Here is a 115,343-nt window from a genome sequence, read left to right on the forward strand (position 1 = left end):
AGGGCGACTGCCGGGCATCTTTCCAAGGGCGAAAGGTTCAGGTCGCAGCTCGGTTCTCGCGAGGTTATCGGCTCCGAAGCGGCTGCCGGGGAGTCGCCCGGGCGCAGCGGATCGGTGTCCCGGGTCAGGGGAACTCGGAAGGGTACAGGAAACGAAATCGCACGCATGGCGGACTTTTTCCAGACCGGTGCCATTGCCACGCTCCATCGTCTGGGGACGCAGGACCTTGGACGATTGGAGCGCGAGTTGATGGAGTTCGTGCACGAGACCCCGATCGGCCTGGTGCTTCCGTGTCATGTGCGGGAGTTGGGGACGCGAGCGCTGCGATTGATTGCGCGGGAGCTGCGGGAGGTTCCTTACCTGCGCCAGATCATCGTGGGGCTGGACGGTGCCACCCGCAGTCGGGACTTTCAACGGGCGCGACGGTTTTTTGCCGGCCTGCCCCAGCGGCCGGTCGTGGTTTGGAACGACGGTCCCAGACTGTCGGCGTTGTATCGGAAATTGGAGGAGAACGACTTGTATCCGGGGCCCAGCGGAAAGGGTCGCAATGTTTGGATGTGTTTTGGTTATGTGCTGGCCAGCGAGCAGGTGCGGATGGTGGCCATGCACGACTGCGACATCCTGACGTACAGCCGGGAACTGCTGGCCCGGCTCTGTTATCCGGTGGCCCATCCCAGCCTGGGATTCGACTTCTGCAAGGGGTACTACGCACGTGTGACGGATCGGTTGAACGGCCGGGTGATGCGGCTGTTGATGACGCCGTTGATTCGGGCACTGAAAAGCATCCTGGGTGCGCACCCGTTCCTGGTGTACCTGGACACGTTTCGTTATCCGCTGGCCGGGGAAGTCTCGCTGGATGTGGATCTGGTGCGGCGTTTGCGGATCCCGCACGACTGGGCTCTGGAGATCGGCATGCTGGCGGAGGTCTACCGCAACTGTTCGCCTCGTGCCATCTGCCAGTCCGAGCTCTGCGAGAATTACGACCACAAGCATCGTGAGCTTTCTCCGCGCGACCCCGAAAAGGGCCTCAACCGGATGGCGGTGGACATTGTGAAGTCGCTGCTGCTTCGGATGGCTGCCGAGGGGATCAAACTGGATACCGGCCTGTTTGACTCCCTTCTGGCCTGCTACAGCCGGCAGGCGGAGGATACCCTTCGGTTCTACGCCGCGGACGCGGCCATTAATGGTTTGTACTATGCCCGGCACGAGGAGGAGAGTGCCGTGGCGACCTTTGTCCGCAGCATTCGGGCGGCTTGTCGGGCCTACCAGGAAGATCCCTTGTCCTCGCCCCTGATTCCGAATTGGAACCGCGTAGAGAGTGCTCTGCCGAATTTTCTGGAGGAACTGCGTCGGGCCGTGCACGCGGACAACGAGATCGAGGAGCCCTGAGACAGGCCGCAGGGGCGTCGTGCCGCCTGCGGCGTGGCTGGAGTTCCGGCCGCGCGGATTCAAGAGACGGTCCCGTCATGGCCAGAGCCCGGCGCATGCCCCCTCCGGGGACGTCTTCGTTCGCGACCGTGTCGATGCGGATGCAGCGGTGTTTCGATGCAACAGGCTCCGGCGCCTGCGCTTGCCCGCGCGCCTGCGGCTCTCTACCTTCCGGCCCATGCGCGTTCGTCGACGGTGGATGGCAAGCATTGCCGGTGTCCTGCTCGGGCTGGTGTGGATGTTGGTCTGGGCTCCGGAAGGGGCCGGTGCGGCCGAATCCCTGCCGGGGCCGGGCGGTGGCACTTCCGCCCCGCCGGTTGCCGTCGCGGCAGAGGCTCCGTCGAACCCGGCGCCGGTGACCAACGTCCTGTTCACTCTCGGGTTGGATCGGGTGCCCTGGCTGCAGCAGGAGTTCCTGGGGATGAAGCTCTGGCGGTACCTGGCGTCGCTGGTGTACCTGCTGTTGGCGATCTACGGTTCCCGATTCGTGGACCACCTTTTGACGGTCCGGCTGCGCCGCTTCGCGGCGCGCACGGCCAGCCGATGGGACGATCTGCTCATCGACATGCTCCACGGGCCGGTGCGGATGGTGGCCCTGGTGATCTTCTTGCACATCGGGTTGGAGGTGCTCGAGTGGCCTGCGGGGGTGCGACGTTGGATTTCAGCGGGGCTGATCGTGCTGGTGGCGGTGTCCCTGACCTACCTGGTCATCAAGCTGGTGGATCTGGGGCTGGGCATGTGGCAGATCCGGATGGAAGGCACCGAGGACAAGGTTTTCCGTGAGACGTTGTTGCCGGCCATTCGCAAGACGGCGCGGGTGATCCTGGTCATTGGCGCGGCCCTTTTGACCGCCGACAACCTGGGAATCGAGATCAAGACGATCCTGGCGGGCCTTTCGGTGGGCGGTCTGGCGCTGGGTCTGGCAGGTCAGGAAACGGTGGCCAATCTGATCGGCGCGATCGTGATCTTCCTGGACAAGCCGTTCAAGATCGGGGACCGGATCGTGCTGGAGGGTGTGGACGGGGTGGTCGAGTCCATCGGGCTGCGCAGCACGCGCATCCGAAACCTGGACGGCCACCTGGTCACCGTGCCGAACAAGACGCTGACCAACGCCACCATCACCAACATCACCCTGCGTCCCAACATCCGCACGCTCATCAACATCGGCATCACCTACAACACCCCGGCCGAGCGCGTGCAACGAGCGGTGGACATCCTGTCCGAGATCTACCGGGCTCATCCCATGACCCACGATGTGTGGATCAGTTTCAACAAGTTCAACGACGCCTCGTTGAACATCTTCGTGGTTCACTGGTGGAAGGGCACCGATTTCAAGCAGTACCTGGCAGGGATGCAGGAATTGAACCTCCGGATCAAGGCGCGGTTCGATGCAGAGGGCATCGAGTTTGCCTTCCCGACGCAGACGCTTTATGTGAAGCAGGGGTCGGATTGGCGCATTCACGGCGGATCGGACCCGTTGCCCCCGGTCAACGTCCCAGTAGGAGCTTCAGGCTCACCAGCATGAGGAACGCGCCGAAGAGCCGCTTGAGGTCGTCGGCCGGAATGCGGGTCGTAAGCCAGGCACCCAGGTACCCTCCCGCCACGGCCATTGGAGCGAGCGCAAGGGCCGTGCGCCAGTCCACATTGCCTTGGGTCCAGTGTTTGCCGGCGCTCACCAAGGCGGTGGGGATGATCACCAGGAGGGAGGTTCCCACGGCTTGTTTAACGTCGCGGATGGGTGGGCTGAGCAGGAAAAGCATGGCCGGCACCATGACGATTCCGCCTCCCACTCCGAAGAGCCCGCTGGTGAGGCCGCTTACCAACCCGATGGCGGCAGCAATGAGAGTATGCATGGCCCATGGGTTTGCCCGAGGGTGGCCGTGTGAGCAATCCCGTTCTCAAAGCTTACGGGCCGGTACGGCTTATTGCCGAGTTGACCCCCAAAGCGCTTCCCCGGATGGGCTCCTTCGGGATGACGCGGGACCGATCCGGAGAAGATGTCCGCCCGGCGGGGATCGTCCGGCCGAGAGGGTGACTTGGCATCAACGGCTGCCCGGTTTGAGCGCGGGGATGGCTGTCAAGTCGGGGGGCAATTGATCTGGCGGGAACGCCTCGACTGCCAGACGGAGCAGGCTGAAGAACGGGACGCCGAAATCCACCGTGCCGTTAGAACGGTCCACCAGCACCGCAACAGCCAGAACCTCGCCGCCGGCATTCCGGACGATCTCCATGGTTTCACGGACCCGACCGCCTTGAGTGACGACATCTTCCACCACGGCGATGCGTTCCCCGGGTGTGATGCGGAACCCGCGGCGCAGGGTGAGCCGGCCATCTTCCTTTTCTGTGAAGATGAACCGGCAGCGGAGTTGTCGGGCCACTTCCTGGCCGATGACCAGTCCGCCCATGGCCGGAGCGATGATGGTTGCCAGGGCTAGGGCGCGAAGAGGTTCGGCAAGAGCGGCGCCGAGCCGCTCGACGACGGGCATTTGTTGGAGGGCCAATGCGCACTGAAAATATTGGCGGCTGTGAAGGCCGCTGCGCAGGATGAAATGGCCCTCCAACAATGCGCCGGTCTCCCGAAAGATTTGCAGGACTTCCTCCGGTGTCATGCGCGGGGAGTGTTGGATCCGGGGTAGGGCGAATCAAGCCTGATCGTCGGGTGTGCCTGTACAGAACCCCAAGCTGCTTCTCAGGCGTGGGGGCTCCAGGGGCCGGTCTGGGGGACCTCTGCTTGTCCGTGCGCGGCCGTGGGCTTGGGGCCTGCGGGGTCTACCGTACGGTGCGCGGTGTTTCCTGGGAAAGAAAAAAGGCCGTCCGGAATCCGGACGGCCCAAGGAGAAGCCTGCGCTCCGATGGGTTACGGGAACAGGAGCATGTTGGCCGGATTCGAAACGTCCCCGGTTTGGCGTGCCGACTCGCGCAGCTTGGACGTGCTCCACTGCTGTACGCTGCCGTCCGCCAATAGCACGTTGCCCTGACGCTGGTGCATCTTGTCGGTCCAACCCACGTTGTTCAAAGTGGCAGTGTTGGTCGTCAGAGCCACCCTGGCGCCAGCGATCGTGTTTGGAGAGTTGCCGTATCCGTTGTTTGCCGTGGGCGTGGTCTGCGGACCGTAAATGTTTCGGTCGCCTGACAGAAACATGGAGCCCATGGTTTCATCGGCGTCTTGGCCGAGGAAGTACGACACCGCAGTGTTGTCACGGAAGTCCGCGAGGGGCGCCGGAGGGACGATGAAGTTGGTCCGCGCGTTGCGCTCGTCCGACGGACAGACCACCACTTTGGGCGTACTCAGCTCGTTGGACAGCACGGCAAAGTGCGTATAGATGAGGGTGTTGTTTTGGAGGTTGTTGGCCGTGCCACCTTCGCTATTGGGCACTCGCATGGGGAAGCGATCGCCGTTGTCGCTGGCCCAGATGCGGAAGCCCAGACCGACCTGCTTGAGGTTGTTAACGCAGTTGATCCGTTGAGCCTTGGCCTTGGCCTTGGCCAACGCCGGCAGGAGCATGCCAGCCAGGATCGCGATGATCGCAATCACGACCAGCAGCTCGATGAGCGTGAAGGCGGTGAGTTTGAAGCGACGTGTCTGTTTCATGATTCGTTACTTTTGGTTCCGTTCGTCTGAACTTGTGCAGGAACAATGCCAAATCCCCGACCGCGTGTAAAGCCTCGATTTCCAATGCGCGACGATTTTTGAACGGTTGCGCCGGCGCGCCGAGATCACGCGGCGCGCGTGAAAATCACGCGCTAGACAGAAGATCTTGAAGCGGTGCGGGAAGACCACTGGAGCGGTGAGGATTTGCGAAGGCGGATCTGCAGATTTATAGCCTGGGTCAGAGGAACTTGTGCATGAAGTGCGGCAATTTTTCCGCGGAGGGGATTGCCCGGGCCGCGGTTTGCGTGGTGGGTTCAAACCGGGCTGGGAACGGGGATTGGGCTCCGATTTGGCTGGGGTGTTGGGCCGGGCAGCGTCCCGGCGCGTGGTTCCTGTGCGGTGAGAGGGCCGGCCCGGCTGTCGCCGGGGGACCGGAGGGAAGCCTCGTGAGCTGCCAGGCCGATCACTTCAGGTTCGGAAACCCTTGCAGGTTGGAATCGTTGGGTGGCTTGTCTTCCGGGAAGGACAGCTCCAGTTGTCCAGTGCCGGCCCGGGGTTCTGGAACTCGAAACGCCGCGGTGGAGAGCTCGGGGAATGGGTCGGTCAGTCCTGCTCTGCGACAGGCCACCTCGAACATGCGCGCCAGGCGGGCGGCTTCCGGGCCGGTCCCGGTTAGGCGGGTGCCGAACCTCGAGTCGGTGAGTCTGCCCTCGCGGAGCTGTTGGAGGCGGCGGAGGATGCGGGCTTTTTGGAGGGGCGCATGCCGGTCCAACCAGTCGAGGAAGAGATCCTTCACCGCATGAGGCAGGCGGAGCACGGAGTAGCTGGCGAATCGTGCCCCGGCCTGGGCGGCGGCCCGGGTGAGTTGGAACATTTCGGAATCTGTCAATCCCGGGATCATGGGAGCCATGAGGATGCCGACCGGGATTCCGGCGCGGGCAAGGGCTTCGATTGCGCGGAGTCGAAACTCTGGCAGCGAGGCCCGGGGTTCGAGTCGCCTAGCGAGTTGGGCATCGAGGGTACTGATGGACAGGCACACCACGGCGGCCCGGTGCGCGGCCAGTTCGGCCAGCAGGTCCAGGTCGCGCGTGACCCAGTGGTTCTTGGTGACGACGCAAACGGGGTTGCGGAACTCGGCCAGGACTGCCAGGCAACGACGGGTCAGTTGCCATTTTCGTTCGACGGGTTGGTAGCAGTCGGTGACGCCGCTCAGGGCGATGGGGCGCGGCTGCCAGGAGGGCAAGCTCAGTTCGCGGCGGAGGAGTTCGGGAGCATCCGGTTTGACCACGATGATCGACTCGAAGTCGAGTCCGGCTGAAAAGCCGAGGTACTCATGGGTGGGGCGTGCATAGCAGTAGGCACAGCCGTGTTCGCAACCCCGGTAGGGATTGAGGCTGACGTCGAACCCAAGGTCCGGACTGTCGTTGAAACTCAGGACGCGGGTCGAACGGTCCAAGACGAAGCGGGTGCGGGGCAGCGGTTGCTCGGCCGGATCGAGGTCCGAGTCCGGCTCGTACTGCCACGGTTCGAACCGGTTGGGCGGGTTATAGGCCGCTCCCCGGCCGTGCGGCTCCGATTTGGAGGATCCACGGCTGTGGGTTGGGTTGGTCATGGCTCAGGTCCCAGTACAATGTACGGCAGGAGGAGCCCGGCGCCACCAGTGCGCGATGGGCCGGTGCATGCTGCGGCACCGGGCATCGGGCCTGCGCCGGTTACTCGTGCCGGAGAGCCTCCACCGGGTCCATGCGCGCCGCGCGGAGGGCCGGGTAAAGTCCGAAGACCACGCCCACGAGGGCTGAGATGCCGAAGGCCAGGGCCGGCGACCACCAGGTGATGATGGTTTTCATGCCTGCCCATTGGGTGACGGCGAAGGGGATGGCGGCGCCCAGGAGAATGCCCAACAGACCCCCGGAGGCGCTCAGCAGGACCGTTTCCACCAGAAACTGCAACACGATGTCGCGACGGCGTGCCCCCAGGGCACGGCGGATGCCGATTTCACGGGTTCGTTCAGTTACGCTGGCGAGCATGATGTTCATGATGCCGATGCCCCCGACCAGCAGGGAAATGGCCGCGATGGATCCCAGCACGACATTGAACAGCTGTTTGGTGCGTTCGGCGCGGCGCAGCAGTTGCCAAGGGACCACGATTTCGAAGTCTCTTTTGTCGTGGCCATGTTCGAGCAGGGGTCGGATGGACTCTGCGACGGGCGTGACTTCCTCGAGCCGGTGCACCTGGACGATTACCTCGTGCAGCGCGACCCGTTCAGCCTCGAGGGTACCCGAGCGTTGTCGGATGAGGGTCTCGCCGTAGCGGATCCTTGCCGTTTCCAGCGGGATGTAGATGCGCGGCCTTTCGGCTTGAGGAGTCGCAGCAGGGTTGACGGCTGCCGGTTCCGACTCGCGGGATCGCCGCTCCACCTGTGGGGCCATGACGCCGATGACCCGATAATACCGGGAACCGATGCGGATTTGGCGGCCCAACGGAAGCTCCAGCGGGAACAACAGCGGCACCAGCTCGGCCTCCACGACACACACGTTGGCGCGCGCTTGCATATCAAGGTCTGTGAAGAATCGTCCGACTGCCACCGTGTGACTGCGGATCTCCGGATACCAGGGCACCGTGCCGACCACCTCGCAATCCACGCGCCGGGTGAGGTTCCATGCGTACTTGCGAATGACCCGGGCCGGGACGATGACGGTCACGCCGGGGATGGTGGCGCGGATGCGGCGCAGGTCGGTGTGGGTCAGACCGTATTCGAGGACGAAGCTCTGGGTGGCGCGCTCCGAGACCTTGCGGTCCTCGGGCGGTTTGACGCTGCGCAGAATGATGTTTTGGCTGCCGAGGTTTTTGATCTGTTCCTGGGCTTCGTAGCTGGCGCCCTCGCCGATGGCCAGCATGGCAATGACCGAGCAGACACCGCACACGATCCCCAGCACCGTCAGGAGCGAGCGCAACCGGTGCAGCCAGAGGCTCCGCAGGCCGAGGCGCAGGGTCTGGCGGATCCGGTGCCAGGAGGCGCGAGAAGGCGCTGCTGAGAGGCATGCGGCGTTCACGGCGGCGAGGACGGTCGCAAGACGGTTGGGTGCGCACTGGGCTGAGAGTACAGACAAGTCCCTGTGGGACGCCGGTGCGGCGGGCGGAGGGCGCCGGGCTCTGGGAACGTGGAGCGGCTGGGGTGGTTGCGTTTCATGGGGCGGAGGTGTGGATGTGAGTCGAGGGTGGGGGCCGGCGCCGCTCGTCTTTTTCCACCCGGCCGTCGCGGAGCCGGAGGATCCGATCCGCCCGTTCGGCCACGGTGGGATCGTGGGTCACCAGGATGAGGGTCCTGCCCTGTGCGTGGAGTTCGTCGAAGAGGTCGAGCACCTCGCGACCGGAAACGGAGTCGAGGTTGCCGGTGGGCTCGTCCGCCAGGATGACCAGGGGATCGTTGACCAGGGCGCGTGCGATGGCCACCCGCTGTTGTTGGCCGCCGGAAAGCTCGTAGGGCCGGTGATCCAGCCGGTGACCGAGTCCCACGCGTTCCGCCATTTGCCGCGCGCGGGTGCGGCTGAGTTCCTCCGGGCACCCCTGGTAGAAGAGCGGCACTTCGATGTTTTCCACCACCGTCAGTTGCGGGATGAGATTGTAGGATTGGAAGACGAATCCCAGACGCGTGCCGCGTATGGTGGAAAGGGCGTCGTCATCGAGCCGGGAGACGTCCTGGTCGCCGAGGAGATACCGGCCCGCGGTAGGTCGGTCGAGGCAGCCGAGTACATTGAGCAGGGTGGATTTGCCGCAGCCGGACGGGCCCATGATGCTGAGGTACTCACCCGGTTGCAGGGTGAGGCTGACGCCGCGAAGCGCCTCCACCACCACGCTGCCCATGTGGTAGTGTTTGTGCACATCCTGGAGCTCGAGGATGGGTGCCGGCATGGTGCACGATCAACTGCTGGCGGTTGCCGGGACGGTTTGTGCGGCGTTGGCTGACGGGGAGGGTTCCCGGCCGTCCGGCGCGGGTTCCGGAGAAAGTGCGGGCTCGAGAGGAGGGTGGAGCAGGACCTGCTGGCCCTCCTGGAGTCCCTGCCGGATCTCGATGAATTCGTCGTTGAACTGGCCGATTTGCACGGGGACCGGTTCGGCCCTGCGCCCGCGCAGGACGTAGCAGACGTGTCCTTTTTCGCTGGGGACCACCGCCTGCACCGGCACGTAAAGGACGTCTTCGAGCCGGTCCACGAGAATTTCGACCTTGGCGCTCATGCCGGGCTTGAGCCATTCGTGGGTTCCCTGGATGGTTACGGTGGTGTTGTAGACCTTCATCTCAGGGTTGAACCAGCGGTTTTGCGAATCGGGCAGCACGGCCACGCGGGTGACCTCGCCGGAGAGGATTCTGTCGGGGAAGGCGTCCACGGTGATGCGCGCCTTCTGGCCCTTGTGGATCTTCTGGATGTAGGTTTCGTGAATGCGCACGTTGACGGCCATGCGGGTCATGTCGGGGATGGTGATGATGGTCTGGCGTTCCCGAACCGTGGCCCCTTCTCGGATGGCTTCCTCTCCGCGGAAGACGGCATCGTCGCGGCCACTCCCGTAGACGACCAGGCCGGGCCGCTGCGCGCGGATGACACACTTGGTGAGTTGGTTCTGGAGATCCTCCAGTTGCCGGCGTTGGACCTGGTACTGGGCCTGGGCCGAGCGCAATCGAGCCTCGGCCTGGGCCAGCCGGGCCAGGGCCTGCCGCCGCGTTTTGTCCAGTTCCCGGATGGCGTCGAGGTATTTGGAGAGTGTTTCCTCGGCCGTGCGGGGGAACTCGTACTTGAGGTAGAGGGCGCGCGCGGTTTCCGCGGTTTGCACCTTCAACCGGCTGTTTTCGTGGGCGATTTCGTCGCGCTGCAGATCCGTGCGCGTGACGAAGCCTTTTTCGAACAGGCGACGGGTTCCTTCGAGCGTGGCGGTGGCCTGTTCGAGTTCCTTCCGTGCGACCTGGAGGTTGTCCTCGAGTTGACGCAGCCTTTGCTTGGCCTCGCCGTCGCCCAGGGTGTCCAGACTCGCGTAGCGGGAAAAATCCACGTCGCTGGCCGAGGGCAGTTTGAGGCTGGCTTCGGTGGGCAAGGGGGCCAGGGGCGGCGGTTGGGAAGAGGGAGCCGCCGGCGCGGGAGCGTCGGCATGGGCGAGGGCGGCCAGGACTTCTGGTGGGATTTGCGGTGCGGAGGGCGGGTCTGCCGGCTCGCCGACCGGCTGCGAGAGCGCGGCGGTCACGGGAGCGGCGGCCGCCGCACCGACATGCGGCGCGGGCGTCGTGTGGCCGGACAGCGACTCCGGTGGAGATGCCGGCCGGCGGGGTTGGAGCGCATTTGTGGTCACCCGGGCCAGGATGGCGTCGAGGTTGAGTTCGTGCAGGATGGATTCGGCCACCTGATCCCCGAGCAGTTTGTCGAAATCCATCCGGGCGAACCGGACCCGCTGCTCGGCTGCGGCGATGTCGGTCAGGTTTTGATTGAGCTGGATTTGGTAATTCTGTTCGGCATCGGCCAGGCCGGCCACGGCGTTTTGGTACTGGATTTCCTGTTGGACGAGTTGCTTCTCGATTTCGGAGGAGTCGAGCTCGACCAGGATCTTGCCCTGTTTGACGTCTTCTTCCGTGACGAGATGACCCTCCTCGACGATGCGAAGGATTTTGGTGCCCTGAAAGCCGACGCGCACCTCGCATTTGATCTCCTGACTTTCCAGGGCCTCGATGTTGCCGGATTCCAGCACGGTGATCTCCAGGGGGCCGCGTCGGACGGTGAAGGTCGGTCCGGCGGCGTCCGGGGTGCGGCCGGTGCGGCCCCACCAAAGCAGCAGCGCCAGCAGGAGGCCGGCAACGGCCATCCATCGGAGCCGACCCCGACTCAACCATGCGGGGAGGCGTTCAGCGAACTTGGACATGTGTGACCTCCTGCCATTGACCGCGGTTCTTGATGTAAAGGATGCCCAGGTTGTTCCAGAATTGGAGTCTGGCGATGGTGTGGGCCACCAGCGCCTGCGTGCGCTGGTTGCGGGAGTTGACCAGGTCGTTCTGTGCGTCCACCAGGTCCAGGGCCCGGGCGCGACCCAGCTCGGCCAGAAGGTGCTGCTCTTCCACGCGGCGTTCGGCCAGGCGCACGCCGATCTCGCTGATTTCATGGTTTCGCTGGGCCTGGTCGAGGGCACGCCAGCTATCGCGGACCTGCAGTTTGATTTCGTCTTCCAACTGCTGGACACGCCGGGCCGCCTGGTCCCGGGCAATCAAGGCCGCACGATAGGCGTTGCGGTCGGCGGTCTTGTCGAGGCCGGGATCAATCTCCAGGCCGGCGCTGTAACTGTACCGGCCGGTCTCGGGCAGGGCGAACCCGGTGGTGTCGTCGGGATCGCTGCGCAGGGTGACGGATGTGGTGAAATCCACGCGCGGTTTGAGCTGATTGGCGGCCAGTTCGACCTTGCGCTCCGCGTCCACGAGTTGGTCGCGTGCGTTCAGGTAATCGAGGCGCGCGGCCAGGGCGACGCGGATGGAATCTTCCACGCTGATCTCGGGGTGGCGGATCTGGAGGTTTTCCAGCTCGCGGTCGTCGAGCACGATCCGGGTGTCCAGCGGCAGACCGAGGAGGAGCTTGAAGTTGTCGAGGGCCTGTTTGTAGCTGCGCACGGCATTGATCCAGGCGCTTTCGGCGGAGAGCTCCTGTTGGGCCAGGCGGCCCAGGTCGGTTTGCGTGACGCGGCCCTCTTCGGCCAGTGCGCGGGTGCGTTCGGCGTTGCGGCGGGAGCTTTGCAGGTTGAGCCAGGCATTGCGCACGCGGTCGCGTTCACCCAGTACGTTGTAATAGGCGGAGGCGATCTGGACGCTGAAGTCGCGCCGGTATTGGACGAACTCGCGGAGGTCGTAGAGCATCTGGCGCTCCGCCTGGGTGAGGGCCTCCATTTGCTGCCGGTAGCCGGCGTCCCGCACGAGCGGGCGGATGAAGGTGGCCGTCAGCTGGGAGGATGGGCGTTGTCCGCCGCTGAGAAACCGCAGAAACGATGTGGTGAGCGAGGCACTGAGCCGGCCCACGTCCTGGATGAGCCAGCTGGCCTGGATCTGGCCGGAACCGCTGACGCTGCGTTCCTCCACCAGGTTGTCGCTGAGCACCGGTCGGAGTTCGCCGGTGGTCTGGTCCAGTTCGTAACGAATCGCGCGTTCGGTCTGGCCGCCGAAACTGCCCTGGCCCCGTGCGGAGAGAATCGGAGTGAAATTGTGCCGGGTCAGCGTCAGTGCGAGGGCCGAGAGGTAGAGCTGTTCCTTGCGAGCCTGGTAGGCGCGGCTGTGGCTGACGGCCAGGGCCAGGGCCGCTTCGAGGCCCACCCGGCGGGCGCCCTGCTCCTGCACACCGTCCGGGCCGAGGAATTCCTCTGCGGTCTCGTTGACGGGCAGGGACTCCAGGTCCACCAGATTGGTGCGCGCCAGGGTGAAGTCGGGGTCCATGTTGGGGACCAGCCGCCCTTTTTCGTGGATCACGGCGTAGGCGGCGCGATCGGCGGCCTTTTCGTAATACGCGGCCGTACAACCCGATCCCGCCCACCCCATGGCGAGGATGCAGCCACCCAGTACGACGGAGGACAGGAGCTTATGCAACCCGCGGTCGGCGTCACGTTGGCGCATGGAGCGGGTGTTCATGGCAGATACACGAGCCGGGCCGGGCCCGATATTCCTCGTTCACCCCTGATGATGCGGGAGAACCTGTGGGGTGTCCACAGGCATTTGGGCTGTCCGGCGTGGCGGCGTCGGAGGGGTGCGATGTGGGAGGGCGGACAGGGCGACTGCGGCGCCGGGAATTTTCGGGCCGTGGATTCACGAGGGTGAGGAGCCCCGGAGGCGCGGGGCAATGGCGCATGGAACCGCGGCAGCCGCAGCGGTTCCTCGGCACGTCGTGCTGCGCTGGCGCCTGTCGAAGCACTGGGAAAGCCCTTGGCCCGCAGGGGCACACGGCCCCGCCCGGGCAGAATGCCGGACGGAAGGGCTTGTCAAAGCCGCACGCGACGGACGCCCGTGAAGGTCATGCGTACGGGTTTGATGAAGCCCTGGTCGTCGAATTCCAGCCGGTCCATGCAGACCACCCGGTGATTGGGGTCGCGTTCTCCCAGGGGTCGGCGGTGGTAGACGATGTAGTATTGCTCGCGGCCGGGCAGTTTGAGGACGGAATGGTGTCCGGCGCCGGTGGCCACGGCGGGATCCTGTTGGAGGATCTTGCCGATGCGGCGGAAGGGCCCGAGGGGTGAATCGGCGATGGCATAGGCCACGGAGTAGTCCGGCCCGGTCCAACCGCCTTCGGACCACATGAAATAGTATTTGCCGTCCCGCTCCATCATGAAGGGGCCCTCCACATAGCCCTGCGGAGTGATTTCCTTGAACCGGGAACCGTCGGGGAAGGGTTCCAAGCCGGTGAAATCGGGTTTGAGTTTCACGACGTTGCAGTGCCGCCAGCCGCCGTAGTACATGTACCACTGGCCGTCGCGGTCGCGGAAGACGTGCTGGTCGATGGGTTGGGCGCCGTTGTGGAACTTGTCGATGAGGGGGCGGCCGAGGTGATCGCGGAACGGTCCAGCGGGCCGGTCCGCCACCGCCACGCCGATGCCGCCGATCTGTTGATTGTTTTGGATGTCATTTGCGGCAAAGAAGAGGTAATAGCGGCCCTGATTGTGTACGGCGGCCGGCGCCCACAGGGCCCGGCGCGCCCAGCGCACGGCGTTGGTGTCGAGGATGCGCGGATGTTTGGTCCAGTGGACCAGGTCGGTGGAGGAAAACGCGTCGAAGAAGACCTGCTGATCGTAGGGTGCGGAGAAGGTGGGGTAGATCCACACCCGTTTGCCGAACACGGCCACTTCGGGATCGGCGTACCAGCCGGGCAGGATCGGGTTGCCCGAGTACTCGCGCCGTCCGGAGGGTTCCCGGCTCACGCATGCGGCCAGGCAGAGCGCCAGTGCACCGCCGAGCGCGACCGCGGTCACGTGGCCCGGCGGTCGAGGCTGGATGGGGCGGACTCGAGGGTGGGCGTCGGGCCGTCCCGAGGCGCAGGTGCGCGTGGCCGGTGAGGCACCGGCTTTCGCGGGGAGGCGGGCTGAAGAGGGTGCTTCCGGCGCGAGGCAACCCGGTTCGGACGGAGAGGACTTCAGCGGGTTCGGCCTTTGCATGGCGGCGGCAGATTGGCACAGACAGCCTCGTCTGCCAATGCCGGCCTGCGGGAGGTGCCGGGCGGTGCCAACCAGGAGGGGGCGGGTCAGCGCCGTGCGATGCGGCGCCGGGACAACTCGCCATGGTAGTGCAGTCCGAGTGTGGCGACGTTTTGGCGGGCCCAGTCGGTGAGGCGGGTGCGGCCGGTGGGCGGTTCGTTGTCCACGGCGAGCAGCCCCTGCATGAGCCCGAGGATTTCGTCGCGGGTGAGCAGTACGTCGTCGAGGAACCATCCAAGAAGTCGGGCAAACCACGCGCCGGTATCCGGTGAGACGCGGATCAGGGGGCGCGGGCAGTCCAGGATTTCGCCCAGTTGTTGGAGCAGGCCGCGGTAGGTGAATGTTTCGGGGCCGAGTGCGTGGAGGAGGGTGGATCCGTCGCGTTGCCCGAGTTCGACCGCCAACCGGGCCAGGTCATCCACGTGAACGGGTTGGAGCCGGTACAGGCCGTCTCCGAAGACGGCCATCACCGGCAGATGGCGCAGGCACCAGGCGATGTTGTTGATGAGGATGTCGTCGCCGCCGAAGAGGAGGGCGGGCCGCAGGATGGCCCAGGAGAGGCCGGATTCGCGGAGGGCCCGTTCCACCAGGGCTTTTCCGCGAAAGTAGGAGAGGGGGGAATTCTCCGAGGGGTTGGTGATGCTGATGTGAACGATGCGGCGGACCCCGGCTGCCCGGGCTGCCTCGAAAAGCCGGAGCGTATTCTGAATGGCTTGATCGAAGGTGACCCCGGCCTCTTCAAAGCGGACCCAGTAGGTGTTGTAGAGCACATCCGCGCCACGTAACGACTCGGTCAGCCTGTGCGGGTCGTCGAATGTCATGGGGCGAACCTCGATCGGGTGCTCGAACAACCCGGGTCGAGGGGGACTGTTCGTGAGCGTGCGCACCCGGTACCCGGCGGCCAGCAGGCGCCTGGTGATGTAGCGGCCCGAGTAACCGAACGCGCCGGTGACCACGTGCAGCGGGACGCTCGTGTTCATGAACCTTGGCGGAGCCTGGCAGGCTTCGGTTGGCGGCGGATCGAAACGGTCCGGGCAGGCTGGGTGCGGACCGGTGTGGGGCGCGGGAGGTGGCGCCCGGCTGAATGAATGAGCGGCTCCGCCTTGCCGATGCAGCAGCCTCGAGGCGGCACCGTGATGCGGCCGGTGCGGGTCATTGGAGGATGAGCTCGATGCCGTGGCGTTCGAGGGTGGAACCCTCGGCCTGGGCCAGCAGCGCCAGCGAACGGCGGTACTGGACGAGGGCGCTGATCTCGTCGGCGCGGGCGGCCGTGAGGTCGCGCTGCAGGCGCAGGACGACGAAGCTGGTGCTCTTTCCACTCTCGAGCTTCTTTTGCTCGGCCGCGAGGGCGGCTTCGGCGAACTCGCGTGCCTCGCGTGTGGCGGCCACGCGTTCGTAGTTGGCCTGGGCGAGTTTCACGGCGTTGTCGATCTCGATCATGATGTCCTGCTCCAGCTTTTTGAGTGCCAGGAGGCGGGCTTCGTACCGGGCCTTGCTGGCGCGGTAGGCATTCAGGGCCGCACGGTTGCCCAGCGGGTAACTGATCTGGCCGCCCACGAACCAGCTGGGCTGGTCCCGATCGCGGATGTCGCCGAAGACACCGCTGAACTCGGGCGTGGACCCGGCGTAACCGCCGCCGACCCGGAGATCCACCTGGGGATAGAGCTCGTTACGGTCGATCTTGACCTGGATGCCTTGTTGTTCGAGGTCGAGCTGGGCCTGGAGGAAGTCCGGTCGCATGGTGAGGCCCTTGGACCAGCTGTCCTGGACGTCGAGGATGGGCGGGGGCGCGTCCAGCTCGGCGGAGGGCTCCAGCCGGACATGACTCCATTCGGCGAAGTTGTCGGTCAGCAGTTGTTTGAGGTTGTTCTCCAGGACGGCCAGGTTGCGTTGGGCAGCGATGAGGTCGGCCCGGCGGGCGGCAACGTCGGCCTCGGCCTGTTTCTCATCCAGCGGTGCCAGGGCGCCCACCTCGACGCGTTTGCGGTTTTCCGCGAGCAACTGTTCGGAGAGTTGCAGGGCCATCTGCTGGACCTTGACGTTTTCGTAGGCGGCTTTGAGGTCGTAGTAGGCCAGCTCGACACGGGTGATGATGTCGATCATGCGCGCGCGCAGGGCCTGCTCGCTCCATTTGAGCCGGTTTTTGAGGATCTGGATGCGCAATCGGGTGGGGTTGTACCAGAAATCCTTCCACAACGGCTGGGTGACGCTGATGTTGATGGAGCCGCTGCTGTCGGAGTAGGGGAACTCGAGGATGTTGGTCCCGGACCCCAGGCCGTACCGAATGCCGTCGACGTCGCGCGCGCTCAGGGTGATGTTGTAAAGGGTTCCCCAGGGAAGCAGACCGTTGAGGGTGGTGCGAAAACTGTTCACGTCCTGTTCCCGGCCCGGGAGGGTGAACGTGCCTTCCAGGAGCGTCTCGCCGGCCTTGCTGTAGTCGTGCTGGCCGGAGGCGCTCAGGACGGGATCATAGGCCCCGTAACCGGCGCGGAGGTTGAACAGGGCCAGCTCGGGGTTGTATCGCTCGATGCGCAGTTCGAGGTTGTGTTCCAGCGAGTGCTGGATGCAGTCGGTGAGCGACCAGCGTCGGACCTCTCGTTGCACCTCTTGCGCGTCCAGGAAGGTGCAGCCTGCGAGCAGCCAGAGCGCGATCCACCTTGTTTTCATCGGGCGACCAGATTGCGCCAGGGGCGTGCCAATCGTCAAAGGCAAATCGGCGCTGGCGGCCGGTGAATTCGCCGAAACCGTGCGCATGGCCGGAGGAGATGGCCGGGAGGGGCGGGGTTGAAAGGGCAACTTCGAAACCTTGAATGAGGGGTTTTGGTGTTGCGTCTCTGGAGATGGTGCCTGCATTGTGGCACTGCGGAGCCCGCCTGCCGGACGAACCGGAGGCCGGGCTGCGCCGAACCAGAAGAATTGTCGCAACCATGAAACCCTCGGATTCTGGAAGGCTGAGTCGTCGTCGTTTCCTCCGGAACAGTGTTGTGGCCACGGGTCTGATGATCCTGCCGGCCCGTGTGCTCGGGCGGGATGGCGGTCCCTCGGCGAACAACCGGCTCAACATTGCGGGGATCGGCATCGGTGGCCAGGGCGCGTCCGATCTGCAGCAGATGGAATCGGAGAACATCGTGGCGTTGTGCGACGTGGACGAGCGGCATGCAGCCCATGTTTTCCGGCGCTATCCCAAGGCACGCCGGTTCAAGGATTACCGGAAGATGCTCGATGAGATGAAGGAGATCGACGCCGTGGTGATCGCCACGCCCGACCATCATCATGCGTTTGCAGCCATGGAGGCCATCCGCCGGGGCAAACATGTGTATTGCGAGAAGCCGCTGACGCATTCCGTTTGGGAGGCCCGCCGGCTGGCCGAAGCGGCGCGGGAGGCCGGGGTGGTGACCCAGATGGGCAATCAGGGGCAGGCGTCGGAGGAAACGCGCATGCTCTGCGAGGCCGTCTGGGCCGGGGCCATCGGTGCTGTGCGCGAGGTTCACATCTGGACGGACCGTCCCTCGCGGGGGTTGTTTGAAGAGTACTGGCCCCAGGGGATTGACCGACCCAAGGAGACACCGGCGGTGCCGGAGACGTTGGACTGGGACCTCTGGTTGGGGCCGGCCCCGGCGCGGCCGTATCATCCGATCTATGTGCCGTTCCGGTGGCGTGGCTGGTGGGATTTCGGCACCGGTGCGCTGGGCGACATCGGTTGTCACGCGATGGACCCGGTCTTCCGCGCATTGAAACTGGGGGCGCCTCTGACGGTTCAAGGTTCTTCCACCCGGGTGAATGCGGAGACCTATCCGCTGGGCTCCATGGTTACCTATCAGTTCCCCGCCCGGGACGCATCCGTACAGGCGCACAACCCGCACATCCGCGGCTTGTCCGGACGCGCCGCGGGCGGGATCGCGATGCCGCCGTGCAAGCTGGTGTGGTATGACGGCGGTCTGAGACCGCCGCGGCCGCCCGGGTTGCCGGACGGCCACTTGTTGGGCGACAACGGCCGTTTGCTCGTCGGGGACGAGGGCTTCATACTGGGCAACCGGATCTACCCGCTCGAGCGGGCGAAGGAGGTGGGGGAAATCCCGAAAACCATCCCGCGGTCGCCCGGACATTACGTCGAATGGATCCAGGCCTGCAAAGGCGGGCCGGCGCCGGGTTCGAGCTTCGACTGGGCCGGGCCGCTGACGGAAACGGTTCTCCTGGGCAACGTAACCTTGCGGGTTCAGTTGCGGGAAGATCTCACGCGATTTGCCTTGCGTTGGGATCCGGCGGCGTTCCGGTTCACGAACCTGGAGGAAGCCAACGCTTTCCTGAGACGCGAGTACCGGCAGGGCTGGACCCTGTGAGGTGGAGCGCACTACGGGGGCACGGAGACACGCTCCAAGGGGCGGCCGCGGCGTTGAACCTTGCAGCCGGGAGACGCGAGCCGGGAAGGACGGCGACACCGCCGGCCGGTGTGTGTCTGCCCGGCGTCGGGTCGAAAGGGCGATCGTCCGCGGTGATGGATCAGTGGGGAAGGCTCTCAGTCGGCGCGCCAGAGGATGTGTTCGACCGAAAGGTAGAAGAACAGCCCGTAGTCGGCGGCGGCGCTGTTCAATCCCACCGGAACGGCCAGGCCGAGGACGACCTGGACGTCCCGGTGTAGATTGAGCGCGTATCGGATTCCGGGGGACAAAACCGACCACCACTCGTGCGACCGGTGAACGCCGGAGTCGAGTCCTTCCTCCCAGGTTCCCAGCCATTCGACCAGCAGGTGAAACTCACGCGTGACCGCGTAAATCGCACTGGCGGCCACGTGATAGTGCAGCAGGTCCTGCCCGCCGGCGGACGCGGCGTCGGGCAGGGCGGTCAACCCGAGATTTGCGTGCAGGAAGAAGGCGTCGCCCAGCACGGTGCTGAAGGGGAGATTGAACTGTGCGCCGAGGGTGTCCTCGCCGAGGCCGCGGTCGGGGTCACCCGTGGGCAGGATGAGGCTGGCCCGGGGGGCCAGGGCCGTCCAGCGCTCGCGGCTCAGCCAGAGCTGGTATCGGTAATTCAGCATGAGATCCCCGACACCGTCGGTCCACCGCCCCTGTTCACGGAGGAAGCTGTAGGGGAGGGTGAAGCTGAGCTGATGGGTCTGGTCGGGCACGGGCCATTCCTGGGTGAAAGCGAGGTGCCAGGCCTGAGCATCGGGCCCGGTGCGGCGGTCCACCTCGTGATGCGCCGTCAGGATGTGCTGCACGACGCCGGGCTCCTGGTTGTATGCCTCTTCGACGAAGAAGGAATTGTCCATGATCGCCACGGCGCGTGGTTCGGCTGCAGGAGCGAACGTGCCAGCCAGCAGGGTGAGCAGGGCCGTGCATGTGCGGAAAAGCGGGGGATGGGACCGGGAGGCCGGGGCTGGGACCGGGTGTGAGCGGTGCCGCGGCTGCGCGGGCCCGCCTCCGGTTGCCGAGATCGAGGGATTCAGAGCCGTTGACATGGGCTTGTTGCTCTGTATTGGCGAGCTTTTGCTGTTGTGGTCGTCCTGCATTCGGCGCCGGCGGCCGGATGCTTGCCGTGTCCCCGGCTGCCAGTTTGTGAAAGGAAGCCAGGGCCGGATTTGCGGTTGTTTCCCCGGCCGCAGTGTGGTGAGCCGGGGTGGAGGGATCAAGTCCGTGTCGCCACGTTGTGCGATCTTGTGCGGTGCACGGGCCGGGTGAGTACGAGAGTGCTGTTTCTTGCGGGGCATAACGGGCTGGACTAGTTTGCAGGGCCGTGAGTGACGCGCAGAAACCATGCGAGTTTTTGGACGGCGCCTGTGCGGAGCCGGGTGTCTGTCCGTTGAGCCGGATGGCCGAAGGTGCGGAGGTATGCATCCGGCAGTTGTTGGCCACGCCGGAGGTGCGGGCGCGATTGCGCGAGTTGGGATTGGGAGAGCAGCAGCGCATCCGGATCATCAGCCGCCAGGCCAACTTCATTTGTCAGGTCTGCAATGCCCGGCTGGGCATCAGCGAGGAGGTCGCCCAGGCGATACTGGTCGAACCGGTCCAGGACGCTTCTGACACGACTCATGGTTGAGACTCTTCCTTCCCTGGTCTCGTTGCCGCCAGGTTCCTGTGCGGTGGTGGCCGAGATTCAACTGCCGCCGGCGGAGGCGCGTCGTTTGATGGAACTGGGGCTGGTGCCGGGTACGCCGGTCGAGGTGGTACGGTATGCGCTGCTGCAGGACCCGGTGGAGATCCGGGTGCGCGGTTCCTGCCTGAGCCTGCCGCGGCAGGAGGCGGAAGCCATCCGGGTCCGGCTGTCGGATGGGACCTGAGACCATGGCGTCCGACGGTCGAACCACTCTGACACGCACCTCCGCTGTTGCCGGCTCGGTGGGCCTACGGTACGTCTTCATCACTGGCAATCCCAACTGTGGGAAGACCACGGTGTTCAACGCCCTCACCGGGCTGCGGGCCAAGGTGGGGAACTACGCCGGGGTCACGGTCGAGCGCAAGGAAGGACCGCTTTTGGGCGCGCCCAAGGGACGTCCGGTGCGGGTGTTGGACCTGCCGGGCACCTACAGCCTCACGCCGCATTCGTTGGACGAACAGATCGCGCGGGATGTGCTGCTGGGGCGGTTGCCCGAGTTGCCGCCGCCGTCGGTGATCGTGGTGGTGGTGGACGCCTCCAACCTGCAGCGCAATCTCTATTATGCCACCCAGGTGATCGAGCTGGGGCACCCCACGGTGGTGGCGTTGAACATGATGGATGTGGCGGCGTCGCTGGGGCTGAAGGTGGACGCCGAAAAACTGGCCGAGCAGCTCGGGGTGCCGGTGATCCCCGTGGTGGCCAGCACGGGGGAGGGAATTCCGCAACTGCGCGTGCGGATCCTGGCCCTGCTGGAGAAGCCCGAGCCGCCGGCGCGCCGTCGCTTTCCGGTGTTGCCTGAGGCGTTGGTGCAGGAGGCTCAGAAGCTGGCGGCCCTGTTGACATGGACCTTTCAGGAACGCCGGGTTCAAGCCGAGGCTGAGGCCCTGCTGCTGCTGAGCAACGAGCAGGTGCTGGCCTCCGGGCAAACCCACTACACCCCCGGCGTGCAACAGGCGGTGGCGGCGGCACGCAAGCGGCTGGAAGAGGCCGGCGTGGATTGGCGCAGCGTGGTGATCGAGGCCCGCTACCGTGCCGTGGCCCGGATCGAAGCCGCGGCGGTGGCCCGGCTGTGGGCTCCGCGAGAGACGTGGAGCGACCGGGTGGACCGGATCGTGACCCACCGGGTCTGGGGAACGCTGATCTTTTTGGCGCTGATGGCGCTGATGTTTCAATGCATTTTCGTGTTTGCACGAATTCCCATGGAAGCCCTGCAGGGGGCCGTGGATGCGTTGGGTGCGTGGGTGGGACGCACCCTGCCGCCGGGGGACCTGACGAGCCTGTTGACCGACGGCGTGATCGCAGGCGTGGGGGCGGTCGTGGTATTCCTGCCCCAGATTCTGTTGTTGTTTCTGTTTCTCGGTTTCCTGGAGGACACCGGTTACATGGCTCGCGCGGCCTTCCTCATGGACCGGCTGATGAGCAAGGTGGGGCTGCACGGGAAGAGTTTCATTCCATTGCTCAGCTCGTTTGCCTGCGCCATCCCCGGCATCATGGCCACGCGAACGATCGAGAACCACCGCGACCGTTTGGTGACGATCCTGATTGCGCCGCTGATGAGTTGCTCGGCGCGGTTGCCGGTCTACACCGTGTTGATCGCGGCGTGCATCCCGCGACAGAAGGTCTTCGGCGTGTTCGAACTGCAGGGGTTGACGTTGATGGGGCTCTACCTGCTGGGCATTGTGGTGGCCCTGGCGGTGGCGTGGTTGTTCAAGAAGACCCTGTTGAAAGGGGAACCTCCTTTGTTGATCCTGGAACTGCCTCCCTACCGGCGGCCGGTCCTGAAGGTCGTGCTGCATCACATGTGGGAGCGGTCGAAGGTGTTTCTGCAGCGTGCGGGCACGGTCATCCTGGCGATCAACATCTTGTTGTGGTTCCTGGCCACCTATCCTCGCGGGTCGGAGGCGGTGGCGGTCATTGAGAAGGAACGGGGACGGTTGGAACAGCTCCTGACGGCGGTGGAGGCGGGCCGGGCTGTGACGCTTCCGGACCTGCCCTCGGCCCCTGAAGCGGCTGCCGAGTATTTGCGGGGCCGGCTGGCCGAACTGGAGAACCAGGAGGCGGCCGAGCGATTGCGTTACAGTTTTGCGGGGCGGTTGGGGCACCTGATCGAGCCGATCATCGCCCCGCTGGGCTTCGACTGGAAGATCGGCATCGGCATCATCACCTCGTTCGCTGCGCGGGAGGTGTTCGTGAGCACGATGTCGGTGGTGTACAATGTGGGCGGTCAGGCCGGGGAGGAGGACGAGGTGGGCAACCTGGCGCAGGTCATGCAGGCGCAACGCCGGCCGGACGGCACGCCTTTGTACACCCCGCGGTTGGGGCTGTCGTTGATGGTCTTTTACGTGTTTGCCCTGCAATGTGCGTCCACGGTGGCGATTGTGCGTCGCGAGACCAACTCGTGGCGTTGGGCCGTGTTCCAATGGTGCTACCTGGCGGTTTTGGCCTGGGCCGGTTCGTTCCTGGTCTGGCAGGTGGGCGGTTTGTTGGGCTGGCGTTGAGCAGCGGCGGCCGGGCCGCCTGTGGGTGCGTATCGGGCCGCGACCTGCACACCAGAAATTTTTCGGACAAAAGCACTTGACGCGTCCACAGAATCACGCTAGGGGTAGGGCAGACATGCACCAAAGAGGTCGAGATCATATGAAGAGGAAAAACCTTCGAGTCCCGGTCGTAGCCCTCACAGTTTTCACAATCGGTACATCCGTCGCTTTCACGGCGCCGATTGAGACGTCCGCGGCGCGCGCGGCCCTGCGCCAGGCGCCTGCGGCCGAGTTGCCCGCGCGTGCGGCGCGGTTGTTGACCTCGGTGGCCGAGGAGGATTTGGCTGCCAGTGCGGCCAACGTGGTGGCGGCTGCGCACGCCGTTCGTCCCGCGGCCACGGTGGCCGTGGTCGGCGCGGTGGTGCGGCAGGTGCCTGCGGCTGCTCCCGCGGTGGCGGTGAAGGCCGTGACCCTGCAACACAAGCCCAAGGCGGAATGGGTGGATCAGGTGGCTGCCGCCGCGGCCGCGGCGGCCCCGAAGCAGGCCGCTGCGATCGTCGAAGCCCTCTGCAAGGCGGTACCCCAGCACTACGTGGTGGTGGCCTCGGCCGTGGCGGCCGCCGTGCCGCAGGCCAGGGATGAGATCCTGGCGGCTTTGACCCGTGCGTTGCCGGGGTTGCAGCCTTTTGTGGACCAGGCCCGGAGCCGGCTCGGCCCGGAAGCCACGGTGGCGGCCCTCCTGCAGCATGCCAACACCATGGTGACCGCGGCTGCACAAGCTGCGCGTACCAAGCCGGAGTTGGTGCTGGCCGGCGGACCCGGCACGGGCAGTGGCCCGGTGCCGCCGCCCACGTACGGACCTCCTTTCACGCCTTTGCCCCCGGGCGAGGTCACCACGATTACTCGCTCGACCACGCGGGTGGCCAAGCCGGGCGAGGGACGGGACTATTCCACGCCTTGATTTGACCTCCAAAGGTGCTTGTGGAGCCGCCGGCGGGCACAGATTCCGCCGGCGGTTTCATTTTTGTGCGGGAGAAGGTGATCGTCTGCGCGTGTCCGGGCGAGCGGGCCGCCCGGGCCACGACCTTGGCCATGGTCGAGCGCGACTGCTTTTCAAGGCGGTGGCTCGGCGGTGCAGGGGGCGGGAAATGGACCCCAAACGTGCGGGTATGATCCGGCCAAAGGTGTGGGATCGGCTTCGGTCGGAGACCCGGGTGGTTCAGCCGCGGACGTAAATGGGTTGTTTGATCGGGTTGATGGCGGCGAAATTGCGCAATCGTTGGAGAACGACGGGTGTCAGTTCGGTGCCGCTTTTGAGGACCAAAATGCCGTCCTCGGTTTCAACGTCGCTGGCCAGGATTTGGCCGACGGTCAATTCGTCCAGCGTTCGGGAGCGGATGGGCGTCTCTACAGCAGCCGCCTTTTGAAGGTACACGTCGAAACAGGCGGCTGCGCTTTGGAGGACCTGCGGATCATACCATCCGGCACGTTCCTGAAGCAGGGCGAGGGCCTGGGCACGGTTGCCGGTCTCCAGTTCCCGTTCCACCATGTCACGCAAGACCTGAAAGACCCGGGCGGGCATGGGGATGTCCTCTCCTGCGATGCGTTCGGGCGGATGGCCGGAGCCGTCGTAGTGTTTGTTTTGGTAGCGCAGGATGCTGGCCACGCTTTCGAGGCGTGGGATGTGGCCGAGGAGATTGGCACCCATTTCCGGTGCGCGTTCGACCAGCTCCTGTTCCCTGGGTTCGAGGGGTTCTTCCCGGCTGAGTTTGTCGAGGACCGATGCAGGCAGGGTCGTGTAGCCCAGAGGGAACAGCAGTGCCGCGGCTTCGAGGTCCCAGGACTGTTTGAGATGAAAGAAGGCGGCATACTCGCGCACCGCCTGGCGAAGTTGTTGGCTGATGCGAAAGGCCTTCGGGTACAGGCTGGACAGGATTTCAGTCAGCAATCGGATCGTCCCGTTGAGCGTTCGTTCCAGCAGTTCGCGTTCGGCGGTGACGAGTTGATAGTGGTGGATGGCGGCCTGAAGGGTTTGGGCCAGGAGTTCGGCCGGGCACGGTTTGTTCAGAAATCGGAAGACGTGCCCCCGGTTGACGGCGTCCACCGCCGTCTTCTGCTGGGCGTTTCCGGTGAGCATGATGCGAACGGTATCCGGGTTGCGGGCTTCCACCTGGACCAGGAGGTCGAGGCCGGTCATCTCGGGCATCTGCATGTCTGCCACGACGACGGCGTAAGGTCCGTTGCGTTCGATTTTGGCGAGGGCCTCGGCGCCGCTGGTGGCCGTATCGATGGCGAAGCGGCCACGGAGGTTGCGTTGGAACGCGGCCAGCACGTTGGGCTCGTCGTCCACCAGAAGAATTTTCAGATCCTGGTTCATGGTGCGGAGCAGGCGGTGAGTTCTTGTTGCCAAAGGGGGACCCGCTCGGCCAGGCCGAGCTTGTTGAGATACTCCATGTCGGGCCCCGGCGGGGTCGTTCCGGGCGATTCCCACTCGCCGGGCCGGAGCGTTTCAGCGACGTGAACGGCGGTCAGCGGGGTGAAGGCGACCGAACCGGCCATATCGGGATGATGATGGAAGGTGATGGCTTCGACGACCGGGTCGGGCAGGCCCCAGAGTCCCAGGAGGTACCCGGCCACTTCGGCGTGTGTGGTTCCCAGGCAGGCCTGTTCGCTCTCGGTCAGCGGGCGCTGCCCGGTGGCGGCGGCCCGTCGGATTGCCGCGTAATCTTCCCTGAGATTGACCGCCAGGATGAGCTGGCCCAGATCATGCAGAAGCCCGGCGACAGCGGCCTGCTGCAGGACCGTGTCCGGAGCATCTTCGAGCTGTGCCAGGGCCCGGGCCCGCGCTCCTGTTTCCAGAGAATGGTTCCAGAGGGCTTCCCAGGGGAACCACGGAATGGTCTCTGCCGGGTATTGATCGAAAGCGTGGACCGCCAGGACGAGTGTTTTGAGCGTGTTGATGCCGAGGTAATGGACTGCTTCCAGGATGTCATTGACGGTGTGAGGGAGGCCGAAGAAGGCGGAGTTGACCAGTTTGAGGACCTTGGCCGTCATGGCCGGGTCACGTGCGATGAGCTGAGCCACGTCGTTCAGGTCGGCTTCCGGGTCTTCCAGTTTGCGGCCGAGTTCGTGGTAGAGCCTGGGAATGCTGGGCAACTGTTCCAACCTCCCCAGCAGTTCGCGCAACCTGGGATTGTTGAGGGCCGATCCGGCCCGGGTGGCCCGCTGGATGGCGGCGCGCAACGATTCGGGGTCGCACGGCTTGGCCAGATATTGATGGGCCAGGCCGATACATTGGAAGATCATCTGTTCGTCCGCCTGTCCGGAAAGCACCAGACGAACCGTTTCCGGATGGCGATTGCGCACTTCTTGTAAAAGTTCGACGCCGTTCATGCCGGGCATGCGCATGTCGGTGACCAGCACGTCGAACGGCCGCTGTTCCATGAGTGCGAGGGCGTCCGCACCGCTCCGGGCAAAGGACATGTCCCATTCGGACCGAAGGTTGCGCAGCGAGCGCCGGAGCCCGTCGAGGACCATGGGCTCGTCATCCACGAAGAGGATGCGCACCAGCGGGTTCATGATGCCGACGATTCCTGCTTCTGGAGCGGGAGCCGGAGAATGAAGGTGGTGCCCCGGCCCACCTCGGTTTCAAAGTCCACGGTTCCGCCGTGTTTGTCCACGATGACATGACGCACGATGGCCAGACCCTGGCCGGAACCGCGTCCCACGGGCTTGGTGGTGAAGAACGGTTCGAAGATCCGGTCCCGGATCGCCTCCGGAATGCCGCAGCCCGTGTCGCTGACGCGGATTTCCACCCAGGAACCGTCCCGCCGGGTGCGGATGGTGATTTTCCCCTTGGTGTCGGGATGGGTGCCGAGGCGATCGGCGATGGCGTGGGCGGCGTTCACGATCAGGTTCAGCACGGCCTGGTTGAATTCCCCCGGGAGACACGGAACCAGCGGGAGGTGCGGATCCAGGTCCAGCTCCATTTCCGCGACATACTTCCACTCGTTTCGAGACACGGTGGCCGTGGTTTCGATGGCATGGTTGAGGTCGGTCGGGGTTTTTTCCGAGACGCCCGGGTGGGAGAACTCCTTCATGGCCCGGACGATCTTGGTGACCCGTTCGACGCCTTGGAGGGTTTGCTCGATGGCTTTGGGAACTTCCTCGATGAAATAGTCGAGGTCGGCGTTGCGGGCCTTGCAGCGGAGCAGGTCGAGCAGTTCCTCGCAGGCCTGACCGGGCTGCGGCTCGTTTTTGAGCTGCTGGAGCAGCAGCAACAACTCGTTCATCTGGTGCAACGCGTCCTGGACGAAGCGGGTGTTGTCGCCCACATACTGCATGGGGGTGTTGATTTCGTGAGCGATGCCGGCAGCCAACTGGCCGATGGCCTCGAGTTTCTGGGCCTGGCGCAGCTGGATCTCCATTCGATCCCGTTCCTCGCGGGCTTTGCGCAGCTCGGTGATGTCCTCCTTGAGTGCCACGAAGTGCGTGATGTGTCCCAGCTCGTCCCGAATGGGCGTGATGATGGCCTGTTCCCAGAAGAGTTCGCCGTTTTTCTTCCGGTTGTGGAGTTCACCGCGCCAGACGCGGCCGCCGAGGATGGTGTTCCAGAGATCCTGGTAGACAGCGGGATCCATCCTGCCCGACTTGAGGATGCGCGGATTCTGGCCACGGGCCTCCCCGGCGGTGTAACCCGTCAGTTCGGTGAACCTGGGGTTGACGTATTCGATTCGTCCCTCAGCGTCGGTGATCACCACGGCGACGGGGGCTTGCTCGATGACTTGGGAGAGCATCCGCAGGCGGGCTTCGGCGGCGAGGTGTTCGGTGATGTCGCGTCCGATTCCCACCAGTCCCACAATTTCGCCCTGCTCATCGCGCAATGGCAGTTTGGTGGTTTCCAGCCATTGCCGGCCGCCCGCGTTGTTGATGATCAGTTCCCGGCGATTGATCACGGGTTCTCCGTGCAGGATGACACGCATGTCGTCCGCGTAACAGGATGCCGCGACATTGCGGGGTAACAGGTCATAATCGGTCTTGCCGAGGACCTCGGCCTCCGTTTCCGCGCCCAGCGCCTTGAGATTAGCCCTGTTGGCGAGGGTTTTGCGCGCCATGCGATCTTTGACGTAGATGTTGTAGGGAAGGGCATCGATAAGGGTGCGGAGGAGGGTCCGTTCCTGCTGGAGCTGACGGGTGAGATTCTGCTGCTCGGTGATGTCCCGCACGATCGCCACCCAATGTGTGCCGCCGTCCAGTTCCACGGGACTGAGGCGAAGCTCGACCTCAACGCGGCGGCCATCCGCGCGTCGGACGGGGCACTGGATGCAGATTGGCCGGGCGACACCGGTGGGCAGGGCAAACAACGGCTGGCCGGTATCGGCGCGAAGGATGGTGTCCGGGCGGCGTCCGAGGACATCCACCGCTTTGCAGCCGAGGATGTCCTCCGCGGCCGGGTTGGCGTAGAGGATGGCGCCCGAGGGTTCCAGCAGGACGATGCCGTCGGAGGCGGCCGTGGCGATGGTCCGGAACCGGGCTTCGGAGTCCTGGAGGGCGTTTTCGATCCGTTTGCGTTCCCGCAGGTCGTGCCCGATGAAAGCGTAATAGGTGAGGGCCCCGGGTTCGGCGTGATGGACGAGGAACGTGACGGCCATGGGGACCGCCTGCCCATGGGCATCCCGCAGGGTCAGTTGGCCCCGCCATTGGCCATGCTCGGCCGCGGCGCTGAGGAGTTCAGCGAACACGGGCCCCGGCGTGGCAGGTCCCAGGAGGTCGGGCAGACGGCGCCGGAGCAGGTCGGCCTCCGACCAGCCCAGCAGGCGCAACCCGGCCGGGTTCACGTACGCCAGCCGGAGGGAGGGCGCCTCGGCCATGGCCATGAGGTCGTTGGAAGCGTCCAGGATGGTTCGCCACCTGTGTTCGTGTTCAGCGAAGCAGCTCTGGTGCTGCCGAGCCCTTTGGAGGCGGCTGCGTACCGCGTTCAACAACCGGGCCACGCTGAACGGCTTGGTCAGGAAATCGTCTGCCCCGATGTCCATGGCCCGACGCTGGCCCTCCAAGTGTGCCAGCGACTCGTCGCCGGTCATGAGGATGACCGGCAGGTGCTGGAGACAGGGCCGTTGACGGAGTTCCTCCAGCACGGAGAAGCCGTCCCGTCCCGGCATTTGCACGTCGCAGAGAATCAGATCCGGCCGGAGCTCCTCCGCCTTTTGCAGCCCGCTGGCGGCGTCCCCGGCTTCGATGACCTGCCACCCCTCCTGGGTCAAGGCGCGGTAGACCAACCTGCGGAGCCCTGCGTCATCGTCAATGACCAGTATGGAAGGCTTTCCGTTGACCATGTTATGACCTGTTCCGATCGGCTCCGATCGGCTTCCTGCGCCGCGCACTCCACGGGATCCAAAGCCGGGCGGGCGACCCATGGCTGGGCCGCTTGCAAACCTTCACCAAGCGCCTCTGACGCTATTATCGGCGCGAATGCGGTTGACTTGAGGGGAAAGGCGACCCTGCTCGTTGACCGCAAGGGCTGTCAAAGCGCCCGCTGGCGGTGTCGCACGGGTGATTACCGGGTCAAAGGAGATGCGCTACCTCGGCGGCGACAGCTCGGGCTGCTGCGGAATCGCCGCGTGCCTGTGCTTCCAGCCAGCGCGTGACCCGGGGCAGGACCTCACACCATTGGAACCGACGCGACCGTTCCCAAGCCCTGCGCCGACAGGCCTCGTATTCGCCGGGGTTCTGCCACACGCGACAGACCGTCTCGGCCAGGTCTTCGGGGTGTTCATGTGCGACCACCCAACCTGTGCGGCCGTCGAGTGTCGAATCCACGAGCCCGTCCACAGGGTAGACGATCGCAGGCGTGCCCATGGCATTGGCTTCGATGACGTTCAGGCCCCAGCCTTCCCGCACCGAGCTGTGCAAGAGGAAATGGGCCCGGCGCAATTCCTCGTTCTTGGCGGTTTCCGGCAGCGGCCCGGTGAAACGCACCCGGTGTGTGAGGTCCATTCGATGGGCCAGTTCCTTGAGCGGTTGTTCCATGGCGCCACCTCCGACCACGGTGAGTTCGGCTTGCAGTCCGCGTTGGAGCAGGAGCGCCAGGGCATGAAGGGCATGGTCCACCCGCTTGTTGGGGGCCAGTCGCGACACCACAATCAACCGGGCGGGTGGCGTGAGAGGCTTGGGATCGAGCCGGGGCAGGGGCGGGGTATCGCAACCGTTTGGCAGCCAGGTAACATGCCGGACACCATGTGCCTCCAGCGCCCGCCGGGTCGAAGGCGAGGGGACCCAGAAGGGAACGTGCCGGTAAAGCCAGTGGGTCCACCGTTCCTGCCAGCGGCCGATCCTCCCCAGGATCCCGGGATAAAACACGTGCCAGATGGGGCCCAGGACCTCGTGGATGTAGGCGAGGCAACGCGTGCGACACCACCACGGCGCGTACCACGGGATGCCGTGGTGTTGATCGATCACCAGATCGAACCGGGGCTGACGCCGGTACCACCGCAGAGCGGCCAGCACGGAGGTGCCTTTGCCGCCAGCGCGCATGAAACAAATGCCGTCGCGTTCGTACGCGGGAGCCGCTCCGGGGAAGGAATTGGAAAACCAGAAGACCTCGTGTCCCCGCTCCCGCAGGGCACGCATGAAGGCCAGGGACACCCGTTCCGCCCCGCCTGCCTCGGGGTTTTCCGGGTCTCGCCAGTTCAACATGAGAAACCGCATACGGTTTGTGCCCGGCCCGCAATCGTCCGCCTCGAGCACGGCTTTTCGGGGCCGGAGACGGCCAGTATGCCGAGGGGGGCAGGGCCGACCAAGAGTGATTCCTTTCCCACCGGTCATGGGGATCCTGCGGGACGGTGGGAGACGTTTGGAGCGAAACCGTGGAAAGGATGCTGCCGGAGCCCCGCTGGTCGCAGAGCAGATGTGGGGAACGAAATGCTGAGGCTGCGAAGCTGCCAGTCCCGGCAGGATGTGCCGGGGAATCCGTCATCCACTCACCGGAAAGCGCCGGGTTGCCTGGTGCGGTCCGGCCGCACTGATCATCCGGTCATACCCGAGGCGTCGTCGCTGGGACCACAGTTCGTTTGGTTTGAAAATACCGGCGGGTGTGAGCACGCCGGTCACCAGCTCCGGTGGGGTGATGTCGAAGGCCGGATTCCACACCGGGCTGGTGGGGTTGGCGACCCGGACGGTCACCGGTTCGCACACGGTGGCACGCGCGGCACGGGTCAGGGGCACGCCGCGCGCGCAGCGGACCTCTGCAGGGTCCCGTTCTTCGATGGGGATTTGCGAGGGGGACTTCAGGTCCCAATCCAGAGTGGACAGGGGGATGGCCACGTAAAACGGGATGCCGTGGCGATGGGCCAGCACGGCCAGATTGTAGGTGCCGATCTTGTTGGTCACGTGTCCGGTGCGGCCCAACACGCGGTCGCTCCCCACCAACACCAAATCCACCCGGCCCTGCTGCATCAGCAGGCCCACGGCCGTGTCAGCGATCAGGGTGTGGGCAATCCCCGCCCGGGCCAACTCCCACGCCGTCAGTGCGGCCCCTTGGGAACGCGGCCGGGTTTCTGTGCAGTAGACATGGAATCTGCGGCCGCGTTCGTGAGCCAGGTAAAGCGGTGCCGTGGCGGTACCATAATCCACACAAGCCAGGCGACCGGCATTGCAGTGGGTAAGGACCGACATCCCGGTGCGGATCAGCGGCAGGCCCTGTTCGCCGAGGGCCCTGCATTCGGCGGCACTTCGATGGGCAAACTCCTCGGCCGCGGCCAGGGCCAGCGCCTTGCGCTCCTCCACGGTGTGTCCCGCCCGGATGGCTGCCAGGACCTCCTCCATCGCCCGGGCCGGATCCACCGCGGTGGGCCGGGCGGCCAGAAGGGCGCGGTGGACCCGGCGGACGTGGGCACCGAACTTTCCCAGGTCGCGTCCACGAAAGGCGCGAATTCCCTGGGCCAACCCGTAGGCGGCGGCGGCAATGGCGGGCGCTCCCCGCACCACCATGTCGCGAATGGCGCGTGCCGTGGCGCGGTAATCCGCTGTGTGCAACCACAGCACCTGATGGGGAAGCTGCCGTTGATCCAGGAGGCGGACCCGGTTGGTTGCGGCGTCGAAGGAGACGCTTCGCTCTCCGGATCGCGGAGTGGACCGGCCGGTTTTCATGCGGTCAGGTAAGCATGGCGGAGGCGCGCGGGCCAGCGGCTTTTGTCCGGGGAATCCCTGGTGGGGAACATGCCGAAACGACCCGCTCCCATGCGGCGGGCGGAAGACGTTCAGGTCGTGGCCGTGGGCTGAACGGCCGGTGTATTTGCCCGGAAGGAGGCGGAGGAAGCCGGGTCCTCGGCCGGGGAGATGGGTTCGTAGAAGGTGTTGCGGCGGACCGGAACGCGCCCCGCGTCGCGGATGAGCCGGATGAGCTCGGCTTCCGGCAATTGCTGGGGTGTACGGGCGCCGGCCATGTGAAAGATGTGCTCCTCGACGATGGTCCCGTGCAGGTCGTCCGCCCCGTAGTGCAGCGCCAGTTGCGCCAGCTTGGGGCCGAGCCCCACCCAGTAGGCGGTGATGTGGTCGAAGTTGTCGAGGTACAACCTGCTCACGGCGATCGTCCGGAGGGTGTCGTTGGCCGTCGGGGGATGATCCACCGGCAGATCGTTGTGGTCCGGTTGGTAGGGCAGGGGGATGAAGCCCACGAAGCCATGGGTTTCATCCTGGAGATCACGCAGGCGTCGCAGATGGTCCACCCGATGCTCCAAGGATTCCACATGCCCGTACAGCATGGTGCAGGTGCTTTTTCCTCCCAGGCGGTGCCAGATCCGGTGCACCTCCAACCACTCTTCAGCGGATTCCTTTCCGCGGGCGATGGCCTGGCGCACGCCGGGATCGAAGATCTCGGCCCCACCGCCGGTGAGGCTGTCCAACCCGGCGTCCCGGAGTTCGACCAGCGTATCCTGCACGCTTTTGCGCGCCAGCCAGGCCAGGTGCAGAACCTCGATAGCCGTGAAGCACTTCAGTTGAAGCCCGGGATGGAGCGCCTTTAACGCCCGTAGCATCTCGGTGTAATAGGCGAATGGCAGACTGGGATGCAAACCGCCGACGATGTGAAGCTCGGTCACCCCAAGGGCGAGTGCTTCCCGGGCCTTTGCCACGATCTGCTCCAGGCTCAGTTCGAATCCATCCGCATCGCGCTTCTTGCGTGCGAACGAGCAGAATCGGCAGGAAAGGATGCAGTAGTTTGAATAATTAATGTACCGATTGACGATGTAGGTGGCGCGGTTGCCCACCTTGCGGGCCCGCGCCTCATCCGCCAGCCGGCCCAGTGCGTGGAGGTCCCCGTCCCGCCACAGGGCCAGGGCCTCGGCTTCAGTGAGCCGGCCGCCCGACTCGACCTTTTCCCACAGCCGTTGCCACTCCGCAGATCGTCGCGCAAACCACATGCTCCGTGGATTCTAGGCTGCCCGCGACTCGGTGGCAAACGGGGGTTCGATCGTTGCCCCCGGGCCTGCACGGCCAGCCCGGAGGTTCCCGTGCCGTACCGGCATTCCCGTGGCAAACGGGAAACGTGCCCACCTCGATGCCTCGCAAGATGCGGTTCGGTTGTCCTGATTTGGGACACGGGGCACTCCGCTTGCCCGGGAGCGGAGCAGGCCGTCCCATGATATCCGGACACGGCACACGGACTGCTTTTAGCCTGCCGATGAGACACGCCACATCACGCCGCGGCTGCGAGGTTTCTGCAGGATTCACCCTGCCGGAGGCCGTGCTGACACTGGCCGTATTGAGCCTCTGCGTCGTGGTTTGCATGACGGCCATCTCGTTCAGTCGGGTGACCTCGTACAAGGCGAAGGAAGAGGCAGTTGCGATGGGGTTCCTGGAGCATTACGCCGAGCTCGTGCGCGCCCTGCCTTTTGCCAACGTGCAACCGGGCTGGCCTTTGAACCCGCTGCTGGACGGGACCGGGGACGGTCCTGCCATCCACCTGCCTACAAGCGATCAGTGGTTCAGCGTGAACACGGAGGATTACCTTGCGTTTCACCCGGATCTGGTCTGGCTGTCGGGGCGGAACCCTCAGATGCGGGTGATCCTGACCACCACCACGGTCCTCGGCCAAGCGCACACCCGGCATCTGCGGTTGGAGATTCGTTGGGACCCGCCGCTTGGCCGGGGCCAGCCTCTGAGCCAGCGACTGGACGTCATCCGGGTTAAAGACCTGTGAGTTTGCCATGAAACTGCTGCTTTTTCCCGCATGCGCTGGGCCGGCCGGGGGTACACCCTGGTGGAGCTGATGGTGGCGGTTTCCATCGGAATCCTGCTGGCCGGGGGTGGCGTCTTCCTCCTGGTGGAAGCTGCCCGTGAAAATCTCCGCACCGTGGCCGATGCCACGGTGGAACAGGAATCCGCCCAACTCCAGGCCAGGATTCAGGGGCTGCTGCGCCAGATGAGCGGTTACGAAGGCGCGGTGTTCGTCGTGCCAGTCGGCGAGACCTTGGGTCTGGCCACGGCTTTTCAAGGGGTGATTGTGGGCCGCGGCCCGGCACCGGACTTTCCCCGAGCCGAACTTCGTTTCGACCCGCAGGCGGGACGGGTTTGGTTTCGTGAAGACCGGCTCAAGCCCCAGACCGAGACCACGCTGTTCGAGAACCGACCCGGCCGCGTCGTCCTGCGGCAGTTGGTGTTCGCTCCGAGCATCAAGTCGGACGGGAGCACCGACAGCTCCCTGATTCGAGTCTTTCTGGAAATGGACGATGACGGCTTCGGAAGAAGGGCGCCAGAGGTCAACAGTGCGCGGGTGTTCAAGTCCTTCGTGGTGAAAATGCGGAATGCTTGAGGAAAGGAGGGTGAGGCTGTCCATGAAAGGAATGAACCTGAAGCGAGCGATGCAAAAGTCCGAGGAGGGCAGTGCCTTGATGGTCGTGGTGGTTACCGGTGGGATCCTGGGACTCGTGACGGCCGGCACGCTTGCCCTCGGCTCGTTCCACCTGAACATGGCGCACGGCCGCAACGACTGGATCGCCGCCTACTACCATGCCGAGAACGCGTTGCAGTGGGCGGCGCAAATGATCGCCGATGCCTGGCCCGCCCCGGGCTCCGGCGTGTACGCCACCGCCAATGGCACCCTGCCGCTCGCGTACATGCAGCAGACCCTGCAGGAAGAGGGAAGTCGCTTCGTCGGCGCACGTGTCACGGTGGTGAAGTCCAACGTGATCGGCATGGACATTTATTGGATCACGGCTTCCGCCCGGGTTGGCGACAAAGTGCGGACCCTCGGAGCCCGGATCGTCAAGAACCCGGCCAGTCGGGTCTTCGATTACGAGTATTTTCTGAACAACTGGGGTTGGTGGTGGGGGTGAAGCATCACCGGCAACGGCGGCAACCGCGCGAATTGGGACTTTGACTTTCGCGGCCGTCCCTCGGTCAACGGCGTGATCCTTGCCAACGGATTGATCACGGAAAACGGCGTGCCGGTGGATCCATTCGGCGGGAATCCGCCCTTCGGCGGTCTGGCGGGGGCCAACCCCCTGGCCTATGCACACTGGGGCGTCCCGCGCGAGCCGATGCCCAACCTCAAGGACTTTACCTACTACACAACCAAGGCCCTCAGCGACCCGGTCAACAACGGCATCTGGGTGGGATCGCAGCGACTGGTCTACGGCGTGCACACCAACATCGTAAAACCCGGGCTCTATTTGGAGGGTACCTACGACAAGCCGATCATCATCAGTAACACCGTGGTCGTCCCGGGGGACGTGGTGATCAAGGGTTACATCTCCGGCCGGGGCACGCTGTACGTGGGTGGCAATCTCTACATCGCCGGGGACCTCCGGTATCGAAACGGGCCGAATTTCAGCACCCCGCCCGAGACCATGTCAGCCCCTCAACGCGATGCCTGGGTCGAAAACAACAAGGACAGAGACCTGGTCGCCTTTGCCGTGCGGGAATGCATTCTCGGGGGAGACGTGACCAGCTCGGAATGGCAAAGCTACTGTTACAAAGCGGCCGGCTACGGTCTGCGCAATGTTGGCAGCGAACTCAACCTGGGCGCCGACGGGATCCTCCATACCGGCGATGACGGGATTCCCTTCATCCATCCCGACGGGACCTACAGCGCGTGGTACGACGCCGACGAAGACGGCGTCATGGATGGCAACTACGACTACAACTCCCAACTCAACATGACGCCGTCGCGGGCGCCCAAAATCCAAGGTTACCCCACCAACGATTCCGGAACCCCCTTGGCGTACAATCAGGTTGCCTCCAACAACATGAACCGGCTCGACGGAATCTTTTACACCAACCACGCCGCGGCCATGCGACTGGCCAAAAACGACACTGTCTTCAACGGGGTGCTGGTGAGTCGCGACGAGGCGATCGTGTTCAATCGGACACTGCGCATCAACTACGATTCGCGCGTGCACAGCCGGTACAACCGGGACCCGAACCTGCTGGTGGACCTGGGCTTGCCGGTGGCCGGCCTGATCAGCCTTTCGGATTACACCGAGCTGCCCCCCGAAGCGGAAACGCTGTGAGCCGTCCGAAAGGGCGGAAGCCTGGCTGCAGGATGAGCATGCTTGATCCTATCCCGATGTTTCAGTGTCCGCTGAGCCCCGGGCGGGATCCGGAGGGCTGCGCGCACCTCCGGTCGAGCCGCGGCCCGTTTCAGTTGCGGAGTCCTTCCGGGGGTACAGACCACCGTCGTCCCATCCTCTTGAGGGGTCGCAGGGTGCTGATTTTGTTGATGTCCGTCCTGTTGCTCACCGGGATGGTCATACCTTTCCGGGTGGAGGCAGCTTTTGCCGCCCTGCCGGGGTTCAAGGAAGGGGATGAGGAAGAAATTGCCGACCGTCTTCGGCAGGAAGGGGAGTTGTCACTGTCCGAGAAGCTCCGTGTCGGGCGGGAACGGTACGAACAGCGGCTGGCCTTCAAGCGTGCCTTGGCGAGGGACATGCAGGCCAGACTCGAGACGTACCAAATCCAGCTCGGCCGCACCCAGGACGTACAGTCGGCCTCCAACGGGGCCGGAAAGGCATCCGCCACACAGCTGGGGAGCATGCCGGGCTGGGCGTGGTGCCTGACCGGCCTGCTTGCGGCGGCGGCCGCGGTGCTGATCCGTCGGGTCCGGCGTGCAGCCCCTGCTCCCTGCAACGGCGTTTGACTCGTTGCAGCGGCATGGCGGCATGGGCCCGTTCCTTTTCTGGCTTGGCCCGCGAGTTGCTTTCACAACGAACGGAAATCGGCGAGCACAGGTTGGCTCGGTCGTAGCTGAGGACGTTGCCCATGACGTTGAGCTGGTTCAAAGGCGGGTCGCGGAAACGGGAGCAAGTGGTGGCTGTGGATCTCGGCGGCCGGTGCACGAAGGCGGTTTGGATTCAGAATCGTCCGGAAGGGCCGGTCCTCTTGCGCTATGCCATTGCCGAGGCTCCCGTTTTCGACAAGGAACCCTCGGCCGAATTGCTGGCCGACCATCTGCGCTCGGTCGTGCAGTCATTGGAAAGCCGGTCCCCTCTGGTTTCGGTGGCGATCGGAGTTCATGACGCCATCGTTCGATATGCCGAGCTCCCGCAGATGCCGGTGCCGGACATGCGGCAGATCCTCAAGACCAGCAGCAAACTTTATTTGCAGCAGGACCTTCCCGGCTATGTGTTCGACTGCTGGCCGGTCAACGGCCGCTCCGGCGGTCCGGCGCCCGAAAAGCCCAAGGGACCGGCCGTTCCCAAGCAAAAGGTCCTGGTGGCCGGTGCCAAGAAGACCTGGGTGGACACCCTCCACACGGCGATCAAGCAGGCCGGTTGCACCGCCGGGAGCGTGCTGCCCGGTCTGGTCGCCCCCATCAACGCGCTGGAGAAAGCCGAGCCGGACCTTTTCCAACGCGAGGTCCTTGCGCTGGTGGACCTGGGCTTTCGCCATTCCAGCGTCTGTATCCTGCAGGAAGGAGAACTCGTCCTGACACGCGTGCTGGCCTTGGGTGGCGACCAGATCACACAGGGTCTGGCCGACACCATGGGCATCAGTTATGCGGAAGCCGAGGGCATCAAACTGGGCATGCCGGCCGAGGTGCGCGAGCAGCTCTTCGCCCTCATCGCCCCGTTGGGACGGGAACTGAAGGCATCTCTGGACTTTTACGAACACCAGAGCGACCGGCCGGTCACGCACATCCTCGTATCCGGCGCCGGTGCCGCCGCAGAATGGGTTTTGCAGGCCCTGCAGACCGAGCTGGTCTCAGAATGCCGTGCCTGGGACCCCACCGCGGGCCTGCAGCGTTCGCTTCCACCGCAGCAACTCGCCGAGTGGGAACAGGTGGCCCCGCAATTGTCCGTGGCCGTGGGAACCGCCCTTGCCACTCTTTGAGCCTATGCCCATCCGACTGAATCTTCTGGCCGAAGCGCAGGCGCTCGAGGAAGAACGACGCAGGGACCCGGTCAAGCGGGCCGTGTTGATTGCCGTGGCCGTGGTGGCCTGCAGCCTCCTGGGGAGTTTGATCTTCTATTCACGTGTTCTGCTCCAAAACAGTGAGTTGGCCGGTCTGCAGACGGAATGGCAGCTTCTGCGCAAGGACTATGAGCACGCACGCGAACAGGAGAAGCGACTCAACGAGGTGCGGCAACGTCTGACCGCCCTGCATCGCCTTGCCACCAACCGGTTTCTCCAGGGCAACCTGCTCCAGGCGCTGCAAAAGGCGGCGCTTCCCGATGTCCCGCTCAGCCGGCTCAAGGTGGAGCAGTTTTATGTGCTCACACCGGCCACGCCGGGCAAGACCAACGCAGCCGGCCGCATCACACAAGCGCCCAAACCACCCACGGCTACCGAACGGATCATCATCACGCTGGACGCCCGGGACGAAGGCGCCAATCCGGGTGACCTGGTGACCCGTTACAAGGAACGCATCGCCCACGAGCCATGGTTCCAGCAACTCATCGGAACCAAGGGCGAAGTGGCGCTACGAAACCTCTCGCCCCCGGTGGAGGATCCCCGGACCGGACGGGCGTTCGTGGCCTTCACGCTCGAATGCCGATTGGAGGAAAAGACACGATGAAACGCCTTCCCAAAGAAAAGCAGCGCCAGCTCGTTCTGGTGGCCCTGGGGACATTGGTGGTCCTGGCCGGTGTGTGGTTCGGGCTGGTAGGACCACAGCAGGCGGCGTTGGAGCAGGTCGGGCAGCAGATTGACGACCTGAGGCGTCAGATTGCCGATGCGCGGAAGGTGCTGAATCGGGCGCCGACGATCCAGGAGGCACTCGATCAGGCTGCCGCGGAGCTGGACCGGTGCGAGCAGCAAATGGCCGCGGGCGATTACTACGCCTATCTCATCAACGAGATCCGGCAATTCCGAAGCCAGTATCCTGTGGAGATTCCACAGTTCAGCACCATCAACGGACCTGGTCCGGTGGATTTGCTGCCGGGCTTTCCCTATCGGCAGGTCAGCATGACCATTGCGGGGTCCGCCCACTATCATGACCTGGGCCGGTTTCTCGCCGACTTCGAGAACCGGTACCCCTACTGGCAGTTGCGAAACCTGGAGATCGAACCAGCGCCTGCATCGGGCACGGAGGGCACCCATGAGCAACTTGCTTTCCGGGTAACCGTCGTTGCCCTGGTTCGATCCGGCTCATGAGGGGAGGCGAACGATGAAAAGATGGTTGGCAGTGGCGGCCATTCTGTCGGTGTCCGTTCGCGCGGGTGCCGCAACGGACCCGGAGCGGAGCACAGCCCCTTCGGCAGCGGCCGAATCTGCTTCAGCCGGGCAGGAGATCCCCCGCTCGGTTTTCGAGATTCCCAGCAGCCCGGACGACGGGCTGGACCCGTTTTTTCCCAAATCCACCCGGCTGTTCGGGCAGCGGGCGAGTCGCACCAACACCGCGCCCGCGGTCCGGGTGAGTCTGGCGCTGCGGGGTCTGGCCGGAGTGCCGGGCAACCGCCTGGCCACCCTGACGACACGGGACAATCCGCCACGAAGCCTGATTCTCGCGGAAGGTGAAACCGGGACACTGAAGACCGCGGCCGGAGAGGTGCGGATCCAATGTGTCCAAATCGAGGACGACGGTGTCCTGGTGGAAATCAACGGTGTTCGGCAGGAGTTGCGGCTTCGCGACGGCGGCTAACCCGGCGGGCCACGAGCCTGTCGCAGGACCCCGACGGTTACGGGTATGGAGGCGCATGTGATGGTGGAGAAGTCCCGGTTTGGGCCTGCATCGAGAGCATGCAGCAGTTGGCCCGTAAGCTGCTTGGTTATTGGAAAGGCCCTCTGCTGAGGACCGGAATGAACAACTGAAAGACGCGCAGCCCATGAAGGCCATGCAAAGTGGTATCAAGAAACAAAGTGACCGAGTAAGCTCCCACACGGAGACGCCGTGGGTGTGTCCGTGCGACCAAACATCCAAGCGTATAGGTGCGAGTATGGAACGATCGCGCAGCGGATGGGCGGCTGTTGCCCTGGTCGCATGGTGCGCAGCCGGCCTGGCTTGGAGGGTGTGCGGACAGGAAGCTACCACGAACGGGGCCGGTCAGGAAAACACCGTACGGGCAGAGACCATGACCGCTGCAGAACCCGGCCGGGAGCCGCAGCAGGGCACATCCTCTAACAACCAGGTGATCCCGCTGATTGTCATGGACGACCTGCCCTTGACCGATGCGATTCGGAATCTGGCGCGCCAGGCCGGGCTCAATTACCTCATGGATCCGAAGGTCAACTACGGGATGCCGGGACCGGACGGCAAGATCGTGCCGATGCCAAGTGTCTCCATTCGTTGGGAAAACGTGACGGCGCAGCAGGCGCTGGAGGCGTTGTTGAACAACTACGATCTGCAGTTGGTGCAGGACCCGAAGACGGGCATTGCACGAATCACCATGAAGGATCCGGAGGCGCCCGAGCCGCTGGTGACGAAGATCATCCAGCTCAAATATGCCAATCCATCGAACGTGGTGGCCGTCGTGCAGAGCGCCTTCACGGACAAACGCAGCAAGGCGCTGCCGGACGTGCGTACCAGCCAGATGGTCGTGGTGGCGACAGAAAAAGAACTGCCGGCGGTGGAGGAGCTGATCGAACGGCTGGATGTGGCGCCGCGGCAGGTCCTCATCGAGGCCCGACTAATGGAGATTTCACGCAGCCCGAGCACCATCAAGGGCATCGACTGGGGAGCGACCCTGGAGGCTCAGAACGTTACGTTTGGAAACGGGACGACCACGGCTGAGACCGTGACGACGGTACCGGGCGAGGCCGTGACCACCACGCTGCCTGGCGGACGCCAGATCACTTCTTCGTCCCGCTACAGCCGTAACACCACCATGGTCACGCAATCCGGCACTGGCGGCCTTTCGCTCAACACCTTCAACGGATTCAATCCGAACATTGCCTTCCTCAATGCCGACGGTGTGCGGGCCGTCCTCTCGTTTCTGAACAAGGATGCGGACACACAAGTGATTTCCACGCCCCGGGCGGTGACACTGGATAACGAGCCGGCCAAGCTGGCCGTCACCCGGGCGGTGCCGATCTTCCGTGTGCAGGCCAGCACGCAGAACACCACAGGGGGTTCCGAGGTGAACTACACCAACCTGGGCACGATCCTGACGGTGACACCGCGGATCACCGCCAACGATCAAATCTTCCTCAAGGTGGTACCGGAGGTTTCCAGCATCTTCCGGACGGTGCAGAAGCGTGTCGTGGACACCATCAACGAGGCCGACGAGTACGACATTCGACGTATCGAGACCCAGGTGCTGATCCCCAATGCCCACACGCTCGTGATGGGCGGACTCATGAGTGACTCCACCAAAAACATCTACAGCAAGGTGCCGGTGCTGGGTGACCTGCCGCTGATCGGCCTGGCGTTCCGTCACGAAAACAAGGCGATGGACAAGAAAAATCTGCTGATCTTCATCACACCGACGATCCTGAAGGACTCCGATTTCAGGCCCGCCCAGACCGATTTCCTCCACACGCATCCCACGGGCATTACCCACGGGATCGATCCGGACAGCGTGTGGGAGGGTGCCAAGCCGGCGGATTGGAGCCATTTCGGGCCGCGGCCGCCCGCGGTCTACAGCGATGATCCTCTTCGGTAAACGCCAGGAGGGGAGGATTTGGTTATGGCTACCTCGATACGTGAACCCGGATGGTCTGGATTTGGTGCCCGAATCCGCTTTCCTGCCTGCCTGGTGCGGGTGATGGCCGCGCTGGCGGCGGGGTGGTGGTGCTCTGCATGGGGGCAGGGCATGGTGGAGACACTCGGCGGAGGCCCCTCGCAAGGCAATCCCCTTGCCTACGGATGGCGCGACGGCGACACAGCCCGGGAGGCCCAGTTTCACACTCCCATGGGGTTGGCGGTGGACCGTACGGGCCGGTTTTTGTACGTGGCCGACCGTGACAACGGCGCCGTGCGCCGACTCGATTTGCAGGCGGGGCTGACCCAGACGCTTTTGCAGGGTCTGCGGGAGCCGATCGGGGTTGCGGTGGACGGTCGGGATCGACTGGTCGTGCTGGAAAGGGGCGGGGGCGTGGAGGGGGCGGTTCGTCGTTACGACCGATTCGGCAACCTGCTCACCAACCTGGCCTCGCATCTGCCCGAGGCGGCGGCACTGGCAATCGGCTCGGATGACGAGGTGCTCGTGGTGTGTGACCGGACGCTGGTGTTGCGGCTGAGCGACCGTGTGTCCAATGTGGTCGGCCGGGTCACGGCTCCGGGCGCCGAACTGAACGGCGTTGTGGCGCTGACCAACGGCTGGCTCGTATTGAGTGACCGTGGGTTGCACGGGCTCTGGCTGATGGATCCTTCCGGGACCCAGACCCTTCCGTGGACCGGATTTCATGGTCCCGGGGACCAGGCCGGCGGCCCCGCCCACGCGCGTTTCCGGGAACCTGCGTTTCTGGCGCGAGCCGGCCAGGGGGTGGTGATCGTGGCCGATCGCGGCAACCACCGGGTCAAGCAGGTCCTTCCCGACGGCACCGTGATCCCGTTGTACGGTGTGACCCAGTCGGACTGGCTGCCTGGCTGGCCATGGCCGGGTTGGTACGACGGTGAACCATGCGACCATCCCTTTGGCTCCTGTGCCGAAGCGCGCGAGCCCGTGGGCGTGGCGGTGGGCCCGGACGGCACGCTCTATGCATCGGAGGTTTATTATCACCTTATCCGCCGTGTGACCGGAGTGGGTTTGCTCCCTGCCGAACCCATGTCGAGGTCCGATGAGCTGGCCGAAGTGGTGCAACGACCGCAAGTGGAGCCGCTCTCCGGTTACTATCCGATGGGATACCGAATCCGGGTTACGTCGGTTCAAGGCGAGGTGTTTTACACGGTCGACGGATCCGATCCAACCACCAACAGCTTCCGAGTTCCCTTGGTGAACGGCGAGGGCTGGATTGACTGGACCTACACGGATCGCGATCTGAGCGGGCTTCGAGTGCGGGCCTTTGTGGGCAAGCGCGCCAGCGCCGTGGTGGCGGGTCAACCGGCTGGGGCCAATGAAATCGGTGTACCCGCCTGGCAGGGCCGGGTTGAAGCCGGCATCGGAAGCAGGGTGGTGATTCCCGTGGTGGCCAACCTACGGGCCGGGGACCGGGTCCGTTCCTTCCAGTATCGGTTGGAGGTGGTTCCGGTGGGCGACGCGCCCGGCCTGAGTCAGCCGTTGGAGATCCTTTCGATTGGCAGCAATGATTTTGTTCGCGTTGTGACGGCTGCCCAGGGCGGGGCCGTGGCGACCTACCAGGCCTGGTCCTACTCGATTCCGACGGGCGGAGCCTCCGGCCAGGGCCTGGCGGTGGCGGCGCTCGGCACCAACGCGAATGTCTCCTTCGAGAACTTTGCCGTCGTGGGCATGGTGGCGGTGGGGATTCCTCCCACCACGCGGGAGGGCGACCAGTACGAGATACGGATTGTGGCCCCGAGCGCCACGTCGGACGGCGGTCAGAGCGGCCTTCCACTCCAGGCCATGTCGCCGGTGGTGCTGTGGATCACCAACCGTTCCTATCTGGTGGGCGACACCGCGCCGGGGCGCTGGTACAACGCCGGTGGATTCGGCGATGGCGTTCTGGACAACGCGGACGTGAACCATGTGTTTTACGCTTCGCTGGGGATTGGGGTGCCGTATCCCTTCACGGACGCCTATGATGCCATGGACGTTTTTCCCGTGGACCGTCCCGGTGTGGCCGGGGGAGACGGTCTGATCCGTTATCTGGACTGGCAGATCGTCTTGCGCCGTGCCCTGGGCTTGGATCCTCAACGTTGGTGGCGGCATTGGACTCCGCAGGGCGTGAGAAGCGCCTCGGGAACGGCCCAGATTGGTGCAGCCGGCGAGATCACGGGAGCCTCGGTCAACCCGGCAGGCTGGGTCCGACATGCCCGGGTGGGGCTCGACAGTGTGGGTATGACCGCGCCGGGCGAGCAGGTGAACGTCCCCCTGTGGGTACGAACCTACCGGGGCACTCGTCTGGCGGGCTTGCAGTGCCGCGTGGAGGTGCGGGCCGAGACGGCAGGCGCCCCACCGGTGGAAGGTGTCACATGGCAGGCCGCACCCGGACGGAGCGCGCCGGACGCGGTGGTGGCAGGAGGAACCCACCTGGCCTGCGGGTGGTCCCTGGGTCGGTTGGCCCTGGCCGAAGGTACGAGCAATCTGTTGGGCCATGTGCGGGTACGGCTCCCGGTGGGGGCGCCGCCGGGAGCACGGTATCGGCTGGTGGTTTGGAACGCCGACGGAGCGGCCGATCTGCAAACGCCGTACAACTTGGAGAGCCGGGGAGCGGAGATCCGGGTGGGCGCACCCGCCGAACAGGGGGGCATCGTTTCGGACGACTGGCGGCGTTGGTTTTTCGGGTCGGACCAGGATCCCCGGGGATGGGATGAGTCGGATCCCGATGACGACGGGATGCCCAATTGGCAGGAGTTCCTGGCCGGGACACACCCGTTGGATCACGGCTCGCGCTTCGAAGTTCGGATCCGTCCGGAATCGCGGGTCAGCCGGACGCTGCGCATGGAGTGGTCCTCGGTGCCGGGCCGGCTTTACGAGGTGTGGAGTACGAGCGATCCGGGCGGGGGATCGTGGCAGTTGGAAGCCGAGTTGACGGGCACGGGAGCGGAACTTTCCTGGGAGACCCTGGCGGATCGGCCCGGCCCGAGATTTTACCGCGTCAACATCCAGTTCTGAGCCATGAGCACGTGCAATCCTGCAGTTGCCAACCGGCGGGCGGACGGTTTGTTCCAGGAGGGGAAGTCGGGCAGATGGGCCCTCCTACTTGTGCTGTGGGCCTTGCCCGCGGCACAAGGCCAGATCACTGTCAGCTCCCTGGTGACCAACGGCCTGATGGAACCTTTCCATCTCGCGCCCGGCCCTGAAGGGACCGTGCTGGTCGCCGATTCCGGGAACCATCGCGTGTTGTTGTGGGATGCGCGGGGGAGCCGGCTGGTGCACATGGCCGGTCAGGGTGATGGAATCCCGGGAGCCGAGGATGGTCCCGCCTGGGAGGCCCGTTTCTTCAATCCGCAGGGGGTGGCCTGGATCCGGCGCTCCAACGAATGGGGGGTGCTGGTGGCGGACAGCGGTAATCACACGCTGAGATTTGTGCGGTCCTCGGACGGTTTTGTGACCACGGTGGCGGGAATACCGGCAGAGGCGGGCCACGCGGATGGCGGACCGGGTGCCTCCCGATTGGACACGCCGGTGGGATTGATTCCCGCGCCCGACGGCACGGTGTATGTGGCCGACAGCGGCAACGGCGCCATTCGGCGGTACGATCCCGAAGGGGACCTGCTGGAAACGGTAACGCTCCTGGACGGTGACACGTTGCGCAGACCCACCGCCGTCGTGCTCGATCCGGCCGGACGCCTGTGGGTGGCGGATCCGTCGGCCCACCAGGTTCGGGCCTACCTGTTGACGAACTCGGTGGAGGCCCGTTTGTGGACCGTGCTGGGCACGGGGCAGGGCGGCTTTGCCGATTCGACTTTTGGTGCTGCTGCGCGTTTCAACGGGCCGCGGGGTCTTCTTTGGTGGTCGACGGCGGACAAACTCGTCATCGCAGATGCGAACAACCACGTGATCCGCGTGGCGGAACCCTACACGCTGTTCGGACCGACCAACTACGCAGTGTCCACACTGGCCGGTACACCCGGGCAGAACGGGTTCGAGAACGGTCCGGGCACATCGGCTCGTTTCGACACCCCCGTGGGGTTGGCGCTCGATCCTGAGGTGGAAACGTTGCTGGTGGCGGATCTCAAGAACGATGCCATTCGCATGATCCAGCTGGGACCGGCCCTTCCGCCGGTGCAGGCACCGCGCATCGGGTGGGTGGATTTCGTGTGGGATCCGGTGATGGGTGCTTTTGTGACCCTGCTGCGGACCGATCAACCCCGGTTGTTCAACAACGAGGTGTACTTTGCCGTGTTGGCGGAACGGGGCGTGCAGGTTCACTACACCGTGACGAACACGCCTTGGCCGATGGGTCTGGTGGATTACGGTGAGACGCCCAGTCGGACGCGCGGTGCCACGGCTCCCGAGTACCGGGACGGCATGCTGAGGGAGGATTTTCTGGAAACCCTGCCGGTTTTGGGCATCAGCAAGGCACCCAATTTGCCCGGCGTGGTCATCAAGGCGGTGGCGTTTGCTCCGGGACGCGCCAGCAGCGAGGTGGTCACCGCCAGATACGGTTTCAAGGCTGCCACGCCGATGATCAGCGGGCAAAACTTCGCGTCTTTCACAGTGAGCAGTGCGACGGTCAATCCAAAGGCCGTGATTCACTACACGGTGGACGGCAGGGACCCCGGTCCGAGCGATCCGGTGGTGCCGGAGGGAGGACGACTCCAGTTGGGCATGTCCACCAATGCGGCGGAGATCGTGTTCCGTGCCCGTGCCTTCGCGCCGAACTATCTTCCCAGCGACATCGCCGAGAAGGTCTTCCGATTGGATGATTACGTTCCCACGCGGATTTCCCTGGGGTTCACCAACGGGGAAGGGTCGTCCGTGTTCGAGGGTGCGCCCGGGCAGATGTTTTATGCTCCGGTGGTTTTGAGCCTTGCGGATGAAACCCTCATGTACTCGTTGCAGTTCCAGGTGACGTTAACGAACGAGTCCGGACCGCCGTTCCAAGGGCCCATGGAATTCGTCTCGATGCTTTACGAGCAGGTGGACGCCACGAAGGGCGAGAAGGCGCCTCCCGCAGGCGGCGGTTGGTACCGTGTGATCCCGCCCGCGGCATGGTCCGCGACGCCGACCAATCGCTTGTTCTATCGACTGACGGATCCGCTGGTGCCGCTGATGGATCTGACGGTGTACGATCCCGTGCGGGGTTTCATGGCCGTGGGTTGGTTGGAGCGACGGTCCTTCGGCAACCTGTACAACACGGTAAACCAGGATCTCATCAGTTACTCCATCGCCAGGGACAATCTTTTCCACAAGGAACAGGGCCGCGTGATCCTGGGTGCGGCGGCATTTCGAATTCCTCCCAACGCCGCGTTCGGGGATCGCTATCGGATCCGGGTGGACCGGCCCTCCGCCACGAGCGACGGTGTGGGTGCCCCCGGGGCCCAGGTTTACATTGCGGCGCCCACGAGTGGTTACCTGACCAACGACGGTTTGAGTGCGGAGCGGACCATCGTGATGAGATCGGTGCCCTATCTGGTGGGGGATAGCGCACCGTTTCGCTGGCTCAACGCGGGTGATTTTGGCGACGGCAAGCTGTTGAACGATGATGTGATGCAGGTGTTCGAGACGGCCCTCTACAATTTCTCGCCCATCAATCCGGCGACGGGCCAACCCTACGATCCGCCCTACTTCAGCGACTTCCGGGATGCTCTTGACGCCGGACCGGTCTTGGGACAATTGACCCCGGAGGGGTATTACGTCCCGGCCGGGGCGGTGCCGGATACCGCATCCCTGTTCAATGCCGATGACACGCTGATTGACCAGATTGCCTTCGGGGATGGTGTCATTGACATCGTGGATGTGTTCATCACCTTCCGGCGGTCTTTGGATCCGGCTCGCGTCTGGTACGAACGGTTCTGGACCAATGGCCAGCGTGTGGCTCGGAGGGTTCCGCAGAGCCTGGCTGCACCGCCCATCCGGGCGGCCGGATCGCAAGCCGAGCCACCGCCGGCAGCCTGGCCGGAGCGGGATCCGTTGCTGAGCTTTTCCATCCAGGATCGTACGGTTGCACCCGGCTCGGAAGTCTGGGTCCCGGTGAAGGTCCGGGTGGAAGGTCGCTGGCCGTTGCGGGTGCTGATGGCTTCCGTGATGGTACGACCCTTGGAAGGGGCCCCGCCCCTGGAAGCGCCGGCCCAATTCGTGCCCGACGCCGCCTGGGGCCAACCCACACTGCAGGGGCAACCGGCCCCCGGCATGGTCGCCTTTGCCTGGTTGGACGGGAACCGGCCGGGCGTCACAGGCGAGGGGCTGTTGGGTCAGTTGCGAATCCGGATTCCTTCGGGCGCACCCACGGGCGCGGTTTACCGGTTGGAATGGGGCCATGTGTCCGGTTCCCCGAACGGGATGGCCACCCTGCCCACGGTTCGGCAAGCCGGCCTGGTTGTGGTGGGGCAACGGGCCGGATCCACTGCCGGAGATGGCATTCCGGATACATGGCGGCTGCGATACTTCGGCGCCGTGAACAGTGTATTGGCAGCCGCCGATGCGGATGCCGACGGAGATGGTGTCTCCAACGGGGCGGAGTATCGGGCCGGCACGGACCCTGTGGACGCCGGTTCGGTTCTGCGCCTGCACATGGCACGCGGACAGTCGGGGTTGACGATCCGGTGGCCGGCACGAGCCGGGACCCGCTATCTGGTGGAACGATCCGGGAGTCTGGCCGGTGGTTGGACTCCGGTGGGTACGATTACCGCCGACAGCGTGCAGGCATCGTTCACCGATACGAACACCGTCGGCGGACCGCGCTTCTACCGGGTCCGGGTCAGCGAGTAGCCGTCCTGCGGCTTTTCCCCGGGGCGGGATGCGTTCCTGCAGGTTCCGATTTCGCAGCCGGCGGGGCGCCGGGATGGAAACGGCCGCGGCGGCGGTACGACCATGGAGAGGAGCGAGCCGGGACACCGGGGTTTTCAGCCCCGCTTGGTTCAAGAGAATGGGAGGAAGTCGGGACAGGGGGAGTCGCTCGATTCGCCCAGCCGAATGAGATACTCGAACGAATAAATGCCCGTGGCGTGGCCATCGGCCCAGACGGGCTGGAGACCGTAGCTCCCCACCATGCGGATGTCCCGGAGTACGAACGAAGCGGCCGTCAGGCTCTGAGGTGGAGGAGCAGACCAGCGCCCCAACAAATCGGCTTCCCCGCGGCACATGGCGCACGGGCAGGCACGGCGGAGGCGCTCCAGGGAAACAAACGTCTCGCGGCCATCGTCCCATTTGACGGCCAACTCTGTCCCGATGACCTGCATGTCCACCGGACGCATGAGGGGAAGGTGGAGTGGAAACGACCGGTTGTCCATCTCAGGGCGATTCGGGCGCGGCGTTCGGAGGTCTGTGCAGGACGCACCGTGAGACCAGCTAGTCGTACGACACCGTGAAGTGAGGCCCCGGGGCGCGGTGGGTGAATGGAACTTCGGCACGCGCCATGCCATCGGGGGATTCTTCTTGCGAGAACCCGTCCGGGGGACTTCCTTGGTTCTGGCGTTATGATGGCAAGGGCAGGCGGCCGGCTGGCAGAAGTGCGCAAGGGGGCGGTGAAGCGGGAACGAGTGCGCATGAGGCTGTGCTGTGTCTTGTGGCTTTGCCTTGCGGGTGGGGGATCCTTGGTTCGGGCGGCGCCTTTTCAAACCCAGTTCGAGTTTCGGCAGCCGGACGGCACGCCGGTCTGGATCCGCGGTTGGGGCGACGAATTTCAGGCGCACTTTGAAACTTTGGACGGCTACACTGTGGTTTTTGACCCGGGTCTGCGCGCGTACTGTCTGGCCCGGCGCACGGTGGAGGGACGACTGGCTTCGACCGGCGTACCGGTTCATCAGGCCGGACCGGAACGAATGGGGATTCCTCCCGGGGTGCGGCCGGATCCGAATGTCCTACGGGCGGAGGCTGCTGAGCGGCGCCGGCGATGGGAGGAAGTGATGGAAATCCACACCCGCTGGGAGCAACTGAAGGCCCGGCAACGGGCCCGCGAGAGCGGTCAACTGACCGCTGCTGCCGCGTCGGGGCCCACCCTCGGCACCAAGGTTGGGCTCTGTCTGCTCATCGATTTCGACGAGGAACCCGCCAGCGTCCCGCGTCAGGAGATCGAGGCCTTTTGCAACGCGGAGCATTACAGCGGATTCGGTAACAACGGGTCGGTTCGAAAGTACTTCGAGGACGTGTCCAGGGGGCTTTTGATCTATTCGAACGTGGTGACCATGTATGTTCGCATTCCGAACAGCCTGCACCCCAAGAGTTACTACAACGACACGACCAAGGACTCGGGGGAGCAGGCGAACGAACTGATCCACGACGCCATTCAGCTCCTGAAGGCGATGCCGAATTACGAGACTGAGGTGTTGCCCGCGCTGCGCGGGCTGACTGTGGACGCGCAGAACCGGGTGGTGGCTTGCAACGTGTTTTATGCGGGCGAGAATGGCGGGGTGTGGTCGAAAGGGTTGTGGCCGCACGCGTGGGCCTTGGTGCGCGTGGGTGCGCAGGAGTTGTGGCCGGGAGGGGCGAAGGTGTGGTTTTACCAGATCAGCAACATCGGCCAGCGACTGGAGTTGGGGACGTTCGTGCACGAGAACGGCCATCTTTTGTGCGGTTTTCCGGATCTCTACGACTACGATTACGATTCGAAAGGCGGTGCCGGCGTGTTTTGCCTGATGGGTTATGGGGCGTTCGATTTGAACCCGGTTCAGGTGTGTGCCTATCTGAAGCGTGTGGCTGGTTGGGCCACCACCACGGAACTGACCTCCTCTTCGGCACTGCTGGCGACCCTGACGGCGGTTGCCGGGCCGGACTTCAATCATTTTTATCGGTACCGCAAGCCCGGCAGTTCCACCGAGTATTTCCTGTTGGAGGCGCGGTATCGGTCGGGGCGGGACGCGGAGTTGCCGGCCTCCGGGGTGGCGATCTGGCACATAGACGAGCTGGGCGACCGGGATGACCAAAGGCGGGATCCCAACCGGCGGCATCAGAATTTCGAGGTGACCTTGGTGCAGGCGGACAACCGGTGGGATCTGCACCGGAATGTCAACGCCGGGGACGGGCAGGACCTTTATTATGCGGGGAATCCGGCGGCGGGGTATGGGAACGTCTTTGACGATCGGTCGGCGCCGGCGGCGCACTGGTGGGACGGCAGCCCCAGCGGTCTGCGGGTGCACTCGTTCAGTGCACCGGGTCCGGTGATGGAATTCGTGGTGGGCGATCCCGACCTGTCGCCGCGCATCGTGTCGCCGCCGCAGGACCAGTATGTGAGGGAAGGGGCCCGGGCGGAGTTTCGGGTGGAGGCATCCGGACCGGGCCCCCTGTCCTATCAATGGCGGAAAGAGGGGCGGGACATTGCCGGTGCCACGGGTGCGGAATGGGTTTTGGATCCGGTCACGCTTGCCGATGCGGGCTGGTATGCCGTGCAGGTTTCCAACCGCTTCGGCAGCGTGGTTTCGGCCGGAGCCCGTTTGGTCGTGGTCCCGGGGATGAGCCTGGGCGACGCGCTGGATGCGCCGGAGTGGTCGTGGCAGACAGGCGGTGACTTCGGGTGGTTTGGTCAGGAACACACCACGCGGGACGGGCAGGACGCGGCAGCCAGTGGTTATGTGGGCCACGATCAGGCTTCCCGGTTGTGGACGGTGTTGCCGGGGCCGGGCGCGTTGCGTTTCTGGTGGAAGGTATCTTCGGAGGCCGGGGGAGACGTTTTGCGGCTGCAGGTGAACGGCACGGAACTGGCCCGGATTTCGGGCGAGGTGGATTGGCGCCGGGAAACGGTGTACTTGCGGCCCGGCTACCAGACCGTGGAGTGGGCGTACATCAAGAACGGCTCCGGATCGGGCGGGGAGGATCGTGGCTGGGTGGACCGGGTGGAATTTGAAATGCAGCCGATGCCCCCGGTCATACGGAGCCAGCCGCTGGGCCGGGCCCTTCTGCGGGGAGAACCAGTGACGCTGGCGGTGGTGGCCGAGGGCACGCCGCCGCTGCATTACCAGTGGTATCGGAACGGTGTGCCCGTTCCGGGGGCGCATGGCGCCTCGGTGAGCTGGCCCGGCATGGAACCGGCCCTGGTGGGCACGTACACCGTTGTGGTGACCAACGATTACGGATCGGCGGAGACCACCCCGGCCACGCTGACGCTTACGTTGTTGGGAGCCGGCGGCGACAATACGTGGGGTCAACGCCGCGTGCCCGCGGAGGCCACCGACGTCGTGGCGGTGTCGGCGGGGCTCTGGCACACGCTGGCTCTGCGCCGGGACGGTCAGGTGCTTGCCTGGGGGCACAATTTCCAGGGTCAGTGCGAGGTTCCCGGCTGGCTGGACGAGGTCGTGGCGGTGGCTGCGGGGGGCTACCACAGCCTGGCCTTGCGCGCGGACGGAACGGTGGTGGGTTGGGGTGCGAACGGTTCCGGGCAGGCGCAGCCGCCCGCCGACTTGCGTGACGTGGTGGCGATGGCGGCCGGGCACTGGCACAGCCTCGCCCTCAGGCGGGACGGGCGCGTGGTGGCCTGGGGCGACAACAGTGCCGGTCAGGCATCGGTTCCGGCGGATATGGGCCCGGTCGTGGCGGTGGCAGCCGGTGCGCGGCACAGCGTGGTGTTGACCCGGGATGGCAAGGTCCGGGCCTGGGGCGACAATCGCAACGCGGCCGGGGTCTGGGTGGGACAGGCAAGGGTGCCGCCGGGCTTGAGCAATGTGGTGGCGATTGCGGCGGGTGCGTACCACAGCGTGGCGGTTCGGGCTGATGGAGGCGTCGTGGCGTGGGGCGACAACTCCCGCGGTCAGGCACGGATCCCGGCGAACCTCACGAACGCTCTGTTCGTGAGTGCGGGTGCGGAGCACACCCTGGTGCTGTTGGCCGACGGCTCGGTGGTGGCCTTGGGTGACAACGGTCGCGGCCAGTGTACACCTCCATCGGCCCAACCAATGGCCTGGGTGGCGGCGGGGGGTTACCACAGCATGTACCTTTTGGAATCGCAAGAGAGGCCGCAGGTCGTCCGGTACGGCCGTGGCGGGAGGAACTTCCGGTTGTGGGTGCAGGGCAGTCCGCGGTGGCGGTACGTGCTGGAATTTGCGGATCGGCTGGATGCGCCGGCCTGGACGGCGTTGCCGGGTGTGCAGGGGCAGGCGGGCCTGGTGGGCTTGGAGGATCCGGGTCCGCTGCCCGGCAGCCGGTTCTATCGAGTGCGGCAGGAGTAGCGGGCCGGCGGAAGTCCGCCCCGCCGGGTGATCCAAGGGGCATAGGAAGAAGCGCCGCGGCACTGACCGGGACTGTCCTGTGACCGCGACTTTTCGACCTGGATCAAAGGGACATGCGATGTTCAGGGCCTTTGCCCGGGTCCGGGCGTCGCAGCACGCACCGGAATGAGCCGGGAGAGGAATGGGCGCCGCCGGTGGGAACGGGTGCGAGTGAACATTCGCCCTTGGAGCCGGCTTTTTCGAAGTGCGGAAGAACGGGCGGCGTTCGGGGGGGCGAATGGATGCGAGTCCGGGCACAGGTGGGGTGCGGGGGTGACCCGGCGTGGTGGGTTGTTCCGTCGCTCCAGTTTCCCGGCCGGTCTCAGGCGGGCTGTTGCTGCGTCAGACAGTGCAGCGTACCCAGACCCAGAACGAGGTCCACGGCGTGGATGCCGATCACAGGGCGGTCGGGAAACAGCTCACCGAGGATGCCGAGTGCGAGGCGGTCGTTGGGGTCGTTGAAGGTGGGGACCAGCACGGCGGCATTGGCAATGTAGAAATTGGCGTAACTGGCGGGGAGCCGGTACCCGTCGAAGGTGAGGGGTGCGGGCATGGGCAGGGCGATGACCTCGGGACGCGATCCGTCCTCGAGCCGCAGGTCAGGCACGCGTTCCCAATTCTCCTCCAGGCGACGGTAATTGGGATCGCGGGGGTTGCGCTCGCGCACCATCACGAGGGTGCGCGGGTTGACGAAGCGCGCCAGGTCGTCCACGTGTCCGTGAGTATCGTCGCCAACGATCCCGCTGCCGAGCCAGAGGACGTTGCGTACGCCCAGGTGGGCGCGCAGGGCTTCTTCATAATCGCGGCGGGTGAAGCCGGGGTTGCGGACCTGGGTCCGGGGATGCAACAGACATTCCTCCGTGGTGATGAGCGAGCCGCGGCCGTTGACGTCGATGGCGCCACCTTCCAGGACGAAGGGGCGTCCGCGCCATCGGGCGGTGAAAAGCGGCAGGCTCAGGTGCCGTGCGGCAGTTTCGGGCACCCGGCGATCCCTGCGCCAGTTCGGGTATTTGGCCCAGCCGTTGAAGTGAAACTGGACGATGGCGTGCGTGGGACGGGGTCGGGGCCGCGTGACGAAGATGGGACCGGAATCGCGGGTCCAGCTCCGGTTGGTGGGGTGGAGGACGAAGCGGACCTTGTGGAGCGGGCAACCGGCCTGCCGGAGCCGGTGTGCTGCCCGGGCCTGCTCGGCAGGGTTGCGCACGAGGATGAAGACCCGTTCGCCGGGTGCGAGTTTGCGGACGATCTCGGTGTAGACCCAGCGGATGGTGTCAAGTTTCCCCGGCCAGTCGGAGGCCAGGTGGGGCCAGGCCAGCCAGGTCGCTACGTGCGGGGACCACTCGGCCGGCATGACAAATCCCAGTTCGGCCGGCGCCGCGGTGCCGAATCCGGGCTGTGAAGTGTCGCGTTTGCCCATGTCGGACGGGCAGCATAGTGGGTGGGAAGGGAATGTCCATCCGCAGCCGACCTGCGGCCGGCCCGAAACGGTCGGGTGGACCGGCGCGAAGCAGGGCGAGAGACGCGGCAAGCCGGCAGGGCGGCTGTTGGAGCGGGGTGGGTGCGGTGCGCGAACCACGTCGGCGGCGCGGCGGTGGGGGCTGCCGCGCGCCGGAGAGTGCTCATGGATTTGACGGGAGGACCCATCCGCGGGAAGATTGGGCCATGCGCAACCAACTCCTTCCCTGGCTTCGGGCGGCCTGCCTGGCAGGCGGACTTTTCGTGATGAACACCGTGACGGCGCAGCCTTGGCGAGATCCCGGCGGCGAGGGACGCGAACCGTTTGTGGCGCGGACGCTGCCGAAGGACGAGGTGGAAAAACGGATCCTGGCGGTGATCGAGGACGTGGGTCGCAATCAGCGGCGCGGGAACATGATCGTGCCGGAGCAGGACGGCCGGATTTTGCGGGTCCTCGCGGAGTCCATCGGGGCGAAGCATGTGGTCGAGCTGGGGACGTCCGTGGGTTATTCCGGGCTGTGGTTTTGCCTGGCGCTGGAACGGACGGACGGGCGATTGACGACCTTCGAGATTGACGAGCGCCGGGCGGCACAGGCGCGCGAGAATTTCAAGCGGGCCGGTGTGGCGGACCGGGTGACTCTGGTGCTGGGAGACGCCCATGAGACGGTCAAACAGGTCAGGGATCCGATTGACCTGGTGTTTTTGGATGCGGACAAGGAGGGTTACCTCGACTATTTGCAGAAGCTGCTGCCGTTGGTGCGGCCGGGTGGTCTGGTGGTGGCGCACAACATCACCCCCGGGATGGCCGATCCCCGTTACATCGAGGCCATCACGAACAATCCGGCCTTGGAGACGATCTTTTTGAACCTGCATGCCTCCGGCATCAGCGTGAGTATGAAAAAGCGCTGAAGCGCCGCGAGTGGAGGGCGGGAGAACCCGGCTCGTGCTTTCTTCCGGCATGATGCCGTGATGGGGAAGAGGGACGCCCGCCTTGCCCGCGGCGGCTGGCGCCGGGAGCGGGCCGGCGCATCTCGTCCCCCGCGGTTTCGGTTCCAAGTTTCTGCTGCGTCATGAGTGCCTCGAGCGAACCACGTCGTGTCCTGAGCCTGTTGGATTCCACCTGTCTGATTCTGGGGATCATCATCGGCACGGGCATTTACCAGATGGCACCGACGATTGCAGGGGGTGCGGGCGGGCCGGCCGGGGTCTTCCTCCTCTGGATCGTGGGCGGTTTGCTCTCCTTGTGCGGGGCGCTTTGCTACGCGGAACTGGCCGCCGCCTATCCGAGGGAGGGCGGGGACTACGTGTTCCTGGGGCGGGCGTACGGGAGTTGGGCGGGGTTCCTGTTCGGCTGGGCACAGTTGACGGTGGTTCGGCCGGGCGACATTGCGGTGATGGCATTTGCGTTTGCGCTGTATGCGGCGCCGATTCTGGATCCGTGGTGGGGCACCTGGGGCGGGACGCCCGGGAGTGCGCACAAGGTTTACGCTGCGGCCGCGGTGGTGGCCCTGACGTTGATCAACGTGGCGGGTGTGCGGGCCGGCAAATGGACGCAGAATCTGCTCACCCTGGTCAAGGCTCTCGGCCTGGTGGCCATATGCATGGCTGCGCTGGTGGGTGGACCGGCCGGCGTGCAGGTGAACGAAAGCGCGCCCGGGACCGGACTTCCGTGGACCCTGGCATTGATCTTTGTGTTGTTCACCTACGGGGGTTGGAACGAGATGGCCTACGTGGCGGCGGAGGTGAGGGATCCGGCACGGAACATCGTGCGTGCCATGGTGCTGGGAATGGCCTCGGTGACGGCGTTGTATCTGCTGGTGAACGGGGCGTTCCTGTACGCTCTCGGTTATGAGGGGCTGGTGGGGTCGGAAGCGGTGGCGGTGGATGTGGTCCGGAGGGTTTGGCCCGAGCAGGCGGTCGGACTGGTGAGCGCGCTGATTTGCATTTCTGCGCTCGGGGCGGTCAACGGGTTGGTGCTGACCGGGGCACGGATCACCTATGCGATGGGCAGGGATTACGCATGGTTTCGTTGGTTGGGCCGGTGGGATGAACGGCGCGGGGCACCGGCGATGGCGCTGATGGTGCAGGGGCTGCTGGCGCTGACGTTGATTCTGGTGTTGGGCGATTTTGTGCGCACTGTCGTTTACACGTCGGCGGCGGTTTACACCTTTTACCTGGGCACCACCCTGGCCGTGTGGGTGTTGCGGCGCAAAGAACCGCATCAGCCGCGGCCCTACCGCACGTGGGGTTACCCGGTGACCCCCTGGCTGTTTGCCGGCGTGTGTGCGTGGCTCATCTACAGTGCGGTGACCTACCGGCCGTGGTTGGCCGCCGGGTCGGGCTTGATCATTCTCATGGGCCTGCCGATCTGGTGGTGGCACCGTGTGCGGAAGGGGCGGCCCGGTCAGTCGTTCGAGCAAGGTTGATTCCCGGACGGCGCAGCGGCGGGCAGGCCCCACCAGCTCGCCCACGGTTCGATCTGGAGGGTGTCGCCGACGTCGCGTGCGGGCAGGGAGCGGTCGCCGGTGGCGTCGTGCCAGATGAGTCCGGCCTGTGCGGGGGACCGGGGTGCGCGATAGGTCACGCGCTCGCCGGAGAAGTTGTGGACGCAGAGGGCGCGGTGACCGGTGGTGGGGTCGGTTCTTTCGACCACGAACAGTCGGGGGTGTCCTTTCAAAATGGTCTGGGGAACCGCGGGGGCAAAGAGCGGGCAGTTGGTTCGCAGAGTCAACCAGCGGCGCAGGGCGTGGTGCACGCGGGCGCGCAGGGAGGTGGGTTCGGCCAGCTCGGCTTCGAGGCGGGCAAGAGCGAGCTTCTCCCGATTGATGCGCCGATAGATGCCGGTGGTCAGGGCGGCGGCGCGGTCGCCGCGCGAGCCGAAGAAGGAGTGGAAGTAGAGCGCGGGCACACCGGCCAGGCTGAGGGCTACGGCGTGGGCGGTGGCCATTTTGCGGGTTGCCACGTCGGGGGACTCGCCGGCCCGGAGCGGGCTGAGGGCGTCGAGGTAGTTGATGTTCAATTCGTACGGGGTGCGGGAACCGTCGGGCAGGGCCTTTTCCGAGACGAACCCGCCCGCTGCAAGCGTGTGATCCACCAGGGCCTGGGTGTCCCGGTCATCGAGGATGCCGCGCACGGGATTCACGCCGATGCCATCATGGGACGCCAGATAGTTCAGGAAGGCCGTGTCGGGAGAGGGGGTCTGCAGTTGGGCGGCCCAGTCCGTCAGTTCGGTGGTTCGGCCGGTCCGGAAGCTGTGGAGGACCAGTGGTGGGAGGGCGAAGTTGTAGACGAGGTGCGCCTCGTTGGAGCCGTCGCCGAAGTAGGAGATGTTCTCGCTGTGGGGCACGTTGGTTTCGGTGATGAGGCGGGTGCCGGGCGCGGCGTGGTCGAGGATGGTCCGCATCAATTGGACGATGCGATGGGTCTGCGGGAGGTGCAGGCAGGAGGTGCCGATTTCCTTCCAGAGGAAGGCCACGGCGTCCAGACGAATGAACCTGGCTCCGTGGCGGACGTAGGTCAGCAGCACATCGAGCACGGTGAGCAGCACGGCCGGGTTTTGGTAGTTGAGGTCCACCTGGTCGGCGCTGAAGGTGGTCCAGACCTTGCGCGGGCCGGTGGCGGAGGGGAACTCGGTGTGCAGGGGGGTGGTGCGCGGGCGGAAGACGGCGGAGAGGTCCGGGTCGCCTTGCACCGTGAGGTAGAAGTCCCGGTATCGGGGGTTGTCCCTGAGAAACTCCTCGAACCACGGGCAACGCGAGGAGGTGTGGTTGCAGACCAGGTCGAACATGAGGTCGAAGGATCTGCCCAGGTCGTGGACGTGCTCCCAGGTTCCGTATCGCGGATCCACGGAGAGGTAATCCACCACGGCGAAGCCGTCGTCGGAGGTCCAGGGGTAGAACGGGAGGATGTGCACGGCCCGGATGTGGGGAGCGGCATGGCGTGCCAGGAAGGTCCCCAAGACCTCCAGCGGGATCCGGCCCGGGGCTTGCACCTGGTCGGCATAGGTGATGAGGATCACGTCGCGGGCGTGGAGGGGCCGGGCAGATCGGCGGGGCAGGTCCAGCTGCTGCAGCCGTTGCCGGAGTTCGGCGGTGAGCGATGGGGCGCGGTCGGTGCCGTAGAGGAAGGCCAGGTGCTCCTGGAGGCGTTCTTCGAAAGTCATGGCGATGGGTATAGTGCCGGGACGCGGCGGCGGGCAAGGCCGGAGGGGCTGGTGGAAAGGAACTTCGGGCCGGACGCGGGCAGTGGGGTTCGGATCGGGTTCGGTCGGGCGGGGCGGCGCGGGGGTGCGGGGTTCGCATTTGACGGTCTGCCGGGCATCTCGTAGCGTTTGCACTGCCTGATATCATTCGCCGGGCGACCATGATTGGCTTTCTTGTTAAAAAACTGATTGGTTCCAAGAACGACCGCGAGATTCGGCGGCTGCGTCCGCTGGTGGCCAGGATCAATGAGATCGAGGCCGGCCTGAGTTCGTTGTCGGACGACGATTTGCGGCGCAAGACCGCCGAATGGAAGGCGCGGCTGTCGCAGATCCGGGACAATGCGGAGCTGGCGGCGGCGTTGGACGAGCTGTTGCCGGAGGCATACGCGGTGGTGAAGAACGTCTGCCGGCGTTTGACGGAGCGCCGGGCGGAGGTGGTGGTGCGGGGCCACACCATTGTGTGGGACATGATCCCCTTCGATGTGCAGATCATCGGTGCCATTGCGCTGCATCAGGGGAAGATCGCGGAGATGGCCACCGGCGAGGGCAAGACCCTGGTGGCGACGATGCCGGTGTATTTGAATGCCCTGACCGGTCGCGGGGTGCACGTGGTCACGGTTAATGATTACCTGGCGCAGCGGGACAGCGAGTGGATGGGCGCCATTTACAAGTTCCTCGGGCTGACCGTGGGCTGCATCGTGCATGATCAACCTCCGGCGGTTCGGCGCGAGCAGTATGCGTGCGACATCACCTACGGGACGAACGCCGAGTTCGGGTTCGATTACCTGCGGGACAACGGCATGGCGCTGCGGAAGGAGGACCAGGTCCAGCGCGGGCACTATTTCGCGATCATTGACGAGGTGGACTCGATTCTGATCGACGAGGCCCGCACGCCGCTGATCATCAGTGGTCCGGCGGTGCGGACCTTCGACGACCAGTACCTGCGCTGGAAGCCGGCGGTCGAGTCGCTGGTGCGGGCCCAGCAACGGCTGTGTGAGCAGTTCCTCGAACAGGCGCGCAAACTGATCCAGCAATTGCGTCCGGCCGACGGGCGCCGTCCCGAGAACGCGGAGGAGCTGGAGATGGAGATCGGTTTGTTGCTCTACCGCGTAAAGATGGGACAACCCAAGTCCGAAGGGTTGCTGCGCCTGTTGGAGGATCCGGAGAACCTTCGCCTGATGAACCGGGCGGAGCTGGAGTTGCACAAGGACCAGAAAAAGGCCGAGCTGTTCCGACAGAAGGAGGAGCTGTACTTCGCCATTGACGAGAAGAGCCACGATGCCGATCTGACCGAGAAGGGCCGCATGTTTCTGAGCCCGAATGATCCGGACGCATTCATGCTGCCGGACATCACGCTGGCCCTGCACGAGATCGAGTCGGATCCGAATCTGGACGCCCGCGGCCGGTTGGAAGCCAAGACCCGTCTGCAGCAGGAGTTCGAGGCCAAGGCGCAGAAGATCCATGCCATTTCGCAATTGTTGAAGGCCTACTGTCTGTACGAACGGGACGTGGAGTACGTGGTGCAGGATGGCAAGGTGATCATCGTGGACGAGCACACGGGCCGGTTGATGCCGGGGCGGCGGTGGAGCGACGGCCTGCATCAGGCGGTGGAGGCCAAGGAGGGCGTGACGATCGAGCGGGAGACGCAGACGCTGGCGACGATCACGATCCAGAACTACTTCCGCATGTACCAGAAGCTGGCGGGCATGACCGGCACGGCGGAGACCGAGGCGCAGGAGTTCTGGGACATCTACAAACTGGGCGTTCTGGTGGTGCCCACGAACAAGCCGGTGCGGCGGATTGATTACAACGACTCGGTCTACAAGACGAAGCGTGAGAAATTCGCGGCGGTGCTGCGGGAGATCAAGGAGATCCACGCGCAGGGGCGGCCGATCCTGGTGGGCACGATCTCGGTGGAGGTGAGCGAGATGTTGAGCCGGATGCTGCGGAAGGAGGGTCTGGTGCATTCGGTGCTCAACGCGAAGTATCACCAGCAGGAGGCGGAAATCATCGCCCGTGCGGGCCAGCGCGGCGCCATCACGATTGCCACCAACATGGCCGGGCGGGGCACCGACATCAAGCTGGGGCCCGGTGTGGCCGAGCTGGGCGGACTGCACGTGATCGGCACGGAACGGCACGAGGCGCGCCGGATTGACCGGCAGTTGCGGGGCCGTTGTGCGCGCCAGGGGGATCCCGGCAGTTCGCACTTCTTCATCTCGCTGGAGGACGATCTGATGCGGCTGTTCGGGTCGGATCGGATCGTGAAGTACATGGAGCGCATGGGACTGGAGGAGGGCCAGGAGCTGCAGCATCCGTTGTTGAACCGGTCGATCGAGCAGGCGCAGAAGCGGGTGGAACAGCACAACTTCCAGATTCGCAAGCGGACGCTGGAATACGACGACGTGATGAACCGGCAGCGCGAGGTGATTTACGGCTTCCGCAACGAGATCCTGCGGGCCGACAACGTCCGGGACCGGCTGCTGGAGATCATCGAGGAGGTGGTGGTGCAGAAGGTTCAGCAGTTCACCACCGACGACGAGGAGTTCGATCGTTGGAACGTGCGGGGGCTGGCGGACTGGGTGAATCTGACGTTTCCGTTGGGTTTGACGGAGGCGCAGGTGTTGGAGGTGGCGCGGAAGGGGGGGGACCTGCCGCCGCGGGATTCGTTGTATGACGGACTGAGTGCGGCGCAGTACGCCGTGGCGCGCTGGATTGTGGAAGGTGTGCGGCGGGCCTACGAGCTGAAGGTCAGTTTCGAGGATCCCGAGCAGCTGAAGGTGCTGGAGCGGTACACGATCCTGAGCGCGGTGGACCGCCTGTGGCAGGAGCATCTGTACGAGATGGACAGCCTGCGCTACAGCATCGGCCTGCGCGGCTACGGCCAGCGCGATCCGCTCATCGAGTACAAGGCCGAGGCCTACAAGCTGTTCGAGGATCTCATGACGAACATCAAGTCGGAGATCTGCCACAACATCTTCCGCAGCGCGACGAGCCTGTTGGCGTTCGAGAGTTTTCTGCAGAGCATCCCCAAGCAGTTGCTGCATCAGAGTGCCAGCGCCTTCGGCGGGCAGGGTGCCTCGGACAGCGCCGGGGGTTCCAAGGCCGAGGAGGTGGTGCGGGAGGCGGCGGCGGCGGTGGAAAAGTCGCAGCCGGTTCGGGTGGGGCCGAAGGTGGGTCGGAACGATCCCTGTCCGTGCGGCAGTGGCCGCAAGTACAAGCATTGCCACGGGCGTTGAACCCGGGTGGCGGCCCGGAGCGGGCCCGGTTCAGGTGCGCAGGCGCGCCTGCCGGGCGTAGGCGACGAGGTCGGCCACGGACCGCATGCCCATTTTGCGGAGCAACCGGGCTCGGTAACGCTCCACCGTCCGCGGCCGGATCCCCATGTGACGTGCCATGTCGGCGGTGGTTTCACCGGCGGCCAGGCGGCAGAGGACCTCGAATTCGCGGTCGGTGAGGGTTTCGTGGGGTGGCGGGGGTTCGGTCTTTGGTGCGGGGGTCTGGAGGCGGGACTGCAAGGTTGGGCTCAGATAGATGTCTCCACGGTGGACGGTTTGGATGGCACGGACGAGTTCCTCCGGGGCACTTTCCTTGTTGAGAAAGCCGTTGGCGCCGGCACGGAGGAGTCGGATGGCGAATTGTTCCTCCGCATGCATGCTGAGGATGAGGACGGGCAGGGTGGGACGAATCTGGCGGACCAGTCGGAGCACGTCCAATCCGCTGCGTCCCGGCAGGCTCAGGTCGAGGATCAGGACGTCCCAGTCGGCACCGGGCAGTTGTTGGATGGTTTCGTCGCTGGTGCCGGCTTCTCCGACCACTACGATGCCGGGGTTCTCGGCCAGGATGTCCTTCAGGCCGCGCCGGACCAGGGCGTGGTCGTCGGTGATGAAGACCTTGATCATGAGCCGGTGGTGTCGGGTGGGACGGGTACGAGTGCCAGGATCCGTGTGCCCTGGCCGGGGCGGCTTTCGATGAACAGTTCGCCGCCGAGTGCATGGGCGCGTTCACGCATGCCGAGCAAGCCGAAGCAACTGGGGCGTTGGAAGGCCTCGGGTGCCGCGCCCCGGCCGTCGTCCCGGATTTCCAAACGGAGGGTGGAGCCGTCGCATTCCAGCCGTAGTTCGGTTTCGGAGGCGGCCGCGTGTCGGGCCACGTTGGTGAGCGCCTCCTGGGCGATGCGAAAGAGTGCGGTGGCGACGGTGCGGTCGAGTTCGGGGAGGCGCGGATGGATCCGGACCTTGCAGGAGATGCCGGTTCGTGCTTGAAACTGCTGCGCCTCCCATTCCAGGGCGGCGGCGAGGCCCAGGGTGTCCAGCAACCCCGGGCGCAGCTCGCTGGAGATGCGGCGGACGGTTTGGACGGTCTGATCCACCAGCTCCAGGGTCTCACGCAGTTTGGCCTCGCAGGCGGGGTCCGGAATGCTGGCGGCTTTGCGGCTCAGCCAGGCGAGGTCCATTTTGAGCTTGGTGAGCATCTGACCGAGCTCGTCATGGATCTCGCGGGCGATGCGGGCGCGTTCGTCCTCGCGACTGGTCTCCAGGTTGCGCGCCAGGGCCCGGAGCCGCTGGCGGGATTCGCGCAGCATGTTCTGGTAGCGTTTGCGTTCGGTGATGTCGCGGAAGACGAGGACCGAGCCGAAGCGACCGTGGACGTCGTCCTCGAGCGGGGCCTCGGTGACCTCCACGGGAACGGTTTGGTCGTGCCGGGTCAGTAACAGGGTTTCGCGAGCGGCTGGCGGCGTGGGTGAGGGGGATGCGCCGGCTGCGCGGGCGTGGAGGAAGGAGGTGTCCGATTCGGGCTCGGGGTCGCGTGTCCGGAACACGGCTGCCAGCGGCTGGCCCCGGACCGCGTTGACCGTCCAGCCGGTCAACCGCTCGGCGGCGGGGTTGAGGTAGAGAACCTCGCCGGCCGGACCGGCGAGGATGACGCCGTCGGCGGCGCAGCGGACGGCGGCGGTGAGGGCCTGTTCGAGCCGGACGAGCTGGCTCTCGCGTGCATGACGCTGGAGGGCCAGCTCCATGCAGGCCTTCAGTTCCTGGGGATGAAACGGTTTGAGCAGGTAACCGAAGGACCCGGCCTGGCGGACTTGTTGCAGGGTTTGCTCGTCGCTTCGCCCGGTCAGGAAGATGCTGGGGATGTCGAGCTCCTCGCGCAGGCGCCGGGCGAGGTCGAAGCCTTCCGTCCGGCCGTGCAGTTCGATGTCGAGCACGGCCAGGTCGGGCCGTTCGGCAGCTGCCAGGCGGAAGCCCTCCCGGGCGGAGTCGGTGATGCCCACGACCGTGTAACCGAGTCGTCGCAGTGCGGAAACCAGAAGCTGCGCCACCGGCGCTTCATCCTCCACGATCAACAGACGGCGTGACTCCATGCAACCCGACCCGCGAGACCTTTCACACGGAACTTCGCACCCCGTTTAGACGATCCGGTCGCAAAGGCAAGTGCAAACGGAGGGTCATGATGAACGGGCGGGTTGCCGGGCGACGGACCGGGCGACCGAAACGAGGGCGGTCTGTGTTTCCGCGGCTGATCAGGCGGTAGGGGTGGTTGGGGTTGGTCGGGACCAAGGCATCGCTGCCTGGAGGCGGCCCGGCGCGCAGCACTGGAGGCGCATGCCGGGCGGAGGGCCGGTACGGTGCCCCCGGGGGCGCGGCTGTCCCAGGGCGGGTTGAAGACGGGCGGCGGGGGGCGGGCTCAGCCTTTCCGGGACCGCTTGACCTTGAGCTGGGCAGCGGTGCGGGCGAGGGTGGCCTGGACGAGGGCGGCATCCTCGGCGCTGAGTTTTTCTTTCAAACGCGCCTCGGCGCGGCGGCGGGCTTCTTCCACGCGGGCCTCGTCGATGTCGGCGGCTTCGATCGCCATGTCGGTGATCACCGTGACGTGGTCGCCGGTGATTTCAGCGAAGCCCTCGCCCACGGCCATGTGGGTTTCCTCGGTTCCCCTGCGCAGCACCAGTTCACCCGGTTCGATCTGGGTCATGAGCGGCGTGTGCATGGGGAAGATGCCCAGTTCACCCTCGACGCCGGGCAGCGTGACCATGTCCACCTCGCCCGAAAAGACCTCGGCCTCGGGTGTGACGATGGTGAGACGGAGCGTGTTGGCCATGGCGATGGCACCGTTGCGTTAGGATTCCTGGCGCACCTCGTCAATGGTGCCCTTCATGTAGAAGTTGGCCTCGGGCACGTCGTCGTGTTTGCCTTCGAGGATTTCCTTGAAGCCGCGGATGGTTTCTTCGAGGGGCACCTGCCGGCCGGGGCGGCCGGTGAAGACCTCGGCCACGGAGAAGGGCTGGCTGAGGAAGCGCTGGATCTTGCGGGCGCGGAAGACGGTCAGCTTGTCCTCGGGCGACAGCTCGTCCATGCCCAGGATGGCGATGATGTCCTGGAGGTCCTTGTAGCGCTGGAGGACGCGCTGGACGCCGCGGGCCACCTCGTAGTGTTCGCGGCCCACGATTTCCGGGGTGAGCGCGCGCGAGGTGGAGGCCAGGGGATCCACGGCCGGGTAGATGCCCAGCTCGGTGAGGGACCGTTCCAGCACGATGGTGGCGTCCAGGTGGGTGAAGGTGGTGGCCGGTGCCGGGTCGGTGATGTCGTCTGCCGGCACGTAGATGGCCTGGAAGGAGGTGATGGACCCTTTCTTGGTGGAGGTGATGCGTTCCTGCAGGTCGCCCATTTCGGCGGCCAGGGTGGGTTGGTAACCCACGGCGCTGGGGGTGCGACCGAGGAGTGCCGACACCTCGGAGCCTGCCTGGGAAAAGCGGAAGATGTTGTCAATGAAGAGGAGGACGTCCTGGTTGCGTTCGTCGCGGAAATATTCGGTGATGGCCAGACCGGTGAGGGCCACGCGCAGACGGGCTCCCGGCGGCTCGTTCATCTGGCCGTAGACGAGGGCGATCTTGGATTTGGAGGGTTCCTTGAGGTTGATGACGCCGGCCTCGATCATTTCGTTGTAGAGGTCGTTACCCTCGCGGGTGCGCTCGCCCACGCCGGCGAACACCGAGACACCGCCGTGGAGTTTGGCGATGTTGTTGATGAGCTCCATGATGACGACGGTCTTGCCCACGCCGGCGCCGCCGAAGGCGCCCACCTTGCCGCCCTTGAGGAACGGGCAGATGAGGTCGATCACCTTGATTCCGGTGACCAGCAGCTGGGGGGAGGTGGACTGCTCGGTCAGACTGGGCGCCTTGCGGTGGATGGGGTAGCGCTTCTCGGCCTGAATGGGCCCGCGCTCATCCACGGGCTCACCGGTCACGTTCAACACCCGGCCGAGCACGCCATCGCCCACGGGCACGGAGATGGGACCGCCGGTGTCGATCACCTCGTAGCCCCGTTTCATGCCGTCGGTGGAGCCCATGCAGATGGTCCGCACCCAGTTGTCGCCCAGGTGCTGTTGGACCTCCAGCACCCGTTTGACGCGGCCCTCGCCGGGCACGTCGTACTCGATGGTCAACGCGTTGTAGATGGCCGGGACCTGCTCCGGAAATTCGACGTCCACGACCGGACCGATAACCTGAACAACTCTCCCTTTGTTCATGACGTTGCGAGATCAGGACAGGGCCATTTGGGCGGTGGCGATTTCCAACAATTCCTTGGTGATGCCCGCCTGGCGCAGTTTGTTGTATTGCAGCGTGAGGTCCTTGACCAGTTGGTTGGCGTTTTCGGTGGCGTTTTTCATGGCCACCATGCGCGCGCTGTGTTCACTGGCCTTGGCCTCCAGCAAGACCTGGTAAATCCGATAATTGACGTAGTGCGGCAGCAGTGCACCCAGGACCCGCTCGGGGGCCGGTTCGAAGAGGAACTCGGTGGCGCCGCGCAGCAACTCGCCTCCCATCTCCTCTCCCCGTTGGTCGGCCGAGACGGCTCGGATTTCGCGGAGGGGTAGCAGGGGGAAAACCTCCGGCCGCTGCACCAGCGTGGAGACGAAGTTCATGAAGAGCACATCCACGCGGTTGAACTCGCCCTTGAGGAAGCCCTCCTGGACGAACCGGGAGATGGCACGGGCCTCGGCGAATTGCGGGGTGTCCTTGTAGGAGAACTCGGCCAGGAGCGTGCGGCGTGCCCGTGCCAGGAACTGGGCGGCCTTGCGTCCGGCCGCGACGAACACGGTCTCGCGCGGGTCGAACTTGACGGCTTCACGGAAGAGGGTGCTGTTGAGTGCGCCGCACAGGCCCTTGTCGGTGCTGACCAAAACCACGCAACGCCGGCCGCCGGGGCGTTCTTCCATGAGCGGATGGGTGAAATCGGTGACCGTGGGCAGCAGCTCCGCCAGGATCCGGTTCATGGCGGAGGCGTACGGGCGGCCCGCCAGGGCGGCCTGCTGGGCCTTGCGCATCTTGGCCGCGGCGACCATCTGCATGGCCCGGGTGATCTGGGCCGTGCTCTTGACCGATCGGATGCGGCGTCGGATGTCGCGGAGACTGGGCATGGGTGGGGGAGGGATCGGGGTTTACCGCCAGGTCTGTTTGAACTCGGTGACGGCGGATTTCAGCCCGGCCACCACTTCGTCGGTGAGCACCTTTTCCTTTCGGATTTTGGCCAGGAGATCGGGCTTGCGGGTGGTGAGATAGTCCACCAGCCCGGCCTGGAACTCCTTGATTCGTTCCACCGGCACGTCGTCCATGAAGGCGTTCTGGACGGTCCAAAGGACGGCCACCTGGATTTCGACCGGGACCGGCTTGTACTGTTCCTGTTTGAAGACTTCGACGATGCGCTTGCCGCGTTCGAGCTTGGCTTGGGTGACGGCGTCCAGATCGGAGCCGAACTGGGCGAAGGCCGCCAGTTCACGGAACTGGGCCAATTCACCCTTGATCCGCGCGGCCACCTGTTTCATGGCCTTGATCTGGGCCGCCGACCCGACACGGGAAACGGACAGCCCCACCGAAATGGCCGGGCGCACGCCCTGGTAGAAGAGGTCGGTTTCCAGGTAGATCTGGCCGTCCGTGATGGAGATGACGTTGGTTGGGATGTAGGCCGACACGTCGCCGAGTTGGGTTTCGATGATGGGCAGGGCTGTGAGGGAGCCGTTGCCGTAGTTCTCGTTCAGGCGTGCGGCGCGTTCAAGCAGGCGGCTGTGCAGGTAGAAGATGTCACCGGGATAGGCCTCGCGTCCGGAGGGCCGCTTGAGCACGAGGGAGACCTGGCGGTAGGCGACGGCGTGCTTGGAAAGGTCGTCGTAGACGATCAGGGCGTCCATGCCGTTGTCCATGAACCACTCGCCCATGGCGCAGCCGGCGAAGGGGGCCAGGTACTGGTTGGTGGCGGCGTCGGAGGCCGGGGCGGCCACCACGATGGTGTAGGGCATGGCACCGTGCTCCTCCAGCACGCTGATCAGCCGGGCGATGTTGGACTGTTTCTGTCCGATGGCCACGTAGATGCTGTAGAGCGGGCGGTAGGAGGTGTCGCCTGCCTGCTCGGCCTCCCGGTTGAGCCGGGCGTTGTTGATGATGGTGTCGATGGCGAGGGTGGTCTTGCCGGTGGACCGGTCGCCGATGATGAGCTCGCGCTGGCCCCGGCCGATGGGGATCATGGCGTCAATGGCCATGATGCCGGTCTGGACGGGTTGATTGACCGAGCGCCGTTTGATGATGCCGGGGGCGATTTTTTCCACCGGGTAGAACGTATCCGTCTGGATGGGGCCCTTGCCGTCGAGCGGGCGCCCGAGGGCGTCCACCACGCGGCCCAGCAGTGCCTTGCCCACGGGGACCTGGAGCACCTTGCCTGTGGTGCGGACCTCGTGCCCCTCGCGGACGCTGGTGAAATCGCCCAGCAGGATGGCGCCGACCTCGGTTTCCTCGAGGTTCAACGCCAGGCCCATGACTCCGTTGCCGAAGTCGAGCATTTCGTTGAGCATGGCGTCGTCCAGACCCTCGATGCGGACGACACCGTCGCCCACCTCCCGGACGATGCCGACGTTTTGGCGGCGGGCGGTGGTTTTGGCTTCCGCAATACGGGCTTCGATCTCCTGCAACAATTGGCTCATAAACCGGTCGTCGTTTCTCGGCTCGGGAGCGGGGGAGCGGGCCTTTCTGGAATGTCCCGATCCCGCCTGCTCCTGTGGGTTCAGTCAAAACTTTCTGCCAGTTGACGCAAGCGCCCCAGCACGCTGGCGTCGTAGACGTCGCTGCCCACGCGCAGGCGGAGTCCGGCTATGAGCGCCGGCTCCACGGCGTACTGCCAGTACAGGCCGGGCCCGTAACGCTGGCCGACCTGCTGGTGCAACCGTTCCCGGAGGTCCTCCGGCAGCGGGACGGCGGTTTCGACCCGTGCGGTACGGCGTTGGATGTCCAGCTTGACCAGGCGCTGGAAGTGGCTCAGGAGCCGGAGATAACCGCGCGGCCGTTGCGCCAGCACCTGGTCCACCACGGCGCGCACGCGCGCCTCGTCCAGCCGCCCCTCCACCAGGCAGAGGCGGTGGAGCCGTTTGGCCTCGCGTCGGATCAGTCGGTTGCTGATCATCGGTCAGACCTGCCGGGAACGGTTCAGCTGTCTGTCATGCGGCCACCTGGCGGGTGGCTTCCTCGAGGATGCGGCGCTGATCCTCGGGTGTGAGGACCTTGCCGGTGACGGCCGCGGTGGTTTGGACCACCAGTCGGCCGACCTCGCGCCTGAGTTCGTCCAGCATCCGCGCCCGGTCGAGCTCGGCGGCTTCCCGGGCCTTGGCAAGGATTTGCTCGGCCGTGGCCACGGCCTTCTGGGTTTCCTCTGCTTGGAGCCGGGCCGCGGCCTGGCGGGCCTCCTCGATGAGTTTTTGCGCCTGGGTCTGGGCCTGGGCCAGGATTTCGCGCCGCTGCCGTTCGGTGGCCTCCAACTCGGCCCGGATCCGTTCGGCCTGGGCCATGCTCTCGGCGATCTTTTGCCGGCGCAATTCCAGCATGCGCAGCACCGGCTGGTAGGCCCATTTCCACAGGACGAACAGGACGATGGCGAAGTTGATCGTTTGGGCGATCAACTTGGGCCACTGAATACCCAGCGTCTGGAGGGTTTCGCCCATAACCGGCTCAGCGTGGCACGACGAAGTAGATCAGGATGGCCAGACCTTCCGCCAGCGCCATGCCGATCAGCGCCGTGGTGAACACCTTGCCGAAGGCGCCCGGATTGCGGCCGATGGCCTCCGAGGCTTTGGCGGCGGCGATGCCGACGCCGAGGGCTGCTCCCATGCCCACCAGACCGATGGGCAGATTGCCGGACAATTCTGCGAGCATCATAGCAACGTTTTCAGGTTTCCAGGTTTTCGGTTTCTCAGGGTTTCCGCGGTCGTCCGCGCGTGGCACGGTCCCGACCGCCGAAATTCTGTACTAATGGCCCGCCGCGGAGCCGTGTTCCTCCTCCTCCACGTGCGAGCACAAGGTGCCGATGAACGCGATGGACAGGAGAGTGAACACCAGCGCCTGCACCACCGCAACCAACAGTTCCAGGAAATAAAACGGCAATGCACCGATCCCCAGCGGCGAGTGGGTGAGCATGATCGTCAGCACGCTTTCCCCACCGTAGATGTTTCCATAGAGACGCATGGCCAGTGCCACCGGCCGGATGCAGATGGAAATGACCTCGATCAGGCCGATGAACAGAAAGATCAGCGAGAGTGGGATGACGATCCATCCGCGCATGCCGCCCTTGACGCCGAAGATGTGTTTGATGAGTCCCACGGGGCCGTTGTAACGGATGGCCCACCAGGTGCTCATGATGAAGAAAACGGCGGCCATGGCCACGGTCATGTTGGCGTCGGCCGTGGGCGGCCGCAGGAGCGGCTTCTCCACATGGTCCACGCCGAAGGGGCCGGGCCCGGGGTGTCCCCAGCCGATGCTGCCCACGCCGGGCAGCAGGCCCATGAGATTCGAGATGACGATGAACAGGAAGAAGGTTGCCACCAGCGGAAAGCTCCATCGGGCCACCTTGGGCTCCAGCAGGCCCTTGGTGAGTTCTTCGAGGCTTTCCACGGCGGTTTCGATGAGGTTCTGCACGCCGGTGGGGACCTCCTGCATCCGGCGCGTGCCAAGCCGGACCACCAGGAAGATCACCAGGGCGATCAACCAGGTGTACACCATGGAATTGGTCACGGGCAGCGGCCCCACGTAAAACAACACCGGCGCATCCGGCGTGACGGGTGGCCCCGCCTCGGTTCCATGGCCGTGCCCGGCCGACCCGGCGGCCCATGCCGCCATCGGCCAGAGCAGGACACCCATGACCCACCAGAATGTTCGCAACGACCGCATCATCGAATCGTCGAGTCCCGGCGTGTAGACCGAGAGAAATGATCCCTCGCCCCGGCGGAAAGGGTTGGGTTTCCGCCTTGGCGGCGAAGCGGCAGCGAAGCTGGACGATGCGGCGCGATTTCTCAAGTCTTTTTCGAGGTGATTCACCAATTTTTTTCATGGTGGCCGCCGCGGGCCCCAAAGCCGGGGGCCGGTGCATGATTTGACCCGGTTGGTGGGTTGGCTCATGCTGGGGCGGCATGGGCAACACGTTTGGCCATCTTTTCCGAGTGACCACGTGGGGGGAATCGCACGGGGGCGGAGTGGGTGCGGTGGTGGACGGATGTCCGCCGCGGCTGCCCCTCACCGAGGCGGATATTCAGCCGGAGCTGGACCGGCGCCGGCCCGGACAGTCGGCCATCGTGACCCCCCGGAAGGAGTCGGACCGCGTGGAGATTCTCAGCGGCACGTTCGAGGGAATGACCCTGGGCACGCCGATCTGTCTGTGGGTGAGGAACGAGGATGCGCGGCCGGAGGCGTACGCCGAGATGGCCCGAAAATTCAGGCCGTCGCATGCGGACTACACCTATCAGGCCAAGTACGGCATCCGCAACTGGCAGGGCGGAGGCCGGAGCAGTGCCCGTGAGACCGTGGGGCGCGTGGCGGCCGGCGCCATTGCGCGCAAATGGCTGCGATTGACTTACGGAGTGGAGATTGTGGCCTGGGTGGCGCAGGTGCATGAAATCGTGGGCCGGGTGGACCCGGACCACGTCACGCGCGAGGCGGTGGACGCCACCCCGGTCCGGTGTCCCGATCCCGAGGCGGCGCCGAGGATGATCGAACTGATCGAGAAGGTGCGCTCGGAAGGGGACACCGTGGGTGGGATCGTCGAGTGTTACGTGCGTGGGGTGCCGCCGGGGTGGGGCGAACCGGTGTTCGACCGGCTGGAGGCTGATCTGGCCAAGGCGATGCTGAGTCTGCCGGCTTCGAAAGGGTTCGAGATCGGGTCCGGCTTTGCCTGCGTGCAGATGACCGGCCGGCAACACAACGATCCGTTCCGGGTCCGGGACGGCCGGGTGTTCACGCCCACCAATCATTCAGGGGGTGTGCAGGGCGGGATCTCCAACGGCATGCCCATCCGGTTTCGCGTGGCCTTCAAACCCGTGGCCACCATCATGCACGAGCAGGACACGGTGGACGTGGAAGGGCGGGAAACGACTCTCAAAGGCCGGGGCCGACACGACCCGTGTGTGCTGCCGCGGGCCGTTCCAATTGTCGAGGCCATGACCGCGTTGGTCCTGGCCGATCACGCGCTGCGCCACCGTGCGCAGTGCGGGTGAGCCGGCCCGGCCCGGCTGCCGGGATGGGTTTGGCTGACCGGGTGAATTCCCGGGAACGAACCAAGCCCGAAGGTCCCCATGCCCGTCATCCCCTGCACCCGGCGGGGTTGCCGGCGCGCGAGCCCAGTGCCGGAGCCTCGCCCGGCCGGGAGGGGATCCTTCCGTCGCAGGCCGGGAACGAACGCGGGGTTTGCCGGTACGTGCACGGATGGCCTGTCGTCGGCAACTCCGTGGGGCAGGTGAATCTCGAGAGGGCAGGCGTCCTTGACCGGACCGGGTGCGTGCCTATCATGCGTTGAGTTTTGCGATCGCTTGCGAAAACCAAAGGACGATTATGACCAACATTGAGAGTATCCAGGCTCGGGAGATTCTGGATTCCCGCGGGAATCCGACGGTGGAGGTGGATGTCACGCTCGTTTGCGGCGCGGCCGGGCGGGCGGCCGTGCCCTCGGGCGCCAGCACGGGTGAAAACGAGGCGCTCGAACTGCGCGACGGCGACAAGAAACGCTACCTGGGGCGGGGCGTCCTGAAGGCGGTCGAGAACGTGAACAAAAAGATCGCGCCTGCTTTGGAGGGCGTCGATGCCCTGGATCAACTGACCGTGGACCGCATCATGCTGGAGCTGGACGGGACGGAGACCAAGTCCAAGCTCGGTGCCAATGCAATTCTGGCGGTGTCGCTTGCCACGGCCAAGGCCGCGGCGGCCGCGGTTGGCCAGCCGTTGTTCCGGTATCTGGGCGGTCCCAACGCGAAGGTGCTGCCCGTGCCCATGGCCAATGTGATCAATGGCGGTGCGCACTCCGACGCGCCCATCGATTTCCAGGAGTTCATGATCATGCCGTTGGGGCGGCCCACCTTCCGTGAGGGACTGCGCGCCATCACCGAGACTTTTCACGCGCTGAAGGGCGTGCTCAAGCAGCGTGGTCTCAGCACCGCGGTGGGCGACGAAGGCGGTTTCGCGCCGCGATTGGAGAGCGTGGAGGATGCCCTGGAGGCGATGCTCCAAGCCATCAAGGCGGCCGGTTACAAGGCGGGCAAGGACATCTACCTGGCCCTGGACGTTGCGGCCTCGGAATTCTACGACGGCAAGGGTAAGTACACCTTCAAGAAGAGCACGAAAGAGACGGTCACCGGAGATGACCTCGTCAGCCTGTACGAGAAGCTGGTGGCCAGGTACCCGATCGTGAGCATCGAGGACGGTTGTGCCGAGAACGACTGGGAGACTTGGAAGAAGCTGACCCAGCGTTTGGGCGACCGCGTGCAGTTGGTGGGCGACGACCTGTTTGTCACCAACGTGAAGTTCCTGCGCAAGGGGATCGAGAACGGCGTGGCCAACTCGGTGTTGGTCAAGGTCAACCAGATCGGGTCGCTCACCGAGACGCTTGACTGTGTGGAACTGGCCAAGACGCACGCCTACACCGCCGTGCTCAGCCACCGTTCGGGCGAGACCGAGGACGCCACCATTGCCGACATCGCCGTGGCGACCAACTGCGGGCAGATCAAGACCGGATCGCTGAGCCGGTCGGACCGGCTCGCCAAGTACAATCAACTTCTGCGCATCGAAGAAATCCTGGGCCGGAACGCGGTGTACGCCGGCACCAGCGCCCTGCCGCGCGGGGCACGCTGACCCGGCTCGGCGCGGACCGTCCGGTTGGCTTCAAGGCCGTCCCGCAGTGGGGCCAAAACGGCAGCCACTGCTGCGGACGGCCTGCTTTTTCTCCTGTCCGTGCGCCGGAATCTCCTCCCCGACACGCGGGACGCGGGCGGCCGGAGGCGGCGCCCGGGCGGCGCCTGATCTGAACCGCGCACCAATGCCGGAAGGGTGGGCCGATGCAGGTCCAGCCGCACGTTGGTGTCCGATGTCCGATGGCGCGCCTCCTGTGGAATGAGGTGGAGCGGCCCGGCTCGGGACGCCCGTGCCGCGGTGGCCCGCAAATAGGGGGAGGCGCCCGCGGGCCTTTCCATGCGCTGACAGAAGGGGCCCGCGGTTGGCGGCCAGATGCGTGACCGGGGCACGGCAGGACTGCGGCGTCCGGTTGTTTTGGGACCAAGCCAGACGTTGGGGCCTCTGCGCAGATGCCGACACACGGGCGAGGGACCAAAGGCTGCGTACGCAGCCGGCAGCAGATGGCAACCTGGCCCGGCGGGTGCAGCGGAGCCGGGTCAGAAGGGAAGGATTCGGTGGTTCGGCGGTGCGAACTGGAGATCTTGACGGGGCATTTTTTTGAGCAGAATGGGCAGGCAACAACTCCAATCTTAAGCATGAGACAGGTTTACACGGGGGAATTCCGGCCGCTTTGGCCGCTGCTTTTTGCTGTGGTTTTCACGCTTGGCTCGGCGCTGTGGCGGGTGTGCACGTGGCCGCTGCTTCCGGTGGACGAAACCCGGTATCTCTCGGTGGTGTGGGAGATGTGGTTGCGCCATGACTGGTTGGTGCCCCATCTGAACGGCTCGGTTTACGTGGACAAGCCACCGGTGCTGTTCTGGCTGATCCTCGCCGGGTGGAAGGTGTTTGGCGTAGTGGAATGGTGGCCGCGACTCATTCCGGCGCTGGCGGCGGTGGGTGCCCTGGCTCTGACCGCGCGCCTGGCCCGGGTATTGTGGCCGGCGGATCCGCGGGCGGGCGCCGCGGTCTGGATTCTGACGACCATGGTGTGGTGGTTCTTGTGGACCGGCCTGGTGATGTTCGATCTGCTTCTGACGGTCGCGGTTTTGCTGGGTTGGAACGCCCTGGTGGATCCGCCTTGCGGCCGGGGCCGTTGGCTGTGGTTCGCCCTGGCTGTCGGGGCCGGCGTTCTCATCAAGGGACCGGTGGTGTTGTTGTTTCTTCTGCCTCCGGCGTTGTTGGCGCCCTGGTGGCGTGGAGAGTCGGTCAGCGGCGCCTGGTACGGGCGGCTGGCACTCGCCACTGTCGGGGGATTGGCTTTGGTGCTTTTGTGGTTCATTCCGGCGGTGTGGCAGGCCGGATGGGATTACGGGCGGGGCATCGGCTTCCAACAAACCGCCTCGCGCGTGGTGAACAGCCATGCGCATCGCCGGCCTTTTTGGTGGTACCTGCCGCTGGTGCCGGCGGTGACCCTACCGTGGAGCATCTGGGCGTGGTCACATTCGCGCGCGGGTACGGACCGGCCGGCCGGGCTCAATCGGGGCGACAGGTTCCTGGCTGCCGCGGTCGGGCCGGCGTTTGCGACGTTGTGCCTGATCAGTGGCAAACAAGTTCACTATCTCCTGCCTCTGTTTCCTGCGCTGGCCTTGTGGTTGGCGCGTCGGAGCTGGTTGGCGCCCACGGCCTCGCGCCGTGGGTACGCCGCCTGGCTGGCTTTGGGCGCGCTGCCAATGGTGGCATGGGCCGGGGTGCGCTGGGTTCCGGTCCTGGCCCGGTTACGCTCCTGGAGCGACGGCGTGGCGGTGGTCTGGCTTCTGTTGCCGGTGCTGGTCCCGGCCTGGTTGTGGATGATCCGCAACCGTTGGCGGACCCTGCCCGGTGTCGTGCCGTCGGCTTGGGTCGCTGGCTCCACGCTGTTCTCACTCGTGGCGGCTGCTACGCCCGCGCTGCAAAGTCATTATGAGTTGGGCGCGCTGGCCCGGCAGGTGCACGAACTGGAAAAGGCACATCTTCCGGTTGCCTGGGTGGGACGATACGAGGGACAACTGAATTTTCTGGGGCGCCTCAGGCATCCCGTGGAGGAGATTTCACCCGGGGAGGCGCAAGGCTGGGCGCAGGCGCGTGACTCCGGCTGGTTGCTTGAACCAGTGAAGCACGGCAAGGCGCGGCCGGCCGTGGAGGGCGTGAGGTGGTATGCAGTTGGCGATGGAGGGATTGCGTTGTGGCCTGCCCGCCTGTGGCTTGCGCACCATGTCGCGGCCGTCACGGGCGGTAAAGGATCGCATTGAGGATGAGCCGCGTGTAGGCGGGTTGCTGAAAATCCCGGATGCTGTGGCCGGGTTGGAAGTAGACGATCCATCCCTGGCCGGCCCGGCGGATCCAACCTGCCCGGTCCTGCATCCACACCCGTCCGGTTTCCGGGTCCTGATACCGCAGCCCCAGAAGCAGCGTGCGCGAGCCGGCGAACGTGTGGTTCAGGTAGGCTTCGCTTCCCTCGAGGACCATGCCGGGCAGGTTCTCCTCGGATCCGGCATTTTCGCGCCGGTAGGGTACGCGGGTGGGCCACTGCACCTTGTTCGTGGTGATGAAATGGTCCGGCGCGAGGTTGACGATCTGGATCGTGGCCGGCTCGATCCATTTGTAGCCGCCCTGGTTGACGTCTCCTTGCGGAAGTTCGATCCCCAGGAAGGGGAACCAGTCCGGGTTCTTTCGTTTGGCCGAGCTGATCGAATGGTGCAGGACCACCAGCCGGCCACCGGCCCGGGTGTAGCGGATGAACGCCTGCTCGGCGTTGGTGTCGAGACCGCGGTGAATGTAGACAACCACGGCCCGGTGGCTGGAGAGGTCGGCAGGAAGCCGGTTTTGGGGGACGAGCCGGGCCTCGAGGTTTTCAAGCGTCCGACACTGATCGGCCAGGTACTCCATGGCAAGGAACTCGTCGGCCACGATCAACACCCGGTCGGCGGCCACTGCGACCTCGATCCATGCGATCATTCCCAGGCATGCCAGGAGCCGGCCCATGTGGGAAGAATGCCGGAACTTTTCTGTCCGGCAAGTGCAGGATTCCGGGCCCACGGGCGTGAGGCATCAGATTCCCGACACCGGTCTCAAAAGAGTTGGCGGGTTGCAGCCCGGGGTCGGGATGTTCGCGGTAACTGGCGGGAAACGGAATCGGGCCGGCCGAGATGAAAGGCTATGCGGGCGGGAAGGCATTCCCGCGAACCGGACGCGGCCGGGCAGGTTGCGCGGGTTTCCGGAGACATGAGGGTCATGTCGGTGGCGAACGATCCGCGGGCTTTTGCGCGGAGACTTCGTGTGAGCCGGCACGGGCGGGGAAGCGAGGGCAACGATGACCCTGTCCGCGTAGGGTGGTCCGATCAGCCGGGTGCGGCAGGAGGCCGGCTGTTTCGCACATCATCGTGCGGCCGACTGTGAAAAGCAGGTGTGCGCATGCGAGCCGGGCAGCCGTGTGGACGGGCGCCCGGGAAACGGTGGAGCGGGGCGACGCTGCGGGCCGGAGCGCTTGATGTACGCAAGCGGCTGAAGAGACGCCCAAAGGGTGGCACACTAGGGAATTCCGGCTCTTGCCAATCGGAGCGGTACATGCGGTTGTCGGTCCGTCCTTGGGAAAAGGTCGGCTGTCACCTGATCCGGGTCCGATGTAGCCAAGAGAGAAAGACCGAGCCTCGCGGCGACAAGGCGCGGGGCTGGTTGAAACTGCCTGTGCCGTCCCTCCCGGCGGAGTTCGCGTGCAATTGTCCGGCAGGGGTCACAGCCGGGTTGTGATCGTGCGAGCATGCACTTGTCTCGGTCAAAGTTTGGAGTTCTTGCCGCGATCCGGTCTGCCCGATGGGATCCGGGCTTGAACGGCGGGGACTGCGGCCTACACTGCGCGGCTCTCATGGTGGATTTGAGCAGTTTGAATCCTCAGCAGCGGGAGGCGGTGGAGACCACGGAGGGGCCCGTCCTGGTCCTGGCGGGGGCCGGGACCGGCAAGACGCGGGTGATCACGTATCGCATCGCGCATCTGATGGGCCGGGGTGTGCCGGGGGATCGAATCCTGGCGGTGACCTTCACGAACAAGGCGGCGCGTGAGATGCTCGAGCGCGTGCAGGACCTGCTGGGGCGGCGCCGCGCCGGCGGGCGTGAAACGCCCCGGCCGCTGATCTGCACGTTTCACAGTTTCGGCGTGCGGTTGCTCCGGCGCCACATCGAGCGGCTGGGTTACAAGCGGAATTTCGTCATCTACTCCGAATCGGACCAGCTGTCGCTGGTGCGGCGCATTCTGACCCGGTTTGCCGGCGGGGCGCCGAAGGTGGATCCGATGAGCGTGCTGGCATGGTTGAGCCGGTGGCGCAACGGGGACGCGGGCGTGCCGGGCCGGCTGGACGAAGGGAGCCGTGTGCTGGCCGAGCGTGTGCGATCGGCCTATGAACAGGGTTTGAAGGCGTGCAACGCGGTGGATTTTGACGATCTGCTGTTGTTGCCGTTGCGGCTGTTCCGGGAGCATCCGGAGGTGCTGGGGGAGTGCCAGCAGCAGTACCGGTACGTGCTGGTGGACGAGTACCAGGACACGAACGCGGTGCAACTGGATTTGTTGCGGCTGTTGGTGGCGCGGCACCGGAACCTCTGCGTGGTGGGGGACGATGACCAGAGCATCTACACTTGGCGCGGTGCGGATCTGGGCAACGTCCTGAACCTGGAGCAGTGGTTTCCAGAGCTGAAGGTCATCCGCCTGGAGCAGAACTATCGCTCGACGAACATCATCCTGCAGGCGGCCAACGCGTTGATCCGCCAGAACGCGCGGCGGCGGCCCAAGCAGTTGTGGTCGCGCAAAGGTCAGGGCAGCCGGATTGTGCTGCGGGTGTATGCCGATGAGACGGAGGAGGCCGAGGGCGTGGTGGAGGCGATCGAGCGGAGGCGGTTGTTGGGTCGGGTGCCGTGGTCGGCGCAGGCGGTGTTGTTTCGGACCAATGGTCAGGCGCGGCCGTTGGAGACGGCGTTGCGGCGGGCGGGTGTGCGGTATCGGCTGGTGGGCGGGCAGAGTTTTTTCGATCGCCGGGAGATCCGGGACGCGGTGGCGTGGTTGAAGGCGTTGGTCAATCCGCACGACGACGTCAGTCTGCTGCGGATTGCGAACGTGCCGCCGCGCGGGTTGGGGGAGGAAACGATGGAGCGGGTGGTGGCGCTGAGCGTGCGGCGGCAGGTGTCGGTGTACAACGCGCTTCGTGAGGCGATGGCCGACTCCGGGTTTCCCTCGCGGACGCGGCAGGCGATGCGGGGGTTGGTGGAGGAGATCGAGTCGGTGCGCCAGGGGTGGGGCACCCCGGCAGAGGGCACGGTCGCGGCGGGAGAGGTGGATGCCTGGACGGGGTTTTTCGAGCGGATGGGGTATTTCGATTGGTTGCGTCGGTCGGAGAAGGATGCCGAGGCGGGGGAGAACCGCGTGCGGAATGTCCGCGATTTTCTGGCGGACCTTGCCGGTCGGGGCGGGGCCGAAGGGACGAAAGAACGCCCGCCGCTGGAACGGTTGCAGGCGGCGCTGGAGGAGGTGACGCTGGACGCGGAGAGGTTCGAGGAGGACCCGCAACCGGCCGGGGACGCCGTGACGCTGATCACGATGCACAGTTGCAAGGGACTGGAGTTTCCGCATGTGTACATCGTGGGTCTGGAGGAGGGTTTGCTGCCGCACGGACGGTCGGTGTCGGAAGGCGCGCTCGAAGAGGAGCGGCGCCTGTTTTACGTGGCCATCACGCGGGCGATGGAGACGTTGGAGCTGAGTCATTGCCGGGCGCGTCGCAAGTACGGGGAGATGATCCCCTGTCATCCGTCGCGGTTTTTGAAGGAGCTGCCGGAGGAACTGCTGGAGAAGGTGGAGGGCGGGGAGGCGGGGTCGGTGTCCGGCAGGTCGGCGTGCGACTGGTTTGCGCGGATGCGGGAGGCGGTGGGTTGACAGAGGAGGCTGGACGGAAGGCGCAAGGATTCAGCGCGGCGGGCCGGCCGCGTGGGGATCCAGGCCGCGGAGGTGGGCGAGGGCCTCGAGGATGGCGGGTCGGAGGATTTCGAGGCATTCGGTCACGGCGGAGGGTTTGCCCGGGAGGTTGACGATGAGGCAACGGCCACGGGTTCCGGCGGTGGCCCGGGAGAGTATGGCGGTGGGGACGCGGGCGAAGCTGTGCATGCGCATGGCCTCGCCGAAGCCGGGCAGTTCTTTTTCCAGCACGGCCCGGGTGGCCTCGGGTGTGACGTCGCGCGGGGTGATGCCGGTTCCGCCGGTGGTGCAGATGAGGTCGCAACCCTCGAGGTCGGCCCATGCGACGAGCTGCTGGCGGATGCGATCGGGGTCGTCCGGGACGACGGCGGCGAGGAACGAGCAGGGCAAACCGAGCGAGCGGCTCACGATCCGTTCGATTTCCGGGCCGCTGCGGTCCTCGTACAGGCCGGCGCTGGCGCGGTCGCTGACGGTCAGCCTGCCCACGCGGGTGGGTCGGGACAGAAGGAGGTCGCGTGGGTCGGGCCGTTGGGAGTGTGGAAGGTTCATGCCTTGGTTTTTTCGAGGAGCCGGATTTGTTCGATGCGCATGGTTTTGTCCACGGCCTTGCACATGTCATAAAGGGTGAGGGCGGCCAGGCTCACGCCCGTGAGAGCCTCCATTTCCACGCCGGTGGGTCCGGTGGTTTCGGCGGTGCAAGTGATTTCGATGCGGTCGCGCCGGACGCGGAAATCCACCGCCACGTGTGTGAGGGCCAGGGGATGACAGAGAGGGATGAGCTCCGCGGTGCGTTTGGCGGCCTGGATGCCGGCGATTTGTGCGACGGTGAGGACGTCGCCCTTGGGCAGGGCTTTGCGGCGGAGCGCGCGTATGGTGGCCGGCTGGCAGATCAACGCGCCGGCCGCCACGGCGCGGCGGCGTTGCGGGGGTTTGTCGGACACGTTGACCATGCGCGCCGCGCCGGATTCGTCCACATGGGAGAGTCGGGGTGCGGCGTCGCTTCGTTTGGTTTTTGGGGAACGGGACTTCATGGTTCCAGATGGAGCGGCAGGAAGGAGACCGGCGAGCCGGCGGCGGATGCGGCGGGTCGGGCGGGCAGTCTGAGGAGGGCGTTGGCGGTGGCCAGCGGGGTGAGATCGCCGGAGCTTTGCCAGCGGAGGGGCTGCACTTCCGCGCGGCCTTCGGCGTCGAATGTCCAGCGGGCGGGCCAAAAAGTCGGGTAACGGCCGGGTTCGGTGTGAAGCCCGTGTGCCAGGCGACCTGTGAACCAGGCGGGCGTGCTGTGCGGGGCGCCGTCCCAGGCGCGCAGGGCGGAGTTGACGTACAGGTGCAGGCAGACGAAATGGGCGAGCGGGTTTCCGGGCAGGCCAAAGGCGAGCGAAGATCCGCGCCTGGCCACGATGAGGGGGCGGCCGGGTCGGGCGCGGACCCTGCTGATGACGATTTCATATCCGCACTCTTCGAGGATCCGGCGGGTGAAATCGTGCGGGCCCACACTGGCACCGCCGGAGACCAGGAGCAGATCGACGGCGACGGTTCCTGTGCCGAGGGGCTGGAGTAACTCGCGCATGGCAGTCTCGTCCTCGGGGAGCCGCCACTGGGCGGGTGGAATCCCACGGGCTTCGAGGAAGGTGCGGACGAGCAGGGAGTTGGAATCCCGAATCTGGCCGGGGCCGGGCGACTGTTCCGGCGGCACCAGCTCGTTGCCGGTGACGAGGTGCCAGACGACCGGCCGCCGGGTCACGCGGGGGCGGGCATGGCCCAGGCTGGCCAGCAGGGCGAGGGTGCCCGGCTGCAGAAGGGTTCCCTCGGGGACCAGCACGTCCCCGGCCCGTGCGTCGTCCCCACGGTGCCGGATGTGGTCGTCCCGGGGCCGCTCCAGGAGTTCGATGGTGTCGCCCTCTTCGCGCACAAGTTCGCGGGGGACGACCTGTAGTCCGGTGTCGGGCAGGGCTGCGCCGGTGGCGATGGCCACGGCCTGGCCGGGTTGGAGGGGGCGCGGCCGCCAATCGCCGGCCCGGAGGCGGTCCACCACGGTGAACCGTGTGGCCGGGTCGTTGTGCCGGATGGCGTAGCCGTCCATTGCCGACCGGTCGAATGGTGGCAGGTCTTCGGTTGCGCGCACGGTTTCGCGGAGCCGCCGGCCGAGGGCTTGGGACAGGGGGACGTGTTCGGCGTCCAAGGGCGGGCAGAGCGCGGCGATCTGCCGGCAGGCAGCCTCGGCCTCCCACTCCGATGTGGTTGGGGCATCTTTCTGCATGATGTTCGAGAAGAGGTCGTGCGCCATTGGGCCTGCGGTTGCGGTGTGTCTCCGAACCGCGCGGCGTTGTGACGGTAAGGTTGTGCCGGCCGGGGGGCAAGCGAAGAGGCCGCCCGGGCCCGGCCTCGTGGGTGTGTGACGGCAGCCCGGAAGCGGCGCGAGGTCACCGAAGCGGGTCGGAGCGTGTGAGGGTGGGAAGGTATGCGGGTCCGGCCCGGGGTGGGGCGGGTCAGACGTCGTACTTTTTGAAGAAACGCCGGCGGGACTCGCTTTCGGCCTGTTGGGCGGTATCGGGCTGTGACGTTGCCCGGGCGGCTTCGGAGGGGGAGGGTGTGCCTGGCGGCGGGGATCCGGTTTCGCCCGGGGCGGAAGGGGCCGGGCGGGCCTGTGCGTCGCGGGCGGTTTCCACGGCCTCGACGAAGGCGAGCCGGAGGTTCATGAGGGTGTCGCGCAGCAGCCGGCTTTCTTCCGGGGTGAGGTTGCCCCGGGTTTTGAGTTCGAGGACCGACAACTGGTCGATGAAGATGCGGGCGGCGTCGAGGTCGCGGGTGGTTTCGCCCGTGGCGGGGTTCGGGATGCGGCCCAACATCACGTTTGCCAGGTCGGCCAGCTGCAGGATGAGACGAGCGAACAGGACGGATTGTTCGCCGGAGGTGAACTCCCCGGCCGCCTGATGGGCGGTGCGGTTTTCCTGCGTCATATGCAGCCTCCCAACGGATCGCCATGCCGGGCCAGCTCCTCTTGCAGGTAAGCGATCAGGCGCTCGAGCCGATCGGCGGTGCCGACGCACTCGAGCAATTGCTGGCGCATTTCGGCCGGGCCGACGAGCATGGCGCTGACGAGGTCTGCCACAATGTCCGGATCTTTCAAGTCCAGTGTGTCGCGGAGAATGGCGGCCATGGCGTCGGGGCAGGGGACCCATGCGGGGGCATCGTCGGTCTGGGCCAGTGTGGCGGGTGGTGGAAAGGGGAGTCCGAGTTCGAGGTGGCGTTCGACGAGTTGGCGGAGTTGTTGGAGGAGGAGGCGGGATTCTTCGGGCGAGGCGGTTTGGCTGGGCAGGGGTACGATGCGCTGGAGGCGGTAGGGTTTGTAACGGAGCGTGTCGCCGAGGGCAACGCGCGCGAGTCCCTGAAGGACCAGGTGGGCGGTGCCGTCGCGGTGTTGGACGGCCATGCGGACCAGTCCGAGCCCTGCGATGTTGTGGGGGACCTCGCGTGCGCAGGTGGGCTTTTGCATGGCCACCACGAGCAACCGGTGGGACTCCAGTACGTCCACGAGCATCTGACGGTAGCGCGGTTCGAAGACGTAAACGGGCAGCAGCGACTGGGGGAACAGGGTCGCCGCGGGCAGGGTCATTACCGGTGCTTCGCAGGGCACGATCACCGGGTCAATTTAGAGGGGGATCCGCCTGGTGCAAGGGGTCGGGGGGCCGCGGCGGACGGTTCGCCATTGTCAACCGGTCGGCGTTGCGAAAGAGTGACGGGCGATGTCGGAAGACAGCCTGGTGGTGAACGAGATTTTTTTCAGCTTGCAGGGCGAGAGCAGCTGGTCGGGTCTGCCGTGCGTGTTTGTGCGTCTGACCGGCTGTCCGTTGCGTTGTTCCTATTGCGACACGGCCTATGCCTTCCGGGAAGGGCGTCGGATGAGTCGCGCAGCGATCCTGGAGGAGGTCACGCGGAGGGCCCGGCCGTTCCGGCAGGCGGACCTGCGGGTGCCGGGTCGGGATGGCGAAGCCGTCCGGCTGCCGCTGGTGGAGGTGACCGGCGGTGAACCGCTGGCGCAACCCGGGGTGTTGCCGCTGCTGCGGGTGTTGTGCGATGCCGGGTACACGGTCCTGCTGGAGACCAGCGGCGCGCTGGACATCCGGCCCGTGGACCCGCGGGTGCACCGGATCATGGATCTCAAATGCCCCAGCAGCGGCGAGGTGGATCGGAACCGGTGGGAGAACCTGGAGGTGCTCCGGCCCACGGACGAGCTGAAGTTCGTCATCGGCACCGTGGAGGATTATGAGTGGGCGCGCGACCAGATCCTGGGCCGACAATTGCACCGGCTCTGTCCGATCCTGATCTCCTGGGCGCACCCCCTCACGCCTGCCCAGCAGGATCCGGTGCTGAAACCTGTCCCGGCCGGTCAACGCCGGTTGAGCCCGCGTGAACTGGCGGAACGGGTACTGGCGGATGCCCTGCCGGTGCGGTTTCAGACCCAACTGCACAAATGGATCTGGCCGCCCGACCAACGCGGAGTTTGACGGGGGTAGGGCGGGTCGGACGGCGGGACAGGATGGCGGCGGAGGTCAGGCGGGCGGCGATCCGCGTTCGAGAGGCATGGGTAGGCAGACAGGCAAGATATCGGGCAACCGTGCCCGGTTGGAGACCTTGAGGCGTCACGAGGCGCCGAACGTGACCTTTGTGGATCCGGACGGGCGGTGGCCCGTGGTCTGGGCACGGGCGCGTGGCCCGTGGGTGTGGGATGTGGAGGGCCGGCGGTATCTGGATCTGACGGCGGCGTTTGGCGTGGCGATGGCGGGGCATGGGAACCCGGGCTTGGTCCGGGCCCTGCGGGGTCAAATCCGGGAGTTGATCCACGGCATGGGGGACGTGCATCCGCACGTGCGAAAGATCGAGTTGTTGCGGGAGCTGAGCCGGATCACGTTCGAGCGCTGGACCCGGGGGCGCCGCGCCGGAATGGAAGGGCGGGCCATTCTGGCCTGCACGGGGTTCGAGGCCGTGGAAGTGGCGCTGAAAACGGCCTGCCGTGCCACAGGGCGGCCGTGGGTGGCGGCTTTCGAGGGCGGGTACCACGGGCTCGGGTACGGGGCGCTGAACGTGACGCATCGGGATTTGTTCCGGCAACCGTTCGAATCGCAGTTGAGGCGGTTCGGGCGTTTTGTGCCGTTTCCGGCGCGGGAGGCCGACGTGCCGCTGGTGGAAGCGTGCCTGGAACGTCTGCATCGCCGGCACGGGCTCGGTGCGGTGCTGGTGGAACCGGTGCAGGGGCGTGGCGGCATCCGCGTTCCGCCCGGATCGTTCCTGCCGCGCTTGCGGGCGTGGTGCGATGCCCGCGGAGTGTTGTTGGTGCTCGACGAGATCTTCACCGGGTTCGGCCGGACCGGTGCGTGGTTTGCCTGCGAACACGCCGGTGTGGTGCCGGACGTGATCTGCCTGGGCAAGGCCCTCACGGGCGGTTTTCCGCTTTCGGCGTGCGTGGGGAGGTCGGATCTGATGGAGGCGGCGTGGCCGCCCTCGCAAGGGGAGGCCCTTCATACGAGCACGTTCCAGGGGAACCCGCTCGGGTGCTGCATGGCCCTGGCGCAGATCCGGACCCTGGAGGAGCGCGGTCTGGCGGAGCGGGCGGCGCGACTGGGTGGATGGTTGATGGATCGCCTGCGCTTGCTGGAGCCGGCGCGCGGCTTGGAGTACGAGGTGCGCGGACTCGGTCTGATGGTGGGCCTGGAGGTGCGGCGCAGCGACGGGCGGCCGGCCACGCCGGTGGTGTGGGAAGCTCTGAAGCGGATGCGGGAGCGCGGCTTTTTGTTGCTACCGGAGGGTGCCGAAGCCAACGTGGTGGCCTTTACGCCGCCGCTGACGATCAGCCGGACGGCTCTGGACCGCGCGGTGGCCGCTCTTGGCGACGCCCTCGCCGGGGCGGCCCGTCAGTTGGCGCGGCAGGGAGGGAAGGAGGCATGAGATTGTCCGAGATGCGCACCCTGCTGGAGTCGGAGGGCATCCGGCTGAGCCGCCGGCTGGGCCAGCATTTCATGCATGATGCCCATCAACTGGACCGGATGGTGACCGCGGCCGGATTGCGCGAGGGTACGCCGGTGCTGGAGATCGGGCCCGGTCTGGGTCCGTTGACGGAACGGTTGTTGGCCGCCGGTGCGCGGGTGCGGGCGATCGAGAAGGACGCCCGGCTGGCGCGGCTGTTGGGGGAGCGGCTGGGGCATCACGCGCGCCTTGAGGTTTGGGTTCGGGATGCGCTGGAATACCTGCAGGAGGAAAAGCCGGACCTGGACGCATGGTGCGTGGTGTCGAATCTGCCCTACTCGGTGGCCTCGCCCTTATTGGTGGAGCTGGCGTCACTGGAACGTCCTCCGGTCCGGCTGGTGGTGACGGTGCAGGCGGAGGTGGCGGACCGGATCGCCGCGCGGGCGGGTGATCCGGCCTACGGGCTTTTGACGTTGCTGGTGCAACGGACGTATCAGCCGGGGACGCGGTTCCGGATCCCTGCCACGTGTTTTTATCCGGTGCCCAGGGTGGACTCGACGTGCATGGTGCTGGAACGGTGTCCGAAGGTGCCGCCGGAGTTGCGGGAGGTGTTTGACCGGTTGGTGCGGCGGGCGTTTTCTCAGAGGCGGAAGCAGATGTTCAAGCTGCTCCGGGCGGAATGGCCCGAGTCGAAGCTGGCGGAAGCATTCGATCGGCTCGGACTGTCGCGGGCGGTCCGGGGCGAGGCGGTGTCGCTGGAGCAGTACGTGGAGCTGGCCCGCGCCTTGCAGACATGAACACGACCGAATGGTTCGACGTGGTGAACGAACGGGACGAGGTGATCGGCCGGGCGCCGCGGGGTGAGGTGCACGGTCGCCGGCTGCGCCACCGGGCGGTGCACGTGTTGGTGTTCAATGCCCGGGGCCAGCTCTTCCTGCAGAAGCGCTCCCAGCAAAAGGATCGCGAGCCCGGTGTGTGGGATTCTTCCGCCTCGGGTCACGTGGATGCCGGCGAGGATTACGACGCCGCGGCGGTCCGGGAATTGCAGGAGGAACTGGGCGTGCGGGCTCATGCGCCTCCGGAGCGCTGGTTCAAGCTGGAGGCCTGTCCGGAGACGGACCAGGAATTTGTGTGGGTTTACCGGTTGCGGCACGAGGGCCCTTTCGTCTGGCCGCCGGAGGAGATTGAGGACGGTGCGTGGTTCGATCCGGCGGTCGTATCCCGTTGGGTGCGTCAACAACCCGGCGTTTTCGCGCAGGCCTTCCGGCATTTGTGGGCGGAGGTGGAAAGGCGCGGGCTGGCCAGCCGGGCTGCCACTCCACAGGCTCTTCGGTGAGATCCCGTGCCCGCGAGGGGTCGAAAGGGCGCGACCGTGCCGAACCTCCGGTCCTTCAGCGGGGTGGCAAACAGGGTCGGCTCGACCCGCGGGAGCGCTGCCGGGTAAGGTGACGCCCATGGAAGGTCGGCTGGTGAGCCTGCTGGGGCTGGGGACGATGGTTACCCTGGCCTGGGTGTGCTCGGCGGACCGCCGCCGGTTTCCGTGGCGAACGGTCGGTTGGGGCCTGGTTCTTCAGTTCGTGTTGGCCCTGCTGTTGCTCAAGACCACCGGCGGCCAGGCGGTGTTTGCCGCGGCCGGCCGCGCCGTTCGGGCGTTGACGGCCTGCGCGGACGAGGGTAGCCGGTTTGTATTCGGTCCCCTGGCCGACACCTCCCTGATGAACGAGGTCTTCCGCGGAGGTGGTCTGGTGTTCGCGATTCTGGTGACCGGCACGATCATCCTGGTCTCGAGTCTTTCGGCGCTGTTGTATCACTGGGGCGTGTTGCAGCGGGTGGTGCGCGCGATGGCGTGGGTGATGCGGCGGCTGATGGGGACGAGTGGCGCCGAAACCCTCTCGGCCGCGGCCAATGTCTTCATGGGTCAGACCGAGGCCCCTTTGCTGGTGCGGCCTTACATCCCCTTCATGACGCGAAGTGAACTGCTCTGTTTGATGACCGGCGGCATGGCCACCATTGCGGGCGGCGTGGCGGCGGTGTACGCCCGGATGGGGGCGGAAGCCGGGCACCCGGAGATGGCGGGTCACCTGCTGACGGCCTCGGTGATGAACGCGCCGGCCGCGTTGCTGATGGCCAAGATCCTGGTCCCTGAGACCGAGACGAGCCGGACGGCCGGTGGCCGGTTGGAGGATCCTCCCCGGACGACGGTGAACAGTTTGGACGCCCTGTGCCATGGGGCGGGTGAGGGACTTCGCCTTTCGCTGAACGTGCTGGCCATGCTGATTGCCTTTGTGGCGCTGGTGGCGTTGGTCAACGGGCTGCTGGCGGCGCCGCAGAGGTGGTTTGGTGTGGGCGAGCCGGTCCGATTGGAGGATCTGCTCGGCTGGTTGAACGCACCGTTTGCATGGTTGCTGGGGGTTCCGTGGGCGGACTGCCTCGCCGTGGGCCGGATCCTGGGCGAACGGATCGTGCTGAACGAGTTCATCGGGTACGCCACCCTCACGCATCCGGACACGGTGGTGAGCGAGCGTGGGTTCATCCTGGCCACGTACGCGTTGTGCGGTTTTGCCAATTTCACCAGCATAGCGATTCAGGTGGGGGGAATCGGTTCATTGGCGCCGGAGCGCCGCGGGGAGATGGCGCGGCTGGGCGTGCGCGCCATGTTGGGCGGGGTGCTGGCAACCTATGCCACTGCGTGCATGGTTGGGATTCTCCTGTAGGACCGGGCCGGCGGACGTTGGCGGGACCGGACCATGATGACGCCGTGGCGGGGAGGTTGGGCTGCTGGTGGGCGTGGGCCGGCGGCGGGCCGGCGGTGTCGGGTGGCCGTGATGCTGGGGGGTGTTTGGACCGGACCGGCGCGACGGATCTGCCCGCCCGGGCGGGCTTTCGGCTTCCAAGGAAGGGTGTGCGGCCGCGCCGGTGAGGGTTCCCCCGTTTTCGGGTGGGGTGGGATTGCGTTTTGGCGGGCTGCGAGGTTGCGCATTCGGGATTGACACCCCGGGTCGGTGCGGGTTGAACTGGGCGGCGATTACTGTGGAAAGCTTAGAAATGGCATTCCAAGTGGTCGCGGGACTGCCCGGGCACGGATTGGACAGGTCCGGCCTTCGGCCGTTGGGGTCCCGGGATGCCGGCTTTCCTGTGGCGGTTGGCCCGAACGAGGCGGGTCGATCGCGTGGGTCTGGTTCCGGATGAGCCTCGCGGAGGAGAACCTGCCATGCACTGGATCGACTGGGTCGTCATTTTCCTGTACTTCGTGCTGATTGCCTGGATCGCGTGGTGGTACGGGCGGCACCAGCGGGACACGACGGACTACTTTCTGGCGGGTCGCAACGCCGGGTGGGTGGTGATCGGTGCCTCGATTTTCACATCCAACATCGGGTCGGAACACATCGTGGGCCTGGCCGGGCAGGGGGCCTCCACCGGCATGGCGATGGCTCACTGGGAGTTGCACGCGTGGTGTTTGATCGTGTTGGCGGGGTTGTTCGTGCCCTTCTATTACAAGTCCCGGGTGGCGACGATTCCGGAGTTCTTGGAAAAACGGTTCAGCTCGCGGACGCGCTGGGTGCTTTCGTGTGTCTCCCTGGTGGCCTACGTGTTCACGAAGGTGAGCGTGACGGTGTACGCGGGTGCGGTGGTGTTTCAGGCGTTGTTGCCGGACACGTTCGGCAGCCCGCAGAACGCGTTCTGGGTGGGGGCGTTCAGCACGGTGGTGATCACCGGCATCTACACGGTGTTCGGCGGGATGCGCGCCATCATGAACACGGCCACCCCGCAGGCGGTGATCATTCTGTTTGGTTCGTTTGTCATCACGGCCATCGGGTTGAGCAAGCTGGGGGGCTGGGGCGAGCTGGTGGCCACGTGCAAGACGAATGCGGACCAGTTTGCGCTCTGGCGGCCCTTGAGTGATCCGGATTTCCCGTGGCTGGGGGTGCTCATCGCCTCGCCCATCATCGGTCTGTGGTACTGGTGCACGGACCAGTACATCGTGCAGCGCGTGTTGTCGGCGCGTGACCTGACCACGGCCCGGCGGGGCGCGTTGTTCGGCGGCGTGCTGAAGCTGTGGCCGGTCTTGATCTTCCTGATCCCCGGCATGATCGGTTGGGCGCTGCATCAGAAGGGGATCATCCAGTTGCCGCCCAGGATCGTGAACGGCGAGGTGGTGGCGCCGATTGACGGCGACCAGGTGTTTCCGTCGTTGGTGCGCATGTTGTTGCCGCCGGGCATCCGGGGCCTGATTGTGGCGTGTCTGTTGGCGGCGTTGATGAGTTCGCTCGCCTCGCTGTTCAACTCCAGCGCCTCGCTCTTCACGGTGGACATTTATGAGAAGATCCGGCCCGGTCAGTCGGAGCAACACCTGTTGATGGTGGGCCGGATTGCCACCGCCACGGTGGTGGTGTTGGGCATCATATGGATTCCCGTCATGGCCAAAGTTTCGGGAGGCGGCCTGTACCAGTACCTGCAAAGTGTCCAGGGTTATCTGGCGCCTCCGATCACCGCGGTGTTTTTCCTCGGATTGTTCTGGAAGCGGTTGAACAGTGCGGGGGCCACCTGGGCCCTGGGCACGGGGTTTGTTCTGGGCATGCTGAAGCTCACCATCCAGGTGTTCTTCGGCAAGGAGAAACAGTTTCAGGAACCGGCCTGGCTGGCGGCCATCGGAGATTTCAACTTCCTGTACGCGACCGGCGTGTTGTTTGCCATCAGTGCGCTTGTGATGATCGTGGCGTCGCTGTTGACCGCGCCGCCGCCCGAGGAAAAGGTGCGCGGCCTGACGTACGGTTCCATCCATCAGGAGGCCGCCGAGGAGATCCGCAAGAGTTGGGACGCCGGTAACATCTTCATGGCATTGTTCATTCTGGCCGGCGTGCTGGGGATGTACCTGTACTTCAGTTTCTGGCTGAGCTGAGCCGGGGTCGGGTGCGCCAGACCCGGGACCCGTCCGCCACCTTCGGATGGAGCAGTGCGGGGCTTTCTTCGGCCCGGACGGGCGGTGCGTGGAACCCGGTGGTCATGGGGGGGACGGCATCGGTCACAGCCGCCCGCAGGTTGGAACTCACCGGTTCGGTCAGCGGTTCAGTGCCTGCGCGAGTGCCCGCAGACAACGGTCGTTTTCCTCGGGCCGGCCGACCGATATACGGATCCACTCGGGGAGCTCGTATGCGCCCATGGGTCGGACGATGACGCCCTGCCGGAGCATGTTTTCGAAGACCGCCTGGGCGTCGCCCACCCGGACCAGGAGGAAGTTGGCTGCGGAAGGGACGTAGTCCAACCCCAGTGCTGTGCAACCCTCGGCCAGTTGGCGGAGGCCGGCCCGGTTGAGGGCGCGGGTCCGTTCGACGTGCGCCTCGTCGTCGAGGGCCGCCAGGGCCGCGGCCTGTGCAGCGCGGTTCACGTTGAAGGGCTCGCGGACCTTTTCGAGGGCGGCCACCAGGTCCGGGTGCCCGATCCCGTAGCCGATGCGCAGGCCGGCCAGGCCGTAGATTTTGGAGAATGTCCGGACAAGCAGGAGGTTGGGACGGCCGGACCGGATCTCGGGAAGGAAATCCGCGGGCTGGTCGAGATACTCGATGTAGGCCTCGTCCAGGACGATGAGCACGTCCGGGGGAACGCCCGCCACGAACTGCCGCAGTTCATCCGGTGTGGCGCACGTGCCGGTGGGATTGTTCGGATTGGCGATGAACACGACCCGCGTTTGCGGGGTGAGGGCGGCGCGCATGGCCGGCAGGTCATGGGCGTGGTTGCGATCGGGCACCGTGATGAGGCGGGCGCCGAACAACTGGGTCACCAGCGGATAAACGGCGAAGCAGTAGCGGGAGACCACCACATCCACCCCGGGCCGCAGCCAGGCGTGTCCGACCAGTTCGAGCACCTCGTTGGAGCCGTTGCCCAGGACGATGTGTTCGGTGCTGACGCCGAGTTTGGCTGCCAGGCGCTGTCGGAGGGCAAAGGCGTGGCCGTCCGGGTAGAGGTGCACCGATTCGACCGCCGCGCGAAGGGCCTCCAGCGCGCGCGGGGACGGACCCAGTGGATTCTCGTTGGAGGCGAGCTTGACGATGGCGGTCGGGGCCAGGCCGTAAAGCCGCGCAATTTCCTCGATGGGACGGCCGGGCTGATAGACCGGCAGTCGATCCAACTGGGGGTTGAGAAATCGAAGCAGGGGATTCATGGACGGGCCTCCCCGGGGATGTTCTGGCCGGCGCCGGGATACAGGAGCGGGAAATGGATGGCTTGCACACCCGTGATGGCTGCCGCGCCGAGGATGTCCCAGGCAGAGGAGCCGCGGGGGACGTTCGCGGCCGGCCGGTCCAGCCCCAGCAGGACCGGACCGTAGACCTCGGCCCGGGCCACGTGATACAGAAGGCGCGCTGCGATCTGGGCCGAGTTGAGTTCCGGAAAGATCAGTACGTTGGCGGGGGCGGGAAGGGCCAGGTCGGGGCACTTGCGGCGGCCCGCTTCGGGATCGAGCGCCACGTCAATCTGGACCTCGCCTTCGAAAATGGCCTCGAGGTTTTGCTCGCGGGCCTTCTGTCGGGCGAGGGCGGTGGCCGCGCGTACCCGGCCGGCCGACTCGTGCTCGGCGCTTCCCTTGGTGGAGAAGGAGAGGAGGGCGACGCGGGGTTTCACCCCGAGAAGGTGCCGGGCCAGGCGCGCGGTCGAGACGGCAATCTCCGCCAACTCTTCCACGGTGGGGACGGGGATGGCCGCACAGTCGGCCAGGAAAAGCACGCCCGCCTCGCCGAATCGGGAGTCGGCGAGTTCGACCACCGTACAGCCGGCCATGGTGCGGGTGTGGGGTGCCGGTCCGACGATCTGGAGCAGGGGCCGCATGACGCCGGCCATGGTGTGGGTGGCGCCGCTGACCATGCCATCGGCCTGGTGCAGGGCGAGCATCATGCTGGCAAAGAAATTGGGCTGGAGCAGCGTTTCGCGCGCGTCGGTTTCGGGCAGGCCCCGGGCCCGGCGCAGCCGCGTGTACCGTGTGACGAACCCTTCCAGTTCTTCGCTGCGGGCCGGGTCGAGCACGCGAATGCCATCCAGGGAAAGGGCGTGCTCGCGGGCCACGGCATGGACCCGGTCACGCGATCCCAGCACGATGGGCGCGCCCAACCGGAGGGCATAAAACTGCCGTGCAGCCTGCAGGACGGCCGGTTCGGTGCCTTCCGGGAAGACGATCCGCTTGGGATGGCGCTGCAGCTTTTCGATCAGCCCCGCGATGAAACGCATGAGGGCTCAACTAGCGCAGCAGGGGGCAAAAGGCAATCGGCAAAACGCGTGAAGGGCCAATCGGGCTGGCCCGGACGCGGAAAGACCTTCAGGGCTCGCGGTCGCCGCGGTCGGACGGGGCGGGACGGAGGGCAAGGAATTCGTCCTGGAGGAGGCGGTTCAAACGCTCGAACGCGCGGAGCAGACGGCCTTGAGCGGAGGGTCCGCCCGGCCGGCTCAAGTCCACGGGCCCGGCCAGCGCGCGTGCCACCCGATGGCGGAGCGGCCGCGCGGGTGATGCGCTGCCTGTGCCTGCCAGGGCGCGTTCCACCGCCGCGAGCGCCCGGCGGGTGCGCAGGACGATTTCACGGGCTTGATCGAGGGTGATTTGCCGCTGAATGACCCTTTGGAGCACGCCACAAGCGAACGAACGGCATCGGGCCGGGCGATGGTCGTAAACCCGGCAGAGCGAACCGTCGAAACACGGGCAGGGTTGGGGCAGGCGCCATTTGTCGGAGCGACGGCGCAGGTCCACGCCGAGTTTCAGCAGGGCTTCGGCTTCGGCCGGGTCGGAGATGCGCACATCGGTGAACAGGACACCGTTGCAGCAGAGGCCGCACTGCGGACAGAGCTGCCGTGCCGCCTGGTCGGCCGGAACGGGGTGGGGGCAACCGGAGTTCAACGCCATTCGTGTTTCGGGTAGCGGCGCTGGAGTTCCTGTTTGAGACGGGGGTAATGCTCGCGCCAGAAACCGGCCAGGTCCTGGGTGATCTGGACGGGTTTCATGCCGGGGCTGAGGATCTGTACGACCAGGGGCACGCGTCCCATGGCGATGCGCGGGGTTTCGGTGACCCCGTAGAGTTCCTGGATGCGAAGGGCGATGCAGGGCGGGCCGTCAGGCCGGTAGCGGACCCGCGGGGTGCGGCCGTTGGGGAGGCGGACGCGTTCGGGCGCGTGCTGGTCCAGCAGGATCTGTTGCGCCTCCGAAAGCCAGGATCGGACAACGGAGGCGACCTCGCGATCCCTGATGTCCCTGTACGAGCAGGCGCCGTGGCACAGGGTTTCGATGACGCTGCGACGGGCTTCCTCGGTGAAGGCCGGGAGAGCGAGTTCCGGGCAGGCTGCGGCCAGGAAATTGAGGCGGGTGATCCATTGTTCGACGGCGTCGTTCCAGTTTTTGAGCGTGAGCCGGCCTGCGAGGATCTCGGCGGCCAACAGTCGGGACGCCTCGGCTTCCGGCGGAGGATCCACGCGGCGCTGTTCCAGGATCAGGTCACGCCACCGGGTTTGGGCCCGGGCTTCCACGCGCCGGGTGGCGGGGTCGAAAAAGCACTCGATCGTGGTGCTCAGTTCGTGGGGGAACATTTCACGGATCCACGCCGGGTCCACGGGGCAGAGGAGGGCCAGCACGGTTTCCGTTTTGCCGTCTGAGTCCTGGATTTCCCGGATTTCCGCCGCCACGACGAGCGGTGACTCCCGCACGACGGTTTGCGGGTCCAGGACGGCGCGGCGACCGCCCGCCAGTTCGCAACGGAGCGTGCCGGTGTCGAGGCGCCGGGCCACGTGATCCGGGAAGGCGGACAAGATTGCCCGGGCGAGGGCCGTCGGCGGGGCCGGGCTGGCGTCGGTGTCGAGTCCCTGGCGACGGGCGATTTGGAGGAACTGTTCCCAAAGATCGGCCACTTGGAGGGCGGTGCGGCGGTTGACGCCCAGTCGTTCACAGACGTCGGGACGAAACCCGCGTTGTCGAACGTGGTCCCAGGCGTGCATGACGCGGTGAAAATCGCTGGCGAACCGGACGCCCAGGAGGTCGTCCCGGGCATGTTCCACCTCGCGGGGCACCCCGCGCTGGAGCAGTTCCCGTCCCTGCGTGAGGGCGGCGGCGAGGCAGGCTTCACGTACGCAGCCGAGTTGGTCGGCCTCCAGGAGCATGCGGGCGTAACGCGGATGGAGCGGGAAGGCCAGCATGCGGCGGCCCAACCCGGTGATGCGGGTGGGCCGGCCGTCGGTTGGGTGCCCGGGGCCGGTGTCGTTGTCTGTGGAGGAGGCGGGTTCCAGTGCGCCCAGTTCAAGGAGCAGTTCTTCCGCGCGGGCCAGGGCCCGCGGATCGGGGGGATCGAGCCAGCGAAAAGAGGCCGGGTTTTCCACACCGGCGGCCTTGAGGAGCAGGAGGACCTCGGCCAGGTCCAGCCGCTGCACTTCGGGTGTCTCCCGTTCGGGGCGGGCGGCGTGTTCCTGTCGGTCCCACAGGCGGATGCAGAGGCCGGGCGCGGTGCGGCCGGCACGGCCGGCCCGTTGATCCGCCGAGGCGCGGCTGATGGGTTCGATCCACAGGGTGTTGATCCCGCGGAGGGGATCGTAGCGCGGGATCCGGGCCAGGCCGCTGTCAATGACCAGGCGAATGCCCTCGATGGTGACCGAGGTTTCCGCCACGTTCGTGGCCACGACGACCTTGCGCCGATCGTATCGGCGCAGCGCGGCGTCCTGTTGGCCGGGAGGCAGTTCGCCGTGGAGGGGCAGCAGGACAAAGTCGGAGGCTTCCGGGAGGCGTTCCAGGGCGCGCAAGGTTTGATGGATCTCGTAGGCGCCCGGCATGAAGATGAGCACGTCGCCGGGGCCGCCGCCGGACACGTATTGAGCAAAAGCCCGGGCGGCCTTTTCCCAGACGGGCTGGGGCTGGCGGCGGGGCGGCTGGTCCCAGTAAACGATTTCGACCGGATGCAGTCGCCCGGATGCCTCCACCACGGCGCAGGCGGGCAGCCACGGGGCCGGCGGCGGCACGCGCCACTGCTGCAGGTACGCCTGCAACCGCGGCACGTCCAGCGTGGCGGACATCACCACGATGAGGAGATCCGGCCGGAGTTGTTCCTGGAGCTCCAGAGCCCGGGCGAGTGTGATGTCGCCGTAGAGGTGACGTTCGTGGAACTCGTCGAAGATCAGGGCTGTCACCCCGGGCAGGGCGGGCTGATCCAGCATCTGCCGGAGCAGGATGCCCTCGGTCACGAAACGAATTCGTGTATCAGGGCCGCTGACGTTGTCGAAACGAATGGTGTAACCGACCGTTTTGCCCGGCTCGCAACCCATTTCGGAGGCGACCCGTGCGGCGAGGAGTCGTGCAGCCAGCCGGCGCGGCTGCAGCAGGATGACCTGGCCGTTGCCCAGTAATCCGTGCCGGAGGAGAATCTGAGGCACCTGCGTGGATTTGCCCGAACCGGTGGGTGCCGAGAGGAGCAGTCTGCGGTGTCGCCGCAGTTGTGCGACCAGTTGGGCTTCGACCTCGTAAATGGGGAGCGGTTCAGGCATGGCTTTCCTCGAGCGACCAGTCGGGTCGGATCTCGGCGTCGAGGTCGGTGGGCGGCCTCCCTTGTTGGGCCTGCAAGCTGGCCAGCACGGCGATCATGGCGGCGTTGTCGGTGCAGAAGGCGGGAGCGGCCAGGCGCAACCGTAGCCCGTGCGCGGCGCAGGCCTTTTGGAGTTCGCTGCGGAGGGCGCGGTTGCAGACGACCCCGCCGGAGGCGGTCACCAGTTTGACACCCCAGCGACGGGCCGCGCGCACGGTTTTGGTGACCAGAACATCCACGATGGCGGCCTGGACGCTGGCGCACAGGTCGGGCAACGCCTTTGGATCCCGGGCCAGTTCCGGGTGATCACGGAGGTAATATCGCACGGCGGTCTTGAGTCCGCTGAAGCTGAAGTCATCGTTGGGCTCATCGCGGAGGGGACGGGGAAAGTCGTACGCTTCCGGATTGCCGTTTTCAGCAAGCCGGTCCATGACCGGCCCGGCCGGATAGGGGAGCCCGAGCAATTTGCCGGTTTTGTCGAAGCATTCGCCCGCGGCGTCATCCAGGGTGGACCCGAGCAGGCGATGTTCCAGCAGCCGCGGGACATGAACCAGCAGGGTGTGCCCGCCGCTGACGATCAGCGAAATGTGAGGCTCGAAGGACCGGAAATCGGCTCGCGGCGGGTCCCCGGTGATCCAGGGCGAGTAGAGGTGAGCGACGTGGTGGTGGACACCGTAGAACGGCCGTTGCAGGGCAAAGGCCATGGCCTGGGCGGCCTTCAGGCCGATCAGCAGGGCCGTCGGCAGGCCCGGTCCGCGTGTGGCGGCGATGAGATCCACCTGGCTGGGTTCCGTGCGCGCCGTTTCAAATGCCGCGCGAGAGACCGGCAGAAGGTTCCGCAGATGCTCGCGTGCCGCCAGCTCCGGCACCACCCCGCCGTATTCTGCGTGAAGGCGGATCTGGGAGGCAACGACGTTGGCACGGACCTCGCCGTCCACGACGACGGCCGCACTGGTCTCGTCACATGAAGTTTCGAGGGCGAAGACGGTCATCGGGAAAGAAGAAATTCCGGGCTGGGAAAGCGCGCAAAGGCGGGATACGGGGAGACGGTTGCACGGGCGGACCCGTGTGTGCGGGACAGACGCCGAACCGGGGCGGAGCGGGCTGGAGACACCTCCCGGTCATGGGTTCAGGAGGAAAAGGCCGCGGGTACCGGCTGACGGGATGCGGCTCGGGGTCGGGCACATTCGTCACGCAACCGTTCCATGGCACGTTCCAACTGGGGGTCGCGGGCCCGGCGTGCGCGTTCCTGTTCCTCCAAGGGCAGGCCCTCCAAGCCGCCGGGGGCCCGCAGCAGCAGGAGATCGCGTTCCTGCTCCTCGGTCAGCGGCACGACCTCGTCGGGCGTGATGCCGCGCTCGTGGATCATGCGCCCGGATGGGGTGAAGTACTTGGCGGTGGTCAGCCGCAGGGCCGCACCGCCCGGCAGGGGAATGACACTCTGGACACTGCCCTTGCCGAAGGTGGGTTCGCCGATCAGCACTGCGCGCCGGTGGTCCTGCAGGCAGCCGGCGACGATTTCGGCCGCGCTGGCGGTGCCCCGGTTGACCAGCACGACCATCGGCAGGCCGTGGAGGCGGTCACCGGAGCGGCCGGAGCGGAATTCCTGGTTGTACACCGGATTGCGACCCCGCGTGGTCACGATGAGTCGGCCAGGGTCGAGAAACTCCTCGCTCACGGCCACTGCCTGTTCCAGCAGCCCGCCGGGGTTCCACCTGAGGTCCAGGATCAGCGCGCGCAGGCCCCGCGCCCTCATCCTGCGCAGTGCGGCACGGAGCTCGCGATCGGCCTTGTCGCCAAACTGGGTGATGCGCGCGTAGCCGATCCCCTCCGGACTGAGTGGAAACTCCTTCCGGTTGTTGAGGTCCTTCACCATGTCCAGTTGGATGACCGCGCGCCGCAGGGTGACGGTGAGGGTCCGATCCGTCGAGGGACGGTAGAGGGTGATGGTGACCTCGGTGCCCGGCGGCCCGCGCAGCCGCCGGACCGCCTCCTCCAGCGACATTCCCTCCGTGGACTCGTCCTCGATACGGACGATTCGGTCGCCGCTCAGGATGCCGGCTTGGAAACCGGGCGAACCTTCCATGGGGGAGACGACCGTCAGATGCCCCTCGCGCACGCCCACCACCAAACCAAGCCCTCCAAACTCGCCTTCGGTGTCGTCCTGCAGATCCCGGAAACGATCCGGATCGAGGTACTCACTGTACGGATCCTCCAGTGTGGCGAGCAATCCATCGATCGAGCCCCGGACCAGTTTCTGGTACGTCAGGTTTGTTCCATTGGCGTAGTCTTTGTGGACGATCTCGAGAACCCGGGAGAAGACGTCCAGGTGCGGATAGGGCGTGTCTGCGCCGTCGCGCTGGAGGGCCTGCCGGTACATGCGGGCGCCCATCCCGACGTTCAACACCAACAGGACGATCAACAGCCCTTGTAAGAACTTTCCGGATCGCCTTTTCATGTCCTGGAACCGTGCCCGCAGCAGCCTAGGTGTGATCCGGCCGGGAAACAAGGCCGCAGGGCGGGGTTACCCGGAGGGCTTTTCACCGCAGGCCATGGATGCCAAGGCGACTCCACCGAACCCGAGGGTGCCAGACCGGGCAGTGCGAGAGAGAAACAAGCAAGCGCTTCCGAGCCGCTGCCGGACACGCACACGGAACGGACCGTGCGCGAGCTCTCATCCCGCCCGGGCGACAGCGCCGGACGCCTTGTCCCCGTCGGGTGGGCGCACCCACCGTCCCGGGCCAACGAGCCTCGTGGCGGACCGGCTTTTGCCGCGAGGCGACGGGATCAACGAGGTGTCGCGGCCCGGCGCAGACGCTCAGCGGCTGCTTTGGCGCGCGGGTCTCCGGCCGCGATGGCCGCCGCAAGGTCCGACTGGAGCTGTTGCATCCTCTGGTAGTAGAGCTGCGCCTGCTGTTCGGAGAGGATGCGCTGTTGCTGTTGGATGGCCAGCATGGCCTCCACAGCCTTTTCGTATTCCTTCTGTTTGGCCGCCATCTCGGCCTGGCGCAGTCGTTCCATGGCCGCCTGTTGCGCCGCCAGATCGGCGGCAGTGGGACCGACTGCCATGGGTTCGGGTTGAGCCGTCTGAGCCTGGCCGGTGTCCGGAGTGACTTCTGCCGCCGGAGGCGCCGCTGGGGTTTCCTCCTCCTTCTTGCCGCAGCCGCTTGCGAGAGTCCAGACGAGAGCAAGACCGGCGAAACCCAGGCCAAGGACACGCGTTTTCATGGGTGCAATCAATCGGGGTTCGTTGGGTCAACGCGCCAAGCTTTCAGAACCTGCCCTGAGGATGGCCCGGATTGTTCCAGGCGCGATTGGGCAGCATGGTGGCGGGGATACTGCCGCCGCGGGCGTCTCGCGTGCCGGCGAATTCCCAGCTGTACCAGCGGATCAGCCGGATGGTCTCGGTGCTGCCACCGAACAGCCCCACCGTGGCGGCCTTACCGTGTCGGGCCGAGATTCCCTCATCGGGATAACTCGAGGTGTCGTTGAAGAAGAACGGCGTGGTCTCGTCCGTTTCCCACATCAACACCGCGTGGGGTTTGAAATCCGTGATCTTGTAGGTCCGGGGCCGGTTGGGTGGCAGGTTCTGCAGGGCGCCGTACCCGCAAACGGAGCCGTTCCACACGTAGCTGGTGAACAAAATGTTTCGTTGCACGTAAAGGTTATCGATTTTCGAATCCGCCGGGCATTTCATCACCTTGGGGTCGCGCAGGTACTCGTAGAGTTGACCCCGGGCGAAGTACACCAACTGGTTGGAGAGGGCAATGGGGAACATGGGGATGGATGTGTTCCCCGGGGGCAGATTGGCGCCATAGGCCCAGCAGGGCAGGGTGGTTCCCCAGCCGGGCGACGGCAGGAAGTTGTTGTTGTCGTTCACGTAAAGATGGGTGGCGGTGAGGACCTGCTTGTTGTTGTTCAGGTCCACGATCTTTTGAGCGCGGTTCTTGGCGCTGGACAGTGCGGGCAAAAGCATCGCCGCCAGGATCGCGATGATGGCAATGACCACCAACAATTCGATAAGGGTGAACGCATGCCGGACCTGCAGGTCGCGGGCCTGTCGTCGGTAGGCAGGTTGCAGTTTCATGTCGGTTCGGGTTGGCTGTTCCCGGCCCCCCGTAATCCTCCGAGGTCGTCTTCCCCGCTTCCTTTTCCTTCCACCGCCGCGGAGGGCGGAGTTCACGCCCTCTTCGGCCTCGGTTTGCGGCGGCGCTTCGAACCAGGTCGGCCCAACCTCGCTTTTGAGCGCCGGGGCCGGTTTTCTTTAGTTTGCAAAGGATACATACCACGACCCGGATCCGGTGTCACGATCCGAATTCGACCCCGTTCCCGGCGTTGCCCGCAAGGTGTGGCCAGCCCCTTGTGGAAGGCCGTTCCGCTTTTGACGGGGAACGCCCGGGGTGGTGCCCGGTGCAGGCACGGCCGGGCCGGGCCGAGAATACCGCCAAGGTCCACCGACTCGAGCGCGGGGGTGCGGAGTGGGTCTGCGTGCTCCGGTGGGCCATGTTGGAGGGTGCTCGGGATGGATGCCATTGCCGATTGCGGGGACCTGGGCGGGCGTGGGGGAAACGATTCTGGCCGCCAGTTCGGCCACGCGCCCTCGCCGTTCTCGCCGGCGGCCTTGTCCGCTTCGCCGGGCTTTTGCTCGGGCGGCTCCTGTCTGGCCCGGGGGATCCGGGTTTTCGCCCGGCTCCTGTACTCGCCTCTTTCACAATGAACAAAACGGGTTATAGTTGGGTCGAAGTCTGGTGAACATGCGTGGCAACCATGGAGTGCGAGGGGCCGCCGGCAGATGGCGGCGGGCATGGCTTTGGGCAATGGGATGTGCGGTCTGCCTGGCGGGGTTGCCCCCGGTATCACCGGCGCGAGCTGCCAGCGCCACCGGGACGGAGGGGGAACCCGCCGCGGAGAAGCCGATCGTGGCCCCGCGTTTGGAGGCGTCTCCGGCAGATGCGCGGATCGCTTACGTGACGGCGCGGATCCTGGAGGCCCAGCATTACACGCGGCAACGGCTCGACGACGAGGTGTCCTCGCGGTTGCTGGATCGGTACCTCGAATCCTACGATCCCCAGCATCTGCATTTTTTGCAGTCGGATCTGCGAGAATTCGATTTCTACCGGCACCGTCTGGATGATTACATCCTGCGTCGGTTCGACACCACGCCGGCCTTCGAGATCTTTGAGCGGTTCTTCGAACGGCTGCAGCAGCGTGTGTCCTACGTGGAGGAGCTGCTGCGCAGGGAGGAATTCCGCTTCGACACTGACGAGCGCATCCAGGTGGACCGGCGGGAGGCGCCCTATCCGAAGGATCTCGCGGAAGCCAGGAAGCTCTGGCGCGAGCGGCTTCGCTATGAGTATTTGCAGGAGAAACTCAACGGTGAAAAGCACCAGCAGATCACCAACACGCTGATCCGCCGGTACCATCGCAACCTTCGGATGTTCGCGGAGTGGGACAATGCGGACGTGTTGCAGGTCTTCCTCAACGCGCTGGCCCACGTCTACGACCCGCACTCGGATTACCTGGGCAGGCAGCAGATGGAGAACTTCGCGATGGGGATGAACCTCTCCTTGGAAGGGATCGGCGCCGAACTGACCTCGCCGGACGGTTACTGCACCATCCGGCGCCTGATCCCGGGTGGGCCGGCCGAGCGAAGCAAGAAGCTCAAACCCAAGGACCGCATCGTGGGGGTGGCACAGGGGGACGGCCCGTTCGTGGACGTGGTGGACATGAACCTGAACAAGGTGGTGGAGCTCATCCGCGGGCCAAAGGGAACCACGGTCCGGTTGCTGGTCATTCCGGCTGAGGCGCCGGATCCCTCCGTGCGCAAGGTGGTCACCCTGGTGCGCGACAAGATCCGTCTGGAAGACCAGGCTGCCAAGGCCCGCCTGGTCGAATGGCCGGACGAGGACGGCACGGTCCGACGCATCGGGATCATTGACCTGCCGTCCTTTTACTCGACGATGGATTTTACCGGATCGGAGGAGCGTTCCGACTACCGCAGTTGCGCCGCCGACGTGGCGCGACTGATCCGGAAACTCAAGGCGGAGGGGATGGAGGCGCTGATCCTGGATTTGCGTCGCAACGGCGGGGGATCGCTGGACGAGGCCATCCGGATCGCGGGTTTCTTCATTCCTCGCGGTCCCATCGTTCAGGTCCGCGATGGTGAGGGCCGGGTCGTGCTCAAGGAGGATCGTGACCCGCGCATGATCTGGGACGGTCCCATGGTGGTGTTGACCAGCCGGTTCAGTGCCTCGGCGTCGGAGATCGTGGCTGCCGCGCTCCAGGATTACGGCCGGGCGGTGCTGGTGGGTGATGCGTCCACACACGGCAAAGGCACGGTGCAGGCACCCAGTCTGTTGCGGAACTTCATGCGGCCCAGCGCCACGCTCACCCAGGATCCCGGCCTGCTCAAGTACACCATCAGCAAGTTTTACCGTGCCAACGGCGAGTCCACACAGTTGAAAGGTGTGGTGCCGGACATCGTGTTGCCTTCGGTCCTGAACGTCTCCAAGGAGGTGGGAGAAAGCGCGTTGGACAATCCGTTGCCCTGGGACAAGATCGAAAGCGCGAAGTTCGAACCGCTCGACTGGGTGGCACCCTACCTGGAAGAGCTCCGGAAACGTTCGGCCGAACGTGTGGCCGCGTCCCGGGATTTTGCCTATGTGCGCGAGGACATCGAGCGGTTCCTGCAACAGCAGGCCGATCGCACCATCTCCCTGAACGAGCAGGAGCGGCTGCGCGAAAAGGAGGAACTGGAAGCACGACGGAAGGCCCGGCAGAAGGAGAGGTTGGCGCGCCACGAAGTTCAGCCCAAGATGTGGGAGATCACCCTGGCTGATGTGGACAAGCCCGGGCTGCCGGAGCCGGTCACACCAGCAAATCCGTCTGCCCGGAACTCGGACAGTCCGGGCTCCGGCCTCGGAACCAACCAGCTGGCATCGGCCTCCGCCCCGGGCGAGAACCCGGACGGGGCCCCCGCAGCCGATCCTGCCGACGAGGACCCGTTGGACGAGGACGACAGCACATCTCCCGCACACGACTTTGTTCTGCGTGAAGCGGAGATGATCGTGGTGGACTACCTGCACCTGTGGTCCAAGGATCACCCTCTCACCGCCCGTCGGACGGCTTCCACAGCCCCGGTGGGACAACCCTGAATCCGAAAGGAAGTGTCATCATGAAACTTTGCCCCGTATTGTTGGGCGCCGCCCTCGCGATTGCCCAAGTGCCCCCGGCCGCGGCGCAGGGAGCCGGGGCGGTCATCGTCAAACAGCGCGCCAAGGAATTGGTGAATCAGAACAACGTTCGCCAAGGGGTCACGACCCCGGCGGAGCAGGTGGCCGCCCCCGCGCAGGCGACTTCACAGGCGGCACAAGCCGCGGCCGCAGCCGCCCAGGCGGCCATCGCGCAAGTGGTGAAGGCGCTGGAACCGCTCAAGGGACCGGGGGCGGTGACGGCGGAAGAAAAAGATGCGCTCGTCAAGGCCCTGACCGCGGCTGCTCGAGGACCGCAGAAGCCTGCCGAGACCAGGTTGCGAGAAGTGGTGGAAGCCCTGGCACGGGCGCTGCCGGGCGCCGTGCTCGAAGAGGGTGAGCTCCGTCGGCTGGGCACGGACTTGTATGCGCTGGTAAACGGCGCCAGCCTGGCGCCCGGGCGCACCCGGCAGATCCTGGACGACGTACAGGCGATTCTTCAGGTCGGCGGGGTGCGACGGGCCCGGGCCCTCGATGTGGTCCGGCGGCTGGAACAGGTGGTGCAGTCGCTGCAACAGCCGGTCACGCCGTAGGACTGCACACTTTCCTCCTATCTCCCGGCCGCGGGACTTTCCCCCTGCGGAGGCACTTCCTTCGTCAGCGCGGTTCCGCACTGGAAGCAAAAACGGGACTGGGGCGGACAGAGTTGTTGGCATGCCGGACAGGTCAGGTGCGCTTCCAGGTGCCGGTAGTGAATGACCAGGTTTCGTGTGTACGGGATCCAGGTGAACAGGTAGGCCAGGATGAACACCGAGTCGCGCTGGCGCAGCGCATACACCAGCAACAGGAGGGAACCCGCCAGGCTCAACCACCAGAAGGCCGGGGGCACCACCACCCGTTTGAGCTTTTCCGTGGCGTACCACTGGACCAGAAAGCGGGAAAAAAACAGCACGTTGCCCGCGTAGCCGATGAACTTCCAGACGCTCCAGCGGACACCCAGGAACTGCCCTCCCGGGAAAAGCCACGATTCCAGCCCGTCCATGGGGGCCATTGTAGGGGTGCGAAGACCGGCAGCAATCTCGCGCCGACCCGTTCTGCCGGACTCCGGCTCCACACCTTCTGATGGCCTGCCCTGCAAGCCACCTTGAGGTCCGCTCCCGCGACCGGCTGCAAGCTTGGCAAGCGGCCGCGCCTCGCCGGAGGGCCTGGATGGGCATGTGATGCCAGGAGCGGACCCGTGGCACCCCGCGGGGGCTTGTGGACCAGGAGCCGCAGCGTTTCACCGGCAGGAGGCGGAGGAAGCGTGCGTGCGCACTCGCCGAGGATGCGAACCCCCACGGTCCGGAAGCCGAGTCGGTTGCCGCACACGGGTTCTCCCCGCCGGTGGCCTGGCCGCGGGGACGGGATCGCACGGACTACGGCGGTTTCGCCTGGCCTTCTCGAGTTGCAGACGCGGACGGACGGCGGAGGCGAAAACCCGGTTGTCGGGCCAAGAGCCGCGCCTTGGGCCGCAAACGCGGCGTTTGCGACTAAGCTCCTTTTCAGATGCCGCAGCGTGGATCCGCAGGTTGGAGGCCGGATCGGCCGTGGATGGATGGGCCTTGCCGCCGCGGCGGTGGACGGTCATGGCCGGGGCGGGGCCGGATTGGTGCCCCCTTGAGCAGGGGCCTGTGTGCCTGCCGGGGGCGCACCCGTGCCGGGCCCGACCTGGACCCGGTACCGGTCGAGGATGGGCTGGAAATCGGGGTGTTGCCGCGCGTAGTCGGCCAGATGACCCAGGAACACCCTGGCCAGCGGAACGGTGGCCTTGTTGTAGATGTCCATCATCTGGCCGACCTGGGGCTCCAATCGTTGCACGTCCTTTCGCAGCGCGACGTACTGCCGCAGGAGGTAGAGGTTGAGCGCGCCGGTCACCATGATCATGAGCACCAACGCCGCCTGCAACTGGGTCTGGAGTCTGGCAACGGCGCGCGTGAGGTCCTCTGCCGAGGATCGAGGGGTCTGCGGTGCAGATGGGGCAGTGGGTGCGGAGTTCTCGTTCATGGCAGTCAAGAGTCTGGGGAAACGGATCAGGCGTGTTTCAAGGCTGGCGGCCGGCCGGCCGGTTTCCGGTGCCCGCGTTGGCGGCCGGGTTCTTCAGCCCCACGGAGATGAGGATCGGGTCAATGGCCGGGTTGGTCTGACTGTAGGCGATGGCCTCGCGGGCCAGGGAATCCAGTGTGGCTCGAACGGTGTTGATCTGGTTGGCCACGTCTTGGAGCGACCTGGCCTTGCGGATCAATTGCACGTTCAAGAACGTGAGCCCCAGCGTGCCGAGCGTGAAGACCAGCAACACGCCGAGCAGGGCGGGTGTAAGCGAGCTGTTTTTCATAGGCACCGGCCCGGACTCTAACGGGTTGCCCCCGGAGGTCCAAGCAATTTCCCGGGATCCGGGACCCCTGCGCTCCGGAAACCGCCACGCCCCGGGCTGGACCGGGCCCAACCCTGGCCGGCGCGCCGGGGTTCAGCGGAGGTTTTTGATCGGAGCCCATGGCGTTCTCGGCCCCCTGTGGTCCGTGCAGCTGAAACAGCCCTGCGGGGGCTCCCGCGTGGTGGGTTTCCCTGTTGCAAATGACCATGTTTCTGCGCCAGAATGGCTGCAAACAGCGGCGTTGGGAGCGGAGACATGACGCAGCGGCATCACGCCCAACCGGAGGGCAGGAAAGCCCGGATCCTTTTGGTGGACGACCACGCCGTCGTTCGCTTCGGGATTGCCCAGCTCATCAACCGGCAACCGGACATGGAGGTGTGCGGCGAGGAGGCCGACGCAGGCGCGGCCTTTTCAGCCGCCGAACGACTGAAACCGGACCTGGTGATCGCCGACCTTTCGTTGAAGGAGTCCAGCGGGCTTGAACTGGTGCGCAATCTCAAGGCGCGTTTCCCCTCCATGCCCATCCTCGTTCTGAGCGTCCACGACGAATCCGTTTACGCCGAAGTGGCCTTCCGGGCGGGTGCCATGGGGTACCTGATGAAGGATCAGGCGCTGGACAAGGTGCTGGAAGCAGTGCGCCGGTTGCTGAACGGCTCGGTTTACGTCAGCGACGCCATGGCGGTGAAACTCCTCCAAAAACAATTGCAAAAACATCCCGCTCCCGCCGCTTCGCCCGCCGACCTGCTCAGCGACCGCGAACTGGAGGTGTTCGAACTGATTGGCCGGTGGAAAACCACGCGCCAAATCGCCCAGGAACTCCATCTCAGCGTTAAAACGGTGGAATACTACCGGGAGCAGATCAAACGCAAACTGGGCCTGAAAAACGCGGTCGAACTCGTCCAGCATGCCACGGCCTGGGTGGAACGGACCACCTCCACCGCCCCGCCGGATTCCACCGACGCCTAGGAGGCAGGGTCCCGTGAAGGGCGTCTCCCCACCGATGGCGCGCCATGCCTTTTCCAAGGGCGGGCGGTCTTGCGCGGCTTTCCCGTCGCTTCTCGTTCTATTGGGGCTGCTCGGGGCCGGCCCGGCAGGTGGCCTGGCGGCAGAAGAGGGCCTGCCACGCGCAGCGCGGTCGGTTCACCTGGCCTGGCTGGCGCCGTCGGCCGACGTGTTCACGTTGGAGACCTGCGTGGAACGGACGGTGCCGGGGTCGTTCTTCATGGTCTGCGGCTGGCAGGTGGGCTATTTCGGCTTGCAAGAGCTGACCGACGGACGGCGGGTGTTGCTCTTTTCCGTTTGGGACGATGCGCAGGGGGACGACCCCGCTGCCGTCCCCGCGGATCGTCGGGTCGAAGTGGTGTCGCACGCTGAGGGTGTGCGGATTCGCCGCTTTGGCGGGGAAGGCACCGGCGGACAGGCCATGATGGACTTTTCCTGGCGAACGAACGTGCCCTACCGATTCCTGGTCCGGGCCAGGGTGGAAGGCGAGCGGACCCGGTATGCCGGCTGGGTTCGCGACGGAGAGTCGGGCAGTTGGCGGCATGTGGTGACCTTTCGGGCGCGGACGGGCGGACAGTCCATGACCGGGCTCTATTCGTTCCTGGAAGACTTTCGGCGCGATGGACGAAGCGCAGCAGAGGAACGTCGGGCCTCTTTCGGGAGCGGTTGGATTCGTGAGCTGTCCGGATCCTGGCGAGCGCTCACGCGGGCACGTTTCACCGCTTCGGGTGCGCCATGGGAAGCACGCGACAGCATCCGTGCCGAGGTTCGCCACCGGGACACTTTCGTTCTGGCCACCGGCGGCAAGGTGCGGCCCGAGCTGCCGCCGGGATCGGTCCTGGAAATCCGGGCTCCCGGAGGAAACCCGCCAAGGGACCTGCCCGAGGAATTCTGACTTCTTCGGGACTGTGCCGGGGGCGGGGGCAGGTGCCAACGGGGGGGCAGCCGGCAGCGGTTTGGGGTCCGCGGGCCGGAAGGAAGGTGGCTCCACGGCGCGGATGACGAGATGGGCCAGTGGCGTGTGGGACCCCACGCTTCGGACGTCAAACAGGCTGCCCGCGTATGGTCCGGAGATTTTGACCCTGCCACCTCGGAGATCCACATTTCGGCGTCATGAGCCCGATCTTGGTCTGGTTTCGACTGGATCTGCGTTTGGCGGATCATGAGGCTTTGTGGCAGGCGGCCTCGGCGGGTGCGCCGGTGGTGCCGGTGTATGTATGGTCGCCCGAGGAGGAATTGCCCTGGGCTCCGGGCGGTGCGTCGCGTTGGTGGTTGCACCACTCGCTGGCTGCCTTGGACGCCTCGCTACGCAAACAAGGTCTGCGGCTGGTGATCCGGCGGGGGCCGGCGGCCGGGGCGCTCCTTGGTCTGGCAAAGGAGACGGGTGCCCGAGCGGTTTACGCCAACCGCCGGGTGGAGCCGGCCTGGCGCAAAATGGACTCCCGGGTGGCCGCCGCCCTGGGCCCTGCCGGTGTCGAATTCCGTGTCTGGCCGGACCTCTTCCTGTTCGAACCGGAGACGGTGCGTACGGGATCGGGCAAACCCTTCGAAGTGTTCACCGCGTTTTGGCGGAAGTGCCTGAGCCTGGCGGATCCGCCGCCGCCGTTGCCGCAACCCGGGCCGCTGCAGGGACCGAAGAGATGGCCGCCATCCGTTCCCTTGGAAGAGCTGGGTCTGCTGCCGCGACCGGACTGGGCCGGGGGACTGAGATCCGCGTGGGTGCCGGGTGAACCGGGTGCGCGGGACCGGTTGCGCCGGTTTTTGGAGGGGAGCTGGGACCTGTACGCAGAGCGCCGGAATCGGCCGGCCGAGGAGGGGACCTCGCGTTTGTCGGCTCACCTGCATTTCGGGGAGGTGTCGGCCCGCCAAGTGTGGCACGCGGTACGGTCCATGGCGGAGCGCAGGGGTTTGCCTGCCGCCCGATGGCGCGAGTCCGTGTTTCTGCGGGAACTGGGTTGGCGCGAGTTCGCTCATCACCTGCTTTGGCATCGGCCGGAGTGCACCGACCGGCCGCTGCGAACCGAGTGGGAACGGTTTCGCTGGCGGGAGGATGCGTCGGGCCTGCGGGCCTGGCAGAGGGGCCGGACGGGCTATCCGATTGTGGACGCCGGGATGCGAGAGCTGTGGACGACGGGCTGGATGCACAATCGCGTGCGGATGATCGTGGCCTCCTTTTTGGTGAAGGACCTGCGGATTGCCTGGCAGTCGGGCGCGCGATGGTTCTGGGACACCTTGGTGGACGCGGATCTGGCCAACAACACGCTGGGCTGGCAATGGACGGCCGGGTGTGGGGTGGACGCCGCGCCCTACTTCCGCGTGTTCCACCCGGTCCTTCAAGGGGAGAAGTTCGATCCGGACGGTGCATACGTGCGGCGCTGGTGTCCCGAGTTGGCGCGCCTGCCGGCGCGTTGGATCCATCGCCCGTTCGAGGCGCCGCCATCGGTTCTCAAAGAGGCCGGCGTGCGGTTGGGCAGCGAGTATCCCGAGCCGATCGTGAGCCACGCGGCGGCACGTCAGGCCGCTCTGGCAGCATGGGAGTCCCTGCGCAGGGCGCTGCCGTGAGGGAGGATCGTCTGATGGCCATCCCCGGCCGGGCGCCGCGGCCGGGAGCACCGGGAGCGATCCGGATTTGACGCCCTCCCATCGTTGCGGGAATATCCCTGGATGACGGAAAGCAATCCAACCCTGCAAAGGAAGCACGGCAAAATGAAAACCCGACTGGCTGTGTGGGCGGTCTTGCTGGCAGCGGCGATCGGTGGTGGTCTGATGGGATGCTCCAGGAGCGGCAACACCGCCACGGTGGATCCGGCGCCCTTGGAGCGGAGTTTTGCGTCGGCCGAGGGCCCGGTGAAGGCAGCGGCGGACAACGCGGCGGAGTTGTTGCGATTCGGCGATCACGCCGCGGCTTTGGCCGAGCTGCAGAAGCTGGCCGCCCATCCGCAACTGACCGCCGAGCAAAAGCAGGCGGTGCAACAGGTGATGGAGCAGTTGAAGAAGGTGGTGAAGGACGCAACCGACAAGGTGGCCACCGAAGCCAGCAAGGCCCTGGAGAACGTTCAGCAGGGATTGGGCCGGTAACTCCAATCCCGCCCGCGGTACGGCGCCCGGCCGAACCGTGATCCATTGACCTGCTCTGCCAGCCGCCGCTGTTGCGGAAGAGGTTTGCCAAAACCGCGTAGGAACCTCGTCAGGCCCGCAAGGGGAGCTGCAGGCGAGCGGCCGGAACGCTGCGCGAACGGTGTGCGGCAGCACGGCGCAGTTGCCAGATCGCCCTTTGGTGTGTTTCTCATCTTTGCCAGGGGAGGCAGGTACCGGCCCTCCCGGCGGTGGGCCGGCCGCCTGGCAGACCGCCCGGCGGGGGTGACACCTCTGACGACGCTTCCACAAGCGGGCGCGTGTGGGCAGCCGCGCGCGGGTCTGCCCGGCTGCCAAAAGGACCGGTGGAAGGTGTGGATCGGGCCCTGCCGGTTCGGTCCGCGAGGAGGCGCCTGTTTGTTGCGCCGGCGGCATTCGGTCCCCCACGGCAGCGGACCGACCGGCCCGGCCGGTCTCCGTTCATCGCTTGCCAGGCTGTCGGACAACCATTTCGAGCCCCGGCTCTCCAATTGACTCCGGCTGAGCTTGCGGTGCCGGGATATGCGGTTTTTGCGGCGCGCCGGGGTTCAGCGGAGGTTTATGATCGGAGCGCATGGCGCTTGCCGATCGCCCCGGACCGCGCTGATGAAATCGCGCTGGCCCAAGTCGGGCGAGAGGTTTTTCGATCTTGTGGACGGGGGCAGCTTCGGCTTTGAGTTTGCAGTCCGATCTGCGGCGCAGGCGGAATCGAATCTTCCGAGCATGTCCGGAGGAGCTGGAACGAAAGGAAGTCGCATTGGCCATGAACATTTGGAAACGGACCCAACCTGCGTTGTTGGGAGGTGAACCGGTGCGGCGGCGGCCGTGGCCGCAATGGCCCGCCGGAGGGCGGGAGGAAGAGCGCCGGCTGCTGCGCGTGCTGCGGGAGGGTCGGTGGCAACACCCGGCCGGCGGGGAGGTGTCTCTGTTCGAGCGGCGGTTTGCCGGTGCCCGCGGCGTGCGGCACGCCTTCGCGGTTGCCGGGCATGCTACCGCGCTACGACTGGCGCTGCTGGCCGCGGGTCTGGAACGAGGGGCGAAGGTGATCCTGCCGGCGTACGGTCCCTTGAACCTGGTGAGCGCCGTGCTGGGGACGGGATTGCGTCCGGTGTTTGCGGATGTGGGCCTGGAGACCGGAAACGCAGACCTGGCGACTGTGGATGCGGTGGCTGAAGAGGAAGTGCGGGGGGTGTTGGTATTCCATACGGCCGGACTGCCGGTGAGCATGGAACCCTTGCTGGAACGGGCACACGAACGGGGTTGGATCGTGTGGGAGGACGCGTCGCATGCCCATGCAGGGATGTACCGTGACCGGCCCTGCGGGACCTGGGGTCGTGCCGGGGTGTTCTCCTTGTGTGCGGATACGGTCGTGCCGGGGGGCGAGGCCGGGGTGGTGATCACCGGCGACGGGGAATGGGCGGCGCGGTGTCGGACGCTTCTGGGCAGGGACGGCCCCGGCGGCCAGGGCGCCGGTGAATGGCCGGAGACCTGGGAGGCCATGTCGCTGGGCGAGTTTGCCGGTGCGGTGCTGAATGCCCAACTCGACCGGTTCGAGCTGACGGCGCGCCGGCGCGATCAACGAAGCCGGTATCTGGCGGAGCGACTGGCGTCCGTGCCCGGCGTTCACCCGCAGCCGCGGACGGACGGGTGCACGCGTCACGGTTGTGGCGGGTTTCTGATGCGACTGGACGCCGACCGGTTCGGTGCGCCGCGCGATGCGGTGGTGGCGGCTCTGGCGGCGGAAGGCATCCCGTGCGGGGTGGGCTGGCGCGAGTCGTTGCCGGACCGGTGGCTTCGCTGGTCCCGGAAATTGTCGGACGTGGGTCTCGCGGCCGTCTGCGCGGACGCTGTGCCGGGCCGGGGATGTGTGAACGCCCGGCGGTTGTGCCGGCAGGCGATCTGGTTGGAATCCCGGCTGTTGCTCGCCGATCAACAGGAGATGGACGACATCGTGCGGGCCCTGGAGAAGCTGCACGAGCATGGCCGCGCGCTGAAGGACTGGTGGCGGCGGCACACGGCGGCAGAACAGGGCAGGCATGCTAGTGAAGGAATGGACACCCGGAGCGAAACGGTCCCTGACAGGTCCGACCACGGTTGCTCGCGGGGGCGGGCCTGAAGGAGTCGCCGGAGGGTTGCCCTGTGCCGAGGGGCTTGCGGGCTTGCGGGGTTGGTGGGGCCCGCTATTTTCGTCAACCGTGAACACGACGATGGTTGACGCAGGGAAATCGGCGCGCATAGCCGAGCTGGGTCGGCGGGTGTTGGCCGGCGGCGAGATCACGCGCGAGGAGGCCTTGGAGCTGTTTCATTTGGAGTCCAGCGCGGACATTTACGATCTGATGGCCTGGGCGAATCGGATCCGGGAGCGGTTCAAGGGCAACCGGATTCACCTTTGTTCGATCGTGAATGTGAAGGCTGGCGGGTGTCCGGAGAACTGCCGGTTTTGTGCGCAGTCGGCCTTGTACCAGACCGGGGCGCCGCGGTACGGGTTGTTGCCGTTGGAGGAGGTGTTGACCGCGGCCGAGGAGGCCGGGCGCAACGGTGCGGTGGGTTTTGGTTTGGTGGCGGCCTGGCGCGGGTTGGAGGAGGGGCCGGTTCTGGATGCGCTGTTGGCGCAGTTTCGTGCGTTGAAGGCGCAGGGCAAGGTCCGGCCGGACGCGTCCTTGGGGATCATCAAGAGTCCGGAGGTGGCCAGGAAGCTGAAGGAGGCCGGTTGTGAATGTTACAACCACAACTTGGAGACCTCGCGGCGGTTTTTCCCCGAGGTGTGCGACACGCACACGTACGAGGAGCGGTTGCAGACGCTGAAGCATCTGCGGCAGGCGGGCATCCGGATCTGTTCCGGGGGCATCATCGGCATGGGGGAGACGCGGGAGGATCGGTGCGACCTGGCTTTTGCCCTGAAGGAGGTGGGCGCGAGCATCGTTCCCATCAACATCCTGAATCCGATCCCGGGCACACCTTTTGCCAACCGTCCGCCGTTGCCCCCGCTGGAGATCCTGCAAACGATTGCCTGTTTCCGTTTCATCCTGCCCCGGCAGGAGATCATGGTGGCGGGTGGACGCGCGGTGAATCTGCGGGATTTGCAGAGCATGGTTTTCATGGCGGGTGCCAGCGCGTTGATGATCGGGAACTACCTGACGACGGTGAACCGGCCGGTGGAGCAGGATCTGCAGATGTTGCGGGATCTGGGGCTGGATCCGCACTGGACGGAGGATGGCGGGGAGGGTTGTGGCTGTGGAGGGTCGCGCGATCTCGCGGAGGAGCCCGGGAGGGGAGAGGTGCCGGCTGCTGGGCCGGCTGCCGTGGCCTAGGCCAGGCGCGGGGTGCGGCTGGTCGGCGGGGACCGCGGCGGAAAGTGTCATGTCGAGGCTGTATCGCAACCGGGGCGGATATCGGGGCGAGACCATTGATGTGGATGCGGTGCTGCAGGGGTGCGTGGCGGCTGCCGGGGCCCATGGTTGGGTGTGTTGCGAGATTCCCGTGGAGGGGCGGGGGCCCCTGCCGGCCTTTGTGCGGGAGGGGAATCCGGTGGGGGAGGCGCCGGGAGGGCTCCGGGCCTATGTGAGTGCGGGGATTCATGGTGACGAACCGGCCGGGTTGGTGGCGGTGCAGCGGTTGCTGGAGCGGGACCGGTGGCCGCAGGGGGTGTCGCTGGTGGTGGTTCCGTGCTTGAATCCCTGGGGCATGCGGCAGAACCGACGGGAGAATCCGGACGGCCTGGACCTGAACCGGGATTACCGGCACCTGCGTTCACCGGAGGTGCGTGCGCACGTGGACTGGCTTCGGCGCCAGGCGCCGTTCGGGGTGAGCTTTTGCCTGCACGAGGATTGGGAGGCGCCGGGATTTTACCTGTACGAGTTGAATCCGCGCGGGCTGCCTTCTCTGGCTGAGACGATCCTGGCGCGGGTGGAGCGGGTCTGTCCGTTGGACTTGTCGCCGGTGATCGAGGGCCGGCCTGCCTCGGGCGGGCTGATTCGACCGGCGGTGGATCCGGAGTCGCGTCCGGAATGGCCGGAGTCGTTCTGGCTGGTGCATCACGGGTGGACGCTGCTGTCGTACACCCTGGAGTCGCCTTCGGATTATCCGCTGGGCATGCGTGTGGAGGCGCTGGTTGAAGGCGTGACGGCTGCCCTGGAAAGCTGGGCGCGGCGGGGAGGTGCGGAGTGCCGGACGACAGCCGCGGCGCCGCCGGGTTGAAGCGTCCGGTCGGGCTGCACGCCCGGGGGATAGGCGGGGCCCGGCAGTGGCTGCGCCGGGTCAGCCCGGCAGGGCGTCACGTTTGCGGAGCCATGTGCGTCCCAGTTCCCGCAGCGTGGAGGCTTTCATGACCTTCTCGGCCAGGGGAAAGACGATGCGCTCCTCGTGATCGAAGTGTTTGCGGGAGTAGGCGACGGCGTGCTGGAGGAGGCGCCTGGCCTCGGGCACGGTGCGTGCCTGCTGGATCTTCAGAAGGTTGGCGTCTATCTCGTGATGTTCGTGTTCGAAGGAGTCGCGCTGGCCGATTTGTTCGAGGTAATGCTCCAGGGGTGCCAGCAGCAGTTCGTCCTCGGTCTGGGAGTGGCCGCGGAGCAGATCTTCCAGCATCGCCGCCATGGCCCGAATCTCGGCGAGTGTCCGGAGCCGGGGCAGCGTTTTTTCGATGTGATCGAAGATGTTGTGGAAGACGATGTGTTCGGCCAGCAGGATGTCGGTGATCTTCATCGGTTGGTCCTTGTTTTTTTGCCCTTGCACTTAACCACGGCCGGGGCGGTGGCTCAAGAGGGGGAGGTGTAATCGGCCACGCTGCCGCAGGCGCAGACCGGGTGACGGTCGCCGTAGACGTTGTCCACGCGGGCCACTGCGGGCCACCATTTGTGTTCGAGCAACGAGGGGAGGGGCCAGGCGGCCTGTTGGCGGGAGTAAGGGTGCGTCCAGGTGTCGGCTCCCACCATGTCGGCGGTGTGCGGCGCGTTTTTGAGGGGGTTGTCCCGGGCATCCATCCGCCCGGTTTCGATCTCCGCGATCTCGGCGTGGATGGACCGCATGGCTTCGCAGAATCGGTCCAGCTCGGCCTTGGACTCGCTTTCGGTGGGTTCGACCATGAGCGTGCCGGCGACCGGCCAGGAGAGGGTGGGGGCGTGAAACCCGTAGTCCATGAGCCGTTTGGCCACGTCCTCGGCGGTGACGTGGTGGAACCGGCGCAGGTCCAGGATGCACTCGTGCGCCACCAGTCCGTTCGGACCCTGGTAAAGCGTGGGGTAACAGTCTTCCAGGCGGCGTGAGATGTA

The 115,343-nt window shown here is 65.7% G+C and carries 92 protein-coding genes (1 of these 92 only partly in view); 42 read left to right on the forward strand and 50 right to left on the reverse strand.

From position 1 onward, the window contains the following. Positions 1-165 precede the first annotated feature (165 nt). Both ACPDIX_RS09390 and ACPDIX_RS09395 read left to right on the forward strand, forming a co-directional pair. Positions 166-1,389, forward strand: coding sequence for a glycosyl transferase (locus tag ACPDIX_RS09390; protein WP_423431528.1), 1,224 nt, complete (start codon positions 166-168; stop codon positions 1,387-1,389). Between the two features lie 217 nt (positions 1,390-1,606). Then, complete coding sequence (locus ACPDIX_RS09395; RefSeq protein WP_423431529.1) at positions 1,607-2,953, forward strand: mechanosensitive ion channel family protein; 1,347 nt, start codon at positions 1,607-1,609, stop codon at positions 2,951-2,953. Here ACPDIX_RS09395 and ACPDIX_RS09400 read toward each other — a convergent pair. The 11 genes from ACPDIX_RS09400 to ACPDIX_RS09450 form a co-directional block, all read right to left on the reverse strand. Beyond that, positions 2,916-3,281, reverse strand: a complete 366-nt coding sequence (locus tag ACPDIX_RS09400; RefSeq protein ID WP_423431530.1) for a sulfite exporter TauE/SafE family protein — start codon at positions 3,279-3,281, stop codon at positions 2,916-2,918. The two genes, ACPDIX_RS09395 and ACPDIX_RS09400, sit on opposite strands and share 38 nt — an antisense overlap. Before the next feature lie 189 nt (positions 3,282-3,470). Then, on the reverse strand, positions 3,471-4,037 hold the full coding sequence (gene pyrE / locus ACPDIX_RS09405; protein ID WP_423431531.1) for an orotate phosphoribosyltransferase: 567 nt from the start codon (positions 4,035-4,037) through the stop codon (positions 3,471-3,473). 248 nt (positions 4,038-4,285) lie between these two features. After that, the gene (locus tag ACPDIX_RS09410) at positions 4,286-5,020 is read right to left on the reverse strand and encodes a type II secretion system protein (RefSeq protein ID WP_423431532.1); all 735 of its coding nucleotides are present in this window, start codon (positions 5,018-5,020) and stop codon (positions 4,286-4,288) included. Between the two features lie 463 nt (positions 5,021-5,483). Next, entirely contained in the window at positions 5,484-6,632 is a 1,149-nt protein-coding gene (locus ACPDIX_RS09415) for a PA0069 family radical SAM protein (protein ID WP_423431533.1), read from the reverse strand. 100 nt (positions 6,633-6,732) lie between these two features. Continuing rightward, positions 6,733-8,073 (reverse strand): ABC transporter permease, encoded by a 1,341-nt coding sequence (locus ACPDIX_RS09420; RefSeq protein WP_423431534.1) that lies wholly within the window; start codon positions 8,071-8,073, stop codon positions 6,733-6,735. Positions 8,074-8,206: 133 nt separating this feature from the next. Then, complete coding sequence (locus ACPDIX_RS09425; protein WP_423431535.1) at positions 8,207-8,932, reverse strand: ABC transporter ATP-binding protein; 726 nt, start codon at positions 8,930-8,932, stop codon at positions 8,207-8,209. A 9-nt stretch (positions 8,933-8,941) separates the two neighbouring features. Beyond that, positions 8,942-10,921 carry an efflux RND transporter periplasmic adaptor subunit gene (locus tag ACPDIX_RS09430; RefSeq protein ID WP_423431536.1) on the reverse strand — a complete coding sequence of 660 codons (1,980 nt, stop codon included), beginning with the start codon at positions 10,919-10,921 and terminating at the stop codon, positions 8,942-8,944. Continuing rightward, positions 10,905-12,662: a TolC family protein gene (locus ACPDIX_RS09435; RefSeq protein WP_423431537.1), complete on the reverse strand. Its 1,758-nt coding sequence runs from the start codon at positions 12,660-12,662 to the stop codon at positions 10,905-10,907. The genes ACPDIX_RS09430 and ACPDIX_RS09435 overlap by 17 nt, the downstream gene beginning before the upstream one ends. A gap of 347 nt (positions 12,663-13,009) precedes the next feature. Beyond that, on the reverse strand, positions 13,010-13,966 hold the full coding sequence (locus ACPDIX_RS09440) for a glycoside hydrolase family 43 protein (RefSeq protein ID WP_423431631.1): 957 nt from the start codon (positions 13,964-13,966) through the stop codon (positions 13,010-13,012). A gap of 296 nt (positions 13,967-14,262) precedes the next feature. Then, positions 14,263-15,195 (reverse strand): SDR family oxidoreductase, encoded by a 933-nt coding sequence (locus ACPDIX_RS09445; protein ID WP_423431538.1) that lies wholly within the window; start codon positions 15,193-15,195, stop codon positions 14,263-14,265. 172 nt (positions 15,196-15,367) lie between these two features. Next, on the reverse strand, positions 15,368-16,882 hold the full coding sequence (locus tag ACPDIX_RS09450) for a TolC family protein (protein WP_423431539.1): 1,515 nt from the start codon (positions 16,880-16,882) through the stop codon (positions 15,368-15,370). Positions 16,883-17,142: 260 nt separating this feature from the next. On the opposite strand from ACPDIX_RS09450, the gene ACPDIX_RS09455 reads away from it, so the two are divergent. Continuing rightward, positions 17,143-18,555 (forward strand): Gfo/Idh/MocA family protein, encoded by a 1,413-nt coding sequence (locus ACPDIX_RS09455; protein WP_423431540.1) that lies wholly within the window; start codon positions 17,143-17,145, stop codon positions 18,553-18,555. A gap of 176 nt (positions 18,556-18,731) precedes the next feature. Here ACPDIX_RS09455 and ACPDIX_RS09460 read toward each other — a convergent pair whose 3' ends face one another. After that, on the reverse strand, positions 18,732-19,484 hold the full coding sequence (locus ACPDIX_RS09460) for a transporter (RefSeq protein ID WP_423431541.1): 753 nt from the start codon (positions 19,482-19,484) through the stop codon (positions 18,732-18,734). Between the two features lie 464 nt (positions 19,485-19,948). Between ACPDIX_RS09460 and ACPDIX_RS09465 the strand changes: the two genes are divergently transcribed. The 4 genes from ACPDIX_RS09465 (at position 19,949) to ACPDIX_RS09480 (ending at position 23,746) form a co-directional block, all read left to right on the forward strand. After that, the gene (locus ACPDIX_RS09465) at positions 19,949-20,251 is read left to right on the forward strand and encodes a FeoA family protein (RefSeq protein ID WP_423431542.1); all 303 of its coding nucleotides are present in this window, start codon (positions 19,949-19,951) and stop codon (positions 20,249-20,251) included. Continuing rightward, positions 20,244-20,492 (forward strand): FeoA family protein, encoded by a 249-nt coding sequence (locus ACPDIX_RS09470; protein WP_423431543.1) that lies wholly within the window; start codon positions 20,244-20,246, stop codon positions 20,490-20,492. The genes ACPDIX_RS09465 and ACPDIX_RS09470 overlap by 8 nt, the downstream gene beginning before the upstream one ends. A gap of 4 nt (positions 20,493-20,496) precedes the next feature. After that, positions 20,497-22,806, forward strand: coding sequence for a ferrous iron transport protein B (feoB, locus tag ACPDIX_RS09475; protein ID WP_423431544.1), 2,310 nt, complete (start codon positions 20,497-20,499; stop codon positions 22,804-22,806). Positions 22,807-22,945: 139 nt separating this feature from the next. Then, positions 22,946-23,746, forward strand: coding sequence for a hypothetical protein (locus tag ACPDIX_RS09480; RefSeq protein ID WP_423431545.1), 801 nt, complete (start codon positions 22,946-22,948; stop codon positions 23,744-23,746). A gap of 258 nt (positions 23,747-24,004) precedes the next feature. Here ACPDIX_RS09480 and ACPDIX_RS09485 read toward each other — a convergent pair whose 3' ends face one another. From ACPDIX_RS09485 to mqnE, 6 genes are all read right to left on the reverse strand, one after another. After that, positions 24,005-25,162 (reverse strand): HD domain-containing phosphohydrolase, encoded by a 1,158-nt coding sequence (locus tag ACPDIX_RS09485; RefSeq protein ID WP_423431546.1) that lies wholly within the window; start codon positions 25,160-25,162, stop codon positions 24,005-24,007. Beyond that, positions 25,159-26,364 carry an HDOD domain-containing protein gene (locus ACPDIX_RS09490; protein WP_423431547.1) on the reverse strand — a complete coding sequence of 402 codons (1,206 nt, stop codon included), beginning with the start codon at positions 26,362-26,364 and terminating at the stop codon, positions 25,159-25,161. Before ACPDIX_RS09490 ends, ACPDIX_RS09485 begins: the two co-directional genes overlap by 4 nt. Continuing rightward, a complete protein-coding gene (locus tag ACPDIX_RS09495; protein WP_423431548.1) occupies positions 26,361-29,120 on the reverse strand; it encodes a PAS domain S-box protein in 2,760 nt (919 codons plus the stop codon). Before ACPDIX_RS09495 ends, ACPDIX_RS09490 begins: the two co-directional genes overlap by 4 nt. A gap of 229 nt (positions 29,121-29,349) precedes the next feature. Next, a complete protein-coding gene (locus tag ACPDIX_RS09500; protein ID WP_423431549.1) occupies positions 29,350-30,480 on the reverse strand; it encodes a glycosyltransferase family 4 protein in 1,131 nt (376 codons plus the stop codon). Between the two features lie 276 nt (positions 30,481-30,756). Then, the gene (gene mtnA / locus ACPDIX_RS09505; protein ID WP_423431550.1) at positions 30,757-31,932 is read right to left on the reverse strand and encodes an S-methyl-5-thioribose-1-phosphate isomerase; all 1,176 of its coding nucleotides are present in this window, start codon (positions 31,930-31,932) and stop codon (positions 30,757-30,759) included. A gap of 110 nt (positions 31,933-32,042) precedes the next feature. After that, positions 32,043-33,203 carry an aminofutalosine synthase MqnE gene (gene mqnE / locus ACPDIX_RS09510; RefSeq protein WP_423431551.1) on the reverse strand — a complete coding sequence of 387 codons (1,161 nt, stop codon included), beginning with the start codon at positions 33,201-33,203 and terminating at the stop codon, positions 32,043-32,045. A 260-nt stretch (positions 33,204-33,463) separates the two neighbouring features. Between mqnE and ACPDIX_RS09515 the strand changes: the two genes are divergently transcribed. The 12 genes from ACPDIX_RS09515 to ACPDIX_RS09570 all read left to right on the forward strand — a co-directional run bounded on the left by ACPDIX_RS09515 (position 33,464) and on the right by ACPDIX_RS09570 (position 48,656). After that, entirely contained in the window at positions 33,464-33,982 is a 519-nt protein-coding gene (locus ACPDIX_RS09515) for a type IV pilus modification PilV family protein (protein ID WP_423431552.1), read from the forward strand. 30 nt (positions 33,983-34,012) lie between these two features. Then, positions 34,013-34,594 (forward strand): PulJ/GspJ family protein, encoded by a 582-nt coding sequence (locus ACPDIX_RS09520; RefSeq protein ID WP_423431553.1) that lies wholly within the window; start codon positions 34,013-34,015, stop codon positions 34,592-34,594. Positions 34,595-34,643: 49 nt separating this feature from the next. Continuing rightward, positions 34,644-35,117 carry a hypothetical protein gene (locus ACPDIX_RS09525; protein ID WP_423431554.1) on the forward strand — a complete coding sequence of 158 codons (474 nt, stop codon included), beginning with the start codon at positions 34,644-34,646 and terminating at the stop codon, positions 35,115-35,117. A 72-nt stretch (positions 35,118-35,189) separates the two neighbouring features. Then, a complete protein-coding gene (locus tag ACPDIX_RS09530) occupies positions 35,190-36,293 on the forward strand; it encodes a hypothetical protein (RefSeq protein ID WP_423431555.1) in 1,104 nt (367 codons plus the stop codon). A 194-nt stretch (positions 36,294-36,487) separates the two neighbouring features. After that, complete coding sequence (locus ACPDIX_RS09535) at positions 36,488-36,919, forward strand: hypothetical protein (protein WP_423431556.1); 432 nt, start codon at positions 36,488-36,490, stop codon at positions 36,917-36,919. A 122-nt stretch (positions 36,920-37,041) separates the two neighbouring features. After that, a complete protein-coding gene (pilM, locus tag ACPDIX_RS09540) occupies positions 37,042-38,112 on the forward strand; it encodes a pilus assembly protein PilM (protein ID WP_423431557.1) in 1,071 nt (356 codons plus the stop codon). Positions 38,113-38,116: 4 nt separating this feature from the next. After that, a complete protein-coding gene (locus tag ACPDIX_RS09545; protein ID WP_423431558.1) occupies positions 38,117-38,797 on the forward strand; it encodes a hypothetical protein in 681 nt (226 codons plus the stop codon). After that, entirely contained in the window at positions 38,794-39,375 is a 582-nt protein-coding gene (locus ACPDIX_RS09550) for a hypothetical protein (RefSeq protein WP_423431559.1), read from the forward strand. Before ACPDIX_RS09545 ends, ACPDIX_RS09550 begins: the two co-directional genes overlap by 4 nt. 13 nt (positions 39,376-39,388) lie before the next feature. Then, a complete protein-coding gene (locus ACPDIX_RS09555; protein WP_423431560.1) occupies positions 39,389-39,862 on the forward strand; it encodes a hypothetical protein in 474 nt (157 codons plus the stop codon). A 295-nt stretch (positions 39,863-40,157) separates the two neighbouring features. Further along, on the forward strand, positions 40,158-41,822 hold the full coding sequence (locus ACPDIX_RS09560; RefSeq protein ID WP_423431561.1) for a type II secretion system protein GspD: 1,665 nt from the start codon (positions 40,158-40,160) through the stop codon (positions 41,820-41,822). Between the two features lie 150 nt (positions 41,823-41,972). Then, positions 41,973-44,894: a hypothetical protein gene (locus ACPDIX_RS09565; RefSeq protein ID WP_423431562.1), complete on the forward strand. Its 2,922-nt coding sequence runs from the start codon at positions 41,973-41,975 to the stop codon at positions 44,892-44,894. 3 nt (positions 44,895-44,897) lie between these two features. Next, on the forward strand, positions 44,898-48,656 hold the full coding sequence (locus tag ACPDIX_RS09570) for a hypothetical protein (RefSeq protein ID WP_423431563.1): 3,759 nt from the start codon (positions 44,898-44,900) through the stop codon (positions 48,654-48,656). A 149-nt stretch (positions 48,657-48,805) separates the two neighbouring features. Here the strand turns inward: ACPDIX_RS09570 and ACPDIX_RS09575 are convergent, their stop codons facing one another. Further along, positions 48,806-49,177: a DUF971 domain-containing protein gene (locus ACPDIX_RS09575; protein WP_423431564.1), complete on the reverse strand. Its 372-nt coding sequence runs from the start codon at positions 49,175-49,177 to the stop codon at positions 48,806-48,808. Positions 49,178-49,363: 186 nt separating this feature from the next. Between ACPDIX_RS09575 and ACPDIX_RS09580 the strand changes: the two genes are divergently transcribed. Beyond that, positions 49,364-53,044, forward strand: coding sequence for a M6 family metalloprotease domain-containing protein (locus tag ACPDIX_RS09580; RefSeq protein ID WP_423431565.1), 3,681 nt, complete (start codon positions 49,364-49,366; stop codon positions 53,042-53,044). A gap of 361 nt (positions 53,045-53,405) precedes the next feature. Here the strand turns inward: ACPDIX_RS09580 and ACPDIX_RS09585 are convergent, their stop codons facing one another. After that, positions 53,406-54,500, reverse strand: a complete 1,095-nt coding sequence (locus ACPDIX_RS09585; protein ID WP_423431566.1) for an agmatine deiminase family protein — start codon at positions 54,498-54,500, stop codon at positions 53,406-53,408. Between the two features lie 245 nt (positions 54,501-54,745). Between ACPDIX_RS09585 and ACPDIX_RS09590 the strand changes: the two genes are divergently transcribed. Further along, entirely contained in the window at positions 54,746-55,447 is a 702-nt protein-coding gene (locus ACPDIX_RS09590; RefSeq protein WP_423431567.1) for an O-methyltransferase, read from the forward strand. Positions 55,448-55,608: 161 nt separating this feature from the next. Then, a complete protein-coding gene (locus ACPDIX_RS09595; RefSeq protein WP_423431568.1) occupies positions 55,609-56,964 on the forward strand; it encodes an APC family permease in 1,356 nt (451 codons plus the stop codon). Here ACPDIX_RS09595 and ACPDIX_RS09600 read toward each other — a convergent pair. Then, entirely contained in the window at positions 56,943-58,700 is a 1,758-nt protein-coding gene (locus tag ACPDIX_RS09600) for a sugar phosphorylase (protein ID WP_423431569.1), read from the reverse strand. The genes ACPDIX_RS09595 and ACPDIX_RS09600 overlap by 22 nt on opposite strands. 200 nt (positions 58,701-58,900) lie before the next feature. Here ACPDIX_RS09600 and secA point away from each other — a divergent pair, with 200 nt between their 5' ends. Then, on the forward strand, positions 58,901-61,975 hold the full coding sequence (gene secA, locus ACPDIX_RS09605) for a preprotein translocase subunit SecA (protein ID WP_423431570.1): 3,075 nt from the start codon (positions 58,901-58,903) through the stop codon (positions 61,973-61,975). A gap of 30 nt (positions 61,976-62,005) precedes the next feature. Here the strand turns inward: secA and ACPDIX_RS09610 are convergent, their stop codons facing one another. The 10 genes from ACPDIX_RS09610 to ACPDIX_RS09655 form a co-directional block, all read right to left on the reverse strand. Beyond that, positions 62,006-62,638 carry a response regulator transcription factor gene (locus ACPDIX_RS09610; RefSeq protein ID WP_423431571.1) on the reverse strand — a complete coding sequence of 211 codons (633 nt, stop codon included), beginning with the start codon at positions 62,636-62,638 and terminating at the stop codon, positions 62,006-62,008. Further along, positions 62,635-64,101, reverse strand: a complete 1,467-nt coding sequence (locus ACPDIX_RS09615) for a response regulator (protein WP_423431572.1) — start codon at positions 64,099-64,101, stop codon at positions 62,635-62,637. Before ACPDIX_RS09615 ends, ACPDIX_RS09610 begins: the two co-directional genes overlap by 4 nt. Before the next feature lie 323 nt (positions 64,102-64,424). Continuing rightward, complete coding sequence (locus ACPDIX_RS09620; RefSeq protein ID WP_423431573.1) at positions 64,425-64,835, reverse strand: F0F1 ATP synthase subunit epsilon; 411 nt, start codon at positions 64,833-64,835, stop codon at positions 64,425-64,427. Positions 64,836-64,853: 18 nt separating this feature from the next. After that, the gene (gene atpD / locus ACPDIX_RS09625) at positions 64,854-66,263 is read right to left on the reverse strand and encodes a F0F1 ATP synthase subunit beta (protein ID WP_423431574.1); all 1,410 of its coding nucleotides are present in this window, start codon (positions 66,261-66,263) and stop codon (positions 64,854-64,856) included. A 12-nt stretch (positions 66,264-66,275) separates the two neighbouring features. Continuing rightward, positions 66,276-67,154 carry an ATP synthase F1 subunit gamma gene (atpG, locus tag ACPDIX_RS09630; RefSeq protein ID WP_423431575.1) on the reverse strand — a complete coding sequence of 293 codons (879 nt, stop codon included), beginning with the start codon at positions 67,152-67,154 and terminating at the stop codon, positions 66,276-66,278. A 21-nt stretch (positions 67,155-67,175) separates the two neighbouring features. Further along, a complete protein-coding gene (gene atpA / locus ACPDIX_RS09635; protein ID WP_423431576.1) occupies positions 67,176-68,708 on the reverse strand; it encodes a F0F1 ATP synthase subunit alpha in 1,533 nt (510 codons plus the stop codon). An 80-nt stretch (positions 68,709-68,788) separates the two neighbouring features. Beyond that, on the reverse strand, positions 68,789-69,184 hold the full coding sequence (locus ACPDIX_RS09640; protein ID WP_423431577.1) for a F0F1 ATP synthase subunit delta: 396 nt from the start codon (positions 69,182-69,184) through the stop codon (positions 68,789-68,791). A 34-nt stretch (positions 69,185-69,218) separates the two neighbouring features. Further along, positions 69,219-69,719: a F0F1 ATP synthase subunit B gene (gene atpF / locus ACPDIX_RS09645; RefSeq protein WP_423431578.1), complete on the reverse strand. Its 501-nt coding sequence runs from the start codon at positions 69,717-69,719 to the stop codon at positions 69,219-69,221. A 7-nt stretch (positions 69,720-69,726) separates the two neighbouring features. Then, complete coding sequence (locus ACPDIX_RS09650; RefSeq protein ID WP_165105514.1) at positions 69,727-69,933, reverse strand: ATP synthase F0 subunit C; 207 nt, start codon at positions 69,931-69,933, stop codon at positions 69,727-69,729. A gap of 90 nt (positions 69,934-70,023) precedes the next feature. Further along, a complete protein-coding gene (locus ACPDIX_RS09655) occupies positions 70,024-70,911 on the reverse strand; it encodes a F0F1 ATP synthase subunit A (protein WP_423431579.1) in 888 nt (295 codons plus the stop codon). Positions 70,912-71,180: 269 nt separating this feature from the next. Between ACPDIX_RS09655 and aroC the strand changes: the two genes are divergently transcribed. The 3 genes from aroC to ACPDIX_RS09670 all read left to right on the forward strand — a co-directional run bounded on the left by aroC (position 71,181) and on the right by ACPDIX_RS09670 (position 76,154). Continuing rightward, positions 71,181-72,260 carry a chorismate synthase gene (gene aroC, locus ACPDIX_RS09660; RefSeq protein WP_423431580.1) on the forward strand — a complete coding sequence of 360 codons (1,080 nt, stop codon included), beginning with the start codon at positions 71,181-71,183 and terminating at the stop codon, positions 72,258-72,260. Positions 72,261-72,594: 334 nt separating this feature from the next. Further along, positions 72,595-73,887, forward strand: a complete 1,293-nt coding sequence (gene eno, locus ACPDIX_RS09665) for a phosphopyruvate hydratase (protein ID WP_423431581.1) — start codon at positions 72,595-72,597, stop codon at positions 73,885-73,887. A gap of 635 nt (positions 73,888-74,522) precedes the next feature. Continuing rightward, entirely contained in the window at positions 74,523-76,154 is a 1,632-nt protein-coding gene (locus ACPDIX_RS09670; protein ID WP_423431582.1) for an ArnT family glycosyltransferase, read from the forward strand. Here ACPDIX_RS09670 and ACPDIX_RS09675 read toward each other — a convergent pair. Then, on the reverse strand, positions 76,129-76,860 hold the full coding sequence (locus ACPDIX_RS09675; RefSeq protein WP_423431583.1) for a ThuA domain-containing protein: 732 nt from the start codon (positions 76,858-76,860) through the stop codon (positions 76,129-76,131). The two genes, ACPDIX_RS09670 and ACPDIX_RS09675, sit on opposite strands and share 26 nt — an antisense overlap. A 925-nt stretch (positions 76,861-77,785) precedes the next feature. On the opposite strand from ACPDIX_RS09675, the gene ACPDIX_RS09680 reads away from it, so the two are divergent. Then, on the forward strand, positions 77,786-79,819 hold the full coding sequence (locus ACPDIX_RS09680; protein ID WP_423431584.1) for an ATP-dependent helicase: 2,034 nt from the start codon (positions 77,786-77,788) through the stop codon (positions 79,817-79,819). Between the two features lie 30 nt (positions 79,820-79,849). On the opposite strand, the gene mog is transcribed toward ACPDIX_RS09680, so the two are convergent. The 5 genes from mog to ACPDIX_RS09705 all read right to left on the reverse strand — a co-directional run bounded on the left by mog (position 79,850) and on the right by ACPDIX_RS09705 (position 83,501). Continuing rightward, on the reverse strand, positions 79,850-80,407 hold the full coding sequence (gene mog, locus ACPDIX_RS09685; protein ID WP_423431585.1) for a molybdopterin adenylyltransferase: 558 nt from the start codon (positions 80,405-80,407) through the stop codon (positions 79,850-79,852). Next, the gene (gene moaC, locus ACPDIX_RS09690) at positions 80,404-80,889 is read right to left on the reverse strand and encodes a cyclic pyranopterin monophosphate synthase MoaC (RefSeq protein ID WP_423431586.1); all 486 of its coding nucleotides are present in this window, start codon (positions 80,887-80,889) and stop codon (positions 80,404-80,406) included. The genes mog and moaC overlap by 4 nt, the downstream gene beginning before the upstream one ends. Then, positions 80,886-82,145: a molybdopterin molybdotransferase MoeA gene (locus ACPDIX_RS09695; RefSeq protein ID WP_423431587.1), complete on the reverse strand. Its 1,260-nt coding sequence runs from the start codon at positions 82,143-82,145 to the stop codon at positions 80,886-80,888. Before ACPDIX_RS09695 ends, moaC begins: the two co-directional genes overlap by 4 nt. A 202-nt stretch (positions 82,146-82,347) precedes the next feature. Next, complete coding sequence (locus ACPDIX_RS09700; protein WP_423431588.1) at positions 82,348-82,818, reverse strand: DUF1844 domain-containing protein; 471 nt, start codon at positions 82,816-82,818, stop codon at positions 82,348-82,350. Then, the gene (locus ACPDIX_RS09705) at positions 82,815-83,501 is read right to left on the reverse strand and encodes an LON peptidase substrate-binding domain-containing protein (RefSeq protein ID WP_423431589.1); all 687 of its coding nucleotides are present in this window, start codon (positions 83,499-83,501) and stop codon (positions 82,815-82,817) included. Before ACPDIX_RS09705 ends, ACPDIX_RS09700 begins: the two co-directional genes overlap by 4 nt. Positions 83,502-83,604: 103 nt before the next feature. Between ACPDIX_RS09705 and ACPDIX_RS09710 the strand changes: the two genes are divergently transcribed. From ACPDIX_RS09710 to ACPDIX_RS09735, 6 genes are all read left to right on the forward strand, one after another. Continuing rightward, positions 83,605-84,366: a 7-carboxy-7-deazaguanine synthase gene (locus ACPDIX_RS09710; RefSeq protein WP_423431590.1), complete on the forward strand. Its 762-nt coding sequence runs from the start codon at positions 83,605-83,607 to the stop codon at positions 84,364-84,366. 76 nt (positions 84,367-84,442) lie between these two features. Then, the gene (locus ACPDIX_RS09715) at positions 84,443-85,804 is read left to right on the forward strand and encodes an aspartate aminotransferase family protein (RefSeq protein ID WP_423431591.1); all 1,362 of its coding nucleotides are present in this window, start codon (positions 84,443-84,445) and stop codon (positions 85,802-85,804) included. Then, positions 85,801-86,619, forward strand: coding sequence for a 16S rRNA (adenine(1518)-N(6)/adenine(1519)-N(6))-dimethyltransferase RsmA (gene rsmA, locus ACPDIX_RS09720; protein WP_423431592.1), 819 nt, complete (start codon positions 85,801-85,803; stop codon positions 86,617-86,619). The genes ACPDIX_RS09715 and rsmA overlap by 4 nt, the downstream gene beginning before the upstream one ends. Continuing rightward, entirely contained in the window at positions 86,616-87,158 is a 543-nt protein-coding gene (locus ACPDIX_RS09725; RefSeq protein ID WP_423431593.1) for an NUDIX hydrolase, read from the forward strand. The genes rsmA and ACPDIX_RS09725 overlap by 4 nt, the downstream gene beginning before the upstream one ends. Before the next feature lie 118 nt (positions 87,159-87,276). Beyond that, entirely contained in the window at positions 87,277-88,536 is a 1,260-nt protein-coding gene (locus ACPDIX_RS09730) for a NupC/NupG family nucleoside CNT transporter (protein ID WP_423431594.1), read from the forward strand. Between the two features lie 497 nt (positions 88,537-89,033). Then, a complete protein-coding gene (locus ACPDIX_RS09735) occupies positions 89,034-90,722 on the forward strand; it encodes a sodium:solute symporter (RefSeq protein ID WP_423431595.1) in 1,689 nt (562 codons plus the stop codon). Between the two features lie 159 nt (positions 90,723-90,881). Here ACPDIX_RS09735 and hisC read toward each other — a convergent pair whose 3' ends face one another. The 8 genes from hisC to ACPDIX_RS09775 form a co-directional block, all read right to left on the reverse strand. After that, positions 90,882-91,982, reverse strand: a complete 1,101-nt coding sequence (hisC, locus tag ACPDIX_RS09740) for a histidinol-phosphate transaminase (protein WP_423431596.1) — start codon at positions 91,980-91,982, stop codon at positions 90,882-90,884. Beyond that, complete coding sequence (locus tag ACPDIX_RS09745; RefSeq protein WP_423431597.1) at positions 91,979-93,040, reverse strand: phosphate acyltransferase; 1,062 nt, start codon at positions 93,038-93,040, stop codon at positions 91,979-91,981. Before ACPDIX_RS09745 ends, hisC begins: the two co-directional genes overlap by 4 nt. A gap of 88 nt (positions 93,041-93,128) precedes the next feature. After that, entirely contained in the window at positions 93,129-93,707 is a 579-nt protein-coding gene (locus ACPDIX_RS09750; RefSeq protein WP_423431598.1) for a YkgJ family cysteine cluster protein, read from the reverse strand. Further along, positions 93,698-96,322, reverse strand: coding sequence for an ATP-dependent helicase HrpB (gene hrpB / locus ACPDIX_RS09755; RefSeq protein ID WP_423431599.1), 2,625 nt, complete (start codon positions 96,320-96,322; stop codon positions 93,698-93,700). The genes ACPDIX_RS09750 and hrpB overlap by 10 nt, the downstream gene beginning before the upstream one ends. After that, positions 96,315-97,352 carry a tRNA (adenosine(37)-N6)-threonylcarbamoyltransferase complex transferase subunit TsaD gene (tsaD, locus tag ACPDIX_RS09760; RefSeq protein ID WP_423431600.1) on the reverse strand — a complete coding sequence of 346 codons (1,038 nt, stop codon included), beginning with the start codon at positions 97,350-97,352 and terminating at the stop codon, positions 96,315-96,317. Before tsaD ends, hrpB begins: the two co-directional genes overlap by 8 nt. A gap of 137 nt (positions 97,353-97,489) precedes the next feature. After that, positions 97,490-98,818 (reverse strand): S41 family peptidase, encoded by a 1,329-nt coding sequence (locus tag ACPDIX_RS09765; RefSeq protein WP_423431601.1) that lies wholly within the window; start codon positions 98,816-98,818, stop codon positions 97,490-97,492. Positions 98,819-99,147: 329 nt separating this feature from the next. After that, positions 99,148-99,588, reverse strand: a complete 441-nt coding sequence (locus ACPDIX_RS09770; RefSeq protein WP_423431602.1) for a hypothetical protein — start codon at positions 99,586-99,588, stop codon at positions 99,148-99,150. Positions 99,589-99,631: 43 nt separating this feature from the next. Beyond that, complete coding sequence (locus ACPDIX_RS09775; protein ID WP_423431603.1) at positions 99,632-100,447, reverse strand: prepilin-type N-terminal cleavage/methylation domain-containing protein; 816 nt, start codon at positions 100,445-100,447, stop codon at positions 99,632-99,634. A gap of 832 nt (positions 100,448-101,279) precedes the next feature. Here ACPDIX_RS09775 and ACPDIX_RS09780 point away from each other — a divergent pair. Both ACPDIX_RS09780 and ACPDIX_RS09785 read left to right on the forward strand, forming a co-directional pair. Beyond that, entirely contained in the window at positions 101,280-103,514 is a 2,235-nt protein-coding gene (locus ACPDIX_RS09780) for a carboxy terminal-processing peptidase (protein ID WP_423431604.1), read from the forward strand. 20 nt (positions 103,515-103,534) lie between these two features. Then, on the forward strand, positions 103,535-104,143 hold the full coding sequence (locus tag ACPDIX_RS09785) for a hypothetical protein (protein WP_423431605.1): 609 nt from the start codon (positions 103,535-103,537) through the stop codon (positions 104,141-104,143). 17 nt (positions 104,144-104,160) lie between these two features. Here the strand turns inward: ACPDIX_RS09785 and ACPDIX_RS09790 are convergent, their stop codons facing one another. The 3 genes from ACPDIX_RS09790 to ACPDIX_RS09800 all read right to left on the reverse strand — a co-directional run bounded on the left by ACPDIX_RS09790 (position 104,161) and on the right by ACPDIX_RS09800 (position 105,921). Beyond that, a complete protein-coding gene (locus ACPDIX_RS09790; RefSeq protein ID WP_423431606.1) occupies positions 104,161-104,592 on the reverse strand; it encodes a lipid-A-disaccharide synthase N-terminal domain-containing protein in 432 nt (143 codons plus the stop codon). Between the two features lie 581 nt (positions 104,593-105,173). Beyond that, the gene (locus tag ACPDIX_RS09795) at positions 105,174-105,593 is read right to left on the reverse strand and encodes a hypothetical protein (RefSeq protein WP_423431607.1); all 420 of its coding nucleotides are present in this window, start codon (positions 105,591-105,593) and stop codon (positions 105,174-105,176) included. Positions 105,594-105,630: 37 nt separating this feature from the next. After that, a complete protein-coding gene (locus ACPDIX_RS09800; RefSeq protein ID WP_423431608.1) occupies positions 105,631-105,921 on the reverse strand; it encodes a hypothetical protein in 291 nt (96 codons plus the stop codon). 294 nt (positions 105,922-106,215) lie between these two features. On the opposite strand from ACPDIX_RS09800, the gene ACPDIX_RS09805 reads away from it, so the two are divergent. From ACPDIX_RS09805 to ACPDIX_RS09835, 7 genes are all read left to right on the forward strand, one after another. Further along, a complete protein-coding gene (locus ACPDIX_RS09805; protein ID WP_423431609.1) occupies positions 106,216-106,926 on the forward strand; it encodes a response regulator in 711 nt (236 codons plus the stop codon). A gap of 13 nt (positions 106,927-106,939) precedes the next feature. Next, positions 106,940-107,857: a DUF3472 domain-containing protein gene (locus tag ACPDIX_RS09810; protein ID WP_423431610.1), complete on the forward strand. Its 918-nt coding sequence runs from the start codon at positions 106,940-106,942 to the stop codon at positions 107,855-107,857. Positions 107,858-108,075: 218 nt separating this feature from the next. Continuing rightward, complete coding sequence (locus ACPDIX_RS09815) at positions 108,076-109,524, forward strand: cryptochrome/photolyase family protein (RefSeq protein WP_423431611.1); 1,449 nt, start codon at positions 108,076-108,078, stop codon at positions 109,522-109,524. Between the two features lie 144 nt (positions 109,525-109,668). Further along, positions 109,669-110,040: a hypothetical protein gene (locus ACPDIX_RS09820; protein WP_423431612.1), complete on the forward strand. Its 372-nt coding sequence runs from the start codon at positions 109,669-109,671 to the stop codon at positions 110,038-110,040. Positions 110,041-110,839: 799 nt separating this feature from the next. Continuing rightward, positions 110,840-112,192 (forward strand): DegT/DnrJ/EryC1/StrS family aminotransferase, encoded by a 1,353-nt coding sequence (locus ACPDIX_RS09825; RefSeq protein ID WP_423431613.1) that lies wholly within the window; start codon positions 110,840-110,842, stop codon positions 112,190-112,192. 79 nt (positions 112,193-112,271) lie between these two features. Further along, positions 112,272-113,387 (forward strand): biotin synthase BioB, encoded by a 1,116-nt coding sequence (bioB, locus tag ACPDIX_RS09830; RefSeq protein WP_423431614.1) that lies wholly within the window; start codon positions 112,272-112,274, stop codon positions 113,385-113,387. Between the two features lie 49 nt (positions 113,388-113,436). Then, positions 113,437-114,273 carry a M14 family metallopeptidase gene (locus ACPDIX_RS09835; protein ID WP_423431615.1) on the forward strand — a complete coding sequence of 279 codons (837 nt, stop codon included), beginning with the start codon at positions 113,437-113,439 and terminating at the stop codon, positions 114,271-114,273. A gap of 60 nt (positions 114,274-114,333) precedes the next feature. On the opposite strand, the gene ACPDIX_RS09840 is transcribed toward ACPDIX_RS09835, so the two are convergent. Then, entirely contained in the window at positions 114,334-114,777 is a 444-nt protein-coding gene (locus ACPDIX_RS09840) for a hemerythrin domain-containing protein (protein ID WP_423431616.1), read from the reverse strand. 53 nt (positions 114,778-114,830) lie between these two features. After that, positions 114,831-115,343, reverse strand: partial view of an aminomethyl-transferring glycine dehydrogenase gene (gene gcvP, locus ACPDIX_RS09845; RefSeq protein ID WP_423431632.1) — the 3' portion only. 2,433 nt of this gene lie beyond the right edge of the window; only the last 513 of its 2,946 coding nucleotides appear in the window; its start codon lies off the right edge, out of view — the gene reads right to left on this strand; it ends in the stop codon at positions 114,831-114,833.

It is taken from the genome of Limisphaera sp. 4302-co (assembly GCF_049537155.1).
GTDB lineage: Bacteria > Verrucomicrobiota > Verrucomicrobiia > Limisphaerales > Limisphaeraceae > Limisphaera.

Excerpts from the sequence above, each read along its gene's own strand:
- ACPDIX_RS09620 (WP_423431573.1), bottom strand. The coding sequence starts at position 64,835 with ATGGCCAACACGCTCCGTCTCACCATCGTCACACCCGAGGCCGAGGTC.
- rsmA (WP_423431592.1), top strand. The coding sequence starts at position 85,801 with ATGAGATTGTCCGAGATGCGCACCCTGCTGGAGTCGGAGGGCATCCGG.
- ACPDIX_RS09615 (WP_423431572.1), bottom strand. The coding sequence starts at position 64,101 with ATGGAGTCACGCCGTCTGTTGATCGTGGAGGATGAAGCGCCGGTGGCG.
- ACPDIX_RS09710 (WP_423431590.1), top strand. The coding sequence starts at position 83,605 with ATGTCGGAAGACAGCCTGGTGGTGAACGAGATTTTTTTCAGCTTGCAG.
- ACPDIX_RS09820 (WP_423431612.1), top strand. The coding sequence starts at position 109,669 with ATGAAAACCCGACTGGCTGTGTGGGCGGTCTTGCTGGCAGCGGCGATC.
- ACPDIX_RS09775 (WP_423431603.1), bottom strand. The coding sequence starts at position 100,447 with ATGAAACTGCAACCTGCCTACCGACGACAGGCCCGCGACCTGCAGGTC.
- hrpB (WP_423431599.1), bottom strand. The coding sequence starts at position 96,322 with ATGCCTGAACCGCTCCCCATTTACGAGGTCGAAGCCCAACTGGTCGCA.
- moaC (WP_423431586.1), bottom strand. The coding sequence starts at position 80,889 with ATGAAGTCCCGTTCCCCAAAAACCAAACGAAGCGACGCCGCACCCCGA.
- ACPDIX_RS09410 (WP_423431532.1), bottom strand. The coding sequence starts at position 5,020 with ATGAAACAGACACGTCGCTTCAAACTCACCGCCTTCACGCTCATCGAG.
- feoB (WP_423431544.1), top strand. The coding sequence starts at position 20,497 with ATGGCGTCCGACGGTCGAACCACTCTGACACGCACCTCCGCTGTTGCC.
- ACPDIX_RS09730 (WP_423431594.1), top strand. The coding sequence starts at position 87,277 with ATGGAAGGTCGGCTGGTGAGCCTGCTGGGGCTGGGGACGATGGTTACC.
- ACPDIX_RS09800 (WP_423431608.1), bottom strand. The coding sequence starts at position 105,921 with ATGAAAAACAGCTCGCTTACACCCGCCCTGCTCGGCGTGTTGCTGGTC.
- ACPDIX_RS09425 (WP_423431535.1), bottom strand. The coding sequence starts at position 8,932 with ATGCCGGCACCCATCCTCGAGCTCCAGGATGTGCACAAACACTACCAC.
- ACPDIX_RS09840 (WP_423431616.1), bottom strand. The coding sequence starts at position 114,777 with ATGAAGATCACCGACATCCTGCTGGCCGAACACATCGTCTTCCACAAC.
- ACPDIX_RS09550 (WP_423431559.1), top strand. The coding sequence starts at position 38,794 with ATGAAACGCCTTCCCAAAGAAAAGCAGCGCCAGCTCGTTCTGGTGGCC.
- ACPDIX_RS09610 (WP_423431571.1), bottom strand. The coding sequence starts at position 62,638 with ATGATCAAGGTCTTCATCACCGACGACCACGCCCTGGTCCGGCGCGGC.
- ACPDIX_RS09600 (WP_423431569.1), bottom strand. The coding sequence starts at position 58,700 with ATGACTTTCGAAGAACGCCTCCAGGAGCACCTGGCCTTCCTCTACGGC.
- ACPDIX_RS09655 (WP_423431579.1), bottom strand. The coding sequence starts at position 70,911 with ATGGGTGTCCTGCTCTGGCCGATGGCGGCATGGGCCGCCGGGTCGGCC.
- ACPDIX_RS09485 (WP_423431546.1), bottom strand. The coding sequence starts at position 25,162 with ATGAACCAGGATCTGAAAATTCTTCTGGTGGACGACGAGCCCAACGTG.
- ACPDIX_RS09565 (WP_423431562.1), top strand. The coding sequence starts at position 41,973 with ATGGTGGAGACACTCGGCGGAGGCCCCTCGCAAGGCAATCCCCTTGCC.
- ACPDIX_RS09795 (WP_423431607.1), bottom strand. The coding sequence starts at position 105,593 with ATGAACGAGAACTCCGCACCCACTGCCCCATCTGCACCGCAGACCCCT.
- mqnE (WP_423431551.1), bottom strand. The coding sequence starts at position 33,203 with ATGTGGTTTGCGCGACGATCTGCGGAGTGGCAACGGCTGTGGGAAAAG.
- eno (WP_423431581.1), top strand. The coding sequence starts at position 72,595 with ATGACCAACATTGAGAGTATCCAGGCTCGGGAGATTCTGGATTCCCGC.
- ACPDIX_RS09815 (WP_423431611.1), top strand. The coding sequence starts at position 108,076 with ATGAGCCCGATCTTGGTCTGGTTTCGACTGGATCTGCGTTTGGCGGAT.
- ACPDIX_RS09435 (WP_423431537.1), bottom strand. The coding sequence starts at position 12,662 with ATGAACACCCGCTCCATGCGCCAACGTGACGCCGACCGCGGGTTGCAT.
- pyrE (WP_423431531.1), bottom strand. The coding sequence starts at position 4,037 with ATGACACCGGAGGAAGTCCTGCAAATCTTTCGGGAGACCGGCGCATTG.
- ACPDIX_RS09460 (WP_423431541.1), bottom strand. The coding sequence starts at position 19,484 with ATGGACAATTCCTTCTTCGTCGAAGAGGCATACAACCAGGAGCCCGGC.
- ACPDIX_RS09785 (WP_423431605.1), top strand. The coding sequence starts at position 103,535 with ATGAAACTTTGCCCCGTATTGTTGGGCGCCGCCCTCGCGATTGCCCAA.
- ACPDIX_RS09805 (WP_423431609.1), top strand. The coding sequence starts at position 106,216 with ATGACGCAGCGGCATCACGCCCAACCGGAGGGCAGGAAAGCCCGGATC.
- ACPDIX_RS09825 (WP_423431613.1), top strand. The coding sequence starts at position 110,840 with ATGAACATTTGGAAACGGACCCAACCTGCGTTGTTGGGAGGTGAACCG.
- ACPDIX_RS09430 (WP_423431536.1), bottom strand. The coding sequence starts at position 10,921 with ATGTCCAAGTTCGCTGAACGCCTCCCCGCATGGTTGAGTCGGGGTCGG.
- ACPDIX_RS09770 (WP_423431602.1), bottom strand. The coding sequence starts at position 99,588 with ATGAAAACGCGTGTCCTTGGCCTGGGTTTCGCCGGTCTTGCTCTCGTC.
- ACPDIX_RS09670 (WP_423431582.1), top strand. The coding sequence starts at position 74,523 with ATGAGACAGGTTTACACGGGGGAATTCCGGCCGCTTTGGCCGCTGCTT.
- atpG (WP_423431575.1), bottom strand. The coding sequence starts at position 67,154 with ATGCCCAGTCTCCGCGACATCCGACGCCGCATCCGATCGGTCAAGAGC.
- mog (WP_423431585.1), bottom strand. The coding sequence starts at position 80,407 with ATGAACCTTCCACACTCCCAACGGCCCGACCCACGCGACCTCCTTCTG.
- ACPDIX_RS09715 (WP_423431591.1), top strand. The coding sequence starts at position 84,443 with ATGGGTAGGCAGACAGGCAAGATATCGGGCAACCGTGCCCGGTTGGAG.
- ACPDIX_RS09675 (WP_423431583.1), bottom strand. The coding sequence starts at position 76,860 with ATGATCGCATGGATCGAGGTCGCAGTGGCCGCCGACCGGGTGTTGATC.
- ACPDIX_RS09580 (WP_423431565.1), top strand. The coding sequence starts at position 49,364 with ATGATGGCAAGGGCAGGCGGCCGGCTGGCAGAAGTGCGCAAGGGGGCG.
- ACPDIX_RS09400 (WP_423431530.1), bottom strand. The coding sequence starts at position 3,281 with ATGCATACTCTCATTGCTGCCGCCATCGGGTTGGTAAGCGGCCTCACC.
- ACPDIX_RS09450 (WP_423431539.1), bottom strand. The coding sequence starts at position 16,882 with ATGAAAACAAGGTGGATCGCGCTCTGGCTGCTCGCAGGCTGCACCTTC.
- ACPDIX_RS09480 (WP_423431545.1), top strand. The coding sequence starts at position 22,946 with ATGAAGAGGAAAAACCTTCGAGTCCCGGTCGTAGCCCTCACAGTTTTC.
- ACPDIX_RS09835 (WP_423431615.1), top strand. The coding sequence starts at position 113,437 with ATGTCGAGGCTGTATCGCAACCGGGGCGGATATCGGGGCGAGACCATT.
- ACPDIX_RS09490 (WP_423431547.1), bottom strand. The coding sequence starts at position 26,364 with ATGAACCCGCTGGTGCGCATCCTCTTCGTGGATGACGAGCCCATGGTC.
- ACPDIX_RS09390 (WP_423431528.1), top strand. The coding sequence starts at position 166 with ATGGCGGACTTTTTCCAGACCGGTGCCATTGCCACGCTCCATCGTCTG.
- tsaD (WP_423431600.1), bottom strand. The coding sequence starts at position 97,352 with ATGACCGTCTTCGCCCTCGAAACTTCATGTGACGAGACCAGTGCGGCC.
- ACPDIX_RS09590 (WP_423431567.1), top strand. The coding sequence starts at position 54,746 with ATGCGCAACCAACTCCTTCCCTGGCTTCGGGCGGCCTGCCTGGCAGGC.
- ACPDIX_RS09555 (WP_423431560.1), top strand. The coding sequence starts at position 39,389 with ATGAAAAGATGGTTGGCAGTGGCGGCCATTCTGTCGGTGTCCGTTCGC.
- ACPDIX_RS09415 (WP_423431533.1), bottom strand. The coding sequence starts at position 6,632 with ATGACCAACCCAACCCACAGCCGTGGATCCTCCAAATCGGAGCCGCAC.
- ACPDIX_RS09700 (WP_423431588.1), bottom strand. The coding sequence starts at position 82,818 with ATGACGCAGGAAAACCGCACCGCCCATCAGGCGGCCGGGGAGTTCACC.
- ACPDIX_RS09575 (WP_423431564.1), bottom strand. The coding sequence starts at position 49,177 with ATGGACAACCGGTCGTTTCCACTCCACCTTCCCCTCATGCGTCCGGTG.
- atpA (WP_423431576.1), bottom strand. The coding sequence starts at position 68,708 with ATGAGCCAATTGTTGCAGGAGATCGAAGCCCGTATTGCGGAAGCCAAA.
- ACPDIX_RS09585 (WP_423431566.1), bottom strand. The coding sequence starts at position 54,500 with ATGGGCAAACGCGACACTTCACAGCCCGGATTCGGCACCGCGGCGCCG.
- mtnA (WP_423431550.1), bottom strand. The coding sequence starts at position 31,932 with ATGAAAACCGGCCGGTCCACTCCGCGATCCGGAGAGCGAAGCGTCTCC.
- ACPDIX_RS09725 (WP_423431593.1), top strand. The coding sequence starts at position 86,616 with ATGAACACGACCGAATGGTTCGACGTGGTGAACGAACGGGACGAGGTG.
- ACPDIX_RS09395 (WP_423431529.1), top strand. The coding sequence starts at position 1,607 with ATGCGCGTTCGTCGACGGTGGATGGCAAGCATTGCCGGTGTCCTGCTC.
- ACPDIX_RS09765 (WP_423431601.1), bottom strand. The coding sequence starts at position 98,818 with ATGAAAAGGCGATCCGGAAAGTTCTTACAAGGGCTGTTGATCGTCCTG.
- ACPDIX_RS09745 (WP_423431597.1), bottom strand. The coding sequence starts at position 93,040 with ATGCGTTTCATCGCGGGGCTGATCGAAAAGCTGCAGCGCCATCCCAAG.
- ACPDIX_RS09790 (WP_423431606.1), bottom strand. The coding sequence starts at position 104,592 with ATGGACGGGCTGGAATCGTGGCTTTTCCCGGGAGGGCAGTTCCTGGGT.
- pilM (WP_423431557.1), top strand. The coding sequence starts at position 37,042 with ATGACGTTGAGCTGGTTCAAAGGCGGGTCGCGGAAACGGGAGCAAGTG.
- ACPDIX_RS09750 (WP_423431598.1), bottom strand. The coding sequence starts at position 93,707 with ATGGCGTTGAACTCCGGTTGCCCCCACCCCGTTCCGGCCGACCAGGCG.
- ACPDIX_RS09650 (WP_165105514.1), bottom strand. The coding sequence starts at position 69,933 with ATGATGCTCGCAGAATTGTCCGGCAATCTGCCCATCGGTCTGGTGGGC.
- hisC (WP_423431596.1), bottom strand. The coding sequence starts at position 91,982 with ATGAATCCCCTGCTTCGATTTCTCAACCCCCAGTTGGATCGACTGCCG.
- ACPDIX_RS09520 (WP_423431553.1), top strand. The coding sequence starts at position 34,013 with ATGCGCTGGGCCGGCCGGGGGTACACCCTGGTGGAGCTGATGGTGGCG.
- atpF (WP_423431578.1), bottom strand. The coding sequence starts at position 69,719 with ATGGGCGAAACCCTCCAGACGCTGGGTATTCAGTGGCCCAAGTTGATC.
- secA (WP_423431570.1), top strand. The coding sequence starts at position 58,901 with ATGATTGGCTTTCTTGTTAAAAAACTGATTGGTTCCAAGAACGACCGC.
- aroC (WP_423431580.1), top strand. The coding sequence starts at position 71,181 with ATGGGCAACACGTTTGGCCATCTTTTCCGAGTGACCACGTGGGGGGAA.
- ACPDIX_RS09515 (WP_423431552.1), top strand. The coding sequence starts at position 33,464 with ATGAGACACGCCACATCACGCCGCGGCTGCGAGGTTTCTGCAGGATTC.
- ACPDIX_RS09455 (WP_423431540.1), top strand. The coding sequence starts at position 17,143 with ATGAAACCCTCGGATTCTGGAAGGCTGAGTCGTCGTCGTTTCCTCCGG.
- ACPDIX_RS09570 (WP_423431563.1), top strand. The coding sequence starts at position 44,898 with ATGAGCACGTGCAATCCTGCAGTTGCCAACCGGCGGGCGGACGGTTTG.
- ACPDIX_RS09735 (WP_423431595.1), top strand. The coding sequence starts at position 89,034 with ATGCACTGGATCGACTGGGTCGTCATTTTCCTGTACTTCGTGCTGATT.
- ACPDIX_RS09595 (WP_423431568.1), top strand. The coding sequence starts at position 55,609 with ATGAGTGCCTCGAGCGAACCACGTCGTGTCCTGAGCCTGTTGGATTCC.
- ACPDIX_RS09445 (WP_423431538.1), bottom strand. The coding sequence starts at position 15,195 with ATGAACACGAGCGTCCCGCTGCACGTGGTCACCGGCGCGTTCGGTTAC.
- ACPDIX_RS09695 (WP_423431587.1), bottom strand. The coding sequence starts at position 82,145 with ATGGCGCACGACCTCTTCTCGAACATCATGCAGAAAGATGCCCCAACC.
- ACPDIX_RS09560 (WP_423431561.1), top strand. The coding sequence starts at position 40,158 with ATGGAACGATCGCGCAGCGGATGGGCGGCTGTTGCCCTGGTCGCATGG.
- ACPDIX_RS09640 (WP_423431577.1), bottom strand. The coding sequence starts at position 69,184 with ATGATCAGCAACCGACTGATCCGACGCGAGGCCAAACGGCTCCACCGC.
- ACPDIX_RS09500 (WP_423431549.1), bottom strand. The coding sequence starts at position 30,480 with ATGTTGAACTGGCGAGACCCGGAAAACCCCGAGGCAGGCGGGGCGGAA.
- ACPDIX_RS09470 (WP_423431543.1), top strand. The coding sequence starts at position 20,244 with ATGGTTGAGACTCTTCCTTCCCTGGTCTCGTTGCCGCCAGGTTCCTGT.
- ACPDIX_RS09495 (WP_423431548.1), bottom strand. The coding sequence starts at position 29,120 with ATGGTCAACGGAAAGCCTTCCATACTGGTCATTGACGATGACGCAGGG.
- atpD (WP_423431574.1), bottom strand. The coding sequence starts at position 66,263 with ATGAACAAAGGGAGAGTTGTTCAGGTTATCGGTCCGGTCGTGGACGTC.
- ACPDIX_RS09545 (WP_423431558.1), top strand. The coding sequence starts at position 38,117 with ATGCCCATCCGACTGAATCTTCTGGCCGAAGCGCAGGCGCTCGAGGAA.
- ACPDIX_RS09525 (WP_423431554.1), top strand. The coding sequence starts at position 34,644 with ATGCAAAAGTCCGAGGAGGGCAGTGCCTTGATGGTCGTGGTGGTTACC.